General features: G+C 68.0%; 90 protein-coding genes (2 of these 90 cut by a window edge). 50 read left to right on the plus strand and 40 right to left on the minus strand.

The annotated features are described in order from the left end of the window. Positions 1 to 810: the 5' portion of a hypothetical protein gene (locus tag DDQ50_RS05100; protein ID WP_133245904.1), read on the minus strand. The gene continues 147 nt to the left of window position 1, outside the view; only the first 810 of its 957 coding nucleotides appear in the window; its start codon is at positions 808 to 810; its stop codon lies beyond the left edge, outside the window. A gap of 180 nt (positions 811 to 990) precedes the next feature. On the opposite strand from DDQ50_RS05100, the gene DDQ50_RS05105 reads away from it, so the two are divergent. Both DDQ50_RS05105 and DDQ50_RS05110 read left to right on the plus strand, forming a co-directional pair. Further along, positions 991 to 1,347, plus strand: coding sequence for a nuclear transport factor 2 family protein (locus DDQ50_RS05105; RefSeq protein ID WP_165829701.1), 357 nt, complete (start codon positions 991 to 993; stop codon positions 1,345 to 1,347). Positions 1,348 to 1,389: 42 nt separating this feature from the next. Then, entirely contained in the window at positions 1,390 to 2,175 is a 786-nt protein-coding gene (locus tag DDQ50_RS05110; protein WP_116755580.1) for an SDR family oxidoreductase, read from the plus strand. Positions 2,176 to 2,359: 184 nt separating this feature from the next. Here the strand turns inward: DDQ50_RS05110 and DDQ50_RS05115 are convergent, their stop codons facing one another. Continuing rightward, positions 2,360 to 2,890, minus strand: a complete 531-nt coding sequence (locus DDQ50_RS05115; protein WP_116755581.1) for a MarR family winged helix-turn-helix transcriptional regulator — start codon at positions 2,888 to 2,890, stop codon at positions 2,360 to 2,362. A 353-nt stretch (positions 2,891 to 3,243) separates the two neighbouring features. Between DDQ50_RS05115 and DDQ50_RS05120 the strand changes: the two genes are divergently transcribed. The 5 genes from DDQ50_RS05120 to DDQ50_RS05140 all read left to right on the plus strand — a co-directional run bounded on the left by DDQ50_RS05120 (position 3,244) and on the right by DDQ50_RS05140 (position 8,864). After that, the gene (locus DDQ50_RS05120; protein ID WP_240614237.1) at positions 3,244 to 4,191 is read left to right on the plus strand and encodes a glycosyltransferase family 2 protein; all 948 of its coding nucleotides are present in this window, start codon (positions 3,244 to 3,246) and stop codon (positions 4,189 to 4,191) included. Then, entirely contained in the window at positions 4,188 to 5,021 is an 834-nt protein-coding gene (locus tag DDQ50_RS05125; protein ID WP_116755583.1) for a glycosyltransferase, read from the plus strand. The genes DDQ50_RS05120 and DDQ50_RS05125 overlap by 4 nt, the downstream gene beginning before the upstream one ends. Positions 5,022 to 5,061: 40 nt before the next feature. Further along, positions 5,062 to 6,216: a UDP-galactopyranose mutase gene (gene glf, locus DDQ50_RS05130; RefSeq protein WP_116755584.1), complete on the plus strand. Its 1,155-nt coding sequence runs from the start codon at positions 5,062 to 5,064 to the stop codon at positions 6,214 to 6,216. Between the two features lie 276 nt (positions 6,217 to 6,492). Further along, entirely contained in the window at positions 6,493 to 6,801 is a 309-nt protein-coding gene (locus DDQ50_RS17210; RefSeq protein WP_116755585.1) for a hypothetical protein, read from the plus strand. After that, positions 6,798 to 8,864, plus strand: coding sequence for a hypothetical protein (locus DDQ50_RS05140; RefSeq protein ID WP_133245907.1), 2,067 nt, complete (start codon positions 6,798 to 6,800; stop codon positions 8,862 to 8,864). The genes DDQ50_RS17210 and DDQ50_RS05140 overlap by 4 nt, the downstream gene beginning before the upstream one ends. Positions 8,865 to 9,145: 281 nt before the next feature. Here the strand turns inward: DDQ50_RS05140 and DDQ50_RS05145 are convergent, their stop codons facing one another. The 12 genes from DDQ50_RS05145 to DDQ50_RS05200 form a co-directional block, all read right to left on the minus strand. Next, the gene (locus DDQ50_RS05145) at positions 9,146 to 10,975 is read right to left on the minus strand and encodes a hypothetical protein (protein ID WP_133245908.1); all 1,830 of its coding nucleotides are present in this window, start codon (positions 10,973 to 10,975) and stop codon (positions 9,146 to 9,148) included. A 44-nt stretch (positions 10,976 to 11,019) separates the two neighbouring features. Then, on the minus strand, positions 11,020 to 11,733 hold the full coding sequence (locus DDQ50_RS05150) for an HAD family hydrolase (protein ID WP_116755588.1): 714 nt from the start codon (positions 11,731 to 11,733) through the stop codon (positions 11,020 to 11,022). Further along, positions 11,730 to 13,853 carry a glycosyltransferase 87 family protein gene (locus DDQ50_RS05155; RefSeq protein WP_240614290.1) on the minus strand — a complete coding sequence of 708 codons (2,124 nt, stop codon included), beginning with the start codon at positions 13,851 to 13,853 and terminating at the stop codon, positions 11,730 to 11,732. Before DDQ50_RS05155 ends, DDQ50_RS05150 begins: the two co-directional genes overlap by 4 nt. Then, positions 13,841 to 14,458: a PI-PLC domain-containing protein gene (locus DDQ50_RS05160; RefSeq protein ID WP_116755590.1), complete on the minus strand. Its 618-nt coding sequence runs from the start codon at positions 14,456 to 14,458 to the stop codon at positions 13,841 to 13,843. The genes DDQ50_RS05155 and DDQ50_RS05160 overlap by 13 nt, the downstream gene beginning before the upstream one ends. Further along, positions 14,455 to 15,171 carry a glycosyltransferase family 2 protein gene (locus tag DDQ50_RS05165; RefSeq protein ID WP_116755591.1) on the minus strand — a complete coding sequence of 239 codons (717 nt, stop codon included), beginning with the start codon at positions 15,169 to 15,171 and terminating at the stop codon, positions 14,455 to 14,457. The genes DDQ50_RS05160 and DDQ50_RS05165 overlap by 4 nt, the downstream gene beginning before the upstream one ends. Further along, on the minus strand, positions 15,168 to 15,602 hold the full coding sequence (locus DDQ50_RS05170) for a GtrA family protein (protein WP_116755592.1): 435 nt from the start codon (positions 15,600 to 15,602) through the stop codon (positions 15,168 to 15,170). Before DDQ50_RS05170 ends, DDQ50_RS05165 begins: the two co-directional genes overlap by 4 nt. Continuing rightward, entirely contained in the window at positions 15,599 to 17,254 is a 1,656-nt protein-coding gene (locus tag DDQ50_RS05175; protein ID WP_116755593.1) for an NTP transferase domain-containing protein, read from the minus strand. Before DDQ50_RS05175 ends, DDQ50_RS05170 begins: the two co-directional genes overlap by 4 nt. Beyond that, entirely contained in the window at positions 17,251 to 18,231 is a 981-nt protein-coding gene (locus DDQ50_RS05180) for a class II aldolase/adducin family protein (protein ID WP_116755594.1), read from the minus strand. Before DDQ50_RS05180 ends, DDQ50_RS05175 begins: the two co-directional genes overlap by 4 nt. A gap of 116 nt (positions 18,232 to 18,347) precedes the next feature. Further along, positions 18,348 to 19,589 carry an ABC transporter ATP-binding protein gene (locus DDQ50_RS05185; RefSeq protein WP_116755595.1) on the minus strand — a complete coding sequence of 414 codons (1,242 nt, stop codon included), beginning with the start codon at positions 19,587 to 19,589 and terminating at the stop codon, positions 18,348 to 18,350. Further along, the gene (locus DDQ50_RS05190) at positions 19,589 to 20,497 is read right to left on the minus strand and encodes an ABC transporter permease (protein ID WP_116755596.1); all 909 of its coding nucleotides are present in this window, start codon (positions 20,495 to 20,497) and stop codon (positions 19,589 to 19,591) included. Before DDQ50_RS05190 ends, DDQ50_RS05185 begins: the two co-directional genes overlap by 1 nt. A gap of 45 nt (positions 20,498 to 20,542) precedes the next feature. Next, positions 20,543 to 22,312 (minus strand): glycosyltransferase, encoded by a 1,770-nt coding sequence (locus DDQ50_RS05195; RefSeq protein WP_116755597.1) that lies wholly within the window; start codon positions 22,310 to 22,312, stop codon positions 20,543 to 20,545. Positions 22,313 to 22,359: 47 nt separating this feature from the next. Further along, positions 22,360 to 23,313, minus strand: coding sequence for a glycosyltransferase family 2 protein (locus tag DDQ50_RS05200; protein ID WP_116755598.1), 954 nt, complete (start codon positions 23,311 to 23,313; stop codon positions 22,360 to 22,362). Between the two features lie 1,715 nt (positions 23,314 to 25,028). Here DDQ50_RS05200 and DDQ50_RS05205 point away from each other — a divergent pair. From DDQ50_RS05205 to DDQ50_RS05215, 3 genes are all read left to right on the plus strand, one after another. Beyond that, entirely contained in the window at positions 25,029 to 25,511 is a 483-nt protein-coding gene (locus DDQ50_RS05205) for a glycosyltransferase family protein (protein ID WP_116755599.1), read from the plus strand. Between the two features lie 77 nt (positions 25,512 to 25,588). Then, a complete protein-coding gene (locus DDQ50_RS05210) occupies positions 25,589 to 27,496 on the plus strand; it encodes a rhamnan synthesis F family protein (protein ID WP_116755600.1) in 1,908 nt (635 codons plus the stop codon). Next, complete coding sequence (locus tag DDQ50_RS05215; protein WP_116755601.1) at positions 27,493 to 29,439, plus strand: rhamnan synthesis F family protein; 1,947 nt, start codon at positions 27,493 to 27,495, stop codon at positions 29,437 to 29,439. Before DDQ50_RS05210 ends, DDQ50_RS05215 begins: the two co-directional genes overlap by 4 nt. Before the next feature lie 227 nt (positions 29,440 to 29,666). On the opposite strand, the gene DDQ50_RS05220 is transcribed toward DDQ50_RS05215, so the two are convergent. Continuing rightward, positions 29,667 to 31,571 (minus strand): rhamnan synthesis F family protein, encoded by a 1,905-nt coding sequence (locus DDQ50_RS05220; RefSeq protein ID WP_116755602.1) that lies wholly within the window; start codon positions 31,569 to 31,571, stop codon positions 29,667 to 29,669. After that, positions 31,568 to 33,421 carry a rhamnan synthesis F family protein gene (locus tag DDQ50_RS05225; RefSeq protein ID WP_116755603.1) on the minus strand — a complete coding sequence of 618 codons (1,854 nt, stop codon included), beginning with the start codon at positions 33,419 to 33,421 and terminating at the stop codon, positions 31,568 to 31,570. The genes DDQ50_RS05220 and DDQ50_RS05225 overlap by 4 nt, the downstream gene beginning before the upstream one ends. Positions 33,422 to 33,903: 482 nt before the next feature. On the opposite strand from DDQ50_RS05225, the gene DDQ50_RS05230 reads away from it, so the two are divergent. Both DDQ50_RS05230 and DDQ50_RS05235 read left to right on the plus strand, forming a co-directional pair. Then, positions 33,904 to 34,275, plus strand: coding sequence for a nuclear transport factor 2 family protein (locus DDQ50_RS05230; protein ID WP_116755604.1), 372 nt, complete (start codon positions 33,904 to 33,906; stop codon positions 34,273 to 34,275). A gap of 32 nt (positions 34,276 to 34,307) precedes the next feature. Next, the gene (locus DDQ50_RS05235) at positions 34,308 to 34,691 is read left to right on the plus strand and encodes a cupin domain-containing protein (protein ID WP_116755605.1); all 384 of its coding nucleotides are present in this window, start codon (positions 34,308 to 34,310) and stop codon (positions 34,689 to 34,691) included. Between the two features lie 370 nt (positions 34,692 to 35,061). Here DDQ50_RS05235 and DDQ50_RS17595 read toward each other — a convergent pair whose 3' ends face one another. Continuing rightward, positions 35,062 to 35,190 (minus strand): hypothetical protein, encoded by a 129-nt coding sequence (locus DDQ50_RS17595; protein WP_276308378.1) that lies wholly within the window; start codon positions 35,188 to 35,190, stop codon positions 35,062 to 35,064. Between the two features lie 105 nt (positions 35,191 to 35,295). Between DDQ50_RS17595 and rfbA the strand changes: the two genes are divergently transcribed. The 4 genes from rfbA (at position 35,296) to DDQ50_RS05260 (ending at position 40,479) form a co-directional block, all read left to right on the plus strand. Further along, positions 35,296 to 36,171 (plus strand): glucose-1-phosphate thymidylyltransferase RfbA, encoded by an 876-nt coding sequence (rfbA, locus tag DDQ50_RS05245; protein ID WP_116755607.1) that lies wholly within the window; start codon positions 35,296 to 35,298, stop codon positions 36,169 to 36,171. Then, positions 36,171 to 37,169: a dTDP-glucose 4,6-dehydratase gene (gene rfbB / locus DDQ50_RS05250; RefSeq protein WP_116755608.1), complete on the plus strand. Its 999-nt coding sequence runs from the start codon at positions 36,171 to 36,173 to the stop codon at positions 37,167 to 37,169. Before rfbA ends, rfbB begins: the two co-directional genes overlap by 1 nt. Before the next feature lie 5 nt (positions 37,170 to 37,174). Continuing rightward, positions 37,175 to 38,572, plus strand: coding sequence for a sugar nucleotide-binding protein (locus DDQ50_RS05255; protein ID WP_116755609.1), 1,398 nt, complete (start codon positions 37,175 to 37,177; stop codon positions 38,570 to 38,572). A gap of 101 nt (positions 38,573 to 38,673) precedes the next feature. Next, complete coding sequence (locus tag DDQ50_RS05260; RefSeq protein ID WP_133245910.1) at positions 38,674 to 40,479, plus strand: DUF4012 domain-containing protein; 1,806 nt, start codon at positions 38,674 to 38,676, stop codon at positions 40,477 to 40,479. A gap of 10 nt (positions 40,480 to 40,489) precedes the next feature. Here DDQ50_RS05260 and DDQ50_RS05265 read toward each other — a convergent pair whose 3' ends face one another. Next, on the minus strand, positions 40,490 to 41,785 hold the full coding sequence (locus DDQ50_RS05265) for an O-antigen ligase family protein (protein WP_116755611.1): 1,296 nt from the start codon (positions 41,783 to 41,785) through the stop codon (positions 40,490 to 40,492). A gap of 60 nt (positions 41,786 to 41,845) precedes the next feature. Next, positions 41,846 to 43,192 (minus strand): O-antigen ligase family protein, encoded by a 1,347-nt coding sequence (locus DDQ50_RS05270; RefSeq protein ID WP_116755612.1) that lies wholly within the window; start codon positions 43,190 to 43,192, stop codon positions 41,846 to 41,848. Positions 43,193 to 43,371: 179 nt separating this feature from the next. Between DDQ50_RS05270 and DDQ50_RS05275 the strand changes: the two genes are divergently transcribed. The 4 genes from DDQ50_RS05275 (at position 43,372) to DDQ50_RS05290 (ending at position 48,348) form a co-directional block, all read left to right on the plus strand. Beyond that, positions 43,372 to 44,193 carry an HAD-IIB family hydrolase gene (locus DDQ50_RS05275; RefSeq protein WP_116755613.1) on the plus strand — a complete coding sequence of 274 codons (822 nt, stop codon included), beginning with the start codon at positions 43,372 to 43,374 and terminating at the stop codon, positions 44,191 to 44,193. Positions 44,194 to 44,391: 198 nt separating this feature from the next. Next, positions 44,392 to 45,444, plus strand: a complete 1,053-nt coding sequence (gene gmd, locus DDQ50_RS05280; RefSeq protein ID WP_116755614.1) for a GDP-mannose 4,6-dehydratase — start codon at positions 44,392 to 44,394, stop codon at positions 45,442 to 45,444. Next, positions 45,441 to 46,436, plus strand: a complete 996-nt coding sequence (locus tag DDQ50_RS05285) for a GDP-L-fucose synthase family protein (RefSeq protein ID WP_116755615.1) — start codon at positions 45,441 to 45,443, stop codon at positions 46,434 to 46,436. Before gmd ends, DDQ50_RS05285 begins: the two co-directional genes overlap by 4 nt. A 19-nt stretch (positions 46,437 to 46,455) precedes the next feature. Beyond that, positions 46,456 to 48,348: a right-handed parallel beta-helix repeat-containing protein gene (locus DDQ50_RS05290; protein ID WP_165829703.1), complete on the plus strand. Its 1,893-nt coding sequence runs from the start codon at positions 46,456 to 46,458 to the stop codon at positions 48,346 to 48,348. A gap of 426 nt (positions 48,349 to 48,774) precedes the next feature. On the opposite strand, the gene DDQ50_RS05295 is transcribed toward DDQ50_RS05290, so the two are convergent. Both DDQ50_RS05295 and DDQ50_RS05300 read right to left on the minus strand, forming a co-directional pair. After that, complete coding sequence (locus DDQ50_RS05295) at positions 48,775 to 49,221, minus strand: FAD synthase family protein (RefSeq protein WP_116755617.1); 447 nt, start codon at positions 49,219 to 49,221, stop codon at positions 48,775 to 48,777. A 288-nt stretch (positions 49,222 to 49,509) separates the two neighbouring features. After that, positions 49,510 to 50,259, minus strand: coding sequence for an SGNH/GDSL hydrolase family protein (locus tag DDQ50_RS05300; protein ID WP_116755618.1), 750 nt, complete (start codon positions 50,257 to 50,259; stop codon positions 49,510 to 49,512). Positions 50,260 to 50,532: 273 nt separating this feature from the next. On the opposite strand from DDQ50_RS05300, the gene DDQ50_RS05305 reads away from it, so the two are divergent. Further along, a complete protein-coding gene (locus DDQ50_RS05305) occupies positions 50,533 to 52,023 on the plus strand; it encodes a sugar transferase (RefSeq protein WP_116755619.1) in 1,491 nt (496 codons plus the stop codon). A 99-nt stretch (positions 52,024 to 52,122) separates the two neighbouring features. Here the strand turns inward: DDQ50_RS05305 and DDQ50_RS05310 are convergent, their stop codons facing one another. Continuing rightward, on the minus strand, positions 52,123 to 52,701 hold the full coding sequence (locus DDQ50_RS05310; RefSeq protein ID WP_116755620.1) for an LbetaH domain-containing protein: 579 nt from the start codon (positions 52,699 to 52,701) through the stop codon (positions 52,123 to 52,125). Positions 52,702 to 52,934: 233 nt separating this feature from the next. Here DDQ50_RS05310 and DDQ50_RS05315 point away from each other — a divergent pair, with 233 nt between their 5' ends. From DDQ50_RS05315 to DDQ50_RS05325, 3 genes are all read left to right on the plus strand, one after another. Continuing rightward, on the plus strand, positions 52,935 to 53,237 hold the full coding sequence (locus tag DDQ50_RS05315; protein ID WP_116755621.1) for a hypothetical protein: 303 nt from the start codon (positions 52,935 to 52,937) through the stop codon (positions 53,235 to 53,237). 163 nt (positions 53,238 to 53,400) lie between these two features. Next, positions 53,401 to 54,693 carry a glycosyltransferase family 4 protein gene (locus DDQ50_RS05320; protein WP_116755622.1) on the plus strand — a complete coding sequence of 431 codons (1,293 nt, stop codon included), beginning with the start codon at positions 53,401 to 53,403 and terminating at the stop codon, positions 54,691 to 54,693. 151 nt (positions 54,694 to 54,844) lie between these two features. Next, positions 54,845 to 55,387: a hypothetical protein gene (locus DDQ50_RS05325; RefSeq protein ID WP_133245911.1), complete on the plus strand. Its 543-nt coding sequence runs from the start codon at positions 54,845 to 54,847 to the stop codon at positions 55,385 to 55,387. A gap of 232 nt (positions 55,388 to 55,619) precedes the next feature. Here the strand turns inward: DDQ50_RS05325 and DDQ50_RS05330 are convergent, their stop codons facing one another. From DDQ50_RS05330 to DDQ50_RS05340, 3 genes are all read right to left on the minus strand, one after another. Further along, positions 55,620 to 61,658, minus strand: a complete 6,039-nt coding sequence (locus tag DDQ50_RS05330; RefSeq protein WP_116755624.1) for a CBM96 family carbohydrate-binding protein — start codon at positions 61,656 to 61,658, stop codon at positions 55,620 to 55,622. A gap of 232 nt (positions 61,659 to 61,890) precedes the next feature. Continuing rightward, positions 61,891 to 63,351, minus strand: a complete 1,461-nt coding sequence (locus DDQ50_RS05335; RefSeq protein ID WP_116755625.1) for a glycerophosphodiester phosphodiesterase — start codon at positions 63,349 to 63,351, stop codon at positions 61,891 to 61,893. Positions 63,352 to 63,376: 25 nt separating this feature from the next. After that, positions 63,377 to 66,847, minus strand: coding sequence for a CBM96 family carbohydrate-binding protein (locus DDQ50_RS05340; protein WP_133245912.1), 3,471 nt, complete (start codon positions 66,845 to 66,847; stop codon positions 63,377 to 63,379). Between the two features lie 323 nt (positions 66,848 to 67,170). On the opposite strand from DDQ50_RS05340, the gene DDQ50_RS05345 reads away from it, so the two are divergent. After that, positions 67,171 to 67,875 (plus strand): CDP-alcohol phosphatidyltransferase family protein, encoded by a 705-nt coding sequence (locus DDQ50_RS05345; protein ID WP_116755627.1) that lies wholly within the window; start codon positions 67,171 to 67,173, stop codon positions 67,873 to 67,875. Here DDQ50_RS05345 and DDQ50_RS05350 read toward each other — a convergent pair. Further along, entirely contained in the window at positions 67,844 to 69,223 is a 1,380-nt protein-coding gene (locus DDQ50_RS05350; protein WP_133245913.1) for an MATE family efflux transporter, read from the minus strand. The two genes, DDQ50_RS05345 and DDQ50_RS05350, sit on opposite strands and share 32 nt — an antisense overlap. A gap of 73 nt (positions 69,224 to 69,296) precedes the next feature. On the opposite strand from DDQ50_RS05350, the gene DDQ50_RS05355 reads away from it, so the two are divergent. Further along, positions 69,297 to 70,415 carry a glycosyltransferase gene (locus DDQ50_RS05355; protein ID WP_205663574.1) on the plus strand — a complete coding sequence of 373 codons (1,119 nt, stop codon included), beginning with the start codon at positions 69,297 to 69,299 and terminating at the stop codon, positions 70,413 to 70,415. 1,452 nt (positions 70,416 to 71,867) lie between these two features. Here DDQ50_RS05355 and DDQ50_RS05360 read toward each other — a convergent pair. Beyond that, positions 71,868 to 72,539, minus strand: a complete 672-nt coding sequence (locus tag DDQ50_RS05360; RefSeq protein WP_133245914.1) for an SGNH/GDSL hydrolase family protein — start codon at positions 72,537 to 72,539, stop codon at positions 71,868 to 71,870. Between the two features lie 133 nt (positions 72,540 to 72,672). On the opposite strand from DDQ50_RS05360, the gene DDQ50_RS05365 reads away from it, so the two are divergent. Both DDQ50_RS05365 and DDQ50_RS05370 read left to right on the plus strand, forming a co-directional pair. After that, a complete protein-coding gene (locus DDQ50_RS05365) occupies positions 72,673 to 74,073 on the plus strand; it encodes a tyrosine-protein kinase domain-containing protein (protein ID WP_165829704.1) in 1,401 nt (466 codons plus the stop codon). Continuing rightward, positions 74,070 to 74,663 (plus strand): arsenate reductase/protein-tyrosine-phosphatase family protein, encoded by a 594-nt coding sequence (locus DDQ50_RS05370; protein ID WP_165829705.1) that lies wholly within the window; start codon positions 74,070 to 74,072, stop codon positions 74,661 to 74,663. Before DDQ50_RS05365 ends, DDQ50_RS05370 begins: the two co-directional genes overlap by 4 nt. Positions 74,664 to 74,903: 240 nt before the next feature. Here DDQ50_RS05370 and DDQ50_RS05375 read toward each other — a convergent pair whose 3' ends face one another. Then, positions 74,904 to 75,476 carry a DUF4232 domain-containing protein gene (locus DDQ50_RS05375; RefSeq protein WP_116755633.1) on the minus strand — a complete coding sequence of 191 codons (573 nt, stop codon included), beginning with the start codon at positions 75,474 to 75,476 and terminating at the stop codon, positions 74,904 to 74,906. 346 nt (positions 75,477 to 75,822) lie between these two features. On the opposite strand from DDQ50_RS05375, the gene DDQ50_RS05380 reads away from it, so the two are divergent. The 5 genes from DDQ50_RS05380 (at position 75,823) to DDQ50_RS05400 (ending at position 82,522) form a co-directional block, all read left to right on the plus strand. After that, on the plus strand, positions 75,823 to 77,400 hold the full coding sequence (locus DDQ50_RS05380) for an Ig-like domain-containing protein (RefSeq protein WP_133245915.1): 1,578 nt from the start codon (positions 75,823 to 75,825) through the stop codon (positions 77,398 to 77,400). 187 nt (positions 77,401 to 77,587) lie between these two features. After that, positions 77,588 to 78,901 (plus strand): UDP-glucose dehydrogenase family protein, encoded by a 1,314-nt coding sequence (locus DDQ50_RS05385; protein WP_116755635.1) that lies wholly within the window; start codon positions 77,588 to 77,590, stop codon positions 78,899 to 78,901. 300 nt (positions 78,902 to 79,201) lie between these two features. Next, the gene (locus DDQ50_RS05390) at positions 79,202 to 80,704 is read left to right on the plus strand and encodes a sugar transferase (RefSeq protein ID WP_116755636.1); all 1,503 of its coding nucleotides are present in this window, start codon (positions 79,202 to 79,204) and stop codon (positions 80,702 to 80,704) included. 10 nt (positions 80,705 to 80,714) lie between these two features. Continuing rightward, complete coding sequence (locus DDQ50_RS05395) at positions 80,715 to 81,683, plus strand: glycosyltransferase (RefSeq protein WP_165829706.1); 969 nt, start codon at positions 80,715 to 80,717, stop codon at positions 81,681 to 81,683. 8 nt (positions 81,684 to 81,691) lie between these two features. Then, the gene (locus tag DDQ50_RS05400) at positions 81,692 to 82,522 is read left to right on the plus strand and encodes a glycosyltransferase family 2 protein (protein ID WP_116755638.1); all 831 of its coding nucleotides are present in this window, start codon (positions 81,692 to 81,694) and stop codon (positions 82,520 to 82,522) included. A gap of 39 nt (positions 82,523 to 82,561) precedes the next feature. Here DDQ50_RS05400 and DDQ50_RS05405 read toward each other — a convergent pair whose 3' ends face one another. The 6 genes from DDQ50_RS05405 to DDQ50_RS05430 form a co-directional block, all read right to left on the minus strand. Further along, entirely contained in the window at positions 82,562 to 83,722 is a 1,161-nt protein-coding gene (locus tag DDQ50_RS05405) for a right-handed parallel beta-helix repeat-containing protein (RefSeq protein WP_116755639.1), read from the minus strand. After that, entirely contained in the window at positions 83,719 to 84,576 is an 858-nt protein-coding gene (locus DDQ50_RS05410; RefSeq protein ID WP_116755640.1) for a GDSL-type esterase/lipase family protein, read from the minus strand. The genes DDQ50_RS05405 and DDQ50_RS05410 overlap by 4 nt, the downstream gene beginning before the upstream one ends. Continuing rightward, positions 84,573 to 86,144 (minus strand): lipopolysaccharide biosynthesis protein, encoded by a 1,572-nt coding sequence (locus DDQ50_RS05415; RefSeq protein ID WP_116755641.1) that lies wholly within the window; start codon positions 86,142 to 86,144, stop codon positions 84,573 to 84,575. Before DDQ50_RS05415 ends, DDQ50_RS05410 begins: the two co-directional genes overlap by 4 nt. Continuing rightward, entirely contained in the window at positions 86,141 to 86,998 is an 858-nt protein-coding gene (locus DDQ50_RS05420; RefSeq protein WP_116755642.1) for a glycosyltransferase family 2 protein, read from the minus strand. Before DDQ50_RS05420 ends, DDQ50_RS05415 begins: the two co-directional genes overlap by 4 nt. Continuing rightward, complete coding sequence (locus tag DDQ50_RS05425) at positions 86,995 to 88,599, minus strand: O-antigen ligase family protein (RefSeq protein ID WP_116755643.1); 1,605 nt, start codon at positions 88,597 to 88,599, stop codon at positions 86,995 to 86,997. Before DDQ50_RS05425 ends, DDQ50_RS05420 begins: the two co-directional genes overlap by 4 nt. 64 nt (positions 88,600 to 88,663) lie before the next feature. Beyond that, positions 88,664 to 89,458, minus strand: a complete 795-nt coding sequence (locus DDQ50_RS05430; protein WP_116755644.1) for a hypothetical protein — start codon at positions 89,456 to 89,458, stop codon at positions 88,664 to 88,666. Between the two features lie 272 nt (positions 89,459 to 89,730). Between DDQ50_RS05430 and DDQ50_RS05435 the strand changes: the two genes are divergently transcribed. From DDQ50_RS05435 to DDQ50_RS05475, 9 genes are all read left to right on the plus strand, one after another. Further along, a complete protein-coding gene (locus DDQ50_RS05435) occupies positions 89,731 to 91,002 on the plus strand; it encodes a glycosyltransferase family 4 protein (protein WP_116755645.1) in 1,272 nt (423 codons plus the stop codon). Beyond that, entirely contained in the window at positions 90,986 to 93,157 is a 2,172-nt protein-coding gene (locus DDQ50_RS05440) for a glycosyltransferase (RefSeq protein WP_165829707.1), read from the plus strand. Before DDQ50_RS05435 ends, DDQ50_RS05440 begins: the two co-directional genes overlap by 17 nt. Further along, the gene (locus DDQ50_RS05445; RefSeq protein WP_240614239.1) at positions 93,154 to 93,687 is read left to right on the plus strand and encodes an acyltransferase; all 534 of its coding nucleotides are present in this window, start codon (positions 93,154 to 93,156) and stop codon (positions 93,685 to 93,687) included. Before DDQ50_RS05440 ends, DDQ50_RS05445 begins: the two co-directional genes overlap by 4 nt. Positions 93,688 to 93,689: 2 nt before the next feature. Then, positions 93,690 to 94,667 (plus strand): glycosyltransferase family 2 protein, encoded by a 978-nt coding sequence (locus DDQ50_RS05450; protein ID WP_165829708.1) that lies wholly within the window; start codon positions 93,690 to 93,692, stop codon positions 94,665 to 94,667. After that, on the plus strand, positions 94,664 to 95,836 hold the full coding sequence (locus DDQ50_RS17215) for a glycosyltransferase family 1 protein (protein WP_165829709.1): 1,173 nt from the start codon (positions 94,664 to 94,666) through the stop codon (positions 95,834 to 95,836). The genes DDQ50_RS05450 and DDQ50_RS17215 overlap by 4 nt, the downstream gene beginning before the upstream one ends. Positions 95,837 to 95,844: 8 nt before the next feature. After that, positions 95,845 to 96,915 (plus strand): glycosyltransferase family 4 protein, encoded by a 1,071-nt coding sequence (locus tag DDQ50_RS05455; protein WP_165829710.1) that lies wholly within the window; start codon positions 95,845 to 95,847, stop codon positions 96,913 to 96,915. Between the two features lie 137 nt (positions 96,916 to 97,052). After that, positions 97,053 to 99,341 carry an Ig-like domain-containing protein gene (locus DDQ50_RS17220; protein ID WP_116755649.1) on the plus strand — a complete coding sequence of 763 codons (2,289 nt, stop codon included), beginning with the start codon at positions 97,053 to 97,055 and terminating at the stop codon, positions 99,339 to 99,341. Further along, positions 99,341 to 100,894 (plus strand): right-handed parallel beta-helix repeat-containing protein, encoded by a 1,554-nt coding sequence (locus tag DDQ50_RS05470; RefSeq protein WP_116755650.1) that lies wholly within the window; start codon positions 99,341 to 99,343, stop codon positions 100,892 to 100,894. The genes DDQ50_RS17220 and DDQ50_RS05470 overlap by 1 nt, the downstream gene beginning before the upstream one ends. Then, a complete protein-coding gene (locus DDQ50_RS05475) occupies positions 100,891 to 101,472 on the plus strand; it encodes a YdcF family protein (protein ID WP_133245920.1) in 582 nt (193 codons plus the stop codon). The genes DDQ50_RS05470 and DDQ50_RS05475 overlap by 4 nt, the downstream gene beginning before the upstream one ends. A gap of 4 nt (positions 101,473 to 101,476) precedes the next feature. Here the strand turns inward: DDQ50_RS05475 and DDQ50_RS05480 are convergent, their stop codons facing one another. Beyond that, entirely contained in the window at positions 101,477 to 102,277 is an 801-nt protein-coding gene (locus tag DDQ50_RS05480; RefSeq protein ID WP_116755652.1) for a polysaccharide pyruvyl transferase family protein, read from the minus strand. Positions 102,278 to 102,398: 121 nt separating this feature from the next. Further along, entirely contained in the window at positions 102,399 to 103,580 is a 1,182-nt protein-coding gene (locus tag DDQ50_RS05485; RefSeq protein ID WP_116755653.1) for an acyl-CoA dehydrogenase family protein, read from the minus strand. Between the two features lie 119 nt (positions 103,581 to 103,699). On the opposite strand from DDQ50_RS05485, the gene manA reads away from it, so the two are divergent. Then, positions 103,700 to 104,950, plus strand: coding sequence for a mannose-6-phosphate isomerase, class I (gene manA, locus DDQ50_RS05490; RefSeq protein WP_116755654.1), 1,251 nt, complete (start codon positions 103,700 to 103,702; stop codon positions 104,948 to 104,950). On the opposite strand, the gene DDQ50_RS17225 is transcribed toward manA, so the two are convergent. Beyond that, a complete protein-coding gene (locus DDQ50_RS17225) occupies positions 104,951 to 105,127 on the minus strand; it encodes a hypothetical protein (protein WP_165829711.1) in 177 nt (58 codons plus the stop codon). Positions 105,128 to 105,313: 186 nt separating this feature from the next. Further along, positions 105,314 to 106,336, minus strand: coding sequence for a GlxA family transcriptional regulator (locus tag DDQ50_RS05495; protein WP_116755655.1), 1,023 nt, complete (start codon positions 106,334 to 106,336; stop codon positions 105,314 to 105,316). 246 nt (positions 106,337 to 106,582) lie between these two features. Here DDQ50_RS05495 and galE point away from each other — a divergent pair, with 246 nt between their 5' ends. The 4 genes from galE (at position 106,583) to DDQ50_RS05515 (ending at position 112,691) form a co-directional block, all read left to right on the plus strand. Continuing rightward, the gene (gene galE, locus DDQ50_RS05500; RefSeq protein WP_116755656.1) at positions 106,583 to 107,545 is read left to right on the plus strand and encodes a UDP-glucose 4-epimerase GalE; all 963 of its coding nucleotides are present in this window, start codon (positions 106,583 to 106,585) and stop codon (positions 107,543 to 107,545) included. A gap of 218 nt (positions 107,546 to 107,763) precedes the next feature. Next, complete coding sequence (locus DDQ50_RS05505) at positions 107,764 to 108,087, plus strand: WhiB family transcriptional regulator (protein WP_116755657.1); 324 nt, start codon at positions 107,764 to 107,766, stop codon at positions 108,085 to 108,087. A 100-nt stretch (positions 108,088 to 108,187) separates the two neighbouring features. Further along, positions 108,188 to 111,196 carry a glycosyltransferase gene (locus tag DDQ50_RS05510; protein ID WP_116755658.1) on the plus strand — a complete coding sequence of 1,003 codons (3,009 nt, stop codon included), beginning with the start codon at positions 108,188 to 108,190 and terminating at the stop codon, positions 111,194 to 111,196. Beyond that, positions 111,186 to 112,691 carry a DUF5719 family protein gene (locus DDQ50_RS05515; RefSeq protein ID WP_116755659.1) on the plus strand — a complete coding sequence of 502 codons (1,506 nt, stop codon included), beginning with the start codon at positions 111,186 to 111,188 and terminating at the stop codon, positions 112,689 to 112,691. The genes DDQ50_RS05510 and DDQ50_RS05515 overlap by 11 nt, the downstream gene beginning before the upstream one ends. Before the next feature lie 65 nt (positions 112,692 to 112,756). On the opposite strand, the gene DDQ50_RS05520 is transcribed toward DDQ50_RS05515, so the two are convergent. Further along, positions 112,757 to 113,197, minus strand: coding sequence for a metallopeptidase family protein (locus DDQ50_RS05520; RefSeq protein ID WP_116755660.1), 441 nt, complete (start codon positions 113,195 to 113,197; stop codon positions 112,757 to 112,759). 47 nt (positions 113,198 to 113,244) lie between these two features. On the opposite strand from DDQ50_RS05520, the gene DDQ50_RS05525 reads away from it, so the two are divergent. Continuing rightward, positions 113,245 to 113,457: a DUF3499 family protein gene (locus DDQ50_RS05525; RefSeq protein WP_116755661.1), complete on the plus strand. Its 213-nt coding sequence runs from the start codon at positions 113,245 to 113,247 to the stop codon at positions 113,455 to 113,457. A 74-nt stretch (positions 113,458 to 113,531) separates the two neighbouring features. Next, positions 113,532 to 114,149, plus strand: a complete 618-nt coding sequence (locus DDQ50_RS05530; RefSeq protein WP_116755662.1) for a DUF2510 domain-containing protein — start codon at positions 113,532 to 113,534, stop codon at positions 114,147 to 114,149. 16 nt (positions 114,150 to 114,165) lie between these two features. On the opposite strand, the gene DDQ50_RS05535 is transcribed toward DDQ50_RS05530, so the two are convergent. After that, positions 114,166 to 115,002 carry an RDD family protein gene (locus DDQ50_RS05535; RefSeq protein ID WP_240614241.1) on the minus strand — a complete coding sequence of 279 codons (837 nt, stop codon included), beginning with the start codon at positions 115,000 to 115,002 and terminating at the stop codon, positions 114,166 to 114,168. A gap of 16 nt (positions 115,003 to 115,018) precedes the next feature. Here DDQ50_RS05535 and DDQ50_RS05540 point away from each other — a divergent pair, with 16 nt between their 5' ends. Beyond that, positions 115,019 to 115,343, plus strand: the 5' portion of a protein-coding gene (locus DDQ50_RS05540) for a stage II sporulation protein M (RefSeq protein ID WP_116756111.1). It continues 671 nt past the right edge of the window; 325 of the gene's 996 nt are visible here — the first part of the coding sequence; the start codon lies at positions 115,019 to 115,021; its stop codon lies beyond the right edge, outside the window.

Genomic DNA, 115,343 nt, shown 5'->3' on the forward strand with positions numbered 1-115,343 from the left:
GTTGATCGTGTCACCGGGCTGAAGGTCCGCAGCTGCGGCCGGGCCGTTCGGCGTTGTGAGACATGTCGTCGGAGTGACCGCAATGGTGGCGCCCCCAACCGACGTCAGCTCCACGACAGGTTGGCTCGTCGAAGCGCTGACAGCTGACACCGTGACGCCGTCGCCCCACGGTGTGGAGAGGAGGAGGCCCGGGGTCAGGCTCTCCACCCTCGACGAGGCGCCATCGACGCGCTTCGCCAAGGCATCGGCGGCGATCCCGTTCGACGCGCAATGGGTCGCGTCGCCGTCATCGATGAACAATGCGACGTCGTCGAACGACTCGGGGATCGAGGCATCAAGGCTGTCGTCGAACGACGCGAGATCGGTGTTGGCAGTGGTCCCTAGGGTTTTCGCGCGATATCGCACGGTGCCAGCCGACGCGTCGTACGAGGGTTCGTCGAGTGTCACGGCGAGCGTCTGTGCGTCGCTGTCGCCGTGGCGCAGCACGATCGCCGCATTCGGTGCAACCGGCGCCCAGTTGAAGGTGGAGATGAACTGGTCTGTCGGGAGGCTGCCGGCATCGCGCGTCGGCCTGTCCGCGAAGTAGACGGTGTGGTCCTCGACGCCTGTGAGGACCAGGTCGTAGTAGTCATCCGAGCTCGGGAGGAAAGTCCCCGACGTGGCCTCCTGCACGAACAGGTAGTTCGCGCTGTCGTCGGCGTTGGAGGCGGCTTCGTAGCTCGAGCCCTGCTCACTGGTGGACGACATCGCACATCCGGACAGCACCATTGCGACGACAGCGGCGGCAGCCGCCACCCCGATGTTCCTCATGACATCCCCCGTTGATGCGCGCACGTGGACGCACCCGTCGACGGTGCTGGCGGCGAACGAACCCCAACCAGCCCCGGTTCGAGGGGCCCGTCGGATGGAGAGGGCGACGAGTGCTGTCGCCCAGGACAGTACCAGTGGTACTGTCCTGAAGGACGGTTTCCAACCGAAGAAGGCAAAATGATGAGTAAGGAACTGAAGAACGACGAACTTCCCGCTGCGGTGCACGGGTTCGTTGAGGGCTGGCAGGGAGGCGATGCGGACAACGTGCACGCGTTGTTCGCCGAGGCTGCTGTGGCCTCGGACCAGGGCGAGACCTTTCGCGGGCCGGACGAGATCCGCCGCTGGATCGACGGCTCGATTCATCTCTTCACGACAAGCCTGACCTTCCTCGGAGCACGTGAGGTCGACGGAATGGTGGGGGCGTCGTATCGGCTCGAGGGAAACTTCCCCGGCGGGGTCGCGGAACTGGAATACCAGTTCCGCTTGAACGATGAGGGGCGGATCGTTGAGCTCGATTTCGCGCCGGCGGCTGCGTAGCTCGTCCGCGCCTGACTCGGGTGAGTAGAGGGGAAGATGCGTATGTCGCTCTCAGATCACGATCGACTGGATGGTCGTCGAACTCTGGTGACTGGTGGAACGAAAGGGGCCGGTGCCGCGGTTGTTCGGCGATTGCGGGAGCTCGGCGCCGACGTCTGGGTCTCCGCTCGGTCGATGCCTGAGGGCTTGGAACGCCCAGACCGATCCATCAGCGCGGACACCGCCACCAAGGCGGGCACTGATCGTGTCGCGGCCCAGATGGAGAAGGCCGGTGGCGTCGACATCGTCGTGCACGTTGTTGGAGGATCGTCCACGCCGGCGGGCGGGTTCGAGGCGGTGCCCGAGGAGCAGTGGATCACCGAACTCCAACTCAACTTCCTCGGCGCCGTGCGTCTGGACCGCGCGCTGATTCCGGCCATGGTCGCTAAGGGGTCAGGAGTCGTCGTGCACTTCACGTCGATTCAACGACAGCTGCCTCAGTGGGAGTCGACACTTCCTTACGCGGCCGCGAAAGGAGCGCTGCGCACCTACAGCAAGGGACTCGCCACCGAGCTCGCGCCGAAAGGTGTTCGTGTCAACGCGATAAGTCCGGGTGGCATCAGGACAGAAGCCACGGAAGTGTTCTACGACCGGATCGCCGAAGCCAACGGAATCAGCAGGGAGGCCGCGGCGCAGCGCGTAATGGATTCCCTCGGAGGCGTGCCCTTGGGGCGGTTCGCCGAGACGGATGAGATTGCCGACCTCGTTGGTTTCCTGGTCTCTGATCGGGCGTCGGCGATCGTCGGCGCCGAGGTCGTGATCGACGGCGGAACGGTGCCGACGATCTGACACCTGATGCGGCATAGACGCCGGTCAGCCCTCGTGTGGTTGGCCGGCGGCTCGTCTTCCCGTCGCAGGGCAACTCGAGCAAGCGACCAGGGCCAGCATTCATACGCGACAGCGACGCGGGTCTCCGTCGATAACCCGGTATTGCCTGGGTGCGATGGCGCCGCGATGAGCCGCAGCGGTGGTACTAAGGCTTCACGGGGAGAAGGCCCCGTTCCAGCATGCGATCCGCTGACGTTATCGCGTCCTTCACGAACCTCTCGGTGAGAGCCGTGTAGTGCTCGATATCGGCGGGTGACCACGCTTCCAGCACTTCGGCGATCATGCGATCGCCGAGTGCGTACACGCCACGTGCCGCCTCCTCTCCCGCGGGAGTGAGGCTGATCAGGGTGGCACGCCGATCGGAAGGGTCGGCCGAGCGCTCTACAAGCCCATCGTTCTCGAGCCGGCGCACGATCTTGCTCACGTACGACGCCCCAGTGGCGAGGACCTCGGACAGCGCGGTCGGGCGCATCGGTCCCCAGGCGAGAAGGTGCCGGAGGGTTGCGTGAGAAGGCTGGTCGATGCTCTCGCCGCTCTTCGCGAGGATCTCCCCTTGCAGGGCGGGAGAATCCCACAGCAGGATCAGCGCGCTGAGGTTCGCCAGCAACTCCGACCGGTACGGGAAACTGCTCGCCTGCAGCGGCAGCGAACCCGGGCTCACAGCGCTGCTTTCCATGGCTCGATTCTACCGAAATTGCACTGTGGGACACTATCTCTCAGCGCGTTGCGCCGCACGGTGTTGCCCCGGCGATGGTAAGGGACGCGCGCGATAGCGAATCCAAACGGCACTTCAGGCTCAAGGCTTCGATCGACCCAGGACGCACATCGGTGCGTGTCCGTGAGGAGATTGCGTTCTCGCTGCATCTCGCACGAGCTCGGGCAGCCGCCACGGACAACGGTCGGCCTCTCGAGCGGCACTCGCTCGCCGACCATCTGCCATCCCCTGACAGCGGGGATGGTTGAATGGGTGACGCGTCCGCCGGGCGTCTTCGACGTGTCAGGACCGGGAATCGATTGACTCAGCAGCACGTGAGCACCGTCGTGGCGGTCGTGGTCGCCTACAACCGTCGAGAGCTCCTGCTGGAGTCGATCCAGGCCCTGAAAGAGCAGACCCGGCCCCTCGACGCGATCATCGTCATCGACAACGCGTCGACCGACGGAACCGCCGACGCGGTCCGTGCGGCGGCACCCGAGGTCGAGCTCTGGGAGCTCGAGCGCAACACCGGGGGAGCGGGCGGCTTCGCCGTCGGTCTCGCTGCGGCCCTGCAGAACCGCGCCGTCGACTGGGTCTGGGCGATGGACGACGACACCGTCCCGACGCCCACGGCGCTCGTCGAACTGCTGCGCGTCGCCGAGAGGGCGCCGGCTGACACCGACCTGCTCGGCTCCCGGGTCGTCTGGACGGACGGGCTCGACCACCCCATGAACACGCCTCGACCGAACCCGTTCGCGCGCGCCGCGCGCCGCGCGTCCGCCACCCGCGCGGGCGTCGTCGATGTGCGCACCTCGTCGTTCGTGTCGATGTTCGTCCGCGCCGACGCCATCCGTCGAGTCGGTCTGCCGATCGCCGACTACTTCATCTGGAACGACGACTTCGAATACTCCGCCCGGCTCGTGCGCGGCCGCCGTGGTCTCGCCGTTCCCGCGAGCGTCGTCGTCCACAAGACCAATGTGCGAGGTTCCACCGACGCCGACCCCGGAGCGCGCTTCTTCAATGAGGTTCGCAACAAGGTGTGGCTCTGGCGGTTCTCGTCCGCGCTCTCGCCCCTCGAGAAGATCGTCTACGGCGCCTCGACGATCCGCCGGTGGATCCGCACCGTGCGCCTGTCGAGCGACCGGCCGACCCTCCGCGACGGGTTCCGCACCGGATGGTCCGACGGCTGGCGTTCGCGTCCCCGCCCCAACTCCATCGTGCTCGCCGACCTCGGCCGTGCGACCGAAGCGGTCCGCGCCGTCGAGGAGGCCGCCGTCCGATGAGCACGCCGCCGTTCTCCCTGCTCCTCCCCGTCTACCGGGGCGACCACGCCGCCTACCTCAAGCGGGCGTTCGAGTCGTCGGTCACCGAGCAGACCCTCGTCCCCGACGAGGTCGTCATCGTCCGCGACGGCGCCGTGCCCGAGCCGCTCGCGGCCGCGATCAGCACGATCGTCGACTCGAGTCCCGTGCCGGTGCACCTCGTCGAACTCCCGCAGAACCGTGGCCTGTCCCGGGCGCTCACCGCCGGCCTCGAGCGGTGCAGTCACGAGATCGTCGCCCGCATCGACGCCGACGACGAGAGCCTCCCGCACCGCTTCGAGAACCAGCTCACCGCCCTGATCGACGGGTCCCTCGACCTCGTGGGCGGCGGCATGTTCGAATTCGCCAGCGACTCCGGTGCCGCCCTCGGCCTGCGGATCCCCCCGCATGGCGCCGCGATCGCCGACTACGCGCGCTTCCACGACCCGTTCAACCATCCGACGGTCGTCTACCGGCGCGAGGCTGTCCGCAAGGCCGGGGGATACCGCGAGGACACCCCGCTGATGGAGGACTACTCGCTGTTCGCCCGGATGATCCACTCCGGCGCCCGCGTCGACAACCTGCCCGAGCCCGTCGTCCGATACCGGGTCGATGCCGGCGCGTACAAGCGCCGCGGAGGGTGGGCTCAGCTGCGCGCCGAACTCCGGCTCCAGCGCGAACTCCGCTCGATCGGGTTCACCACGAGGCGGCAGGCCCTGCGCAATATCCTGGTGCGGGGCGGCTACCGCCTCATCCCGCTCGGCATCCGGCGTGCCGCCTACCGCCGTGTCTTCGTCAGGGGCCAGCAGTGAGTCCCTCCACCAGCGGTCGTCGTCTCCATGAAGGGGAGCCATGCAGCCCGATCTGATCATCGTCGGCGCGGGCCTCTACGGTCTCACCATCGCCGAACGCGTCGCCGAGGAGCTCGGGCTGCGCGTCGTCGTCATCGACCGTCGCAGCCACATCGGCGGCAACGCCTACAGCGAGATCGAGCCGACGACCGGCATCGAGGTGCACCGCTACGGCGCGCACCTCTTCCACACCTCCAACCCGTCGGTCTGGGAGTACGTCAACCGGTTCACGAAGTTCACCGACTACGTGCATCGCGTCTACGCGAACTACCGCGGCGAGATCTACCCGCTGCCCATCAACCTGGGCACCATCAACCAATTCTTCCGCGCCTCCCACTCGCCGGGTTCGGCGCGTGAGCTCGTCGTCGAGCAAGCCGCCGAACTGGGCGACGGCAAGCCCGCGAACCTCGAGGAGAAGGCGATCTCCCTCATCGGGCGCCCGCTCTACGAGGCGTTCGTGCGCGACTACACGGCCAAGCAGTGGCAGACCGACCCGCGCGAGCTGCCGGCCGAGATCATCTCCCGGCTGCCCGTCCGCTACAACTACGACAACCGGTACTTCAACGACCGGTTCGAGGGACTGCCCGTCGACGGGTACACGGCATGGTTCGAGCGGATGGCGGACCACCCGCTCATCGAGGTCCGTCTCGACACCGACTTCTTCGACGAGTCGCAGTCGATCAGCAAGGGCAAGGTCGTCGGCCGAATCCCCGTCGTCTACACCGGCCCGCTCGACCGCTACTTCGAGCACGGCGAAGGCGAGCTCGCCTGGCGCACCCTCGACTTCGAGCAGGAGGTGCTGCCGATCAAGGACTTCCAGGGCACGCCCGTCATGAACTACTCCGATGCCGGCGTACGCTACACCCGCATCCACGAGTTCCGGCATTTCCACCCCGAACGCACCTACACCGACGACGCAACGGTCATCGTGCGTGAGTTCTCGCGGTTCGCGACGCGTGACGACGAGCCCTACTACCCGATCAACTCGCCCGTCGACCGTGAGCGTCTGCTTCGCTACCGCGAGCTCGCGAAAGCCGAGGACGGCGTCTGGTTCGGTGGGCGCCTCGGCACCTACCAGTACCTCGACATGCACATGGCGATCGGGGCTGCTCTGTCGGCGTTCAACAACGAGATCGCCCCCCACTTCCGCGGCTGACCCGGGGGCCGCGGCACCCAATCGGTTAGGGTCGAGCGTGTCTGGGCCCCGGTAAGGAAACCGGATGGCTAGCATTCAGGCATGCGTGCCCGTCGAGTTCCCGCCTCCGTCACGCTCGGCACTGCCGTACTGGTTGCCGGCCTGCTGAGCGCGTGCACCCCGGACACCGACGCCCCGCGGTCGCCGACTCCGCCGAGGTCCTCCCCGTCCGCATCGAGTTCGCCGAGTCCGTCGCCGACGCCCACCGAGCCCCCTACAAAGCCCGTGCCGCCAAGTGTGGATCCGGACCCGCAGAGCGCCCCCGTTCAACTGCTCGACGCGCGCTTCGACGCGGATGCCTCAGCCATCGTCGTGTCGGCCGTCATTCCCGACCGTGTGGCCGAGGGGTCCTGCCTGCTCACGATCACCTCCGCCTTCGGGGTCGACGGCGTGACCGCACCCGCCGTTCCCGACGCCTCCGTGACCTACTGCGCCTCGGTGACCGTGCCGGTTGCCTCCGCGTCCGAGGGGCCGTGGTCCTTTGAACTCCGCTACACCGATGACACGTCGTCGGGCTCGATCGCCGGAACGGTGGACTCCCGATGAATCGCTTACCGCGATTGGCTGCGGCCACGGTCGGCCTGCTCGCTGTCATCGCGGGCCTCCTGAGCGCAGCTCCGCCGGCACTGGCTGCTGATGCTTCGCAGTTCGACCCCGGCAACATCATCAGCGACTACCGCTTCTTCGACGGCGGCGCAATGTCGACCGAGCAGGTCCAGCAGTTCCTCAATTCGAAAGTGAGCCAGTGCCGAGCTGGGTACACCTGTCTGAAGGACTACCGGCAAAGCACCTGGACGCGTCCCACCGACCCCATGTGCAGCGCATACATCGGCCAGGCCAACGAGACCGCGGCCCAGATCATCACACGAGTCGGCCAGGTCTGCGGTGTCAGCCAGCGTGTACTGCTCGTCCTCCTCGAGAAGGAGATGTCGCTTGTCACCGACACGTGGCCGGAAGCATGGCAGTACGAGAAGGCCACCGGCTACGCGTGCCCGGACACCGCTCCCTGCGACGCCGAGTTCGCCGGCTTCTACAATCAAGTTTACAAAGCGGCGTGGCAGTACAAGCGTTATTCGAATCCCCCGGGCACCAGCCGAACCTACACCTGGTTTCCCGTCGGACAGGTGTCCAACGTGCGGTTCCACCCGCGGGTCGAGTGCGGGACGAGCCCTGTCCTCATCCGCAACCAGGCGACCGCCGGACTGTACTACTACACCCCCTACCAGCCGAACGCCACGGCCATGTCGAACGTCTACGGCGGGCAGACCGATGGTTGCTCCTCGTACGGGAACCGCAACTTCTGGCGCCTCTATACGGACTGGTTCGGCTCGCCCACGAACCCTGTCGATCCGATCGGCTCGGTGGACGCGATCACTCCTGCGCCGGGCGGGATCACGGTGCGCGGATGGACCCTCGACTTCGACACGACCGACCCCATCGCCGCCCACGTCTATGTCGACGGGGTCGGCGTAGCTACCCGGGCGGACCGAGCGCGTCCTGACGTCGCCTCGGTCTACTACCGCCCCAATGCCGCGCTCGGTTTCTCCCTTGACGTACCCGCGGCGCCCGGAGCGCACCAGGTCTGCGTCTTCGGCATCAACGTAGGACCCGGCGGCAACTCACGTCTCGGCTGCTCCACCGTCGTCGTCTCGGACGGAAGCCCGTTCGGCAGTGTCGACGACGTCTCCGCCGTGGGGCCGACGGTGTCTGTCGGCGGATGGGCTATCGACCCCGACACCGCCGCCGCGATCCCCGTGCATGTGTACGTCGATGGCGCCGGATATCCCCTTCAGGCCGACGGCGCACGGCCCGACGTGGCGGGCGTGTTCCCGTCCTATGGCACCCGCCACGGGTACGCGGCATCATTCACGTTGGCGCGAGGGCCACACCAGATCTGCGCCTACGCCATCAATCAGGGCGCGGGTCGGAATGTGCTTCTCGGCTGTCGAACCGTGCAGGTGACGGTCACGGGTGAAGACCTCGGACGGTCGCCGGTGGGCAACATCGACGCGGTCACCGCCAATCGCAACTCGCTTACGGTGTCGGGCTGGACCCTCGACCCGGATACAGCGAACGGCATCGACGTCACGGTGTCGGTCGACGGCGTCCCATCGACCATTCGGGCCGATAGGTCCCGGCCCGACATCGCCTCGGCGTTCCCGGGCTACGGAGGAGCGCATGGTTTCGAGACCACCATCGCTGCCGCGCCCGGCGTTCGCAACGTGTGCGTGACGGGCATTAACGCCGGCACGGGCCCGAATGCCAATCTTGGCTGCCGGTCGGTGCGCGTGCTCGCTTCCGATCCCATCGGGTCCATCGACGTGGCTCGTGGCGGTATCGGTGTGGTGGAGGTGTCCGGCTGGGTCGCGACCCCCCAGGTCCCTACCCCCATCTGGGCTCACGTCTATGTGGGGACCAGCGGCCTCCCGGTGCTCGCCGACCTCCCGCGGCCCGACGTGCAGGCCGCCGTCGCCGGAACGGGACCGCAGACAGGCTTTCAAGTGACCGTCCCGTCAGCCACGGGGCCGGTCGATGTGTGCGTCTACGCGGTCGACCCGGGTAATTCCGTCCAGTCGGTCATCGGATGCCGGAGGGTTGTCGTCCAGTAGCGAGATCGGGACGCGCTCCGGTCAGGTGACCTCCCGGACTCCCAAGCATGGCGGTTCCCACCGACCGCACGCGGGTCCTTCCAATCGGGACCCTGCCGGGACGCGCGCGTTCATTTGTCGGTCAGCTGCGGTCGAATCCCTCGGGGCGCCGAGTAGATGCCTCGAGAGAGAAGCCGATTAGCCGATGCAGCGAGTAGCCGATTGCGCGCGACGTCGCCAGCCTCTCGGGCTGGGAGGGCCGCACGCCCATCCGACCCGACGCCGATGTCGGAGCTACCTGGTCACTGCCCCATCCAGAGGGCCTTCACCTCTTGCTCGCCGTCCGCTGTCGCAACCCACCCCACTCGCACGGGCGCTGTGAACTCGACTCGCGCCGACATCACATCCGCTGTCAGGACGGCGGGTCGGGAGGCGAAAAAGACGGTGCCACCAGCCGGAGGAAGGTCCTCGTCCGCACTGATGACCGTCTCGTCGCCGTCCGACCGGGTGAGGACGAGCTTCGCGTCGACATCGCCGGTGACGTCCGCCGCTTGGGCGATGAGGGCGATCGCCGCCACCGAACGATCTGCAACCTCATCGGGAATGTCGAGGTCGAGCACATAAAGCCCGTTCCGTTCTTGGGGCACCGGTTTCATGCCGACACCCGCGGTGACGGAGCCGTACAGCATCTGGCACCCTCTGCCGTAGGCCGGCCAGCCGAACGGCGCCACGGGGATGCACACGACTGGGTCGGCGGTCGTCAGCTCGGGCGCCACTTCCTGCCACTGCAGGACGTCTCCCAGCGGAGCCGTCAGCGGCTGGCTGATGCGAGAGGCGTATGTTCCCCATCCGGTTGCCACGAACCAGACCACGAAGACGGCGACGCTAACGGTGCGGATGGTCGTGGGAACCCCCGCCTCGTTCCAGCTGTGCCTGGTCGCCGCGAGCAAGGTTGCGATGAGGGAGCGGACAGGGCGGGCTTCCACGATCTGCGACACAATGCCGCCGACAATCACTATGGCGCCGAAGACGGCGACGATGACGCGTCTGTCGTAACCGCCGAGCGACAGGAAGGAGCCATCGGGGACGAACCAGTTGGGGAAGCTCACGGCATTCAGCAGCATGGTGGCCGCGACGAGCGAGACCCCGACGAGGACGAGGGCTCCGGCCCTCGATCGGAGCCCCAGCACGCAAGCGAACACCAGCGCGAGCAAGCCGAGACCGATTAGGGGCAGCCATTCGATTGGGAAGGGGGTGATGGCACCGAGAAGGAACCGGGGAAGGAAGCCGAGAGTGTAGATCACGGCCGCCCACACTTTGTCGATCAGGGTGGAGTCAGCGTCGGTCTGCAGGAGGGATCCGCCCGAGCGCGCACTCAGGGCGAGGCGGACGACCTGACCAGCTCCCGCCAGCAACGACACGATCATGATCCGCCGGAAGCGGCCCCTGCTGAGCAGCCCCGCGGCGACCACGGCTGGAAGGACTGTCAGCACTGCGGGCTTTGAGACGAGGAATAGAGGGGTCAACCATGCCCAAGCCGGCACATTCCGGCGCGGTTGAACGAGTGCGAGCGCGGCGAGGAAGGCAACCGGCACGACGACGAGATAGGTGAAGTTGATGTACGTGCGCACCTCAAAGTCGATGACCATCAGGCACGCCGCAGCGATGAGGAAGCGGAGCACGTCGCTTGCGATGACGGGTCGGAACGCGGGGAGCACGATCACACCGACCACCATCGCCGACAGGATCAGTGCCGTGAAGGTGTAGAAATACGGGATCGATGTCGGCGGCAGATCGAGGAAGTTTCCTACGAGACCGACGATACGTTGTGGCAAGGGGATGTAGCCAGCGTCGGTAGCGAGTAGCTGTGTGCGGAGAGACGACGATTCCGCGTTGGCGTAGTAATTGGTCGCCATCTCGGCCCACATCTCGCCACCCAGAACGAACCGTGGCGAGAAGATCACCTGGTGAGCGAGGTAGAGCGGCGGGAGCAGAGCGAACAGGAGCAGCGGCAGCCGGGTGGGGCGCCGGTCGTCCTGTGGATTGGAGAGGCCGAAAAGCCACCGTCGACCGATCTCCGCCCTGGTCGAGACTATGGCGCTGATGTGCGAGACACGGGAGAGGGTGGTCATGATGGCTCCGCGGTCGGACTGGGGGGAGAGACGTGGTGCGCTCATCACGCCCCGAAGACCGCTTCGACCTCGCGCTCGATCTCGGCGAGACGGGTCCACCGGGTGACACGATCGGACGGGACAGGCTCGCGGACGAAGCCTCGGCCGGTTCCGATGGTGCCCCGGGCCATCAGTTCGTCAACCGGGGCGTCGATGTCTCGGTCGCCGACGAACCACACCGTCTCGCGAACGGATTCCGGGAGTCGGTCAAAGAGGAGCTCGAACGGCAACAGGCTGGCCTTCTCCTCGCGCGTCTCCTCGGAGCACACGACGTGATCGAAATGCTTGTCGAGGTTGAAATAGGTGAGCTTGCGGAACTGGATTTGGGCGGTCAGGTCCGTCACCATCGCGACGGGGATGGTGTTGTAGCGGAGCGTCTGCAGCAATTCAACGGCCCCCGGGCGCAGCTGCGCCGTCAGCAGGAAGGTCCGCCAGTACTCCTGCTCCATAGAAAGCGCTGCGAGCGGCTCGCTCCTCAGACCTACGAGTTCGAGGAATTCGTGGCAGTAGAGCAGCCGGCTGTGGCTGCTGGCGACCGAGCCGAGGCGTCTCTTGACGTTGGCACGCGCCGTCGCGAAGAGTTCGGTAATACCCGCAGCCTTGAGCCCCAGCTCGGTCGCCGCGTATCGCTCGAGGGCCGCGCGGCCGGCGCGGTCGCACGGCGCGTATTCGTAGAGCGTGTCGTCGAGGTCGAAGATGACCAGCTTCGGTGCGCTCATTTGCGTGAGGGGCCTTCCGTTCGGTTGCGCCGCCGCTCGAGCATGGCGAGCACGACGATCAATTGCATAACTCCGCGAGTTTTCCCTAGCCACTGCGGCGCACCCACGAAGAGTTCGCGAGACCGCTTCACGAGTTGGCTCGCCACCGCCGCGGTGTCGGCCGGGTCAAGCAGCTCGGGGTAGGTCGTGAAACGAATCCGTCCGGGCTGATCCTGGTATTCGATTGTTGACGCGACGCCGGCGATAGCGGATAGCGAACGCTGCAGCTCTTCCGCGAACGAAAGGTCGCGGAGTTGAGCGATCAGGCGTAGTTCGTGGTGGGTGGAGCGCACCGCGTCATCCTCGGGGAGGGCACTGATCGGCTCGATGCGGAAGACGATGTCCGCGAGTTCCGCCTGTGGAGTCACGAACCGATCAGCGTGCTCATAGCGTCGCTCAATCGAGCTGACGACGGTTTCCAGGCTCTGCCCGCGCTCGCCGACGTCACGATTGATCTTGAGCTGGCGACGGAGGCGTTCGTCCATAGAGGTGAAGACGGTAAGGTCGGCGGCTCGTCTCACATCAGCGGATACAAGGGCGTGGAGACCATTGATCACGACCAGTTCACGGTGATGCACCGGGCGTTGCTTCGTGAAGCGGCCGCGGCTGTGGTCGTAGTGCTTGGCCCAAACGCCCCGACCCCGCATGAGGCTCAGGGCGTCGCGAGAGAGACCGCTGAGATCGTTGGTCGCGGGGTGGAGGTGGGTCGTGTTCTTCCAGACGGGGGCGCCGCGTTCGTAATGGTGATAATCGTCTCCCATCACGAAGGCGGTCGCGTCCTCGCCGAAGACATTCGCGAGCGAGATACAAAGCGTGTCCTTGCCTGTGCCGCTGTCGCCGGCGATCGCCACGGAGAGTGGCGCCGAACTAAGGGCGTATAGGTCGTGGCGGGCGCCGTAACCCCGGTACACCATGAGGAGCGCCACGGCGCCGATTGCGACGGTCGCAGTGGCGAGAACGGGGCCTAGGACCCCAGAGTTCATCACAAAAGAGCCGACCTCCACGAAGTCGCTCGGCTGCACCGGATCCGCTGCCCGGTAGTCGGCTCCCGATGCGCGCAGAGCGACCGTGACGGTCGCGGCCGCCCAGAACAACCAGGTCACCAGAGTGACTCGATAGCCGCTGACCACCACCAGGATGGCGAGGATGGGGACCGACCAGACGAACCACCCTGGGCTCGCCGGCGTCAGAAGAGTGGTGGCCGTGAGGGCGATGCCGATGAGCATCACGAGCAAGTCCGGATTACTGCGCTTCTTCGTGTACTGCAATCCAAGTATCGCGGCATAGACCACGGGCAGCACCACGATCGTCAGACCGGGGCCGAGATCGACGGCATACTCGACGACCGAGAGGAGCATCGGCGTCTCAGTCACCATGATCCTGTATCCGGGCAGGAAACTCGGGAGGGCGGCGAGAAGCAGACCGGGCGTCAGTCCAAGTACATAGGGGAGGGTGTATCGCCGCCATCGAGCGTTCCGCAGGAGGAAGATGAGCACCAACGGCGGGACGAGCGCGGAGGAGAGCTTCGCGGCGATAGCCAGTCCAATGAACACGCCAGAGCGCCGCCAGCGCCGGTCGCGCAGGTCGAGCGCACTGAGCAGCATCAGCAGCGTGGGGACCAGGTCCAGCTGGCCGTGCACGTAAGTGGCGTAGATGACGATCGGAGCGATGATGAAGAGGGTGGTCGCCGCACGACCGCCATTACGCACGCGATGACGGAGCACGACGCAGATGAGCACGTCGGCTGCTAGGAGTCCTAGCGCGATACCGATCTGGATCGAGAATGACGACGGCAACCAGAGGGTGATGCCGGTCCAGAAGAGGAACCACAGGAACATTACAGGGCCGTACGGGAACGCCTGCGGGTCACCCCCCTGTGACAGATAGGTCTGCCACGGGTCGATGCTGGGCTGCTGCCAGAAGGTGGCGAAGAACGGCGTGAACCACGCCGACTGGATCTGAGGGACGAGGAACAGGATGAGGAGAACACGCACGGCGGCGCCACCGGCGGCGACCAGGAAGAAGAGCCTTTCCGGCCGGACGGACCGGAAGGCGACGAGGACGCCGCTCAGTTCCACCACCAATCCGCCTCCTGTCGCTCCCATTCAGCGGGGCGCTTCGTGCAGACGCCGTGCAGGGGCACCCGCGCCTCTCTGAGAAGCGCCTCGATCATCGGGACCTCGGCGTCGAGGTCGCGGCCTTGGAGCTCGGGGCTAACGAGCATCAAACGGAAGCCGTGCTCAACGAGCCGGCGGAGGTCGCCGGGGCTCGGCCAGCGTCCATGGAAGGAGTCCACCCACACCCAGTGCGGTGTCGGGTCGAGAGCAAGCGCCGTTTCGACCGATTCGTACTCGGAGACTCGCACCATGGTGCGACGTTCGCCGCGGCGCAAGGTGCGCACGAGGAACGGGAAGGACTGGTCGAGATACGCCCACTCGCTGAGGCCGCGGGCAGCGAGGATCTCCTCGATGCGCGACTCGAGCCCTTCCTCCTTCGTATTGAGAACGATGAAGCGGTGGTGATACGAGTCCAGCCAGGTCTCGAAGCTCGGGCCCGTCGTGAAGGCGTCGTGGACGAGGACCAGCTGGTCGCCGTCCGCATGCAGATCGATCTCCACCCCGAAGCGCGGGTCGAGGTTGTCGAGATCGGCCGGATCGTTGACCCTATGCGAGCAGATGATGGTCACAACGACTTCCTCAGAGCGAGGCTGAAACCTACGGTTCGCTTGATGAATTTCTTCTTCGCCGACCAATCGGTGTTCCACGACGACGAGCCGAACTTCCGGGGCACGAAGAGCACGGGGACGCGGCGGACCTGGAAGCCGCGCCTGCGTGCGGTGTAGAGGGCGAAGAGGTCAAGGCTAAAGTCGTCAGGCGGTGTTCCCCATACGTCGATCAATTCCCGCGAGAACATCGTCGGCTGGGCGTTGATGTCGTTCAGCCGCGACCGCAGCAGCAGGCTCTCGAAGATGGACATCCCAATTGTGAAGGCCACGTCCACAGCAGGTCGGCCGAGTCGACGGCCCTTGACGATCGTCCGTGCGCCTGGCTCGAATCGGTCGAGGGCTCGGAGCGCGTCCGCCGGGTCGGCCTGCAGGTCGGCGTGTGTCCAACCGATCACGGGTGCGTCGCACACTCGCAGCCCCGACACGATTCCGAATCCGTAACCGCGGTTGACAGCCACCTGCACCCAGCGAACGCCCCCGCCCTCAGCGGCGGAGCCCGCGGGCCCGAGCTCGCGTTCGAGGACGGCCGCGGTGTCATCGGAAGACCCGTTGTCCACGAGGACGACCTCGCCCGACCCGGCATGAGCCGTGAAACGGCACCGTGTCAGGAGTTCGGGCAGCCCGGCGGCCTCGTTGTAGCACGGGATGACGAGGGAGAATCGTGGGGCGCTCACATTGACTCCTTATCAGGGGCGGAGTGGTCGGCGGTATCGCCAGGCCTGGCGAAGACGAATAACGACATGCCGATGAAGTTCCAGGCGGCCGACGTTCCGGTGGCGACGAGGAAGGCGAGCGACGCGACCGCGACCGAGTCGGGATCGATCGAGCGCACCCACGCGTTGAGCAGGACGTTGATGAGGAGGGCTGTGAGGTAAACCAGGACGAAGAGGAGCTCGCTCCACCGGCTCCGTCTCCGCCCGAAGGTGAAGCGCCAGTTCGCGAAGTAGGCGAAGACCGCGCCCGCGATGAAGCTCATTGCCTTTGCGGGATCGTACCCGAGTCCGGTGGTGGACAGCAGGGCGTAGACCCCCGCATCGATCAGCACCGTGGTACCGCCCACCAGCAGAAAACGGAGGAACGGTCCGAGCTGTCCTCGGGCGGTCATCGACTCCCACCAGGGAAGGCGACGAAGTCGCGGAACTCCGCGTCGAGTTCGGCACGTTCGAGCGGGTCGACCAACGGGTCGGCCGCGAGCGCGTAAGGGTGATGCGACCACTTGTGGAAACAGGACTGCCAGTATCGCGCCGACTCATACTCGGCCGGGGTGCCGACCGCGATGAAGGAATCAGTATTGAAGGCTACGACCGGGCGACCCGCCCTCAACTGACGGGAGATGAGGCTGTCGAGGTAAAACTCACCCCGTACTCGCTCATCGTCGGCCATCAGTTCCTCGATCATTCCGATGGCGGACGACGCGGAGCCGAAGGTGAAGGTACCGATCACGACTCCCGCCTTGTCCGAGCCGGGAACCTCCTTTAGCCAGATGTCGTTGATCGCGCCGTCATCGCCGGCGACGGCCCAGCCGTACTGGCCCGGATTGCGCGCCGCGGAATGGTAAGGGCGGGCGAGCCAGACCACCAACCCGTCCGGTCCAGCGAGCTCGACAGCGCGGCGGAGAGCGGCGCTCCGCCCTGTGGGGATGGCGTCGCACGCGCCGACGGTGACGGGACCCGTCCCGGTCACCGCGCGCAGCCCGTAGAGAGCGGACTCGGCCTGACCGCGGGTCAGTCCTTCCAGCTCAACCAGGGCGGCACCCAGGCGGGACGCGAGGCGACCGAGCAGTCCGGAGTCGGGCAGATCCTTGCGGGTCACCACGACCGTCTCCTTCCCGGGGAGACAGGCGAGCGCATGTTCGAGCACCGTGCGGCCCGCGAGAGGTAGCACTGGCTTTGGCAGGGTATAACCAGCGTCGCTGAACCGTTTGCCTGCGCCCGAGGCGAGAACAACGCGGCTCGCCTCGCTCATCTCAGTGCCGATCAGACGGTCGGAGTTCCAACGGGCGATCGCCCGGCTCGACTCGCGGTACTCCTCGAAGTCCTGCGGCGTTCCCCACTGCATGAAGTGCTGTAGGTGCATGACCTCGACGTGTCCGCCCTGCGCCAGCAGAGGCTTGTAGGTGAGGCTCACGTAATACTCGCCACCGAGGAGGAGTTCCTCCTCTACCTGCTTCTCGAGTGATCGGAGCAAGAGAGCTCCCGAGGCGAAGCCGTACGTGCCGGAAGACGCGTACTCGCTGCGGGGATCGTCAGTCCAGGGCTGCTTCTCCTGAATGTCGATCGCCCGCTGCCCCTTCGTCTTGACGTACGCGTAGGACGTCGAGTGGGCCATGTGCGGGTGGAAGCCCGAGTAGACCGGGATCACTCCGTCGACCTCGCCCGAGAGCAAGCGCTGGGCCAGGGGTGCTGGATCCCAGAAGACGGTGAAGTCGCAGTAGTTGACGACGACCGGCTTGTCGAGAGCGATGTGATCCCGGGCCTGCAGGATCGCATCGCCGGGCCCGGCGCCCTTGCCCTCGAGGCGGACGACGGTGGCGCCCGGTCGCCGGGCAAGTAGGCGTCGCTCCAGGTCGAGGGCCGGGTCGTCCAGATGCGTCGAGTTGCAGATGAAGACGACGTCGTCCCAGCCCGGGTACATGTCGATCACGTGGTCGACAACGGTGATGCCCTCGGCCTCGAGGAGGAACTTCGGCACCGTGTAGCCGGCCGCGGTGAATCGGGAGCTGATACCGGTCATCGGGATGACGAGCTGGGGGGTCATCGCTTCAGGCTCCTGCGCCACTTCTCGGCTTCCCAGTTGATGAGTGAGTCGACCTCGGATGCCGTCAGGGCTCGCGCTCGCGGGGCGTCGCTCAACCGCGCCACATCGACGATGCTGATGGCGATCTCCGCCTCATCTTGGCCGAGGTCGTCACGTAGCCATACCGCTCCGTCGTCGGTGACGATCGCCGCGGCGTCGTCGGCCTCGTCGCGCGTTGCGAAGGGGTGCGGCCCGAGGAAGACCGCCTCATCGGGCGTCAGCGCGCCGAGACGCAGGAGACGGGACGCGCCCTCACCGACGGTGCCCGCGGGGTGCAGGAGACGCCAGCCCTCGGGCGTCCCAGAGGAGTCCACCGGGGAGGAAGCGGGGGGTGCGGCTGACGCGAATCGTGCGTGCACGGCCCTGGTCACTGCGGCCGCGGTCGCCGCGTCGTCGGCGGCGGTGACGACGCCGTGATTGACGAGGAGCAGGGCGAGGGGGCGCTCGGATCCAGTGCCGCTCCCGAGTGCCGCCATTACTGCGCGGGCGAGTTCGAGTCCGGGCTTCGCGTACGGCACGACGAGCAGGTCGAACCACCCCTCGGAGGAGATGGGATGGCCGTCCAACGACAGGCCCCACGCGATGGCGCCCGTGCTGTGAGTGTGGAAGACGAAGGCATGCGGCAGGAGGGCGTGAAGCGCGGTCTCAATGGATGGACGCAGACCTGAGTCGGCGTAGTCGGCCCGTACGAGATGCCCGAATGACTCAGTCTCGAGCACGGCCGCCCGAGTCTCCGCAAGGCGCAAGGGCACGAAGATCGGCCGTGCGGTCGCCTCCGCCAGGCGAGTGCCGGAGGCCTTGATCCAGAGGGTGTTGTCGACCTTCACGGAGAGGTTCCCGCCGGCGCCCTGCACGAGGCGGAGATCGTGCCCGATCTCCAGTGCGAAGGACTTCATGTCCTCTACTCCTCGGGGGAGCATGTCGGTGCTGTCGCTCATGAATCCAATTCTCTAGGCGGGACCTCGCCGGGCGGAACCGACTGCTCGTATGCGTTCGGGAGGACGTGTTGCCGTGGCAACGATTCTTCCATGCGAGAGAACCGGCCTCCCGGACTTCACTCCGGCGACACGGCCATCGTCGTGATGGTGGACCGTGCTCGCACGGTCCCGGACTGGTCCGGGTCCTCCGCGACGGAGAACATGGCTCCCTGCCAGAAGATATCCCACTGCTTGTTCTCGCCGTTCGAGATCTCGGCGTTGACGAAGTACTGCCCCCCAGCGAGAGGCAGCTCATGGATCTCGTAGCGGATGACCGAGACCCCGGCGGGCGCAGCGGGATGCGGAGTGTGTGAGCGAAGGGTACCCGCGCCGTAGACCTGCTGGCCGTGGGGGGTGTCGATGCTCATCGAGCTGTTCCATTCGCCCGTGGGTTCGGAATGCTCGACGGCTACCTCGATGACGACGCTTTCGCCGCCGTCGAGATTCTTCAGCACGCGCCCTTCGGTATTGCGCACGGTGATGCTGCGGATCTTGGACGAGGCGGGCTCTTCCTCCTCGGCTGGATCGTCGAGAGTGAGCTTGCGTTTCTCCTCGAGAATTTCGCGGTGCACCTTCGTGGCCTCGGTCGCGGAGCCGACAAACGCGATCTCACCGGCCCTCAGCACCACTCCCCGGTCGCAGATCTCCGTGACCTGGGCCGCCGAGTGCGAGACCAGCACGATGGTGCGCCCCTCTTGCTGGAACTGCCGGATTTTGTCCATGCACTTGCGCTGGAACGCCTCATCTCCGACAGCAAGGACCTCGTCGACTAGGAGAAGGTCCGGATTGGTATGCACGGCGACGGCGAAAGCGAGGCGCACGTACATGCCGGACGAGTAGAACTTCACCTGGGTATCGATGAAGTCGCCGATCTCGGAGAAGGCCAGGATGCTGTCGAACTCCGCATCGGTCTCTTCCTTCGACAATCCGAGGATCGACGCGTTCAGGTAGACGTTGTCGCGGCCGGAGAGATCGGGGTGAAACCCCGCACCGAGCTCTAGCAGGGCAGCGATCCTCCCTCGTCGCCGCACTGACCCGGACGTCGGGTCGATGATGCCGCCGATGACCTTGAGCAGCGTGCTCTTTCCCGAGCCGTTCGTGCCGATGAGACCGATGGTCGAACCGGCCTCCACATCAAACGTGATGTTCTTCAGGGCGTCGAACTTTTCGCGGTGGGCGCGCCCGCTGCGCCCCAGCGTCACAATGCGCTCCTTGAGCGAATTATCCCGTCGCAGCACAAACGTCTTGGAGACGTTGTTGACCTCCACGATCTTGGGGCCCAGGGGCATGACTTCCGAGTGGTCGGTGATCCGCGTCATCACAGCTCCTGAGCGAAGTTGCCCTGCAGGCGGGAGAAGACGCGCTGGCATCCCCATAGCAGCAATAGCCCGACCACGATGGCAATGCCCATTCGCAGAGCGAGGTCGGCAGGGTAGTCGCTGGGGGTGCCGGCCACCCAGAACGCCCGGTGGAACCCGAGGACGGCGATCGTCACGGGGTTGGCCGAGTAAACATCAAGCAGCCACTGCGGAAGGCCCAGCCTGTCGATGACCTGCTGCACCATCGTCCAGCCGTAGACAATTGGCGACGACCACAGGGCCAGCATGAGCAGGATTGAGGTCAAATACTGCACGTCACGGAGATAGACGTTGATTGCCGAGAGAAGGATGCCTAGGGAGACGGCGTAGATCACCACGATGAGCACGGCCGGCAGGAAATACAGCAACCCCATGGACAGAGGCGCCGAGTCCAGGATCAGGCAGGCGGCCACGAGCACGATGAGCTGCACGCCGAAGGTAACCAGCGCCGATCCCGCGGTCGCGAGAGGGAAGATCTCGCGGGGTACGTAGACCTTCTTCACCAATCCCGAATTGGCAACAATCGATCCAGTCGCGGCGCTGAGTGTCTCCGAGAAGAGACCGAAGATAGTCAGTCCGGAAAAAATGTAGATGGCGAAGTCCGGGATTCCACGCGCCGCTCCGAGTATTTGGCCGAGGACCAGCCAGTAGATCAGCAGCTGAACGAGTGGATTGATGAGGGTCCAGAGCATGCCGAGGGCGCTGTCCTTATACCGCGCCTTGACATCTCGCCGAACAAGCAGGCCTAGCAGGGCTCGATGGTCGATAACGGCCTTCAGGGTCGTCCACGAACCACGGGATGCGCTAGCGGTCGGCACGAGGGGTTCGTCGGCGAGCCTCGCGAACCTCTGGAGTGCTCTATCGCTCACGCGGGGTGTGTCCTTCCGTTCGCCGTCCAGTGGACGATCCTACAGTCATCGAACTTCCGGGGAGCCGCCGGTCGGACCAGCGGACCCGAAGATTCGATGCCACGTCGCCGCACTCGCGAGGGCGGGTGCGCGATGCGAATAGGCCCGGCGCAGAGCAGGCCATCGGACTGCAAGGCGCAGGTACAGCCGGAGCGAACGAAGGGCCATGACGAGTGCTCGACGGCGACTCCGCCGGAGAGCGAAGTGGCCCGTACCCGATGCTGTCTCGAGGGCAGCCGAGTCGAGCCGTCCGAGCGTGTGCCATTTGCCGTCGGCTGCGGCCACGACGGGAGGAGGGGTCACCGGGGGGCGTCCTACCAGCTGATTCAGCAGCACAGACAGGGCCGAGCCCCGCGCTATGCCTGTCGTACCCTTGCGGACGGTCTCCAGCGCACCGGGAACGACCGCCTGCCCGAATCGAGTCAGGATCTCGAGCACGTCGCGCCGACGCACAGCGATTGTGTCGACGAGGTGGTGCGGCCCCGTCAGCAGGTCGGTGAGAGCGAGCTGCCGCACTGCCACGGAGCCGTACTGCATGCAAACGAGATGGTTGGCGTCCTGCGCCGCGAGCTCGGCAAGCACACGCAGTGGACGACCGCCGTGCAGGAGTGCCACCACGAGCCGGTTGCGCACGTGGTAATAGACCTGCCAGTCGAGCCCGTTGTCCTTCGACGTCCATGGGACGTGCCACAGCGCGGCGCCCGGGAGCGTCACGGTGCGGGTGCCGTGGTCCGCAGCCCGAAGTCCGAACTCCGCATCATCCCATTTTATGAAGAAAGGTAGCGACAGGCCCACGCGCCGTATGAGGTCGAGTGGGATCAGGCAGAGCCACCACCCGTTGAAATCCACGTCCAGTGAACGGCTCAACTCTGGTCGCCGACCGGGCGTGGCCGCGGCGACGTCGAGCGGGGAGAGTTCCGGCTGAACGGGGCCCCACCACGCCCGATCCCGATCGACTCTCTCTCCCCAGCTGTGCAGCAGGCTTGGGCGCCTCAGATCCAGCATGTGCGCGCCGACCATCGTCGTGTCGACCGCGTGTGCGGCGAACGACGACATGCGCGAGATGGATTCCGGCTCGAGGACAACGTCGTCGTCAATCAGGACAGCGTGCCGGGCGTCGGTGCGAAGCGCTTCGAGCATCCCTCGGCTGTAGCCGCCTGAGCCGCCGAGATTGGGCTGCCTGATTACGGTCAGGCGCTCGCCGAGTAGCTCGGAGGCAGACGGGAAGCCCGAGCCCGTCCGGACGTCCTGTGTTCCCTGGTCGACGACGAACACCTGCTCCACCGACGCCATGAGCGCCTCGTCCGCCGCGATGTCGGAGAGGAGTCGGGCGCAGTCGTCCACGCGGTCGAAGGTGGTGACGCAGAGTGCGAGCTGGCCGGCGCGGCGCGGCGCGCCCTCGACGGACCAGCGTGGTGCGGACACAGTGATGGTGTCCGGACCGGCGGTCGCCTCGAACCACAGCCACTGAAAGTCCCCGATTTCCACATCGAGATTGAGGGGACCGGTCGTTACCTGCGTATCGGCTACCGTGTGGATCTGTCCGGCGCTGTCCGTCACCCGCACCTCGACGCGCCCGGGGCCACTCGTCTCGAGTGAGAGTCGCACTCGGGTCGACGCGGCGTGATCCCGCCAGAGCATGGCGGGAAAGGCGCCGAAATAGGTGTCGGTGGTGACGTGCCCGCCCGGTGGCAGGGCGAAGGAATCACGCCCATGCGGTACCGCGTCGCCCCGAAAGTAGAGGTCCGGTTCCGACTCGCGCGAGCTGGACGGCATACGGCAGCGCCAGACGGGCGTCCAAGTCGCGGGGACATCGTCCGTCGTCACCTTCCGCGCCTGTTCTGTCTCCAGCGCCGGGCCCGGTCGACAGCGATATCAACGGGGTTCTTCCTCATATCGAGCTGTCGCGCCACCTCGTCCTTCACGAGACGGGCGAGAAAAAGGGGTAGGCCGGGCCCGTGAGATGCTACATAGGCGCGTAGCGCCTCGTCCCGGACGAGGCGGTCGTATCGCTCATGGTCGCCCGCGAGCTCGAACACACTGTTGCCGGCCGCCCCGTGTGCACCAACCCGCTGCATCCAGAACGCAAGCGGCCGCCCATCGAGCAGCGCCACGTTCTCGACGGCGAGAATCCGCAGGTAGAACTCCCAGTCCTCGACGGCGTGAAGATCTTCGCGGTAGAGGCCAACCTTGTCGTGGACGGCTCGGCGGTAGAGGAACGAGATCGGCACGGCACGATTGGACTGGAGGAATTCGCCGTAGCTGATCTGCTCGAGCTGGGGCCAGAAGGACGCGCGGTCGACCTCTGACCAGATACCGTCGCGCTCGACCTCGTACACGATCTCCGTGCGAACCATCACACCGGCGTCGGCGGGATGCGCGTCCAGATGGGCGACAGTCTTGGTCAGGAACTCCGCGTCCCAGAGGTCGTCGTCGTCATGAATGACGATGTAGTCCGAGACTGTCGCCTCGATGCCGGCGTTGGCGGCGGCGGATCGACCGCGGCCAGTCCGGTGGTGCATCACCTCGACGGGGATGCCCGTGGACCTGGCGCGCGCGACCGCGAGATCCACGGGCTCGGGGTCGCCGCCATCGTTGACGATCTGGATGGTCCAGCCGGAGTGGGTCTGCGCTGACACGTCGTCGATGGCGCGACGGAGGAAGTCTGGCCGGTCGACGGTCCGTATGATCACGGCGACGCTCGAGTGCGAGCTGCTATCCATATCTGCCCCTTTCCAATCGAGACCGCCACAGGCCCGTCGCGGTCGTCGGGCCATGCGCGGGCTGAACCTATAATCCACGAGTGGACCGTCGATTGCGCGCGCTGTGGCGCCGAGCCCGCGGGTCGCGCCTGCTCTCGGGGCTCACGCGGCTGGGTGACCGCCTGTGGTGGTTCCGGACCATCTTGGCCGCCGACGTGGTCGATCTCGAATTCGTTCGCGCACAGCTCGGACCTAGGACGGGACGTCGGCGCGCGGTCGCGCGGTACGTTCTCGGCGAATGGCGACGGGGACTGGCGGTGAATCCTTTGATGAGCGAGCGAACGGTCTTGCGCCTCCTCGCCGACGACGAGAGCGTGCCACCCCTCTACGCCTATCTTGTCTCAGAAATGGGAACAGTGCCGGTCGGTCCGAACTGGGACGCTCTTGCCTATGTCCAGCTCCATCCCGAGTCGGTTTCCAGCCCCGGCGGTCCTCTCGGGCACGCATGGCGCGCTGCTCGTCGGGACGGGGTCGTGCGGCTTGGGGCGGGTGCACAGGCCATGTCAGTCCCGTGGGCTGATGTGGCATCGGTTGCCGCGGAGGCTGCCCGTGCCTCAGCGGACGCGCGCACCCTCGTCCTGGGTGGCCCGCCTCGCATGCGCCCGCGCCGCTCCGCCGTCATCGAGATCGCGGGGGACGAGGCTGACCCCGGTGCGGCTTTTGACCTCGTGCTGGACCTCGAAAGGGACCCCGACTACCACGAGGTGGTCCTCGAGGTGGCAGGGCCATCGGCCGACGTCTGGGCGCAGACGGCTCTGTTGTCGAGGTGGCTGCCCGGACTGCGCTGCCGCCTCTCGGCCACGCGCGATGTCGACGCTCTCCGCGGGCGTCTGCCGTCAGGGGATCTCCTGGTACGTGGCCCAGGCGCTGAGATGTCGGTTGACGATCTGCGCGCCCTGGCTAATGCAGGACGGACGGGTCTCTGCGGCCCCCTATGGGTAGGTCGCGACGGCGTGGTCGTCTCGGCGGGACGGGTAGGGTTCCCCGACGGACCCGGCGAGCTGTTATCTGGTCTCACCGTGGATGATGCCAGGCGTGCGGGGGCCGAGCTTGAGGTGGAGGGTATCTCCTCCCCCACCTACGCGCGGCCCGGCGTGATCACAGAAGGGCCACGGGTTCTCACAGCGCTTCTCGTTGTCGCTGACGCGGGGATCGCGACTACCGCGACAGACGCCCGAATATCTGGCGGTGGGACCGTGTTCGGGGACATGCTGGTCGGTGGCGCGGGGCTGGAAAGGGTGCCTTCCTCGCGGGGGGCGCCGCGCTATCGACGGCCCTCCAGTCTGACGACCCTCGAAGATGGGCGCCGCGTTCCTTCTCTCCGTTGGGCGGTCAAGACAGGCGCCCCTGTCGGGCGAAGGGGCGAGGTCTGGGGGGACACGCATTTCGCTCGCGGGATCGCCGCTGCCCTTCGGCGACTGGGCCAGCAGGTCGTAGTAGACCCGCGACCTGCTGCTCATCGTTCCACGACCTATCTGGACGATGTCGTACTCACTCTTCGGGGGCCTTATCCCATTGACCCGCCGGAGCAGAGTCGATCGCTCCTGTGGGTCATCAGCCATCCGGACGAGATCGGGGTTGCCGAGCTGCGCGGATTCGGGCGGGTGTTCGCAGCATCGGAACCGTGGGCACGGCGCACGTCGCGCGAGTCGGGTATTGCCGTCGGGACTCTTTTACAATGCACGGACCCGAGCCTTTTCCGACCGTCGGGTCGTCAACGGGGAACCGAAATGTTGTTCGTCGGCACTGCCCGGGGACTCGCGCGGCCGTCCGTCGTCGCCCCTATCCGCGCCGGCTTCGACGTAAGCGTGTATGGGCCGGACTGGCGCCCGTTCATTCCCGCCCGTTACATCAGGGGCGTCTCGCTTCCGTACGGCGACCTACCCGGCCGCTACGAGGAGGCCGACCTCGTGCTGAACGACCACTGGCCGGCTATGCAGAGAAACGGCTTCATCGCGAACCGTCCCTTCGATGTCGTGGCCGCAGGTGGTCGCGTTGTCACCGACAATGTCGAGGGGATTGAGGAGATTTTCGGTGGCGCCGTGCGCACCTTCGCTGACGACGCCGACCTCGTGTCCATGCTGTCCGCTGACCACGATTCGCTATTCCCCGGCGCCGCGGAGCTCGCGGCCATCGGAGAGCGGGTGCGGCGGGCGCACTCGTTCGACAGCAGGGCAGTCTCTCTGCTCGAGGCAGCGTTGGGGGAGGCTTGAAGGGACGTCCTCAGTCGTCCGGATAGACTGACTTCCGGCGGGAGTGCGATACGGCTTCGTGCCGGGAATGGGCGGGGATGACGGCAGGACTTGAGTCGCGACGTCTGGTGGTCTACGCGATCGACCCGATTCGGACACATCTCGATGAGCATGTCGTCAACGCACTCAGGCACCTGGAGGCGCTGGGGAGCGTCTTGGTTTCGGCTCCGCGCAGTCTCCCCGTAGCTGACAGGGACAGGCTGGACTCGTTGGTCGATCACGTCACCGAGTCGCCGTCCTCGGTTTTTGCATCTGAGACTTACGGCCAGATCATCAGTGACTCGGGCCTCGAGGTGAGTCGATACAAAGAGGTCGTCCTTACCGGCGATGGCTGGTTCGGTCCCGTCGCTGACTTCGGTCCCACTGTTGAGCGCATGGCGTCGTCGGGCGCGGACGTCTGGCAGCTCGCGGAGAACCTTCATGACAACCCCGAAGAGGACTTCCCCGACGAGGGATTCGCATCTAGGTCTCGCCCCTGGATCTGGACAAGCGTGAGCCCTTCGCTTCTGAACTCGCCGATATGGCGTGCAGCATGGTCCGAGGCAGGCGATGACGACGAGGCCTTCGAGCAGCGTTTTGGTCGTGCGTTGGCTGCTCGGGGTGCGCGGCTGGCCTATGCCTTCCGGGCCTCCGCTTTTGCGAGCGGTGACCCGCTGCTCTACGACGCGGTCAGGATGATCGAGGCCGGCTGCCCGGTGGTCGGGCGCCGCCAATTCGAGATGTTCCCCGCTTTCCTCGACCAGCGCGCTATCGTCGGCCGCGACACTCTGGACGCCGTCGCAGCGACGGGATATCCCGTCGATCTCATCCTCGGCGCGCTGGTGCGCTCAGTCCCTCCTCGAGCGCTCGCAACCAACCTGGGGATGCTCGAGGTGCTTCCGGACAAAACCTCGGCGGATGAGGGCGCCATCGCCGCTCTGAGGGTGCTGGCAGTCGTGCACGTCAGCGACGTGGTCGCATCAGCCGACGTCTTCGAGCGATTGGGCAACCTTCCACCTGGCTACGACCTGCTAGTGACGGTTTCCGATGGCATGACCGCCGCCCGGCTACAGCAGGACATCGAAATGAGCGGTGACATCGGCTTCGCCCGTCTTGAACTCCGCGTGGTCCCTCCCAGTCCCGGCCGGGACATGAGCGACTTCTTCGTCGGATGTCGCGACGTGCTTCTCGAGGGCGGTTACGACATCGTCGTTAAGGTTCATTCACGCCGCATCTCGCGCAAGACGATGAACGTTCGTCGTTACTTCCGGCGCTACCAGGTGGAGAACCTGCTCAACTCGCCTGAATACGTGCGCAACCTTCTCACCCTTTTCTTACGCGAGCCTGGCCTCGGTCTGGTGTTTCCACCGATGATGCACATCGGCTACGGCACGATGGGCAACGGATGGGCGGGTTTAAGCGGTGCCGTCGATCGTTTGCTGCGCGAGCTGAAGGTGACCACACCAACCGACTCGGGTTCGCCGCTCGCGCCGTACGGCGGGATGTGGGTCGCCCGTCCAGAGGCGTTGCGGCGGATGCTCTCCCGACGCTGGAAGCATTCCGACTATTTCGCCGCCTCGCGGGCGCTCGAGCTGGCCCACGCTCAGGAGCGCACAATAGTCTTAGCCGCTGCCGAGGACGGCTTCCACGCGCGAACTGTGCTCACCGCCGAACACGCGAGCATTAGCCACACGGCGCTGGAGTATAAGGTCGACGCGCTGTCGCCTCAGCTCCGTGGCTACCCTCTCGACCAGATTCGATTCCTCCGTCGCATGGGGTCCATGTCGTTCGGCGGGCCGATCGCGGTCGCGCGCATGTGGCTCACGTTCCGTTACCCGAGGGTGTCCCGCCTTCTCTCCCCGATTTACACCCTCGCCCGCCGCGCTTATCAGTTGGCGCGTTTCGCGCGTCGGGCCGTGCGGATCGTTTTGAAGCGGCTGGCCGACAGCGAAATGGAAGTGCGATGAAAACAGCCGAGCTCGTCAGCTCTCCCGCTAAGCCGGCCTACGACTTCCCGGCCGGGGGGCGCCGACTTCTCGTTTACGTGGTCTACGACCCGCGCGGCGACGTGGAGGATTACATTCCGTTCGCGTTGGAGGCTCTCCGCGGCTACTGCGGGCACGTGCTCGTGGTCGTGAACGGCGAGCTCACCGACGTGGGCCGGGCCAAGCTCGAGCCTGTCAGCGACCGCATTCTCGTCCGGGAGAATCGCGGGTATGACGTCACCGCATACAAGGATGCGATCTTCTACCTCGGGGACGAGCTGGAGGAATGGGACGAACTGATCCTCGCCAACGACACCTGGTACGGGCCGATCCGGGACTTCGAGCCCCTGTTTGAGCGAATGAATCGTCGTCCGCTTCACTTCTGGGGCATGACCGATCACGCGCGTGTCGAGCCCAACCCCTTCACGCAGGTCGGATATCTGGCGTACCACCTGCAGTCCTACTGGGTGGCGGTCCGGGCGCCGATGCTCCGTTCCGAGGAGTGGGCGGCCTACTGGCGCGATCTACCGGAACTGGTGACATACGCGGATGCCGTCGTCAAGCACGAGGCGGTTTTCACCGAGCACTTCGTCGACCGCGGCTTCATTGGAGAAGTCGCCTACCCGACCCTTACCGATCGCATCGAAAATCACGCCGTACTCTACGCCGAGCAGCTCCTCGAGGCTGGCTGCCCTACGCTCAAACGGAGGCCGTTCTTCCAGTGGCCGGTGTACCTCGATCACCTGGCAGTGGTCGGCAGGTGGACGCTCGATGCCGTCAGAAGGTATGGGTATCCGATCGAACTCATCTACTCGGATCTGGCCCGCAACGTCGAGCCGCGCATCCTCAATGCGGACGCGGCCATGCTGGAGGTGCTCCCCGACACCGACCTCGGGCGTTACGACGCGGACGCGCCGTTCCGTATTCTTGCCGCCGTCCACATTTTCTACCCGGAAATGACCGGTGAAATCCTCTCGAGGCTCGAGCACCTTCCCGGCCCTTTCGACTTGATCGTGACTACTCCGGAGGTCGACCGGGCCGAGATGATTCGCGAGGAGTTGACGAAGCGTCATCCGCGCGGATCGGTCGAAGTACGTGTGGTTGCCTCCAACAATGGTCGCGATCAAGCCGCTTTCCTGATCGGCTGTCGGGACGAGCTTCTCGGCGGCCGGTACGACCTGGTGGTCAAGCTTCACTCCAAAAAGACTCCGCAGGACGCCGCGAACGTGGGCAGGCACTTCAAGGAGCAATTGTTCGACTCACTCCTGCGCTCGCCCGGCTACGTGGCCAATCTCGTGGCTCTGTTCCAAGAGGAGCCTGGGCTGGGCATTGTCTTCCCGCCGATGGTGCATATCGGACATCCGACGATGGGACATTCGTGGTGGGAGAACAAGCCCGCGTTCGTCCAGCTGGCTGCGCGGCTCGGCATTAAGGTCCCCGTTGACGCCGGGTCTCCTCTTGCGCCCTACGGCTCGATGTTCATCGCTCGGCCGGCCGCACTTACGCCGCTCCTCGAGGCCGATTTTACGTTCGAGGAGTTCGGCGGACCAGAGGCCTACCAGGACGGTGGCCTTGCCCACGTACTGGAGAGGCTACCCGTGTATGCCGCGGGGGAGCGCGGATTCCATGCTCGTACAGTGGCCTCGGCACGCTATATCGGCACGAGCTACACCGCGCTCGAATACACCATGGACCAGATCTCGAGGACCCTTCCGGGGCGGCGAACCATGGATCAGATCGAATATTTGAACAAAGCAGGGCCGTTCGACTGGGGCACGACGAGCGACTTCGTGGAGGTCTTCGCGCGGGTCGCTCCTGCCGCACTAGGTCGCCGGGTCCGCATGGTATTCGGTCTCGCACAGAAGGTGCGTAGAAGGATTGGTTGGTTGCGCGGGTCCCTCGCCCGACGAAACCAGCGACATTAAGCCGGGGTCCCTGCCGGCCAGGTTGTCTTCGGGCTCCCGGGCAACGGTGGGGGCTTCGATTCCGACGGGGATTTGCAGGGCGCCACGTTCCGGTCCGTCTCTCGGGGATTCCGACTCGATCGAGGATCAGACCCATTGGATAGCGAAGAAGCCCTTCGAGAGCGCCGGTCTCGCGGTGAGAGGCGAGCGGGACATGCCTGGATGACGCCAGCCGCGCTCGGCGCTCCTTAGGGGCGCCCGGCTGCTTCGCGGCGTCGTTCGAGGATCCAGCGCCGCAGCTTGATGATGGGCCGCAGCACGCGGCGCACGCGGGCTCCCGTGCCGGGGCGGTTCAGGCGCAGGTAGACCCGCGCGAAGTCGCGCAGTCGACCCGTGCCGAGGTGCCCGGACGCGCGGACGAACTCGATCCGCTCGGCGTCGTCGGCGCCCGGCAGGGTGAGCCGGAACTCGCCGAGCAGGTTCTCGAGCGAGCTGTGGCTCACCGCGATGTACTCGCCGCTTGCGACGGTGCGCGTGTGGTAGCCGAGCTCGGCCGCCGCGTAGCTCGGCACCCGCTCGAGCGTGTGCGCGAGGCCACCGTCGCGGTACGACTCGGCGCCGCCGAAATCGGAGTACTTCCACGGGTGCTGGATCAGCAGCCGCAGCGCCTCGGGGCGCGCGACGTACATCGATCCGAACGGGGCCAGCGGTGACACATCGTCGAGCGGAACCGAGATGCCGAGGCGCGCGTTCATGCGGCGGACTGGCTGTTTGTTCGCCCACCACGCCTTGCCGAGGGTGGGGTAGCCGATGTGGATCATCGGCGGGTACACGATACCGAGGCCCGCCTCGCGCTGGAAGAGCGCGACGAGGTTCGCGGCGTACCCGGGGGAGCCGAGCAGGTTGGTGTACTGCTGGTGCTTGAAGTGACGGCGGATCGCGAACCTGTCCTGGACGGTCTTCTTCGAATGCACCTTCACGACGATGTCGTAGAGCCCGGAGGTCAGCAGATCGCGGCAGCCGATGAGGAACGCGCTCTGGTCGCGTCCGTCGTTCTCGACGACCCGGATCTCGACGCTGCCGCGCGCGGTGCGGGCATCGAGGGAGCCCCGGATGGCGGCGGCGCGTCCGGCATCGGGGGTGGTGACGACGAGGTCGTAGTCGCCCGGCAGCGTGTCGGCGCGGTCGAGGATCTCGTCGGTCATGTCGGGGTAGTAGATGTGCGCCGTCACAAGAGTGCGCAATGGGCGGCTGGCGTCGTAGGCGACGTCGACGTCGGGCAGGACCTCGAGCATCGCCGCGTTCGTGTTGAGCACGCGCGGCTCGACCCGGCGCGAGAGATCCGACCAGACGAGGCCCATAGGGTATCCGCGGCGCTCGAGCTCGTCGAGCGTCCAACGGTCGATGGTCGCATGCCGGTCGAGGATCCACGGGCCGTGGAAGAACGGCCGGCGTTTGAGCACGGGAGAGCCGTCTCGCAGCAGCAGGTCGGCGTGGAACAGCGAAGCGTTCGGAGTGGGGTAGGCGCTCGCCGGGTATGCCGCGACACCCGTGAAGCCGAGGCGGGTGAAGTGGCCGGTGAACGGGATCTCGTGCGTGAGGACCGCGTCGTTGTAGAGGCGCAGCGGGCCGAGTTCGCGCCAGTAGGTGCTCCACTCGGCGCTCTGATGCAGGTCTCGGCGGGCGGCGATCCAGTAGGACTGCAGGTGCGCCGGCAGTACGCCCGTTCCGGTCAGCGGGTTGGGGGTCTCCTCGCCGTGCTCCGTGATGCCCCAGAAGTGCACGGGTGTCGCGTCCATCCGCTCGAACAGGTCGTCGAACGAGTCGACCGGCCCGAACCAGGTGTCGTTCGTGAGGACGACCTCGTCGTAGTCGGCGAGAGCCGCGCCGATGTGATCGAGCCCGGCACGCTGGGCGGCGATGTCGAAGCCCTCGTTCGGGCGTACGAGTACCTCGTCGGCCACGCGGGACAGGGCTGCCCGCGCTTCTCCCGTGACGGTCCCGTTCGCGACGACCAGGACTTTCGCACTGTGCGCGCGCAGGGCGGCGAGGGCGTGCAGCACGTACTCGGCGACCTCGCCGCGCTCGTCGTACATCGCGTAGATGACGAGCCGCTGCCCGCCGGACGGGAACATCGGGGCGGCGGCGGTCATCGTCGTCCTCCGCGGACCCTGTTGCGCAGGCCCATCAGGCGGCCGGCCACGCCGGGGTGGTTGAGCGAGAGGTAGGTCTTCGCGAGGGCGCGCAACCCGGCTCCGCCGCGCAGACCGACGCGCTGGAGCATCTGAATCTGGTCGAGCGGGTAACCCCAGGTCGAGGAACCGAGCTGGTCGACCTTGTACTCGAGCGAGGTGTGGCTGATGGACGCCTGCCGTGGGTCGAGCACCGTCCGGTGATGGAACCCGAGCTGGGCGGCGGCGGGCACGAGCACGGAGCCGAGAAGGTGCGAGCCGACCCCGGAACCGACGAGTTCTTCGTCTGATAGCAGGAGTCGGAGGGCCGCCGGGCGCGCGATCCAGGATCCGGCGTCGGGGGCGAGCGGGTATTCGCCGTCGCTGGGCACGCGGATGTCGAGGCGTTCACGGAGTGCGCCCAATCGGCCGAAGTCCACCTGTTGAGTCGGTTCGGGCGAGCCGATCCCGACCGTCGGCGGCAGCACGATTCCCAGTGTTGACTCGGCCTGGAAGAGCGCCAGCACATTGGATGCGTGGCCGGGTGAACCGAGCAGTGAGTCGAGCGCGTGGCGGGCACGGTAGCGATCGGAGTTGAACCGCGGGTCGTGGCGCGACAGGGCTGTTGCGTTGACCGCCAGCACCAGGTCGTAGTCCTGCTGGGCGATGAGGTCGCGGCAGGCGTCGAGCACGCTCTCGGTGGCGCTCGCGGAGTCATCGGCGACGACGACTTCGACGTTGCCGGGCACCGTGCCGCGTGCGAGCCGGGCGGCGGCCTCCTCGGCGACGGCAGCGGAGGTGGTGACGACCAGGTCGTAGGGAATGGGAAGGGATCCCAGGCGCCTGAGAGCGTCGTCGAGCGACTCGGTGTCTTCCGCGTGGATCACGGCGAGCAGGTGCGGCGGACGTACGCGATCGAACCCGGTGTCCACGTCGGGCAGCACCTCGAGCAGACCCGCGTCGGCGTTGAGCACCTCAGGTGCCGTGGTGCGGGCGAGGTTCGACATCGCGAGTCGCAGCGGGTAGACGCCGTGGCGGGCGACCTCCTGGAGCGTCCAGCGACCGATGACGGCGTGACGGTGGAAGTAGGCGGGGTAGTGGTGGAAGATCCGCCGTTTGAGCAGGGGGCAGCCGTCGGCGATGAGCACATCGGCGAGCAGGATGGAGGCGTTGCCGGGGCCGTAGGGTTCGGCTGGGAATGCGGTTCCGGAGGTGAAGCCGGCGTTCTCGAAGTGCTCGGTGAAGCGCAGTTCGTGCAGCGAGACAGCATCCCAGTAGCTGTTCATGGGCGGCAGGTCGCGCCAGTAGTCACGCCAGGCGTCGGACGAGATCATCGAACGGCGGGCGGCGATCCAGAACGACTGCAGGTGGCGGGGGAGTGCGGCGCTGACACCGGGGATGGCGGCCTCTGCCGGGTGCTCCGTCATGCCCCAGAAGTCGAGCGCTCGAGCATCCATCTTCTCGAAGACGGGGGCGAACTCACGAACGGGCCCGTACCAGGTGTCGTTGGTGAGGACGACCTCGTCGTACTCCGCGATGGCGTCGCCGAGGTGGTCGATGGCGTGCTTCTCGGCCCAGATGTCGAAGCCCTGGTTCTCGCGGACGAGCACGGTGTCGGAATGCGCCATGAGGACACGGTGCCCGGCCTCTTCTACCGTGCCGTTGACGACGACGAGCAGGTGGGCGGAGTGCGCGCGCAGCGCGTCGAGGGCGAACGGGACGAAGTCGTCGACCACGCCCTGCGGGTCGAAGAAGACGTAGATGACGAGGCGTCGGCCGTCAGCGGGGAACGCGGTCGGACCGGTCGGCGGGGTCGTGGTGAGGTCGCTCATCCAGGAATGCGTGAGGGGTGCAGCCGGGAGCGTCGCTCCACGGCGAAGACGAAGCCGCGCATGCAGCCAGTCTCGCGCATCCCGCCCGCACCCGTCGACTCAGCGTGTGCTCCTCCCGTGAATCTTCGGACGTCGAGTAGGCCCGCAGGGCCGTACCGAGACGGCTCGAGCAGCGGCGAAGCCGCGTATCGAGAGCAACAGCCCAATATCAGCCGCTGTGAACGTGTAGTCAGCGGCAGGTTCGGCGGTGGCAAGGCGTCAGTGGTCGAGTGAGCCGCTGGTGCCTGGGCTGGGACGATGACACCGTATGAAGGATGAAGAGGGCTTCCTATGTCTTCCTCGGTGCGGTCGCACTGGCGATCGTCGCACTAGTCATCGTCGCTGCACTGGTGGAACGCTATAGCTGAGTTCGTGGACGACTCCGCGCTCGCGCCCGTTCGTCGTGCGTGGATCCAAACCGCCATCGTCGCTACGGTCGAACGATGTGGGAAGCCGAGTCAGCCGCGTTCGCATTGGTCAAAGAAGCCGAGCAGGCTCTCCTCCGGTCCGCCGTGCGCGGGGATAAGGAGCAGCTTGCTTCGCTGTTGTCCCCGGACTTCGCAGAGATCGGGCGTTCGGGACGGCGTTGGACGTCCGACGAGATCGTCGAAGCCTTGGAGGCCGAGGAGCCGCGGCCGGCGCCCGGGACCTCGGAGTGGCTGTACAACCAGCTCGGACCCGACCTGGTGCTCGTCCAATTCCGCGTCCATCGCGCAGAGGGCGATAGCCGGCATACCTCGCTGTGGGACACCAGCGGCCACGACGGCTCGGTGATGCGGTTCCACCCGGGAACGCCGGTCCTGCCGAGTGGGTGAAGCCTGCCGACCGGAGTTTGCAGAATAGATACATGATGAACCTCTTCGGAACCGACATCGCCGCCGAACTCGAGCTGGTCGAGAAGCACTGGACCCCGCGGGTCGTCGGGCGGGTCAACGATCAGTACATCAAGGTTGCGAAACTGCTCGGGGAGCTCGTCTGGCACGCGCACGACGCGGAGGACGAGATGTTCCTCGTCGTGTCGGGTCGGCTCCGTATCCAGCTCGAAGGCGGATCGGAAGTCGTCCTCGAGCCAGGGCAGTTCTACGTTGTGCCGCGCGGAGTGCAGCACAACCCGATCGCCGAAAAAGAGGTTCAGATCGTCCTCATCGAAACGGTCACGACCGCCCACACGGGAGACGTGACGGTCGAGGGAACAGTGCCCATCGACCAGCAGGTCGGCGACTTCAGCTGATCTCAGCTGCTACGTCGGGGCAGGAGGTCCTCTTTGCGTGCTTCTCCGGCAACTGCCAACACGACACCGCCTATGCCGAAGATCCAGAGCAGACAGCCCCCGATCGTGAGAGCTGGAGGCGGGTAGACCGTCCTCGTCTGGCCAACCGGGTTGGTGAAGATACAGGTGACTCCCGCGGGGAAGAAACGAACGTCGGGCTCGCTCTTCATCACCGAGAGTCGCTCGGGGTAGCGGTGTTCGCACACCATGGAGGCGGGTTCATGGAATTCGCCCACGGCTGCGACCCCGGTCGGCGTGATCATCACAACGAAGAGGAGGGCGCAGATCGCTGCCCAACGACGGTAGAGCGGGCGTCGCGAGCGCAAAAGGCTCAGTTCTCTTTAGAGATGGGCGTGATGTGGAAGCCCAGCTGGCTGTTCCAATCGCGGATCACCTGTCGCTGGGCTTCGTCGCAGGTGTAGCCGTACCCCATGCTCAGATCTGCGACTCCCTTGTCCACGGGGAGATTGTAGGCACCCCGAACGGCCGCGCATCAACCGCCGATGGGAGCGGCGAATCTCCGCTCGGTTTCCGTCGTTCACTGAAGTCCGGCAAGCTAGACGTCATGCGTGGCATCATCCTGGCCGGGGGTACCGGTTCCCGGCTCCACCCCATCACCCTCGGGGTTTCGAAGCAGTTGATCCCGGTTTACGACAAGCCGATGGTCTACTACCCCCTCTCCACCCTGATCGGCGCGGGCATCCGCGAGGTGCTCGTCATCACGACGCCGCACGACCGTGCGCACTTCGAGCGCCTCCTCGGCGACGGAAGCCAGTTCGGCATCGACATCACCTTCGCCACCCAGGACGAGCCCAACGGTCTCGCCCAGGCGTTCGTCATCGGTGCCGACTTCATCGGCGACGACTCGGTCGCGCTGGTCCTCGGCGACAACATCTTCTACGGACCGGGCCTCGGCACCCAGCTGGGTCGCTTCCACGAGATCAAGGGCGGTGCGATCTTCGCCTACTGGGTCGCGGATGCCACCGCCTACGGTGTGGTCGAGTTCGACTCCGAGCATCGGGCCGTCTCCCTCGAGGAGAAGCCCGAGAAGCCCAAGAGCAACTACGCCGTCCCCGGCCTCTACTTCTACGACAACGACGTCATCGAGATCGCCGCCGGTCTCGAACCGTCGGCCCGCGGGGAGTACGAGATCACCGACATCAACCGCGCCTACCTCGAGCGCGGCGACCTCATGGTCGAGGTCCTCCCGCGCGGAACCGCGTGGCTCGACACCGGCACCTTCGACTCGATGAGCGACGCGACCGAGTTCGTGCGCACCATCGAACGCCGCCAGGGTCTCAAGATCGGGGCCCCCGAGGAGATCGCCTGGCGACTCGGGTTCCTCACCGACGACGAGCTGCGCGCCCGCGCCGAACCGCTCGTGAAGTCGGGATACGGCCGCTACCTGCTCGAAATCCTCGCCAGAGGGAAGGACGCCTGATGTCACGCCTGCTCGTCACCGGCGGAGCCGGCTTCATCGGCTCCAACTTCGTTCACCACGTGCTGGGCAACACCGGCCACTCGGTGACTGTGCTCGACAAGCTCACCTACGCGGGCAACCTGCACTCGCTCGACGGACTCGATCCCGCCCGCTTCACCTTCGTGCAGGGTGACATCGCCGACGCCGAGCTGGTCGACGGTCTCTTCGCCGACCACGACGCGGTCGTCCACTACGCCGCCGAGTCGCACAACGACAACTCGCTGAACGACCCCCGGCCGTTCCTCGACACCAACATCATCGGCACGTACACGCTGCTCGAAGCGGCCCGCAAGCACGGCACCCGCTTCCACCACATCTCGACCGACGAGGTGTACGGCGACCTCGAACTCGACGACCCCGAGCGGTTCACCGAGAACACCCCGTACAACCCGTCGAGCCCCTACTCGTCGACCAAGGCCGGCAGCGACCTGCTCGTCCGCGCCTGGGTACGCTCGTTCGGGGTGCAGGCCACGATCACGAACTGCTCGAACAACTACGGGCCCTACCAGCACGTCGAGAAGTTCATCCCGCGCCAGATCACGAACGTGCTCCGCGGAGAGCGCCCCAAGCTCTACGGCAAGGGCGAGAACGTGCGCGACTGGATCCACGCCGACGACCACTCGGCCGCCGTCCTCACGGTGCTCGACAAGGGTGTGATCGGCGAGACCTACCTGATCGGCGCCGACGGCGAGAAGACCAACAAGGACGTCGTCGAGGAGATCCTCGAGTACCTGGGCCAGCCCCGCGACGCCTACGACCTCGTCACCGACCGTGCCGGTCACGACCTGCGCTACGCGATCGACTCGACCAAGCTGCGCACCGAACTCGGCTGGGCGCCCCGCTTCTCCGACTTCTCCGCCGGCCTCGCGAACACCATCGACTGGTACCGCGAGAACGAGGCCTGGTGGGCGCCGTCCAAGGCGGGCGTCGAAGAGTTCTACGCGGCGAAGGGCCAGTAGCAGTCATGGAGTTCGGCGCGAAGCTCACCATCGAAGAGACCCCGATCCCCGGGCTTCTCGTCGTCCGCATCCCCGTCCACGGCGACTCCCGGGGCTGGTTCAAGGAGAACTGGCAGCGCGAGGCGATGATCGCCGCGGGACTGCCCGACTTCGGGCCCGTGCAGAACAACATGTCCCACAACGTCGAGGTCGGCATTGTCCGCGGCATCCACGCCGAGCCGTGGGACAAGCTGGTCTCGGTCGCCCACGGGCGTGTGTTCGGCGCCTGGGTCGACCTGCGCGAAGGCGACAGCTTCGGCTCGGTCTTCACCACCGAGATCGACCCGTCCGTCGCGGTCTTCGTGCCCCGTGGTGTCGGCAACTCGTTCCAGACGCTCGAACCCGAGACGGTCTACAGCTACCTTGTGAACGACCACTGGAGCGCCGACGCGCAGTCGCGCTACACGTTCCTCAACCTCGCCGACGAGACGGTCGCGGTGCCGTGGCCGCTCCCGCTCGACGAGAAGAAGATGTCCGCGAAGGATCTCGCGCATCCGCGTCTCGCCGACGTCACGCCCATGGAGAGCAAGCGGACCCTCGTGACCGGCGCGGGTGGGCAGCTCGGCCGCGCACTCCGCGAAGTCCTCCCCGACGCGCACTTCGTGACCCGCTCCGAGCTCGATCTGACGGATTCCGCAGCGGTCGACGCCTGGCCCTGGCGCGATTACGACCGGGTGATCAACGCCGCCGCGTACACGAAGGTCGACGAGGCCGAGACTCCCGCCGGGCGCCTCGGAGCCTGGGCGGCCAACGCGACCGCCGTGGGTCGCCTCGCCCGCGTCTCGGCTGAGAATCAGATCACCCTCGTGCACGTCTCGAGCGACTACGTGTTCGACGGCACCCACGAGGTGCACACCGAGGAGGAGGCGCTCGCGCCGCTGGGTGTCTACGGGCAGTCGAAGGCCGCGGGCGACGTCGCCGTCGCAACGGTCCCGCGGCACTATCTGCTGCGCACGAGCTGGGTCGTCGGCGACGGAGGCAACTTCGTGAAGACCATGGCGAGCCTCGCCGAGCGCGGCATCGACCCGTCGGTCGTCGACGACCAGGTCGGGCGCCTCACCTTCACCGCCGACCTCGCGGCCGCCATCGTGCACCTGTTGTCGACGGACTCGCCGTACGGCACCTACAACGTGTCGAACTCCGGCGCGCCTCGCACCTGGGCCGACATCGCGAGCCGCGTGTTCGAGATCCTCGGCCACGACGCGAACCGGGTCACGGGAGTCTCGACCGAGGAGTTCTTCGCGGGGAAGTCCGCCGCGCCGCGTCCTCGGAACAGCGTGTTCGATCTCTCCAAGATCGAGGCGACCGGTTTCTCGCCGCGCGACGGCGACGTCGCCCTCGTCGACTATCTCGGTGCCCGCTGACGCCCGACGGCCGGTGAGACCGGGGGAACGTCCTCCCCAGTAGGAGGGGAACCACCCGGTCAGACCGGGTTTCCGCAGTGCCGCGCCGCTATCGTGTCAACGTGAGCGCAGCCGAACCCGTGTCCTCAGGCGCGCCCGCCGGGGTCATCGCCGGCGCCGAGGGCCGAGGCGGACGTCGTCGACGGCGTCGTCTGATCCTGCTCATCATCGGCATCGTGCTGCTCGTCCTGGTCGCCGCCGTCGCGTGGCTCGGGTTCCGGGTGATCCAGGTCAAGGACTCCCTCGAGCGCGCGCAGGGGCTCATCGGCGATCTGCAGTCGCAGGTGGCATCCGACCCGGGGAGCCTCGTCGGCACGGTCGGCGAGATCACCGACGCGACCGACCAGGCGCGAGCCGGATCGAGCGATCCCGTGTGGCGGGTCGCGGAGATCGTGCCGGTCCTCGGCCGCAACCTCACCGTCGTGCGCGAACTCGTCGGAACCGTCGACGATCTGGCCGACAACGCGCTCGAACCGCTCGCAACGGTCGCCGGTCAGCTCGACTCGAGCGCTTTCAGTCCGGTGAACGGACGCATCGACCTCGCGCCGATCGCCGACGCCGCCGTCTCGGTCGCGGCAGCGGACGACGCCGTGCAGACCGCGCGGACGACGGTGAACGGGATCGACGCCGACGGCACCCTCGAACCTGTGGCATCGGCGCGCGACCAGCTCGTCGGGGTCCTCGGCGACGCCGCCTCCCTGACCTCGGGCCTTCGCGCCGCCACCCAGCTGCTCCCTCCGATGCTGGGTGCAGACGGCCCGCGCAACTACGTGCTCATGATCCAGAACAACGCCGAGGCGCGCGCGCTGGGCGGCAACCCGGCGGCTCTCGTGCTGCTGACGGTCGACGACGGCGCCATCTCGATCACCGGGCAGGGGTCGAGTCCCGACTTCCGCGCGGACCGTTCGCTGGTCCCCGATCCCGCGATCTACGACGCCTACTACCCGCATTTCCCGAGCTTCATCACCGACATCACCACCCGCCCCGACTTCCCGACCGCAGCCTCGCTCGCGAAGTCGTTCTGGGAGAAGTACAAGGGCGGGACGGTGGACGGGGTCCTCTCGCTCGACCCGGTAGCGCTGTCCTACCTTCTGAAGGCGACCGGCCCGGTCGCCCTCATCACCGGGGATCAGCTCACCAGCGACAACGCGATCTCGCTCCTGCTTTCCGACGTCTACGCCCGCTATGAGGATCCGAGGCTGCAGGACGCGTTCTTCGCATCCGCGGCGGCGGAGGTGTTCTCCGCCATCACGTCGGGGAACGTCGACGCGTCAGCGCTCCTCGCCGGTCTGCAGAAGGCGGGAGCCGAACGTCGGCTGCTGCTCTGGAGCGACCGCGAGGACGAGCAGAGCATCATCGCGACGACACCGATCGCCGGCATCCTGCCCACCAGCAATGACGAGACCACCGCCGTCGGCGTCTACTTCATGGACCGGTCGATCTCGAAGATGGACTACTACCTGGACACCTCCGTCACCTCGGCCTCCGACCAGTGCACCGCGGATCAGCCCACGTTCACCGTCTCCGTGACGCTCACCTCCGCGATCGATCAGGCGACCGCGGATTCGCTGCCCTCGTACGTGGCGAGTGAAACCTTCGGAGGCGGGACCTTCCAGACCGACGTCTACACGCTGGGTCCGGTCGGGTCGACCTTCGAGGCGACGGACTCGCCGGACGCGGTGATCTCGGGCGGTACCGACCTCGGACGCCCTGTGGTCGGTCTGAACGTGCTGCTGGCCCCGGGCGAGTCGCGGACGGTGGAGCTGACGTTCCGCGGGGAGCCGGGTGCCGAATACGGCCCGCTCGCGACCTGGACCACGCCGATGGTGCGACCGACGCTCGTCAGCGAGTCGACGCCCGGCTGCTGACGGCGGAACCTCAGCCGACCTCGGTCCGGCGCAGTCCGCGACGCCAGCTCAGCTCCTGGGCGGCCTTGACCGCGCAGACCACGAACAGGAACCAGCCCCATTCCGTGAGGATGGCGCTCTCCGCAGCCGACACGAACGCGAGTGCGACCAGCACCAGCGCCGGCCAGACGTGGGCGACGTTGCGTCGGTTGGATGCGACGATCCAGGAACGGGTCAGGGCGAGGCCGAGGAACGCGACGAAGATGACCAGCCCGATGAGACCGAGCTGGAACCAGACGTCGATGTAGGCATCGAGCGCCGACGTCGGGATGCGGCCGTTGGTGGTCCGGATCGCGAGGAACGGCAGGACGTCGGGGCGCCAGCTGCCCGCCCACCCCCACCCCTCGGTGAAGTGCAGCTGGGTGAGCGCCCAGGTCTGCCGCCAGAGAGACAGTCGGACCTGCAGCTCTCCGCCCGCGTTGAAGAGGCCGACGATGGGACCGCGGGCGAAGTAGGCGACCGCCGCCGCGACGACGGCGAGGATCCCGAACCCGATCTGCGTACCCTGACGACGCTCCGCTGGCGTGCGCCTGATCAGCAGGAGCGCGACAGCGGCCAGCGCGACGACGAGACCGGCGAACGAGGCGACGGGGGACCGGGTGAGCACGAAGACGACCCCCGCCAGCACCAGGGAAGCGATCGTCGTCTCCCGGCGGACGGACCGCGTGCCCGACTCGACCGCGAAGGTGATGACAGCGATCAGCGTGATGAGGCCGAGCATGTTGCGCGACCCCATCAGGCCCTGGATCGGGCCGCCGATCGCGATGTTGCCCAGAACCCCGAGGAACTTGATCGGCACGTCGAAGATGATGCCGGAGAGGATCTCGACGGCGAGAGAGACCCCGAGCACGAGGCGGAACACATCGCCGAACGCCCGCACGATCTGGATCAGATCGCGACCGATCGCGACGAACACCGCGAGCAGTCCGACGACCACCTGGTAGAGGACTCCCGACACCGTCGTCCACTGGTACTGACTCCAGAGTGTCGAGACGATGCTCCAGCCCACGAATGCCAGCAGGGTGACGGGCAGGATCCCGAGCCACTCGAACTGGTCCCGCCGCACGTAGAGGACCGCACCTGCCATCACCGCGAGCGTCGCCAGGGCGGCGATCAGGCCGGGCCATCCGATCATGCTGCGCACGGCATGCGTGAGCAGCACCGTTCCGATCGACACCGTGGCCAGGACGGCGGAGAACCTCGGGGATTCGAGCACGTCGACGACGGCCCGCAGGTGCGGGTGGCGCGGTGCTCGAGCGGAGTTCATGGGGCCCAACGCTACCGAAGGAGGCCAGCGGCGGCGGTTGCGCAACGGCCCGTGGCCCGCTTACTGGGGCGGAGTCGTCCGCTTTGCTTCATCAGCTCCGTCGGGCTGGCGTTCGCCCTCATGTTCGCGCCCGACGGTGAGCGCGAGGATCAGCAGCAGCGCCCAGTTGCCCTCGTAGAGCAGCCGACTCTCGGCGATGCTCTGGGCCAGCAGGGCCACGAGCAGCAGGATCGGCAGGACCGCGCGCACCCGGATCGCCCTGACCAGGGTCGTGACGAGCAGCCCGACGAAGAGGATCAGACCGATCACTCCCAGCTGGAACGCCACGTCGAGCAGCGCATTGTGCGCCTGCAGGTAGATGACCCCATTGCGCGGCGCGAGGTCGGCGAAGAGCGGGATCCAGGGCTGCCAGTACCCCGTCCATCCCCAGCCAGCGACGGGGCGCTCGCCGAAGAGGCCCAGGACGGTGGTCCAGATGTCGACGCGTCCGGTCAGGTCCGGGCTCTTTCCCAGCAGATCGAGCAGAGCGCCGCGCAGCGCGAACACCAGCGCGACCGCGGCGAGGACCCCTGCCGCCATCACGATGCGCGCGATCAGACCGGAACGGAGGCGCTCGCCACCGGGGGTGCTGCGCACGGGCCAGCGCGCACCGATCGCGAGCGCGATCGCCACGACGGTGACGAGCACCGCGGCGACCAGGACGGTCGAGGAACGGGTGAGGGCGAGCACGACCACCCCGAGGGCCAGCGACATCAGGGCAGCGTCCCGGGAGACGACGGAGCCGCGCAGAACGGTCGCGGAGATGATGACGACGAGAAGGGCCACGAACCCGAGCAGGTTCGCGTTGCCGAGGATGCCCTGGATAGGACCGCCCTGGAACAGGAGGTCGCGGCTCCAGTAGAACGCCTGCGGGATCTTCTCGCCCGGCACGACGTCGATCGGGAAGACCGGGAGCACGGGTCTGCGCACGAACAGCGACACCACGAGTTCGAAGAGGAGCGAGAGCACCAGCGTGCCGGTCAGCGCGAGCAGCAGGGCCCTCAGGATCCTCGCCCTGTCGAGTCGGACCAGGAGGGCGATCGACGCGACGGTGGGTGCGGCGAGCACGACGATGCCGACGACGGTCCCGCCCGGGTAGGCGCTCCAGGCGAGCGAGGCGACGACCCAGACCAGGAAGGCGACAAGGTAGGTGCGCGGTTCGGTGAGCGCGCCGACGAGCGAGGTCGGTCGCCTCGGCAGGTCGCGCCGACGGGGCGCCGTCACCAGGGCGATGATCGACAGCACGAGCAGGACGAGCGCCCAGGCGGCGAAGCCGTACCAGCTCAGCGTGTTCCGGATCGCCTCACCGGCGAAGAGGGTGAAGAACACGGCGACGGCGAGCACGAAGTACCTCGTCTGAGCCGCCATGCCCCTAAGAGTAGGAGCACACCGCTTCCGCACTCCCCATTGAGGGCGGCGGACGGCGCGGTCTCCGCCGGCGGAGACCGCAGGAGGGGAGCGGATCGGGACCCACCCGCCCCGCCCGACCTCGAGCGATCCGGAGGGCCGGTCCGTCGGGTGGCCGGTCCTGCGGCAATATGGAGGACATGTCTGAACCAGTCGCCCCTGAGACCACCGGAACCGATGTCTGGAGCGGTGACTGGCAGCCCCGACTCGTCGCCTTCGATCTCGACGACACCCTGGCGCCCTCGAAGTCGCCCGTCGATCCCCGCATGCTCTCCCTGCTCGTCGACCTGCTCGATGTCGCCGAGGTGTGCGTGATCTCGGGCGGCCAGATCGCGCAGTTCCGCAGCCAGCTCGTCGACCGGCTCGACGCCGTCGAGTCTCTCGATCCGGCGAAGCTCACGCGCCTGCACCTCATGCCGACGTGCGGAACCCAGTACTGGCGCAACGAGGGAGGCGACTGGGTCGAGGTATACGCCGAGAACCTGTCCCCCGAGCAGATCCAGGAGGCGTTCGACTCCCTCGAGACGCGCGCCAAGGAGCTCGGTCTCTGGGAGAGCGAGACCTGGGGCCCCATCCTCGAGGACCGCGGATCGCAGGTGACCTTCTCAGCCCTCGGCCAGGCGGCGCCCGTCGACGCCAAGCGCGCCTGGGACTCGTCCGGTGAGCGCAAGAACGCGCTCCGCGCCGCCGTCGCCGCCGACCTGCCCGACCTCGAGGTGCGTTCGGGTGGATCGACCTCGGTCGACATCACCCGGCGCGGCATCGACAAGGCGTACGGCATGCGCAAACTGGTCGAGATCGTCGGGATCCCGATCGAGGAGATGCTCTTCGTCGGCGACCGGCTCGACCCCGACGGCAACGACTACCCGGTGAAGGCGACGGGCGTCCGCGCGCACGCCGTCGAAGGGTGGGAGGACACGGCGTCGCTCATCGAGCGCGTCATCGCCTCCGCGCACCACTGAATCGACCGCTGATCAGCGGCTGACGACGGGTCGGCTCGTCGGTTCGGCCCCCGTTCCGGGGACTGGGCAGCGTCGGGGTGCTCCCGTAGATTGACGGGGCACACCGTCCGTGCCACCCGCTCGAATGCGCCTCGGCACCCGTGCCGCGCGCGCTCGAGGATGTGGCACCGCAATCACCCGAAGGGCCACCCACCCACCATGACTCCCCGCCGCGCTTTCATCTCCGGTATCACCGGACAAGACGGGTCCTATCTCGCTGAACTCCTCCTCTCCAAGGGGTACGAGGTGCACGGTCTCATCCGCCGCGCCTCCACGTTCAACACCTCGCGGATCGACCACCTCTACGTCGACCCGCACAACCCCGACGCCAAGCTGTTCCTCCACTACGGAGACCTCAGCGACGGTGCGCGCCTGGTGACGCTGCTCGCCGATATCAAGCCCGACGAGGTCTACAACCTCGGCGCGCAGTCGCACGTCCGCGTCTCGTTCGACGAGCCCGAGCACACCGGTGACACGACGGGCGTCGGTGCCATGCGCTTCCTCGAAGCCGTCCGCCTCGCCGGCGTCAACTGCCGCTTCTACCAGGCGTCGTCGTCTGAGATGTTCGGCGCGACCCCGCCGCCGCAGAACGAGGACACCCCGTTCTACCCGCGCTCGCCGTACGGGGCCGCGAAGGTCTACGCGTACTGGGTGACCAAGAACTACCGCGAGGCGTACGACATGTTCGCCGTCAACGGGATCCTCTTCAACCACGAGTCGCCCCGCCGCGGTGAGACCTTCGTGACCCGCAAGATCACCCGTGCGGTCGCCGCCATCAAGGCCGGCAAACAGGACAGCCTGTACATGGGAAACCTCGACTCGATCCGCGACTGGGGCTACGCCGCCGAGTACGTCGAGGGCATGTGGCGCATGCTGCAGGTCGACGAGCCCGAGGACTTCGTGCTCGCCACCGGCGTCGGCTACACCGTCCGCGACTTCCTCGAGACCTCGTTCTCGCACGTGGGACTCGACTGGCAGGAGTACGTCAAGTTCGACGAGCGCTACCTGCGCCCGACCGAGGTCGACTCGCTCATCGGCGACGCCTCGAAGGCGGAGTCGAAGCTGGGCTGGAAGGCTCAGGTCGACGGCCTCGAACTGGCTCGCCTCATGGTCGACGCCGACGTGGAAGCACTCGAGCATCAGGGCAGCCCGTGGATCGACAAGGTCGATCTGCCGTCCTGGTCGGTGCAGCGCTCCATCAAATTCGCATGAGCGCCGCAGAATCCGCAGTGTCGGACGGCGTCGAGTACACGCCGACGGCACTCGATCGCGACGCCGTCACCTATGTCGCCGGCCATCGCGGCCTCGTCGGCTCCGCCATCTGGCGTCACTTCGAAGCGCAGGGGTTCACGAACCTGATCGGCCGGCGTTCCGCCGAGCTCGACCTGCGCAACCGTGAGGCGACGTTCGCGTTCTTCGAGGAGACCAAGCCCCGCTACGTCGTGCTCGCCGCGGCGAAGGTGGGCGGGATCCTCGCGAACAACACCTACCCGCACGAGTTCCTCGCAGAGAACCTGGCGATCCAGCTCAACGTCCTCGAGGCGGCGCTCGCGCAGAAGGTCGAGCGCGTCCTCTTCCTCGGCTCGTCGTGCATCTACCCGAAGTTCGCCGAGCAGCCCATCCGCGAGGACGCGCTGCTCACCGGGCACCTCGAGACGACCAACGACGCATACGCGATCGCCAAGATCGCGGGGATCTTCCAGATCCGCTCGATCCGACGCGAGTTCGGTCTGCCGTGGATCTCGGCGATGCCGACGAACCTCTACGGACCCAACGACAACTTCTCGCCCAAGGGCTCGCACGTGCTGCCGGCGCTCATCCGCCGTTACGAGGAGGCTCGGCTGACCGGGGCTCCGACCGTGACGAACTGGGGCACGGGCACACCGCGCCGCGAGTTCCTGCACGTCGACGACATGGCCGCGGCCTGCCTGCACCTGCTCGAGAACTACGACGGACCCGAACAGGTCAACGTCGGCACCGGCGAGGACAGCACCATCGCGACCATCGCGGCGGCTGTCGCCGAGGCTGTCGGCTACGAGGGCGAGACCCTCTGGGACACCACGAAGCCCGACGGCACACCGCAGAAGCTGCTCGATGTCAGCAAGCTGGCCGACGCCGGATGGACCTCGAGCATCGGGCTCACCGACGGCATCAGGTCGACCGTCGACTGGTACCGCGAGCACATCGCCTCCGTCCGCGAATAGATCTCATACGCTGAGCGGGGTGAGCGCCGTGCGAAACCGTCGCGTGCTCACCTCCGCTCTGGCGTGCCTCGCCCTGCTGGCCTCACTCGCAGGGTGCGCGATACCGCGGCCGGCACCGCAGCCCGAGCCGAGTCCGTCGCACGTGCCGTCGCGCGTCATTCACGTCGCCCCCGACGGATCCGGAGCGGAGTGCACCGCCGCCGCGCCCTGTTCGCTCGACGGCGGGCAGCAGCAGGCACGGTCGGCGATCGCGTCGTCGACCCGCGATGTCATCGTCTCCCTCGCGGACGGCGTGTACGAGCTCGAGAGCCCGTTCACTCTGACCGCCGCTGACTCCGGCCAGGGCGGACACCGGGTGGTCTACCGGGCTGCCGACGGAGCCCGGCCCCTGCTGTCGGGCGGGCGGCACATCGCCGGTTGGCAGCTCGTCGACCCCGGAAACGGTATCTATCGCGCGTCCGTGCCGATAGGGACGCAGTCGCGTCAGTTCTACGTCGACGGACGACGTGCCGTCCGTGCGCGGAGCGAGGACAACCCGGCCGGCTGGTCCCTCTCTTCGCGCGGCTTCGAACTCGACGCATCGCAGCCCGCGCCCTCGTTCGCGCGCCCGGCCGACCTGGAGTTCGTCGGCGTCGCGGAGTGGCGGCACTTCCGCTGCCCCGTCTCGGCCATCGCGGATCACTCCGTGATGCTCGCCGATCCGTGCGTGGATAACAGCCGAATCCAGGACCTGGCTGCGTTCCGCAGCGTCGCGTGGATCGAGAACGCCCGCGAACTGCTCGACGAACCAGGGGAGTGGTACCTCGACGCCGCGGAGTCGGCGATCTACTACCTGCCCCGTCCGGGCGAGGACCTCGCGACCGCCGATGCCGTCCTGCCCATCCTCGAGACACTCGTCCAGGTGGAGGGAACCTCGGCCGAGCCGCTGCACGACATCGCCTTCGAGGGCATCGGATTCGCCTATGCGACGTGGCTGCGTCCGAGCACCGGCGAGGGGTACGCGCCGGTGCAGGCCGGGTACCTGTTCCACGGCGACGCGGCGCTCGCCGACGCGACAACCGACACGGAGAAGGTGCCCGGCAACATCCGCATCGCGCACGCGGCGGGGATCGAGTTCGCCGACTCCCGATTCGAGCATCTCGGGGCTGCGGCGGTAACGATCGGCGAAGGAGCCCGCGATGTCCGCATCACCCGCAGCAGCATCGACGACGTCTCCGCGAGCGGCATCGCGGTGGGCGACGCCCTGCTGCATCACCCCGCGGAGCCCGACCAGGCTCCCACCCGCGTGACGATCAGCGACAACAGCATCACCCGCATCGGCGTCGAGTACTTCGACGCGGTCGGGATCTCGGACGTGTACTCGGACAGCACCGTGATCTCGCACAACGGCGTGTTCCAGGTGCCCTACAGCGGCATCTCGCTCGGGTGGGGGTGGGGTGTCACCGACTCCGGAGGCGCCGCCGGATTCGACGCGCCGACACCCGCGCACGCCGCTCTCGTCGAAGGCAACGAGATCGGCGCCTACCTGCAGCAACTCCGTGACGGCGGCGGGATCTACACCCTCGGCGACCTGTCGGGCGCGGTGGTGTGGGGCAACCACATCCACTCCGGCAACCGCGACGGAAGCGCCTATGTGCGTCCCGACGCGTCGGGGGCGCTGTATCTCGACGAGGCGACCCGCGGCGTGACCGTCACGGGCAACGTGGTCGAGGGTGCGGCGAACTGGTTGTTCCTGTGGACGCCGAGCATTCGGGGCAACCTGGTCGCGGAGAACTTCTCCGACACCGGGTCGCTGGTTGACCGCGCGCCCGACAATGCGGTCCGCGACAACTGGTCATCCGGCGGCCCCTGGCCGGCGGGCGCAGAAGCGGTCATGGCCGCAGCGGGCCCCCGCCCGTCGCCCGCCCATTGAGCTTGTCGAAATGAAGGGACGGCCGCTCACTGAGCCCGTCGAAGTGAAGGCCTGCGCGTCCCCCGCCCATTGAGCGCAGCGAAATGAAGGGGAAGGTCCGAGGGGAGTGGCCTCTTCGTTTCGACGAGCTCAACGGGCGGGCCGCTCACTGAGTCCATCGAAGTTGGGGCCTGCGCGTCCCCCGCCCATTGAGCGGAGCGAAATGAAGGGGAAGGTCCGAGGGGAGTGGGCTCTTCGTTTCGACGGGCTCAACGGGCGGGCCGCTCACTGAGCCCGTCGAAGTGGAGGCTTCGCTCTGCGGGCGGCGGCCCCGCTCACTGAGCCCGTCGAAGTGGAGGCCTGCGCGTCGCTTCGCTCTGCGGGCGGCGGCTCAGACGGCGAAAGGGCCGGGCTCCGAGGAGACCGGCCCTTTCGACGAGCTGGGTGTCAGGACGCGAGTGCGGCGGGGGCGGAGATGCCCGAGTTGATCGCGGCGAGGGCGCGACGCAGCGTCGTGCTCGACGTGGAGGCGGTGTACGGGAAGTAGACGACCTCGACACCGACCTCGGCGAACTCGATCTCGAGGCGGCGGCCCTTCTCGGTGCCGCGCCAGTCGTCGCCCTTGAAGAAGATGTCGAAGCGGAGCTCCTCCCACATCTGCATCTTCGTGGGCAGGTCCTCGGCGACGGCACGGTCGACGTAGCGGCTGTTGCCGACGATCTCGAGGCGCTCCTCGAGTCCGATGACGGGGGTGATGCCCTTGTTGATCTGGAGCATCTCATCGGAGACGACACCTGCGATGAGGAAGTCGCACTGGCTCTTCGCGCGCTTCAGCAGGTTGAGGTGGCCGATGTGGAAGAGGTCGAAGGCGCCGGCGGCGTACCCGACCTTCATCGGGCGATCACCGCAAGGGTGGAGGGGTTGACGGGGTGCTTGAGGGTTCCGTTGGGTAGACGGAACGCCAAAAGAGGCGTGGTCACGATGATCCTGTTCGGGTGTACAGGTGATGCTGCGGGTGGGGGGACACTCCCGCGAACGAGTGACGGCGCAGAGCGCTGGGTAGGCGCTCCAGTGGGGTGGCTTGATCAGCTCCCGCGGGGGATTCCGTCAGACTAGCGAGATCAGCCGTCCAGGATCAAGGCCGGAAAGCCCCGATTCCGCCCCCCGTGAGGGGGACAGGGGTCACAGGGTCAGTCGTTCCTTGATGCGATCCGCGATGGCCTGATGGCCCGCATCGCCGACGTGGGCGCCGTCGGGCAGCACCAGTGACGGCTCGACGACGGCGGGGAACAGCAGGCTGATGTACTGGGCGCCGACCGAGGCGGCCGCGGCCTGGACGGCGGCGTCGAAGTCGACGACGGTGTCGGTCTCGCCGCCGGGGCTCGAGGGGCCGACGGCGATGATCGGGATGTCGGGGAAGGCGGCACGGGCATCCGCGTACACCTGGTCGATGGCTGCGGTGACGGTCACGGGGTCGGCGACGAATGCTCCGAAGTCGTTCTGCCCGCCGGCGATGACCAGGATGTCCGGCTTCTGCTCGGCTGCCGCGGCGAGCATCTCGCCGTAGCTGGGGCAGTAGTCGAGGCCGCAGCCTGTCACCGAGGCGGTGGTCACGAACCCGGTACCGCCACGGCCCAGGTTGATCTCGGTCCAGCCTTCGGCCGCGCTGAGGAGGCTGGTCCACCGTGCGGCGGGCGCGCTGGCGCCGACGCCCTGCGTGTACGAGTCGCCGAGGAACACCACGCGTTCGGGCTCGTCGGTCGCCGGGGTGTCGGTCGGGGTGGGCAGAGTCCACGTCGGAGGTGCGGACGGTGTCAGTGCGGCCGCGGAGAGCGCTGCCGCGCCGACGGCGAGGAGCGCCACGACGACGACTCCGATGACGCCGCGTGACGAGAAGAAGGCGCGTCGCGGACTGCGCTCCCGGGCTGGCATGCCGGGAAGTCTATTCCGCGCGGGTCGCGGCCGTCCCCTGACCGGGCCGACCGCCCCGATACGGGTCGTCACCCTCGTCCATGCCCCCCGTTTCGGGGCTCTCGTCGGAAGGCCTCCTTTGGATAGGCTCGCCGACTGAGGGACTACCCATCCCTCGAAGAGATCACCCCTCTCTTCGTACCTCTCGCATCCCCGAACCCGAAACGGTGGAACGCGCTCGAGTGCCCTCGCGCACCCGGAAGCGGTCGCCCCTTCTACCCGAGAAGGCGTCACGTGCTAGCAACGACCCTTGACCCCCGCCGCGCCCTTTCGCGCACCCGGAACTCGCTTCCGGCCGATTGGCGCGCCACCTACACCCAGCGCCTCATCCTGTCCGACACCCTCGCGGTGATCTGGGCGGTCGCCGGAACCCAGCTGCTGTGGTTCGGCCTGGGGCAGGAGCCCCTCGCCACGCGGACGACCGAGCCGGTGGCCGTCAGCTACTTCGTCGTGTCCGTCATCGTCGCGCTGCTCTGGACGCTGATCCTGCACATGTCGGGATCCCGCGACCACCGAGTCATCGGCGCGGAGTTCACCGAGTACCGTCGCGTCATCAACGCGAGCCTCGCCCTCTTCGGCGGCCTGGCACTCATCGCGTACCTGTTCCAGATCGACCTCGCCCGCGGCTACTTCCTCACCGCTCTGCCGCTCGGCCTCATCGCGCTGCTGGCCACCCGGTGGTCGTGGCGTCAATGGCTCAACCTGCAGCGCCGCACCGGTGCGTTCAGCTTCCGCGTGGTGCTCGTCGGTTCGCAGGCCAGTGTCGTGCATCTCGCCGCGGAGCTCGCGCGGGAACCCTCTGCCGGGTACCACGTCGTCGGCGCGCTCATCCCCGACTCCGATCCGCCCAAGATCATCCCCGGCACCCATATCCGCGTCTGGTCGGACCTCGACGAGATCCACTCGGCCATGGACGAGGTGGGTGCCGACACCGTCGCGATCACCGGCAACGCCGACATCTCGCCCGAGCGCCTCCGCCAGCTGTCGTGGAGCCTCGAGCCCGCGCGTCGCCACCTCGTGGTCGCGCCGAGTCTCACCGACATCGCCGGTCCGCGCATCCACACGCGCCCGGTCGCCGGTCTGCCCCTCATCCACGTCGAGACCCCGCGCTTCGACGGCAGCAAGGTCGTTCGCAAGCGCATCTTCGACGTGCTCGGTTCCGGCGCCCTGGTGCTGGCGCTCTCGCCGCTCCTCCTCGGCATCGCGCTGCTCGTGAAGCTCTCGAGCCCCGGACCCGTCTTCTACCGTCAGGAGCGGATCGGTCTGAACGGCGTTCCGTTCGGCATGCTCAAGTTCCGCTCGATGCGTCCCGGTGCCGATGCCGAGCTGGCCGCCCTCCTCGCCGCGCAGGGCACGAGCGACAAGCCGCTGTTCAAGGTCAAGAACGACCCGCGCATCACCCCCATCGGACGCATCCTGCGCAAGTACTCGCTCGATGAACTGCCCCAGCTCCTCAACGTGGTTCTCGGCGACATGAGCCTCGTGGGCCCGCGCCCGCAGATCGCCGGCGAGGTGGCGCTCTACGACTCGTCCGCCGAGCGCCGTCTGCTACTCAAGCCCGGCATGAGCGGACTCTGGCAGGTCAGCGGCCGCTCGTCGCTGTCGTGGGAGGACGCGATCCGCCTCGACCTCTACTACGTGGAGAACTGGTCCATCACGGGAGACGTCATCATCCTCTGGCGCACGGCACGCGCGGTCGTCGCACCTGGCGAAGACGCGCACTGACCTCTCGAGGGGGCGCCTCGCCTGCGAACCCCTCGCTCACGAAGAAGGGCCCGGTTTTCCCGGGGCCCTTCTTCGCGTGCGGGCGGGATTCCGCCGCGATCAGACGTCGGAGGTTCGGAAACGCTGGCCGGAGACGGTGAGCGGATTGCCCCCGGCGATCACGTTGGCGGGGATGTCGCCCTTGATGACGGAGAGCGGGGTGATCAGCGACGACCGGCCCACGTGCGCGCCGCCCAGGACGACGCAGCGGCTCGTGATCCATGCCCCGTCCTCGATCGTGATGGGGCTCGTGATGAGTGCCATGTCGCGACGGTGCGCGTGGCTGCCGGTGGTCAGGAACGTGTCCTGGGAGACGACGGCGTCGGACCCGATGTAGACGTGATCCTGGTTGTGGAACCAGACGCCTTCGCCGATCCAGCTGCGGTCGCCGATGTGGAGCTTCCAGGGGAACTTCACCCGGGTCCGCGGGCGGAAGAGGACGCCGTCGCCGATCTCGGCGCCGAAGAGCCGGAGCACCTTCACGCGCAGCGATGAACTCACCTGCCAGGGGTTGTAGACGACCAGCAATTCGAGCGCGGACCACAGGTAGATGACCGATTTGGGGCGGTCCCACGCGGCGTGTTCTCCGGGCGCTGCGGACAGGTCGACGACTGGCACATCACCGTCAGACGGCTCCATCTCGTTCCTCCCGTCGCGTCATTCCACCCTAGCGGGCCGATCCGCGTCATTCCGGGGGAGAGGGGGCCATGAACGCCCCCCATTTTGGGTACGAGAATTTACATACTCGAGACGAACAGGCACTGATCCGAAGGTGAACAACCGGTATCGTTGTAGTACCCCAAATTGCTCGGCCCGGCGTTACCCCGAACGCCTCACCCCAAGGTCGAGCAGCCAGAAACGGATACCCGACCGTGAGCCTTAAAGCCCTGCCCATTTACGCCCTTCTCCTCGTCGCCCTCATCGGCGTTCCCGCCATCGCCGCGTTCGCCGTCAGCTTCGGCACGTCGGCCTCGGCAGGCGCCGATGTCGTCTCCGTGATTCCCGCGATCGCCGTCTGGGCGGTCGTCGGAATCGGCGCCCTCGTCACCGGGACGGTGCTCGCGACATCGAGTCGCCGACGTCCGGTCCTGTCGCCGATCTCGACGCCTGTCGCGGCTCCCGTGACCGTCGTCGAGACTGCACCCGCCGAGGCCGGAGTCGTCACCTACGCCTGAACGCCGACCGCGCTTCCGCGGCGTCGTTCCGCGGTGCATCGCCCCCTGGGTGGTCGATCCGACCCCCGAAGAGGTGAACGCGCCGCGAGGGTGATGCCGCCTAGCGTTGAGTGGTGGGCCAGCGCAGCGCGCGCGAGCCCGCCGGGGGAGTGAACAACTGACTATGCAGGACACCGACAGCCGCGATCTGCCGACCGACCCGACGGGACTCCGCGTCACCGTCGTCGGCCTCCACTTCGCCCCCGAGCCCTCCGGCAACGCGCCCTACACGACCGGGCTCGTCCGCGGTCTCAGCAAGCGCGGCCACCGCGTTCACGCCATCGTCGGCTACCCGCACTACCCGCAGTGGCGTGTGCTCGACGGCTACACGGGCTGGTCGATGGACGAGACCCTCGACGGGGCGAGCATCCGCCGACTCCGTCACTATGTGCCCGCCGATCCGTCTCTTCTCCGTCGTCTCGTCATGGAGGCCTCGTTCGGCCTCCGCGCGGCGTTCGCGGACTGGAAGCGTCCCGACGCCGTTGTGCTCGTGAGCCCCGGCCTCCTCGCCACGGCGATCGCCTCGGTGCGCGCCAAAGTCACCCGGACCCCGTACGTGGTGTGGGTCCAGGACATCTACACGCTCGGCCTCTCCGAGTCGGGTCGCGGCGGTCGCCTGCTGGCCTCGACCGCGGGCACGCTCGAGCGGTCGGTGCTGCAGTCCGGTGGCGGCGTCATCGCCATCCACGAACGCTTCAAGCGCTACCTGCGAGACAGTCTCGGGGTGCGGCGCGCGCCCATCTCGGTGGTCCGCAACTGGTCGCACGTCGAGATCCCGTCCGTCGACCGTGCTGCGGTGCGCCGCCGTCAGGGCTGGGCCGAGGATGACGTCGTCGTGCTCCACGCCGGCAACATGGGCGTCAAGCAGGCTCTCGACAACGTGGTGCTCGCCTCGCGGGTCGCCTCCGAGCGGGGCAGTCGTGTGCGGTTCGTGCTGCTCGGCGACGGCAACCAGCGTGCCGCGCTGCAGGCCATGGGCAGCAACGACCGACTCGAGTTCCTGTCGACGCTGCCCGATGGCGCCTTCGAGGAGGTGCTCGCTTCAGCGGACATCCTTCTCGTGAACGAGCAGCCCGGCGCTGCTGAGGCGGCCGTGCCCAGCAAGCTGACCACGTACTTCTCCACCGGACTTCCGGTGGTCGCCGCGACGGATGCGCAGAGCATCACGGCCGAGGAGCTGCAGCTGTCGGGTGGTGGCGTCCGCGTGGATCCCGCCGACCCCGCCGCACTCGTCGACGCCGCTGAAGCCCTCGGCTCCGACCCCGAGCTCGGGCGTCGCCTCGGGCAGGCGGGCAAGCGGTTCCGCACCGAGTTCCAGAGCGAGGACAATTCGCTCGACGCGATGGCCTCGATCCTGCGAGGCCTGGCGGGCAAGTCGGCGGCCGCGCCAGCTGAGCTCCCGACCTCCGCCCGCTGACCTGCCCCCTTCAGGCAGTCCAGAGCGCCGAACACTGCCCGAACCGGGCAACTCGGCGGCACCGCGAATTGCCCAATTCGGCCCGCTAGATGGGCTGGGAGTGGGCGGAACTGGGCAACTCGAGCTGAGTGCGCTTGTGCCACTGGGATTCATGGCTGCGAAGATGTGCTCGAATGGGCCGCCGGCCCGCTCGCGGTTTCGGGTCACGCGTCGGTGGATGGTCCTGTTGAAATCACGCTCAGCGCTGTACGGCGTGCTGTTTCTCGCCGCAACAGGCTCGCTTACCGGATGTGACACCAACCTGGGGCAGGGCCCCACTGCTGTTCGCAACGTGGACGGCAATCTGCAGATCGCCATGTGCGAGTCGGTCGAGGTGAGTCGGATATCGGCGAGCTACCGCGAGAAGCGGTTCATCGCGTACCTTCCCCGTGTCGAGTTCCTGGACCTTGTAGGCCGGAAGACGCTGGAGCCTGGGCAACTACTCGAGGTGGGGCGCGCCGTGGAGGGCTTTGATGCCAAGCTCAGCGAGAATCCCGCGCTCGACATAGAAGGGGACATGGAGATCCTTTTATGGGTTGCAGGGAGTGACGACGTCAGCACCTCCGCATTTCTTATGCCCAGTGGAGGCGTCCCGGTCGACGGGTGGTTGCAGCCGGATGGTGACGTGACCGACGAACCCTGCCCGACGGAGTAGAAGTGGACCGGTTATCGCTGGCTCACGAGCGGCTGCGCGCACGTTCCGGCAGGCGGGGCCGGCCGGAACGTGCGCGTTTGCCCGGAACGCCCAGGTCTGGTGGAGGGACGCACTCCGGACATTTTCGTATGCCGGAACGTGCGGTTCTGTCCGGAATATCCACGTCGCGCATACAGAAAAGGAGTGAGGCGCCTCCCCTTCGGGAAGCGCCTCACTCCTTGTTGCTGTGTGCCTAGCCGAAGGTGAGGACCAGGGTCGGGCGGTACGCGGCGTTCGCTGCGTTGTTCGACCAGAGGCGCACGTTGTCGGTGCCGGTGCTGGTCAGAGCGAACGAAGCGGTGGTGCCGAGCAGACCCTGCAGGGCGGCCGCGTCGAGCTGCACCGTGTAGTTGGTGTTCAGCGCGGTCGCACCGGTCAGGGCGCCGAGGCGGACGCCGATCCCGGTCGGACGGTTGGTCCAGGTGACCGTGTTCTCCGCCCAGTCGCCCGAGAGGAGCGATACGACGTGCTCGTCGGCCGAAGCCGCAGAGGCGTCATCCGAGGTGCGGACCTGCAGGGTCGCGCCGGTCAGAGTCGTTCCGGCCGGAGCTGCGGGCAGCGCCACCTTCAGGTAGGACTCGATCGCCGAACCGCTCGCGGGGCCCCTCGACGAGATCTGGTTCGTCAGCCCGTACGGGTTGTTCGCGTTGACCGCGGCGACCATCGAGTCCTCCGAGACCTGCACGGTGACCGTCTGTCCACCGGTCGCCGGAGGCGTCGCCGCCACCGTCGCCGAGGCCGAGCCGCTCGCGGCGCTGCGGTTGCCCGCGGCGTCGGCCGCGTCGACGCGGTAGAACCAGGTTCCGGCCGGACGTGCCGAGTCGGTGTACGAGGTTCCGTTCACATCGGCGATCTTCGACGAACCGTCGGCGGCGAAGTCACTGGTCGTTCCGCGGTAGACCGCGTAGGAGGTGACTCCGACCGCGTCGCTCGCGGCAGCCCAGCTGACGGACACGTTCTGTCCGCTCGCCGATGCCGCGACCGAGGCCGGGACCGTGGGCGCCGTGGTGTCGGCGACCGGGGTCGGCGTCGTTCCGCTGGTCGGCGTGTAGGTGAGCGTCAGGACGGGGCGGAACGCCGCGTTCGTCTGCTCCTTCGACCAGAAGCGCGCGTTGTCCGTACCGGTACCGGTGAGCGCGAGCGACACGGTGCCCGAGGTCGCGAGACCTGCGGGGTTCAGATCAGCCGTGTAGTTCGTGTTCAGGGCGGGGACCGAGTTGAAGCGTCCCAGCTCGGCGCCGACACCCGTCGGGCGGTTCGTCCACGTGGTGGTCGCTTCCGACCACGATCCGGTGAGCGAGCGCACGACCTGTGCTTCGGTCGACGTCGCCGTCGCATCCGAGGAGGACCGGAGCTGGAGCGTCGCCTTGGTCAGCGTCGTTCCGGCCGGGGTGGCGGGCAGAGCGAAGTCGAGGTAGGACTCGATCGCGCTCGAACCGCCACGCGAGGACAGCTGGTTGGTGGCGCCGTACGGGTTGTTCGGGTTCACCTGGGCGGCCATCGTGTCCTGCGACGGCGAGAGGGTCACGATGACCGGCTCGGCGGCGGGGGCGGCGATGGTGACCGACGACGCGGCGCTGGCGGCGCTGCGGTTGCCCGCGGCGTCGACGGCGTCGACCTTGTAGAAGTACGTGCCGAGGGCCAGGCCCTGGTCGGTGTACGTCGTGCCGGTCACGTCGGCGATCTTCGACGAGCTGTCAGCGGTGAAGCCGGCAGTCGTTCCACGGTAGACGCTGTAGCCCGTCACACCGGTCGCGTCGGTCGACGCGGTCCAGCTGAGAGCGGCACTCGTCGCGCCGGCGACACCGGTCAGACCCGCGGGCACCGTGGGTGCCGTGGTGTCAGCGACCGGGGGAGTCGTCGTGGTGGGCGAGTAGGTGAGCGTCAGCTGCGGACGGTACGCCGCGTTCGTCTGCTCGTTCGACCAGAAGCGGGAGTTGTCCGATCCGGTCGCCGTCAGAGCGATCGAGGTGCTGCCGGTGAGCGAGCGCAGTGCCGTCGCGTCGAGCGCCACGTTGTAGGTGGTGTTCATCGCGGGGACGCCGGCGATCGAACCGATCTGCGCGCCGAGACCCGTGGGGCGGGTGTTCCAGGTGCTGTCATCCGACCAGCTGCCCGTGAGCAGTCGCACGTTCTGCGCATCCGTCGAAGCCGAGGTGGCATCCGAGGAGGTGCGCAGGCGGAGCGAGGCACCGGTCAGCGTGGTGCCGGCCGGAGCCGACGGCAGCGTGAAGGCGAGGTACGACTCGATGGGAGTCGTGCCGCGGGCCGACAGCTGGTTCGTCGTGCCGTAGACACCGTTCGCGTTGACCTGCGCCACCATCGTGTCCGAGGTCGGCGACAGGGTCACCGTGACGGGCTCGACAGCCGGCTGCTGGATCTGGGCGGACACCGCACTGCTCGAGGCACTCACGTTGCCGGCGGCGTCGGACGCCGTGACCCGGTAGTAGTAGGTGCCCGGTGCGAGCCCGCTGTCGACGTAGCCGGTGGTCGCGGTCTGGGCGATCACGGTCGACTGGTCGGCGACGAAGCTGCTCGAGCTGCCGCGGTAGACGGTGTAGCCCGTCGTACCGAAGGTGTCGTTCGACGCCGACCAGGCCAGGTTCACGCTCGACGTGCCCGCTGTCGCGGTCAGGTTCGCGGGAACGGTCGGGGCGGTCGTGTCGGCGACGATCTCAGCCGAGACGGTGCTGCTCGCGGCACTCACGTTGCCGGCGGCGTCGGACGCCGTGACCCGGTAGTAGTAGGTGCCCGGTGCGAGCGAGCCGTCGAGGTAGCTGGCGGTCGTGGTCTGGGCGATCACGGTCGACGCGTCGGCGACGAAGTCGCTCGAGCTGCCGCGGTAGACGGTGTAGCCCGTCGTCGCGACGTTGTCGGCCGAGGCCGTCCATGCCAGGTTCACGCTCGTCGTTCCCGCAGCCGCGGTCACTCCGGCGGGAACCGCCGGTGCGCTCGTGTCGGTGACGACGGCCTCCGCCGAAGCCGCCGGTCCGGCGTTGCCTGCCGCGTCGACCGCGAGCACCTTGTAGTAGTAGGTGCCCAGGGTGGCGGGGGTGTCGGCGTAGACCAGCTCGGTCGTCGTCTGCCCGATGAGGGTGCTGGCGTCGGCCGTGAAGTCGGCGCTGCTCCCGCGGTAGACGCGGTAGCCGGCGATCGCGTGATCGTCGGTCGCCGCGGTCCAGGCGAGCGACACGGTGCCGTCGGCGACGGTCGCGCTCAGCGGGGCGACACCCGAGGGGGCGGCCACGTCGGAGACGCCGATCGCGTAGTGGCGGGCGACCTGCTCGGCCGTCAGCGACTGGCTGTAGACGGCGACCTCATCGAACTTCGCCGAGACGTAGTCGGAGGAGGGGCGGTTCGGCCATCCGGAGATGTTGCCGCCGCCGATGCGCCAGTAGCCGGAGAAGGTCTCGCTCTGCGTCGTCGGGTTGGTTCCGATGAGGATCCCGTCGACGTAGAAGCGCATTCCCTGGGCGTCCTGCGTGGCGACCACGTGGTGCCACGCGCCGTCGTTGTAGGAACGCGGGGTCTGGATCGCCTGGACGGAGCCGTTGTACACACCGAAGGTGAGTCGGCCGTCGTTGCTCAGGTAGACCTGCTTGTCGTAGCCGCTGCTGCTGCCGGTCGGCTGGTTCTCCCAACCGATCAGCTTGCCGCCGCGGTTCGTGGTGCTGCTGAACCACAGCTCGGCCGCGAAGGCTCCGACGCGTCCGGCCTGGGGGCTGGTGACCGTGGAGTTCTGCGAACCGTTGGTCTCGAAGGCCGACGAGTTCTGCACGGCTCCCGTGCGTCCCATCTGGACCTGCGGTCCGACGGTGCCCGGGTTCGCCTTGGCGAACGTCGAGTCGGCCGCGACCGATCCGGACGTCTCGTTGAGGCGCCAGAACAGGTTCGGGTCGTCGTTGAAGACGGCCGCGCCGTAGCTGTCGCTCGGGACGGTGTTGACGTCGGGGGTTCCGCCGCCAGCCGTGTAGTGCGCGGCGACCTGCTGGGCGTTCAGAGCCTTGTCGTAGATGGCGGTCTCATCGATCGAGCCGGCGAAGAACGAGCTGGAGGGCTGGTTCGGCCATCCGCCGATGCTGTCGCCACCGACCCGCCAGACGCCCTTGTAGGAGTCGCCCGACGTGGTGCCGTTGCGTCCGACGAGGACACCGTCGACATAGAACTTCATGCCGGTCCCGTCCATGGTCGCGGCGACGTGGTGCCATTGGCCGTCGTTGTAGGACTTCGAGGTGCGGATCGTCTGCGTGCCGCCCTTGTAGACGCCGAAGGTCAGGCGACCCGAGTTGTCCATGTAGACGTGGTTGTCGTAGTTGCCGCTGCCGACCTGCTGGCTGTTGTCGGTGCGCGGGCGTCCGTTGCCGAAGCCGATGATCTTGCCGCCGCTGGTCGTGGTGGTGTTGATCCAGCTCTCGACGGTGAAGACGTCGGGACGTGTCTCGTACTTGTCGTCCCACATGTAGTCGTTCGAGCCGTCGAAGGTGGCCGAGCCGCTGCCGGCGATCGCGCCGGTCGAGGTCGTGGTGGCCCCGTCCATCAGCTGGCCGACACGACCGGTGGTCGAGGGGCCGGCGGAGTCGTCGACGATCGTGTTCGTGGTGTCGTAGCGCCAGAACGTCTGCGGTGAGTCGGCCAGGACGGCCGCTGCGTAGGCGTTGCTGGTGGTGGCGACGGTGACGCTCACCCGGGTGGAGAGGGGGGAGACGCGAACGCTGTCCTCCGCGGTCACGCGGTAGGTGTGGGTGGTGCCGGGGGCGACTCCGGAGTCGACGACCGTCACGCCGGGGCGGGTCCACCAGAGGGACTTCGCGGTTCCGGTCCAGAACGGGGTCGCCGAGCTGTCGCGGTAGACCTTGTAGGTCAGGACGTCGTCATCCTCGTCGACGACGGTGCGGAAGCTGATTCGCACCTGACCGGCGACGGCCGAGGTCGCCGTGGCGACAGGCGTGGGGATGGTTCCGCTGTCGGTCGTGCCGAATCGGGTCAGACCGTTCTGCAGGACGCCGTTGATGCGGGTGAACTCGCCGGCGGCCCAGAGGTACTTGGCCCCGTTGGAGGCGGTGGCGACGGTCAGTGCGCGCGGGCCGATGCCCTCGCCCCATCCGTCGTTGGCCTGCGGGAACCAGCCGAACTGCTCGCCCGTGGTCGTCGACTGCGCGGTGAAGTAGTGGCGCGAGCCGTCCTGGTAGGTGCCGAGGTCGGTGCAGTCGTGGGTGTGGTGTCCCGCGTAGAGCGCGTTGTTGTAGACGGCGAGCGCCTGGGTGGCGCCGAAGCAGCCGTCGCGCCAGACCTGGTCGTAGCTGTTCCAGTCGATCGCGAAGCGGCCGTCGAAGACGTGTCCGCCGGTTCCCTCGTTGCCGACGAACAGGGTGGTGCTGTTCGAGGCGAAGACGTGGGTCCACGAGGTGACGGGGATACCGAGCTCGGAGATCTGGCCGGCCTGCGCGTCGGAGATGATGAACGACTTCGGCCAGGTGCGTACCGGAGCGCCGGAGACGGCGTCGACGATCGCGAACGAGTAGGCGTTGTCGGCGCCGGCGAGAGCGGTGAACTCCCCACCGATCGCGACGCGCGTTCCGTCGGGCGAGACCTGCACGGCGCGGCCGATGCCGTTCGCGTTCGGGTTCCAGTCGAGGGTGGCGCCGGTCGCGGGGTTCACCGCGGCGAACCGGTTGCGGGTCGTGCTTCCGAGGGAGGTGAACTGGCCGGCAAGGTAGACGGCCGAGTTCGTGGCCGTGACGCCCCACACGATGGCGGAGGGGCTGGCGACCTTGAAGTTCGTGTCGAGCGTGCACGCGATCGGGTCGATCTTGGCCACGCGCTGCATCGACACCCCGTTCACCGAGGTGAAGTTGCCCGCGATGTAGACCGAGTTGCCGTCGGGCGAGACCGCGATGGAGCGCACGGAGGGCGACGCGCTCGGCATCGCGACCGTGAACTGGCAGTTCGTCGGGGCGCCGGTCGCGGCGTCGAAGATGGCGAGAGCGGCCTGCGGACGGGCGGCGCCGCCCTGCGAGTCCGGCGGCCGGATGGTGGTGAAGCTTCCGCCGGCGATGACGACACCCTTGGTGGCGCCGATGGCCCACGCGGTGTTGTCGGTCTGCCAGGTGGAGAGGTCGTCAGCACTGAAGTCGACACCCTCCGAGAGAGCGGAGGCCGATGTGAGAGGCATGGCCACGAGGAGGCCTGCCAGGACTGTGGTCGCCAGAGCGAGGCCAGTGAATTTGCGCACGTTACTAAGTCCCTCGGGTATGCACGGCGCGGGTAACAACGCGCGGTGCGGGTGTCGGGTGGGGTGGGATTCCGCGGTGCGCCGGGGTGAGGCGCATGGGGTACCGCTGGTATTCCGTGTCCGAGGCTACTGGGACGGGGTACCCCCCGTCTGTCCCCAGTAGGGGGGCACCCGCTCGGGGCCGCCCCGGTCGGCTTTTCCCCTGGTCAAGCAGACTTTGTCGACAGGTGTCCTAGACGACCGACACGCGTCGGAACTCGACGGCCGGATCGGAGGGGGCGGAGCGCAGGAGGCTGACGTAACCGAGTTCGCTCGCGATTCCTGGCGCGGTCACGGACTTCGAGCTGTCGCTGTCCCGCGTGAGCGTCGCGCCGCCTCCGAAGAGTGCCACGGTGAGGCCGATCCACTCACCCGCGCGGGGAGCGGAGGACTCGAGTGCGGCGAGGGTTCTGCCGCCCTGCGCGACGGAGACGGTGCCGGAGGCGCCGACCAGCACGGTGACCGCGTCGGGAGAGCCCGCCGGGCGCGGGTTGTCGTCGCCGGCGCCGAACGAGAATCCCGCCGCGGCACCGCCGGACGGACCGGCATCGGGCCAGCGCAGCTCGAGCGAGACCTTGGTCGCATCCGCTGCCGCGGGGCTGAGGGAACCCAGCACGTAGGTGGCGGTCTGACCGGGACTCATGCGCAGCGTCGCCGAAGCGGGATCGATGTACGGCTGCTGCGACCAGTCCGAGCCGATGACATCCGGCAGGTCTCCCGCCGACCTGAGACCGGACGCGAACGCATCCGCGTCGGAAGCGGGCTCCTCCGTGAAGAGGTAGGGGATGTCAGCGCACATCATTCCGACGACGCCGAGGGACACCAGTCGGTCCCGTTGCGATCGGCGGCGCACCTCCCAGGCGATGACGGGCTTGCCGATCGCCGCGAATGCGCTCATGTCGGCGTCGCTCGCGTCGACGGGGATGCCCAGCATGTCGAACCGCGGAGCCAGCTCCGCGAGCCGGCCGAGACTGTCGGGGGTGAAGTAGCCCCAGGTACGGAATCCGCGCTTCGCAACGGCCTGGTACTGCTGTGCGCCGGCCCACTGCTTCCAGACGAAGCGGATGTGGTCGGGGTCCCACTGCTCCATCAGATCGAGCAGCTCGGCGGTGTTCGTGCCCTGCTTGTCCTCGAGGAAGATGACGTGCGTGCTCGCGAACGCCGCGAGAACGTCGTCGAGCCGGGGGATGGGCTGCAGTGCCGCCAGAGGCCCGAGCCACGGGCGGGCGTCGTTCTGCAGCGTCGACAGCTGCTCCCAGGTCGCATCGCCGATGTCGAGGTCGACCCCGGTGAGTCGGGCCAGGTTCTTGTCGTGGTGGCACACGAAGACGCCGTCGCTCGTGCGGCTCACCGAGACTTCGATCGCCTTCGCGCCGGCGATGACGGAGTTGGCGTACGCGTCGTAGGTGTGCTCGACCCAGTTGTCGCCGGATCCGCGGTGCGCGATGAAGAAGGGCGAGGTCTCGAGCAGGGAGTCGATCGTGTAGGGCCCGCCCGTCGGGGCCGGCGGAGGAGTGGGCGACGCCGCGGTAGGGCTGGGCCGAGGAGGCGCTGGCGTCGGCGCGCAGGCCGCGAGCAGAAGGGTGCTGCCGCCGATCAGGAGGAAGCCGCGGCGCGAGAACGCGGAACGGGACGCCGACGGTCGCTGTGCCATCGGTCGCCCCGTTCCTCGTGTCGTATTACTGGGTGAAGGTGAGGGTCAGCGACGGACGGTACGTCGCCGAGGCCTCCTTCGACCAGATGCGGATGTTATCGCCGCCGGTGCTCGTGATGGCGACCGACGCGGTGGTTCCCAGCAGACCCGCCAGCTGGGCGGGGTCCAGCTGCACGTTGTACGCCGTGTTGAGGGAGGTCGCACCGGTGATCGTCCCGACCGTCGCGCCGAGGCCCGTCGGACGGTTGTTCCACGTCGTGCTCGCCTCGGACCAGCTGCCGTTCAGCAGTCGGATGAGGTGACTGTCCGCGGACGCGGCGGTGCCGTCGTCGGAGGTGCGGACCGTCAGCGTGGCCCCGGTGAGGGTGGCGCCGGCGGGCAGCGACGGGAGAGCGAACTTCAGGTAGCTCTCGAGCGGGACCGTGCCGCGTGACGACAGCTGGTTGGTGCCGCCGTAGACGAACGCCGCGTTGTTCGAGGCGACCATCGTGTCCTCGATGGGGGCGACGGTCTGCGTGGTCGTCGACCCGCCGCCGCCGGCCACCGTGGCGCTCGCCGCAGCGGATGCCGCGCTCGCATTGCCGGCCGCGTCGACCGCGATCACCTTGTAGTAATAGGTACCCGCTGCGAGTCCCGTGTTGGCGAACGTCGTGCCGGTCACGGTACCGACCAGAGAGCCGGCCGAGGTCGTGAAGCCGGCGGACGTTCCCCGGTGCACCTGGTATCCGGTCACCCCGACGTTGTCCGTCGCCGCAGCCCAGCCCACATTCACCGTGCTGCCCGCTGCGCTCGCCGTGACCGATCCCGGCACCGACGGAGCGGTGCTGTCGGCGGCCTGGGCGACGGTCGCCGTGCCCGAGCCCGAGGCGCTGCTCGAGTTGTTCGCCCCGTCGAACGCGACCACCTTGTAGAACCAGGTGCCCGCGGCGACGCCGCTGTCGGTGTACGAGTTGGTCGTGACGGTTCCGATGAGGTTGCCGGCCGTCGGCGTGAAGCCGGTGGTGGTTCCCCGGTAGACCCGGTAGCCGGTGACTCCGACCGCGTCGGTCGACGCCGTCCACCCGAGCGCCACCGAGCTGCCGGTGACGGTCGCCGTGGGTGTGCCCGGCGTGGTCGGTGCGACGGTGTCGGGTGCGACGCTCCCGCCGCTGCCGACCGCGTAGTGGTTCGCGACCTGGGCTGCGCTGAGCTGCGTCGGGTACACGGCGGTCTCGTCGATGGAGCCGGCGAAGTACGGGCTCGTCGGCGCGACGGCCCAGAACGGGCGGCGCGAGTTGCCGACACCGTCGAAGCCGACATGCCAGACGCCGTTGAAGTCGCGACTGTTGCTGGTCACCTGAGCGTTCGACCCGGCGAGAGCGCCGTCGACGTACAACTGCATCCCACCCGCGCCGAGGGAGGCGACGACGTGGTGCCAGCGGTTGTCGTTGTAGGAGGCGCTCGTCTGCAGTGTCCGGGCCGACCCGCTGAAGACGCCGTAGTTCAGCCGGCCGTCGTCGCTCATGAAGACCTGGTGATCGAACGTGAAGCTCTGCATCAGGTTGCCGGTGTCGATGTACTGGCGCTGGTTGCCGTAGCTGATGAGCACACCACCTCGCGTGGTGCTGGTGCGGAACCAGGTCTCGGTCGTGTAGGTGCTGGGATCACGCGTGAACTGGTCCTCCCAGACGTAGCCGGTGCTGCCGTCGAAGGTGGCCGAGGTGCTGGAGTCGCCGGCGATGGCGCCGCTCTGGGAGCGGGTCACACCGCCGCCGTAGAGCCCGTTGATGCCGGTGGTCGTCGCACCCGACTTGTCCTGCAGCCAGGCGCCCGAAGCCTCGTCGTACCTCCAGTAGAGGCTCGGAGAGTTCGCGAGGACCGCCGAGGCGTAGGCGCTGCCGGTGGCGGACGCTGTGGCGGATACGGCGCCCGACAGGGCCGACACGTTGCCGGTCGCGTCGGTGGCCGTCACCCGATAGGAGTAGTTCGTCCCCGCTGTGACGGAGGAGTCGACGACGGTCACCTGGGGCCGCGTCCAGAAGACGGAGCTCGCGGTGCCGGTCCACATCGGAGTGGAGGAGCCGTTCCGGTAGACGCGGTAGGTGAGCAGGCTGTCGTCCGAGTCGACGACGGTGCGGAACCGGATCTGGATCTGACCGGCGACGAGCGCCTGCGCCGTCGCGCTCGGTGCGGCGGGTGCGTTCGAGTCGGTCGTGCCGAATCGGGTGATCGCCTGCTGGTTCGCGCCGTTCACCTTGGTGAACTCGCCGACGGCCCAGAACCAGCGGTTGCCTGAGCTGCCGGTGGCCACGTCGATTCCGCGCGGTCCGATGCCCTCACCGGTGCCCTCGTTGGTGTCGGGGAACCAGCCGTAGAACTTGTTGAAGTTCGCGGCGTCGGTGGGCTGGGCGGTGAAGTGCTGACGCTCGTCGCCCTGCCATCCGCCGATCGAGGAGCAGTCGTGTGCGTGGCTCGCGCCGTAGAGCACGTTGTTGTAGAGCAGGATGTCCTGCGTCGCGCCGTTGCAGGTGTCCTTCCAACGCAGGTTGAGGCTCGACCAGTCGAGGGCCGCACGGCCGTCCCATGAGCCGACGCCGGCACCTTCGCTTCCGATGTAGAAGCCGCTGGCGTCGGAGGTCACGGTCTTGATCGCGTCGTTGTTGTTGAAGAAACCCGACGGGTTGGCGACGCGGTCGTACTTCGGGTAGCTCTTCTTCAGGGCCCCGGTCGTCGGGTCGAGGACCGCCAGCGCGTGCGAGTCGGTCTCGTTGACGTAGTCAAACTCGCCGCCCATCACGAGGTTGCTGCCGTCGGGGGAGAGGGCGAAGCCGAGTGCCGCGGTGACCGGGAGGACGGTGATCCTGGGATTGTTCGGGTCGAGTACGTCGTCCGAGCGCAGAACCGGGTTGAACGGCGTCAGTGCGCCGGTCGAGGCGTTCACCGCGGCGACCCGATACCGGGTGCTGCCCGCGACGCTGCCGAATTCTCCACCGAAGTAGAGGGTGCCGTTCGGCGCCGGGAAGATGCTGCGCACCATGCCGCCGACGTTCGGGTTGAACGTGCTGACGAGGGTGCAGGTCACGGGGTTGATGGCGGCGAGGCGGTTGCGCGTGGTGCCGTTGATCGCCGTGAAGTTGCCGCCGATGTAGAGCACGTTGCCCGACGTCGCCGGGGTGATCGCGCGGATCGAGGCCGTCCCGCTCGACGCGGTGACCGTGAACTGGCAGCTCGTGGGGTTACCGGTGTCGGCGTTGAACAGGGCGAGAGCCGTCCGGTTCTGGGCTGTTCCACTGCCTCCGGCCGGCGGCGAGATCCGGGTGAAGCTGCCTCCCACGGCGACGACGCCTCCCGTGGACGCGACCGCGTAGGCCAGGTTGTTGGCCTGCCAGGTCGGTGATGCTTCTGCTGCGAACGGGATTCCCGCCGAGAGCGCCGACGCTGGCGCTGCGGCAGAGATGCCGACGAAAGTCGAGACGGCGACCGCGAAGATGGCGGTCATCGCAATGGGCTTGCGCATGGAAACCTTGTCCCTCGGGTATGCGAACGAAGGCAAGGGCACCTTTGTCCGCGGGAATGATGACGACGATCCGGGTGCGATGAGGACGCCGATTTCGGGTGGGCGGCCCGGTGCGCACGTCGGAGGACGACGAATGGGTGTCTGCAACATAGCGCACCCCAAGGTTGGGGCGTTGGCCCCAGAATGGGGGGCGCTCGAGGAGCGGTCGAACACCGTCGATCGCCGGCCGTCGGGGCGGCGGCGCGGCGGCATTGCACCCAATAGAGGGGTGAATTATCGGGACCGGGCCGCGCCGATACCGACGCTCCGGATAATCTCCGATCATGTCTACCGTCACGGATTCCCTGAGAGCGCTGGGTGCTGCCCAGAAGTCGAGCAAGGGCGTCTCGCTGTATTCGCGGTACATCAACCGTCCTTTCGGGCGGGTGCTCGCCGCGCTGGCGCATAGCGCGGGCCTCACGCCGAACGCGGTGACGGCCGTCTCCGCGATCGTGACCGCGGGCGGGATCGCGGTCCTCGCACTCGTCCCGCCGACCTGGTGGAGCGGAATCCTCGTCGCGGCACTGCTGGTCGTCGGCTTCGCGCTCGACTCCGCCGATGGTCAGGTGGCGCGCCTGCGCGGTGGGGGATCCGCCGCCGGCGAATGGCTCGACCACGTGGTCGACGCGGGGAAGATGGTCGCCCTGCACGCGGCCGTCCTCATCGGGTTCGCGCGGTTCACCGACCTCGATGCCGCAGCGCTCCTGGTACCCCTGGGCTACCAGTTCGTCGCGGTCGTCATGTTCGCCGGCGGAACTCTGGCCCTGGTCCTGAAGCACAAGGCACCGGCGGGTGCTCCCGCGGCCGCGCCGTCGACCGTGCGGGCCGTGGGACTGCTGCCCGCCGACTACGGCGTTCTCGCCTTCTCGTTCGTGTTCTGGGGGATCCCGGCGCTCTACTTCGTGCTCTACACGATCCTCTTCATCGTCAACGCGCTGATCGGCGCCGCTCTGCTCGTCAAGGCCTTCCGGGAGCTGAGCCGCCAGTAGGCGGATCGTCCTCGAGGTCGTCGCTCTCGAGTCCCTCGGAGCCGTCCGTGGGCTCCTGTTCGTCCGCTCCGGTCGGCGACTGCGCGAGCGCATCGATCTCGGCCGCGGCTTCCGCCTCGAGCCTGCTGTCGTCCTCCTCTTTCAGCAGACGGCGGTAGAGCCGCTCGCCCGGGATCGAGAAGACCAGAGGGGTGACGACCGCCGCGGCGAGGAAGCCCGCGATGAGGCTCGCATCGATGCCGCCGAGCAGATAGCCGAGCGCGAACGCGACGAGTGACGCCACGACGAGCACCGTGCGGCCCACCGTCGCGAGCTCGTGCCGGCCGAGCAGACGCATGAGAACCGCGTGCACGGTCGCCCCGCGAGAGCCGATCGTGTAGATGCCGACCAGGATCAGACCGGCGAGGAGGGGCGTGTTCGCGACGCCGTTCAGGTCGATCCTGCTCAGCCAGACCACGAGCGCGAGCACGAGCACGATGCCGATGGACAGGAAGCCGAGACGACGGCTGACCGCCTTGCCGCGCGATACCAGCGAGCCGACGCCGGCGTGCGTCGTGCGGGTTGCGCCGTCGGCGATGAGGCCCGTCGTGCTCGCCGTGAACACGAGATTCAGAGGACCGAGCAGCGTCTGCGCGAGCCGGATCCCCGCCAGCAGAGGCGTGCTTCCGAGCACCCCGAGGACGAGCAGTGGAACGGTCGAGGTGAACTGGCCGACGACGTACTCGGTGAGCTGGAGCGAGGCGGCTCGGCGATAGTCCGCGAAGCGCGCGAACACCGTGAGCACGGGCAGGCGCACCCTCAGGTAGAGGAAGGGAAGCGCGGTGCTCAGCCCGAGGAATACCTGATAGATCGCGGCATTCGGTGCTGCAATCAGTACGAGGGGCGAGAGGAGGACGAGTGCGAGTCTGATGCCGTCGGCGACGGCCGGCTCCCAGCGGCGATCGATTCCGATCGCCCGGAAGCGCAGCCAGTCGTGCAGGGTCGGGAACAGTGCGCTGACCCCGATGAGGACGAGGAGGAGCGGGTCGACGACACCGAATGCCGCGGCGGCCCCGGCGAGGGCGGCGGCGGCGCCGGCGCACGCGATGATCGCGTAGCGGAAGGGTACGAGCGCGGTCGGGTCCCTCCTCTGCTCGATGAGCGCGGGCTGGTACAGCGCGGCGCGGACGAGTCCGACGAGCGTGGTCGACGCGAGAGCGATCAGGGTGAAGAGGGCGAACTCTCCCGGATCGAGGTAGGCGGCCGCGAAGATCATCGAACCGGCACCCGCCGCGCTCGCGAACCCCTGCGAGACGAAGAGCGGCCGGGACATCGCGCGTCGGAAGAGCCTGCCGATCCTTCCGCGCATGATCCCCGAGTGTATTGCCCGCGCCGCATAGAATCGGTGTCGGAGAGGGGAGGTCCGGTTGAGGATCCTCTCCGTGGTGACCCTCGTCACGCCGACCGGGGACTTCGGCGGCCCCGTCCGCGTCGCCGTCAATCAGGCCGCGGCGTTGCGGGCGCAGGGCCACGAGGTCGTCGTCATCGCTGCGGCGCGCGGCTACGAGGGCGAGTTCCCGACTGATGTGGAAGGCGTGCCCGTCCGCCTCTTCCCCGCCCGGACGGCGCTTCCCGGAACCGGCTTCGCGGGGCTGCGGGCAGCGGGAATGCGACGCTGGATCCGCGAGCACCGGAACGATTTCGACGTCGCGCACATCCACATCGCACGAGATCTGGTGACGCTTCCGGCCGCCGACCTGGTAAGACGGCTCGGTCTGCCCTACGTGCTGCAACCGCACGGCATGATCGACCCGTCGAGCAACCCGCTCGCCGCCCCGCTCGATGCGGCCCTGACACGACGTGTGCTGCGCGACGCGGCCGCCGTCTTCTACCTCACGCCCGTCGAGAAGGAGGGGCTCGCCGCGGTCGGCGGCGGAGACCTCGACCTGATGTTCCTCGGCAACGGGGTGCCCGAGCAGCCTGCGGCGGGGACCGGACCCACCTCGGGCGAGCTCGAGGTCCTCTTCCTGGCCCGCATCGCTCCGCGCAAGCGACCGACCGCATTCGTCGATGCGGCGGCGGCCCTCGCGCCCGCCCACCCCGATGTGCGTTTCCGGCTGGTCGGCCCCGACGAGGGCGAGGGTGGTGCAGTCACCGCGGCGATCGCCGCTGCCGGTCTCGGCGACCGGCTCGAGTGGGAGGGGCCGATCGCTCCCGAACTCAGTGTCGGACGGCTTGCTCGGGCGTCGGTCTACGTGCTGCCCTCGGTCGACGAGCCGTTCCCGATGTCCGTGCTCGAGGCCATGTCGCTCGGCAAGCCCGTGGTCATCACCGACACCTGCGGACTCGCCCCGTTCGTCGCCGAGACCGGCAGCGGGATCGTGGTCGACGACAGCATCGAGCAGCTCACCGCCGCGATCGACGCCTTGATCTCGGATCCCACCATGACCCGTTCGATGGGAAACGCGGCGGCCGAGGCGACGCGGGAGCGGATGTCGATGGCTGCGGTGGCGCGATCCCTTGCGGAGACGTATTCGGCGGCGGGTTCGTCCCGCCGCTGACCTTCGCCCGCCTCGCCCGGATGAAGAGGAGGCTGGCCACCGCGACGGCGACGTAACCGGTCGCCTGCAGCAGCGAGCCGCGGAGCAGGATCGTCATGTAGACGGGGAAGATCGCCCCGACGACGGCCCAGAGGCCCGTCTGGGAGAAGGCGGGCAGCAGGCGTGAGTCCATCCGGCGGAGCGCGTACCCCACGATGAGGAATCCGATGATGAGTGCCGGGATGCCGCCGTTGATGAGGAACTCGGCCCAGAGCGGTGCCGACAGGTTCTCGAAGTTGTAGCCGCGGAACTGGGCCAGCACGACGCCCGTATCGTTCGGCTTGTCGGCCCAGATCGACCTGGGCAGCCAGAACAGCAGACTGCCGAGCAGCTGCCGGCCCGGTTCCATCAGTCCGCTGAGGATGAACGAGTACGAGTTGGCGATCTGCCAGAACGCGTCGTAGTCGCCGTTGCCGGCGTATTCGTCGAAGAAGCCCGCCCGGGTGAAGTTCCCCTCCGTGCTGCGCCGAAAGGCGTCCGCGATCGGGAACAGGAAGATCAGGCCGGCCAGTGCGGCGATCATCGTGATCCTGGTGCGGAAGCGGGTCGCGGTGGCGCCGGCGTAGACAGCGAGGGCGAAGAGCACCGTGGCGAAGTTGTATCGGGCCGTTCCGAGGGGGTTGACGACGACGAGCAGGACGCCTGCGGCCACGAGGATGACGGCGAGGAGGATGAAGCGGTGCTTGCGGGCGAGGGCCCGCACCTGCACGAGCCCGCCGACCGCGACGACGAGCGGATAGATCGCGAGCGAGTAGACGATGCCGCGGACGGAGGAGTCCGCCCAGCGCGCCTCGCGGGCCGCCCCCGCCGCTTCGCGGCTCTCGAGCAGCGGGCCGAGTCCGACCGAGACGATGAAGTAGGCGGAGAACAGAACGGCGAAGGTGACGAGCAGCCCGACACGAGCGGGGGACACTCCGACGGGCGCGAGCTCGGCCTCGGGGCCGCGACGGCGCTCGAGCGCGATCGCGACGACCCGTCCGATCTCGTAGCAGGCGATGCCCAGCGCGGCGAACAGGGCAACGGGCAGGTCGAATCCGGGATCGATGTCGGGAGTCGTGGTCGCGATCAGGTTGCTGCGGATCTGCACCGTCGGGGCGATCCCCATGAAGAGGTAGCAGAACATCCAGAAGAAGAAGTCGAACAGTCGTGGGCGGCCGTCGGCGATCAGGGCGGACAGCCGGAGACCCGACCAGATGGCGATGACCAGGGTGATCGGCCATGCCGCGCTGCGACCCGTGTCCGGAACCTCGGCGACGAGCGCGAGGGGCACCACGCCGGACAGGATGACCGCGACGATCGCGAGCCGCAGCCCGAAGAGCAGCGACTCGTGCCCGTTGCCGGCGCCGTCGGCCGCGAGACCGGTCGAGGTCGGCGCGGCGTCGTCGGCGTTCGCGACCGCGTCGACGGGTGAGGTCACGGCAGCGCCGCCGCCACCCGCGACGCAACATCGGCGGCGCCGCCGGCGTCGAGCGCGGGCGGAACGGCGGAATCGGGCGCCAGGACGACCGGCGGGGCGCTGAGGCTGACGTAGGAGAGGCCCAGATCAGCGGTGACCTGGCGGATGACGCCGTCGAGATAGGTCGCCCCGGTCTGGTCGGCCGCGTCGGGGAGCGGACCGGCGGCGAGGATCGTGGCGTCGGGCAGACCGACCCTGAGGCCCGCGAGCGTGGAGCGGACGATGCTGAGGATGGTCGACTGGTCGACCCCGGCGACGCTCGCGCCACCGGCGACCACCACGTAGTCCGGGTCGAGGGCGATCGCCTCGGTGACGAGGTCCGCATACGTCCTGCAGGCGTCGCCCGAGCATCCGGCCGCGGGCAGATAGCTCGAGTCGCTCGTCAGCAGCGCGACGACCTCGAAGCCGCGTGCGTTGGCGAGCTGGCCCGGCCAGCCGCCGGGGTCGGAGGTCGGGGACTGGCCGATGACGACCACCCGCGGGGCGGCGTCGTCCGGGCGAGCGGACGGTGTCGGCTCGATGGGCGCGCCCGCGACGGGGGCGAGCGAGAGGGCGACGAGCACGACGGCCACGGCGGCGATGGCGACGAGGGCGAGCCAACGCGCCCAGACCCACCCCACCCCGTTCACCCCGTCATGATGGCACACGTCCCCCTTTTTGGGCGGGCCCCGAGCGGGGCGCCGCCGCCTGCGACCGACAGGGGGTGCGATAACCTCCAGTAGCGGCATGATGCGGCGATTTGTCCGTTCGAGGGGACGTCTGGTGGACCAACGCGGTTTCTGGGGGGTGGTTCGCGCCCACTGGCTCGCCATCGTCGCGTGCGGCCTCCTGGGCGTCATCGGAGGCTCCTCCCTCGCGCTGGTCTCGACTCCCGAGTACTCGGCCGAGACCGAGCTGTTCGTGACCGCCGAAGCGAGCGACAGCACCAGCGACCTCGCTCAGGGCAGCAACTTCTCGCAGCAGCAGGCCCGCAACTACAGCGTCGTCGCCACTCGCGAGGCGGTACTCGCCCCCGTGATCGTGGCGCTCGGACTCGACATGACGACGAGTCAGCTCGCCCGCCAGGTGTCGGCCTCCGTTCCGCTCAACACCTCTCTCATCTCGATCTCCGTCACCGACGAATCGCCGGCCCGGGCGGCGGCCATCGCCAACGCGGTCGCGCGCAGCCTCAACGACACCGTGCTCGAACTCGTCCCCAAGCGGAGCGACGGAACCTCGCCGATCCGCATGGAGGCGATCCAGTCGGCCACCGCCCCCGATGAGCCGTCGGCGCCCAACGTCAACCTGCTGCTCGCGCTGGGTCTGCTGCTGGGGCTGGCCGTCGGCATCGCGGGATCCGTCCTCCTCGAACTCGTCAGCGGCAAGGTCCGGACGGTCGAGCAGGTCAAGCAGTTCGCAGGACTCACGATCGTCGGCACCGTCGTCCAGGACAGGAACGCGGCGACCATGCCGGTGCTCACTCCCGCCGAGTCGCTGTCGACCCGCGCTGAGGAGTTCCGGCAGATCCGCACAAACCTCCGCTACCTGCAGGCGGGGGAGGGGCACAAGGTCTTCGTCGTCACCTCCTCCATCCCCGGTGAGGGCAAGAGCACCACGGCGGCCAACATGGCCGCGACGCTCGCCTCCAACGGCACGAAGGTCTGTCTCGTCGAGGCGGATCTCCGCAAGCCCTCGCTCGCCCGCTACCTCGACCTCGAGGGAGCCGTCGGGCTCACCACCGTGCTCGCGCACGATGCGCGGCTCGACGAAGCACTCCAGAGCTGGGGTCCCGACGACATGCAGGTGCTGCTGTCGGGCCAGGTCCCGCCGAACCCCAGCGAGCTCCTCGGGTCGAAAGAGGCACTCAACCTGATCAACACGCTGCGCAAACGCTTCGATGTCGTGATCCTCGACTGCCCGCCCCTGGTCCCGGTGACCGATGCGGCGATCCTCGGCCGCGCATTCGGCGGCGTCCTCCTCGTCGTGGGCGCGGGGCGCGTGCAGACGAAGGAGCTGCGCAAATCTCTCGACACTCTCGCCGCCTCCGGTTCGCCCGTGCTCGGCGCGATCGTGAACCGGGCGTCCGTCAGTTCGATGGGGCGGTACAGCCAGGCCTACCGTATCGACGAGGCGCCGAAGAAGCGGTCGCGGATGCTGCGCCGCGAGCCGGCGACTCAGGAGTGAGCGGCCTGACCGGAGACGTGCCCGGTCGGGTCCTGATCGTCTGCACCGGGAACATCTGCCGTTCGCCCTACATCGAGCGGGCCCTGCGGCAGCGCTTCGCGTCTCTCGGCTCGGATGTCGTCGTCGAGTCGGCGGGCACGGGAGCGCTGGTCGGGCATCCCATCGCCGAGCCGATGGCACGGTTGATGGAGTCGGCGGGCATCGACGCCGCGGACGGCGCCGGCCGTCGACTCACCCGCGATATGGTCACCGATGCCGATCTGATCCTCACCGCGGAGCGCGAGCACCGCAGCGCCGTCGTCTCGCTGCTGCCGGGAGCCCTCCGACGCACGTTCAGCGTCCGCCAGTTCGCGCGTCTGCTCGGGCAGTTGGAGCCCGGCGCGGAGCAGCTGACGCTCCCCGACCTCGTCGCGGTCGCGGCAGCGTCACGAGGGGCGACGCCGTCACAGGGAGCCGACGACGACGTTCCCGACCCGTGGCAGAGGCCCGATGCCGAGTACCAGCGCGTGATCGACCTGCTCGAGGCCCCTCTCGAGGTCATCGCGACGCGCGTCGGAGCGACCCGAGCGCGTCCCACCGACGACGCCTAGCGTCGCCACCCGCCCGCTCGCTGAGCTCGTCGAAGCGCTGGGAGGTCTTGAAGCTGGAGCCGCTCATTTCGACGGGCTCAATGGGCGGCTCGCTCGCTGAGCTCGTCGAAGCGCAGGGACTGGCCACCCGCCCGCTCGCTGAGCTCGTCGAAGCGCAGGGAGGTCACGAAGCTGGAGCCGCTCATTTCGACGGGCTCAATGGGCGGCTCGCCCGCTGAGCTCGTCGAAGCGCAGGAAGGTTCAGGCGGCGGGCTGCTGCTGGTCGGCCGCAACGGGACGGACCGCGAACGCGGGCTCGTCGTCCCCGCAGTCGAAGGCGGAGATCGCGAGATCGCCCACCGTGTACTCGGCACCCGACTCGAGCGTGACCCGCAGTCCGGCGATGGGCAGCGGAGCGCACCCGCCCAGATCGTTGCCCTGGTAGGTGACGAGGGAGAAGCCCTGCGATCCGGGATTCACCTCGACCGCCGACGCGGCACCGGGATCCGAACCGTCATCCGTGACCGCGGCACTCGGGAGACCGATGTCCGACCCGTCAGCGGCGAGGGCCTGCACCGACGGAGCGCCGGACAGCGTGCAGTAGCTGGAGGCCTCGTTCGTGAAGGCGAGGTGGAAGAAGAAGAGCTCCTCGTCCGGCAGGACCGACACGGAGAGCGCGTCGGCGTCGCAGGGCTGCGCCGGTTCCGGAGTGGATTCGGCCTGCTCGGTCGGCGTCGCCGAGGCGTCGGGCGTGGGCGAGGACGTGCATCCGCTCAGCGCCGCGAGGGCGGCGATGGTCGTGCCGACGGCGAGCAGAAGAGGCCTGTGCGTCATGCGAGAACCGTATGTCGGGCGGATTTCCGGGGCCAGCCCCGCTTCGAGGGGCGCATCAGTCCAACGACCCCCAACCCCGATCCGGGGCGAATCCTGTCCGCCTTAAGGAGGACCCGCAAGGCCGGATCGGCCGCGCGCCGCCTCCAGTTCGGGGGCGATCGGTTGTGTCTCGGGAGATCGTCGGTTCTACTGAAGTAACGGCGACGAAGGCTCCTCATCAGGGGAGTGGGTTCCGGGGGGTTCCCTCGCCGAGGCTGCAACGTCTGCGGCCGATCTGCTGGGGGGCGAACGTCGCTCCCTGCATCAACGGGGGGTATTCGTCGTGATTTCGACGCTGGAAGTTTCGGTGAGCAGGAAGAAGCTCACAATCCTGGCAACTCTGGGGGCCGCAGCCATCGCTGTCGCCTCCGTCCTGGCGGCGGCGCCGGTGTTCGCCGCCTCGGAGACCGACGTCGCCGCGTACGCGTCGGTCACGGGATCGGGCACCGACTGCATCGAGTCGAACCCGTGTCTGCTGCCCACCGCGCTGGAGAAGGCGGCGAAGGGTGGAACGGTCTCGCTCGCCGCAGGTGACTACGGCGACCAGGCACTCAAGACCCGCGGCGCGAACCGCGGACAGGTCACCGTCGCCCCCGCAGAGGGCGCGAACGTCACCTTCAACCGTCTCGACACCTACATCCCGAACGTCACGTGGCGGAACGTCACCGTGAAGAAGGTGCTGTACGTCTACCCCGCGGCGAGCTACACCCGCATCGACGGCGTTCACGTTGACGGTGCCGGCACCTTCATCCGCTCGAACAACGTGAGCGTGCTCAACTCGACCTTCGAGAACGGCTCCTCGATCGACGGAATCCAGGTCAAGGACTCCCGCGACGTCTACATCGCCGGCAACACGATCAGGAACTTCGACCAGCTCGGTTCGTCCGGCCTGCACGCGGACTGCATCCAGGTCTTCGACAGCGCGAACGTGACGATCAAGTCGAACACGATCTACAACTGCCACAACACGGGCATCATCGTCTCCGGTGGAGCCAACAAGGGCGTCTCGAATCTCGTGATCGAGTCGAACTTCATCCAGGGCTGCATCGTGAAGACCCAGGCATGCTACGGCGGAACGATCATCGACTCGCGCTTCGCCGGCACCAACGGCGTGGTGATCCGCAACAACACGCTGCTCAACGGCTCGGTCCGCCTCGCCGCGGTCCCCGGTGCCGTCTACGACCGCAACGTCATCGACTACCTCTCCGACTGCAACGCACCGATCACCAACTCGGTCGTCCAGCGCTGGAACTTCGGCGCCTGCAAGTCGCCGGCGGGTCTCGTCAGCGGCGGCAACCGTCAGGGCAACGTCGAGGTCGTCAATGCCGCGAGCGGTGACCTGCACGCCGTGTACGCCGACGACGTGACCATCGCACCCGTCGGGGGTGCCGGAGCCGCCTCGAGCGACTTCGACGGTGAGGCGATCGGTGCGGATGTCGCCGGCGCCGACGTCACCACCGCGCGACGCCCCGTCGTCGAGGCACCGGCACCGGCTCCCGTCGAGTCCGCGCCCGTCACGGCACCCGCACCCGCAGCTCCGGCTGCACCCGCCGCTCCCGCGCCCAGCGTGGGCGCCAGCGGGGGAAGCACCCGCGACTCCGCAGCTCCGTCGGTCACGATCGTGTCGCCGACCTCGGGAAGCGTCGTCTCGGGCACCGCGACACTCGTCGCGTCGGCATCGGATGACGTCGCGGTCGCGGCCGTCGGGTTCTTCTTCAAGGGGACGCTGCTCGGCCAGGCCATCAAGGCCGCGGACGGCACGTACACGCTGACAGTCCCGCTGAACAAGATCCCGGCAGGCACCTACGGGATCACCGCGAAGGCGGCTGACACCGCAGGCAACATCGGGACGAGCCCGGAGGTGTCGCTCACCGCGACCCGCTGACAGACCGTCCACGTCAACGGAAGGGACCCGGCTTCGGCCGGGTCCCTTCCGTCGTTCGCGGCGCCGACCCCGAGCCCCGCGCAGGACGGGGCCGCCGCGCCGTGCCACCCGGTCCGAAACACGCGTCTGCTATGAATAGGGGGTCCGCACAATGTTGTGACTCTGCCTCTCATCGAAGGTTTCATCCATGAGAATTTCCGTCATCGGTTGCGGTTATCTGGGAGCCGTCCATGCCGCGAGCATGGCCGAGCTCGGGCACGACGTCATCGGAATCGATGTCGACCCCGGCAAGATCCAGGCGCTCTCGGCAGCGCAGGCCCCGTTCTTCGAACCCGGGCTCACCGACATCCTCAAGTCCGCCATCGCGTCCGGCCGGCTCACCTTCTCGACGAACCCCGCCGATGCGCGCTCGTCCCAGGTCCACTTCATCGCCGTGGGAACGCCCCAGAAGAAGGGCGAGAACGCGGCGGACCTGCGCTTCGTCGACGCCGCCATCGACGGCCTCATCCCGCACCTGTCCGAGGGCGACCTCGTCGTCGGCAAGTCGACGGTCCCCGTCGGCACCGCAGCCCGTCTGGCGCAGAAGATCGCCGATTCCGGAAGCGGTGCGAGCCTGGCCTGGAACCCGGAGTTCCTCCGCGAGGGCTTCGCGGTCAAGGACACCCTGACCCCTGACCGTCTGGTCTACGGGGTGCCCTCCGGTGAGGCGGGCGAGGCAGCCAAGCGCCTGCTCGACGAGGTCTACGCCTCGGCTATCGCTGCGGAGACGCCCCTCGTCGTGACCGATTACGCCACCGCCGAGCTCGTGAAGGTGTCGGCCAACGCGTTCCTCGCCACCAAGATCTCCTTCATCAACGCGATGGCCGAGATCTCCGAGGTCGCGGGAGCCGATGTCACCGCCCTCGCCGACGCGATCGGCTTCGACGCCCGCATCGGCCGTCGCTTCCTCAACGCCGGTATCGGGTTCGGCGGCGGCTGCCTTCCCAAGGACATCCGCGCGTTCAGCGCTCGCGCCGAGGAGCTCGGGCGCGGCGAGTCAGTCCGGTTCCTCCTCGAGATCGACGCCATCAACATGCGCCGGCGCGACCGCGCGGTGGACATGGTCGTCGAGGCGCTCGGGGGTCAGGTCTACAAGAAGAAGGTCGCCGTCCTCGGTCTGGCCTTCAAGCCCGACTCCGACGACGTTCGCGACTCGCCCGCCCTCGACGTGGCCGTCCGCCTGAACGGGCTCGGCGCTCACGTGATCGCCACCGACCCCGAGGCCATCCCGAACTCGATCCGTCTGCAGCCGCAGCTCGGCTTCGCGACCGACACCCACGACGCCCTCCACGGCGCGGACGTCGTGGTGCTCGTCACGGAGTGGAAGGAATACCGCGAGCTCGACCCGGTCACGGTCGGCGACCTCGTGCGCGAGAAGGTCATCATCGACGGCCGCAACGTCCTCGACCCGGGGCGCTGGCGCGACGCGGGGTGGACCTACCGCGGAATGGGTCGTCCCTGACCCACCTCGCGCGCGGCGTTCCCAGCGCCGCGTTCCTTTCCTTACCCTGACCAGGGCTTCGTCTTCGACGCTGCGTAGAATTGCACCGTTGTAGTTACGCGCAGATTAATAGCGCATAACAAGTGCGAAACGACTCTGCGAAATTCCGGGACGGCGCGCCGCGCCCCCTTGTGGGGGAGCGGCTGGCACAGCAAAATGGGAGACCTGGACGAGGCACCCCCCGCCTCGCTGTTTCGTCGACGTTGACGTGACCGTCTGCAACATCCCCCCATCGGTCCAGTCGACGTCAGGAGTCTGTACATGCTCAATCTGGGTCTTGTCGGCGAGCTTGCCCCTCTCCGTCCGCTGGAAGGCTTCCAGCCCGCGGTCGTCTCAACCCCCCGCCGCTTCGGCTGGACTCAGAAGTATCGTCTGAGCACCGGCGTGGTCGACCTCCTCGTCGTTGCGGCGGCTCTCGTGGTCGCCCACGTCGCGCGCTTCGGTCTCGAGAACCGCGAGCTCACCTCCTCGACGATCGAGTACACGACCCTCGGCATCGGGATCGGCGTCGTCTGGGCGGTCGCCCTCTCGGTCTCCCGTTCGCGTGAGGCGCGCATCGTCGGAGTCGGCAACGCCGAGTACCAGCGGGTCGCGAACGCCACCCTCGCCACCTTCGGTGTCCTCGCGGTGCTCGCTCTGCTGCTCAAGCTCGACGTCGCGCGCGGCTACCTCATCGTCGCTCTTCCCCTCGGCCTCGCGTTCCTGCTGCTCAACCGCTTCCTCTGGCGGTCGTGGCTGATCAGGCGCCGCCGCGAAGGGCGCTGCCTCACGGGCGCCGTCGTCGTGGGCCCCCAGGCCGACGTGTCGCGCGTCGTCGGAGAACTGGTTCGCAACCACTCGGCCGGCTACAAGCCTGTCGGCATCGCCTTCACCGACAGCTCCGACTCCAGCACCGCGGCCGCGATCGGCAAGCTCGTCATCCCCGTGCTGCCCTGGGAGTCGGTGGCCACCATGGCTCGCGCCACCCGCACCCGCGCCGTCATCATCGCCGGCGAGCTTCCCGGCGGGCGCGACCAGATCAAGGATCTGGGCTGGCAGCTCGAGAACGCCAACGCCGAGCTGATCCTCGTCTCACGACTCACCGACGTCGCCGGCCCCCGCATCCACCTGCGTCAGGTCGAAGGCCTGCCCATGGTGCACGTCGACCTCCCGCAGTTCTCGGGCACGGCCCACACGGTCAAGCGCCTTTTCGACGTGGTCGGCTCGTCGCTGGCCCTCCTGCTGCTGGCACCGGTCCTGATCGGCCTGGCCCTTTGGGTCAAGCTCGACTCCCCGGGCCCCGTCCTCTTCCGCCAGAAGCGCATCGGCGTCTCGGGCGAGCCGTTCGAGATGCTCAAGTTCCGCTCGATGGTGGTCGACGCCGAGGCACGCCTGCACGACATCGCGGCCGCCAACGAGGGTGCGGGCCTGCTCTTCAAGATGCGCGATGACCCGCGCGTCACCCGGGCCGGCAAGATCATGCGTCGATACAGCCTCGACGAGCTCCCCCAGTTCTGGAACGTGCTCAACGGGTCGATGAGCCTCATCGGTCCTCGACCTCCACTGCCTCGCGAGGTCGAGCAGTACGAGGCCCGCGTGACGCGGAGACTTCTCATCAAGCCGGGCATCACCGGACTGTGGCAGGTCAGCGGACGCTCCAATCTCTCGTGGGAGGACAGCGTCAAGCTCGACCTCTACTATGTGGAGAACTGGTCCGTCACCGGCGACTTCCTGATCCTTGCCCGAACCCTCCGCGCGGTCCTCAGACGCGACGGCGCCTACTGAGAGGACGCCCGTGGCGCGTGCCCTACTCGTCTGCTCCGGCGGCGGACATCTCAAACAGCTCTCCATCCTGGCGCAGCGCATCGGAATCCCGAACGACGAACAGCTCTGGGTCACCTTCGACACCGGCTTGAGCCGCAGTCTGCTCGCAGACCGCGAGGTCATCTACGCGCGGTACGCGGCCCCTCGTGACGGCGTGAACATCGTCCGCAACGCCATCCAGGCGCGCAAGGTGCTCAAGGGTCAGTCCTTCGACCTCGCGATCAGCACCGGCGCGAGCCTGGCCGTGTCGTACCTGCCGCTCGCGGCGCGTCGGGGCATCTCCAGCCACTACATCGAGAGCGCGGCTCGTGCTGCGGGCCCGTCGGTCACGGGCAAGATCATCGCCCGCGACCGCAAGGTGCAGACCTACACGCAGTACCCTGCGTGGTCGTCCGACCGGTGGAAGTACCGCGGCTCGATCTTCGATCAGTACGCCGCGGGCGACGACATCCCCGACCGTCCGATCACGCGCGTGGTCGTGACCGTCGGAACGACGGAGTCCTACGGATTCACTCGACTCTTCGACTCGATCGTCCCGCTCCTCTCGGGGCGCGAGGTCCTCTGGCAGACGGGCACGACCGATATGACGCCGTACGGAGTCACAGGTCGCACGACGGTCCCGCACGCCGAGCTCGATGCCGCCGTCGCCGAGGCCGACGTGGTCATCGCGCACGCGGGAACCGGAGCAGCCCTGACGGCCATCGAGCACGGCAAGTGCCCGATCCTCGTACCGCGGCTCTCCGAGCACGGCGAGCACATCGATGATCACCAGATCCAGATCGCGGGAGAGCTGGCTCGTCGCGGGCTCGCCATCTCGGCCGCCCCCGATCAGATCGATGAAGAGCTTCTGCGCGCCGCCGCGCGGCGCACCAACCGTCCCGAGACCGAGCCGCCGCGGTTCGTCCTCGACGGTCCCGCACTCGATCCCGTCCGCGTCTAGGAGCGAAAATGCCCGAACCCCGTGAGGTGTCCGTCGTCATCACGCACTACAAGGCGCCCGACGAGCTCGAAGCCTGCCTGACCGCACTGCGCGTCCAGGATCCCTCGCTGTCGCTCGATGTCGTCGTCGCCGACTCGGAGGCGCAGCCGGGTGTCGGTGCTCTGGTCGAACGCACCTACCCCGGAGCGCGCTACCTCGCATTCGAGGACAACGTCGGGTACGCCAAGCTCGTCAACGCGGGGCTCGCCGCTACGGACTCCGAGTACGTTCTGGTCCTCAACGCCGACGTCGAAATCGAGCAGGGCGCGATCGTGTCGCTTGCCGCGTTCCTCGACGAGAACCCGGCCGTAGGAATCGTCGGTCCCGAGCTCACCTACAAGAGCGGCGACCACCAGACCACGGCGTTCGGGTTCTACCGGCCCTTCACCGTGCTGTGCCGCAGGACGCCGATCGGACGCACCGCGCTGGGTCGACGCGAACTCGCTCGCTTCGAGATGAAGGACGAGGTCGAGTCGTCGCTGCGCGAGCGTTCACCGCTCGACGTCGATTGGCTGATGGGGGCCGCCATGCTCGTGCGCCGCACCGCCATCGCCGACATGGGCCCGATCGAGGAGCGCTACTTCCTCTACTTCGAAGACGTCGACTGGTGCCTCCGCGCCTGGCAGACGGGGTGGCGGGTCGTCTACCTGCCCTCCGTGCGCGCCGTGCACGGTTGGGCGCGCGCGTCGAAGAAGGGCGGACTGGCCGCTCTCTTCACCAACCCCTTGACCCGGCGTCACGTGGTCTCGTCGATCACGTTCTTCCGCCTGCACGGCATCAGCGTCACCCGCGCAGCCTGAGCCTGCTGCCCCGCGTCGGGGCCAGCATGCTTCGCTCGATCAGTTCGACGCGCCCGCGAGCGTCGGATCCATCGGTGATCCGTCGTGCGCGAGAGGCGCAGGGCCCCAGTCGCCGACCGGCTGGATCCGGGCGGACTCCGTGTCGGTGAGGGTGAAATCGCCGGCGTAGCGATCCGCTACCTGCACCTCGCCCTGACGGTTGCCGTCGTGGCCGATCGCATCGGGCGTCTCGCAGTTCCCGCGGTTCCACTGCTGCACGATCGAGTTCGTCATCGGCGTATCGCAGTTCGACAGATAGTCGAAGACATTGCGGTCGACGACGAGCTCGGGCAGCGGCGAGATCCGGACGGAACCACCGAGCATGGTGTTGTTGCGCAAGGTCACACGAGTGGCGGACGGTTCGCGGAGATCGATGAGAGTGCCATACGCGCAGGTGTCGTTCTTATCGCGACAGCCCTGCACGAAGTTCCCCTCGATCAGCACATCCGACAGACCCTTCTGCGCACCGCCGGAGAAGATGATGCTGGCGTTGTAGCAGTTGCCCAGGTAGTTGCCACGCAGGACGACGTTCTTGCTGTCGAAGATCTGCACGCAGTCAGCGTGGTAGTCCTTCTCGCCGCTCTGGTTGTAGTTGCGGACGATGGAGTTCTCGACCAGAACGTTCTCGGCGCCCGCGATCTGCAGCCCGTCGAGTGAAGCCCCGTTCTCGAACACCGAGTCGACCACGGTGATGTCGCTCGACTTCAGGAAGGTGCCCGAGCCGTTCTGGTGCACCTTCTCAAGACGGGTGCCGTGACCGTCGGGCTTCACGTAGAAGACGGAACCCAGCTGGAAGTCCCGCCAGGTGATGTTCGGCGCGAACGTCTCGATCTTGCCCATCACGACCGACGCCGGATCGACCGGCCGCACGACGACGTTCTCCTCGTAGGAGGAGTACGAGCCGGGCGCACGCACCTGCATGTCGGGATACTCGCCCGGGAGGACGAGGATCTCCGCACCCGCCTGCGCCGCGTCGATACCCGACGAGAAAGCGCACGGCGATTCCTCGGTGCATTCGCCCCCGCTGCCGTCGGGGGAGACGTAGATCGAGCGGACGGTGCCGTCGTCGTTGCGCTCCGGAAGGGTGGTCGTGCAGCCCGAGAGGAGCAGCGCGGCGATCGCCGCAACCGCGAGGACGCCCCGAGGAGACCGCCGGATCATAGGCGTCCCGAGGACGTCGCCAGGGCGGGTTCGAGGGCGCCCCACGCGATCGCCGCGATCTCATGCTGACCCGACTTGCTGACGTGGAAGTAGTCGATCGTCGAGATGTCCTCCGCGGTGGGCTGGAAGTCGAACAGGGCGCCGTCGTCGAACACGCAGTTCGAGTACTGGGAGCAGAGTTCGGAGAGAGCGGCGTTGTAGCCCTCGATCCGCTCCGACACCGCCGACACCGGAGCGTCGGCCCCGGTCACGGTCGCACACCCGTTGCCGCGGGCCCAGACGGCCTGCGCCGCGCTGTCGGAGCGCATCAGATCGGTCAGCTTGGCCAGATCCGGCACGGAGGAGATGTAGATGACCGAACTGGGCAAGCCTCCCGCGAGCGCCTTCAAACCGCTCGCGGCGGCCGCGCGGTACGCCTCGACCGAGGTCATCTCATCGGTCGAGCTTCCGCATACGTCGTTGTTCCCGACGAGAACCGTGACGAGGTCGGGCGCCTCCTTGATGGCTGCCGAGACCTGCCCGCCCATCTGGGAGATCTTCACTCCGGTCTTGGCGAGGTTGTCGACCGAGGGTGCGGTGCCGGTGGCCTCCTCGATGCGTTGGGCGATGCTGTCCAGGCCGCTCTCACTGCCCGTCGACCAGGACGCCTTGGTGCACGGGGTGGGCTCGCCGCACGCATTCACCCCGAGCGTCATCGAGTCGCCGAGCGCCGCCATCGTCTCGATGGGGATGAGGTCGGCCTGTGCCTCGGCGGATGCCGAGGGGGTCGGCTCGACCGTGTCGGTCGGGCCCGAGCACGCACCGAGTGCGACGACCGCCGCGAGTGCAGCGACCGTCGAGATCAGCCGCTTCACTTGATGGCCGCCTTGGGCTTGCGCATGGTGCGGACGAAGTCGACGAGCCGGCCGACGTCGCGCCGGTACGGGCGCAGTGCGAGCGAAATTCCAAGGGGCACGAGACCCACGAGACCTCCGATGACGAGGAGCAGGATGTCGGGGAGGGGAACGTAGTTCGCAACGACCCAGCACCCGATGAACGACAGGGGAGCGAGGACCAGCGGACGCACGAGCGGACCGAAGACATCGGCTCCCGTGACGAAGGTACCCCGGATCGCGAACATGAATCCGGGAACGAGGAGCAGGATCGACACGATGCCGTAGACGAGGGCCAATCCCTGCACGCCGCCCCACCAGATGCCGAGGAAGAACGAGCCGATGACGATCGGGCGTGTCACGGCGTAGTAGACCAGCTGCCGGTGCGCTCGCCCGAGCGAGATGTACAGCCAGCCCTGGACGTTACCGACGGTCTGGGCGATCCCCGCCAGCGCGAGGATCGTGAAGATGACCGCCGCCTGGTCCCAGTTGGGGCCCAGTAGGAGCGCGATGAGGGGTGCGGCGAGGCCGCCGGCGATGGCGAACACGTGCAGCGACACGTAGCCGAGCACGAGCATCGCGCTGCGCACGTACTTCCGGTAGCGCTCGGGGTCGTCCTGCAGCTGACTGAGCACCGGAAGCGCCACCCGAGCGAGGGGACCGTTGAGCTGGGAGATCGGCAGAGTGAGGAGCGCGTAGGCGCGGGAGTACTGACCCAGCACGCCCGCCCCGAGGAAGCGACCGATGATGACGTTATCGAGGTTGCGGGCGGCGTAGTTGAGGATCTGGACGCCGAAGATGCTGCCGCCGGTCGTGACGAGAGGGAGCACCTCGCGGCGGATGCGAGGACGGCCGAACTTCGGGCGCACGGCGATGAGAAGAGCGATGAGCCGGTAGATGACTCCCGCGCCGTTGAGCAGGACGAGAGACCAGACGCCCCAGCCGAGGAACGCCGCGACGATGGACGCCACCACTCCCACGCCCATCGAGACGACGTCGATCTTCGCGAGAGTGCCGAATCGGAGTTCGCGCTGCAATTTGGTCTGCAGGGGCATGCAGAGCCCGTTGACCAGCAGGCCGGGTGCAAGTGCGAGGGTGAGGAGCACGAGCCGGTCGTCGCCGTAGAGGGCGGCGATCAGGGGCGCGCTCGCGGCGACGAGGCCGGTGAGCACCACGCCGAGTACGACCGAGAGCCAGAGGAGCGAGCGCCAGAGGGAGTCGCCGATGGTCTTGACCTGGACGATTGCGCCGCTCAGACCGAAGTCGCGCAGCAGGTCGGCGACACCGATGATCGCGGTCACCATGGCGAGCAGACCGAAGTCCTGGGGCAAGAGGAGTCGGGCGAGGACGATCGTCGACGCTGTCTGCAGGAGAGTGCGCCCCCACTGGCCGCCGAGAGTGACCGCGATGCCCCGCGACGTCTTGTGCCCGAGCCCACCACCCGCTGCGGTGATGGTCGGGGCGGGTGGCTCCTGATCGACCGTGACCTCGTCGAGCGCGAGCTCGCCCTCGACGTCGGGGCCGGGCGGCCTGCTGTCGCGGCGCCTCATACCCGGCTCGTCTCGTCGCGATCCCAGACGAGAGCACTGGCGGACGACAGTTTGCGCCGGGCCATCACGCGGGGGACGACGTACCCCACCGCATAGACCGCGAACGACGGCCACAGGGCGGGTTTGCCCATGACCCGCTTGAGCAGCGCCTTCGGTCCACCTCGGGCGGGCGCGGGGTCACCGGCGAGACCGCGATCCACGAGCTGCCGGTTGCCCGCGGCCGCACGGACCGAGCGCTTGAGAAGAGAGGAGAAGGTGCGCGGGGCGCGCACCGTGAAAGTGCTCGCCGCCGTGTTCCGACGCTCGTCGGCCGCGAAGAGCTGCTGGACGTAGCGGTCGTCGGCGATGACCTCGGGAAACGTCCCGAACCTCTCGCGACCGGACCGGTTCAGCGCGTAGACCCCTGATCCGACGTGTCCCCGGCGGACGTAGTCGCTGAGATCCCAGATCCGGTAGTGGGCTCGGACCGCCCAGCTCGACCGGGATGCGTCGACGACGAGGTGGGGCGCCGCGATGAGGGGGGCCGACTCCTCGCGGAGCAGGTCGGCGAGTTCGCGCACGGTCGCCGATCCGATCTCGATGTCGGCGTCGATGTAGAGGCGCGGGAACGCGGTGGCCGCTTCGTCACCCGCGTTCAGTGCCGCGATCTTCGACGGGGTCGCGATGTCGAGCACGGTGATCGGGTAGTCGACCGATCGCGCGCGGGCGACCGTGTCATCGGTGCAGCCGTTCGCGACGACCACGATCTCGAATTCGCCGGGAGACGCGTCCCGTGTGATCGCCTCGAGGGCGCGCGCGATGACCGCGGCCTCGTCATGAGCGGGCATGACGATGCTGAGGGTAGGACCTGTCACGATCCGACTCGTGCCCCGGCGTTCTCGCGCCGCGCGATCTCACGCATGAACTTGCGCCGGTCCGCCAGAGCCCGATCCGCGACCGCGGTGGGCGACTCGGTGAGGAGCCAGGCGCCGAGCGCGAGGAGGACGAAGAACATCATGAGCGTCTGCAGGAAGCCGAAACCGTCGAAGAAGAACAGCGACAGGAAGTAGCCGGCGATCGAGGCCGCCAGTGCCAATCCGAGGTCGCGGTACTTCGAGCCGGCGACCTGGCGCCGAGCGAAGACCAGGAGGGTGATGGTCGGGACGACGAGGAGCAGGATGGCCGCGATGCTTCCGACGATGCCGCCTTCGAGGAGGGTGCCCAGCATCTGGTTGTCGAGGATGAACGCGTTCGCTTCGGGACCCGTGACGATGCGACTACCCGGACCGGTGCCGAACCAGGGCGTTCGTGCCGCTTCAGTCAGCGACGGGCCGAGGTCGGCGAGACGGCCGCTTCCCGTCCAGCCGGCGGATGCGTACTGCGACTCGATGAGCGACTTGGGGTCGAGGAAGGAGCGCAGCGACGACAGAACGGCCTGAGGAGCGGCGAGCGAGGCGAGGGCCGCCATCGGAGCTCCGATGATGACGAGCTTGTAGAGGAAGCCGGGGCGCCAGATGATCGCGATGAGGGCCATGAGAGCCAGCACGAGGTAGGCGGTCCGCGAGACGGTGCAGATCACGCCGACGCCCATCAGCGCGGCGCAGACGATCCAGAACAGCTTCTTGTTCTTCTGCGGCCACTCGGCATGACGCGCTTGATAGATCGCGAGCGGGATCAGCATGCAGAGAAGCACGCCGAGCGCGATGGGGTGCTGTGCGGAGCCGAATGCTCGGGCGCCTCCGCTGCGGAAGTCCTCGGATGCCTCGGTCAGGCGCTGGAAGCCGGGGATGCTGCCGATGAGAAGGAAGATGTTCGTGTGCGTGAGGCGCTCGATCGCCGCGCCGATGCCGATGATGGCGCCGCCCACCGACAGCAGGGCGATGACGCCGTCGACGACCTTGACCGAGCTGAGCAGCAGACGGACGAGGAAGAAGGGGGAGGAGAGCAGGACGAAGTTGAGGATGGCACCGATCGAACCGCCCGCGAGCGCCTGCTCGGTCAGCGGGGCCGCGTTCGCGCCCAACGACAGGATCATCGTGCCGAGCATCAGCCCGATGAGCCACTGGAACTTCATCTCCCGCATGCGGAACTTCGGATCGACGAGGAGCGAGACGACGACGGCCAGGATCAGCCCGACGAGGACGACACGATAGACCTCGAGGTCGAACGGCAGCGGGATCGCGATGGCCACCCGCTTGGCTGGGATGAAGAGGACCACCAGCAGGAAGATGTTGAGCAGTCCCTGCCAGCTGAACAGGACGCCCCGGAAGATGTAGGCGAGCGAGAAGACGACGAGGATCGCCCCGACCGGAGCGCCGGGGAGGGTGATCGACGCGGTGAGGCACACCGCGGCGAGCACGGCCGCCCCGACGATGCCCCAGACGACCGAGCGGTCGCGCTCGCGTCGGTCGATGATCCGTCGGTCCTTGCGGGTGACGGTCGACGCCAGATCCGGCTCGTTGAGAGTCGCGGTCATTGTGTCAGTCCCACTTCGATTCGAGGGCGCCGGAGACCCGACGCCCGACCGCGGAGCGGCAATGTCAGGACAGGCGCGACTCGGTCACACGCGGCATGGTGACCCAGGTCTCGGGGACCGTCGTCTCGACCGGGCCCGTCTCCGCCGCCGCAACGGCGCGTTCGGTGCGACGCATGCGGACGTTGAAGAGGATGAGGGACAGTGCGGTGAAGGCGAACAGCACGCCGGCGCCGACGGCGACGATCGGGATGAGCGGGTTGCTCGAGTCGACGGCCTCGGCCTTGGCGGTGATCAGCGGGGTCATCTGCACACGCTCTGCAGGAGGGATTCCCGCGGTGTTCTGCTCGTTGACCGCGAAGTCGAGGAATGCGGAGGTCGCGGCGCTCGAGATCTCCTCGGCCCGCTCGGGGCTGAGCGCGGAGCCGCGGACGTCGATGATGGGCAGGTTCAGTCGGCCCGGGTTCGCCTCGGATCCTGCGGGCTGCGTGGTCCGCTGGACCGCGGTGATCGATTCGGCATCGCTGAGGGGGCCGACCTGCTGCTCGACGAGGTCGCGGATGACGTTGCCCGAGATGAGGTAGGCGTAGATGACGGCGGTGCTCGAAAGGTCGCGCGCCTGCGGGGCGGTGACGTTCGGGTCGATGACCTGACCGGGGACCTCGGCCTGGAACACCGAGGTCTGCGCGTTGCTCAGCAGAACGGTGGTCGCCGCGTTGTACTGCGTCTCAGCGCGGTAGTCGAGGCTTCCGGTCTCGACCTTGAACCCGGCGAACAGCGCCGCGGCCAGCGCGACCAGCACGCCGAAGATCATGAGCCATTTGTAGGTCCAGAGGGCTTTGAAGAAAAGGGCTGCGTCCATTGGGGGGCCTCCTGCTTGTCGTCTCTGCGGACGAGTGTCGTAGTTTCCGGCGTCGGCGCCAAGAGGGGTGGGGGATGCCCGCGGGTGAGGAAACACCGTTCGGCGGGCTCCTTCTATGGTGCACTGCGAAGAGCGATATGACCAGAGCCGGATGTTGCGGGCGTGTAACCGTTTCGGGACGCCCGTGTAGCATTCGGGCACGGGCCCTGCAAGAGCGCGAAAGGCGGTAGACCCCGGCCCGCTCACCCCGCCATCCGACCCGATGGAGCCGTATGTCACGCCGCTCACCCCACGGCGATCCTCTTGCCGACCCAGGACCCCTCCGGGTCCTCTATAGCTTTCCCCATGCCCTGGGCTCCTCCGGCATCGGCTTCACCGCCTGGAATCAGGTGAAGGGACTGGCCGATCTCGGCCACGAGGTCACCGTCGTCGCTGCAAGCATCGCGAAGCCCCTCCCGCCGCAGGTCGAGGTCATCACCACGCTGTCGGTAGCCGGACGCAGAGTCCCGCATCGACTGTTCGGCCACCGCGACCGCGCCCTCGCCTGGCACGACTCCCGTGCCGCCCGCGTCCTGCGCGCGCGTCATGACGATTTCGATGTCGTGCACGGCTGGCCGCTCGGATCGCTGAAGACCCTCGAGGCCGCCGCCGCCCTCGGTATCGCCGGAGTCCGCGAGGCGCCGAACACGCACACCGAGAACGCCTACGAGGTCGTCGCGCGCGAGAACGAGCGGCTCGGCATCTCGCTGCACGACGAGAACCCCCATCACTTCAACGCGGAACGGCTCGAGACGGAGCGCCGTGAATGGGGCGCGGCGACCGCCGTACTCGTTCCGTCGGAAGCGGTGGCCGAGACCTTCCTCGCCCGCGGGTTCACGCCCGATCGCCTCATCCGACACCAGTACGGCGCGCTCCTCGGACCGGCTCCGACGGGTCCGCGCGACCCCGATCGGCCGTTCACCGCCGCCTTCGTCGGCCGGTGCGAACCCCGCAAAGGTCTGCACTTCGCTCTCCGCGCATGGCTCGACTCGGCGGCGTCGCAGACCGGCCGGCTCATCATCTGCGGCGACTTCGCGCCGGGTTACCAGGAACTGCTCGCGAACGATCTGCGCCACCCCAGCATCGAGATCCGGGGCTTCGTGAAAGACACGGCCGTGGTCTACCGTGAAGCAGACATACTGCTCGCGCCGTCGATCGAAGAGGGGAGCGCGCTCGTGTCCTACGAAGCCCAGGCCAACGGCTGCGTGCCTCTCGTCTCGCATGAGACGGGCGCTCTGCTCACCGATGGAGTCCAGGGCTTCGTCCACTCCGCCGGCGACATCAGCACTCTCCGCCGACAGATCGATATGCTCGCTGGCGACCGACGGCTGCTGTCGTCGATGCGGGATGCGGACATTGCCCACCGCCCTGCACTTTCCTGGTCCGCGGCGGCCGAAGTACTCGCAACCTCCTACCGGACCGCAATGGCGCGGCACACCAGTTCCCCTGGGACTGCTGGTGTCACGCCGCGATCCGCGAGGGGGTTCCATGGTCGACCCGACTGACCTGACGATCATCATCTGCAGCCGCAACAGGCCGCAGATGCTCGAACAGGCTCTCGCCTCCGTGCTGCGCCACTCGCCGGCCGAGTGCGAGATCCTCGTGGTCGACTCCGCGTCGGACGGTCCGCGGACCGAGGAGGTCAGTCGCGCCGCGGGGGTGTCCTACGTCCGCGCCGACCGTCCGGGGCTGTCGATCGCCCGCAACGTCGGGCTCGAGACGAGCACCCGGCCCCTCGTCCTCTTCACCGACGACGACTGCGAGGCAACGCCCGATTGGATCCCGACCCTGCTCGCCCACTTCGAGGATCCGCAGGTGGCTTCCGTCACCGGGCGGATGCTCCAGGAGGACGAGGCCGCGGTCGTCGGGGCTCCCCTGGTCGTGTACCGCTCGACGGAACAGGGCATCGACGCCGGTCACGGCGCGCTCATGGCGTTCCGCCGTAGCGAGGTGCTGCTGCTCGGTGGCTTCGACCCGCTGCTCGGCGCGGGCCGTCGCCTGTCGGGTGCCGAGGACCTCGACATCTTCTGCCGCCTGCTGGGCGCGGGATGGGCCATCGTGCACGACCCGGCGATAGCCATCCGGCACCGCCACACCCGCATCGGCGACGAGTACAACGCCCTGATGGAGGGCTACGGTCGCGGCCTCGGCGGATTGGCACTCAAGTTCGTCCGGCTCGAACCGATGGTCGGTCTGCGGATCACCGCCATCATCGTCCGGCGCACCGTCAACCGGCTCATCACCCGAGTCCTGAAAGGCCGGCTGCGCGACGCGTTGGCCGACGGCCACATGCTCTGGGGCATCGGCGAGGGCATGGTGATCGGCCGCCGTCTCCCGCTGAACGGCCAGGTGTTCGGCGAGCCCGCCTCCGTTCCGCGCGCAGGGCGTCCGCCGGCGGCGGAAGCTATGCGCGGACTCGACGAGCGCTTCATCACCTCCGACGTCGTGTCCGCGATGTTCCGCCCCGCCGTCGCCGTCCGCCTGCCCGGCGAGCACCTGCGACTGCCCGACGGAAGCGTCGACCTCGCCGCGATCAAGACCGAGTTCGTCAGCTTCGCCAACGGCATCCCGCGCCTCACCCAGGTGCTGAAGCCCGCGCCGCTCGGCCTCGCGACCCCCGCCTGGGTCGCCGGTCCGCCCCTCGACGTCGACCGGCACGTCCGGCTCTGGGAGCGGCGCGAGTCGCCCGACAGCCTCGACGAGACGCTGCTGGGCGGCTACAGCAACGGCGAGATGGACAAGCGGTACCCGCTGTGGAACGCGCTCGTGATCGACCTGACCGACGGCGACGTCATCGTCGTTCTCCGCGTCCACCACGCCATCACCGACGGCGTCTTCGGCATCCGCATCCTCACCGCGCTCCTGGCGCCCGACCCCGGCGCGCGGACCCCGGTCAAGCGGTCCGGTCCGAAGGCTCCGCGCGGCGCCGTCCGAACCTGGGGGATCATCTTCCGCACCTGGCTGAGCGAGCAGGACGGCCTGAAGGGCGCCTGGCGCGAGTACTGGCGAAAGCCGCTCGTCGGCCGAGCACGGCGCACGGCCGGCCGGATCCTCCGAGAGCCGCGCAACCGCGCGGCCCGCCGGAACGGAGCGGCCGATCGACTCCCCGTCCGTCGGGGGCGGCTGATCGAGTTCGACAACGCGGTCTTCCGTCGCACGGCGCGCGAGATGGGCGGTTCGCCCACCGAGCTCGTGATCACCCTCACCGGTTTCGCCGCCGCCTCCTCGGAGGCCGAGTCCGCCTCAGTGCTGGTCCCCATCTCCGCCCGGGGCCGGCGTGACGACTCGGCGGGCAACCAGGTCCGGCTGACCGTCGTGCAGGTACCGCTCGCCGGCGGTGTCGCCGCAGCGCTCGTGGCCGTCCGCGACCAGCTCGCCGCCGCCGTCGAATCCACCGAGACGCCGACCTTCGGTGCCGACGACTTCGATGCCCTCGCCACTTTCCTACCGTTCTCGCCTCGCCAGCGATTCCTCCTCGGCGCGGCGGCGGAGTCGGTCAGCTTCTGGCCGAGCCTGAATCCGGGTGAACGTCTGGGTGTGTTCGCACTGTCGTACGCGCGGCGCCTCGCTTTCGGCATCACCTCCGACGACACTGTCGACATCGACGCGGTAGCGAGACGATTCGAACGCCTCCGCGCGGAGATTGGAGCCGACCTGTGAGCCGACTCAGCCGGGGGATCTCCTCCGCCGTGCAATGGCGCAATCTCGCCCACTTCTTCCGCATCGCCCACTTCTACGGGTACAGCCACGTGTCGGTGAAGCGACGGATGAAGCTCGACGGCGTCTCGTTCGCCCCTAACGTCTCGTTCCGCAACGGCGAGCGCATCACGATCGGCGCCGGCTCGCACATCGGCGAACGGTCGATCCTCTGGGCGGGCAACTCGACGGGCCGGATCGTGCTCGGCACGAAGTGCCTGCTGGCACCGGGAGTCGTCATCACGGCATCGAACTACGGCATCATCCGCGGCACCCCGCCGATGGACCAGCCGAAGATCGAGAAGGACATCGTCATCGGGGACGGTGTCTGGTTGGGCGCATACGCGGTCGTCACAGCAGGCGTGACGATCGGTGCCGGCGCGATCGTCGGCGCGGGCGCAGTCGTGACGAAGGACGTCCCGCCGGACGCCATCGTCGGCGGGGTTCCCGCCAAGATCATCGGAACGCGTCCCGACGCGGCGGAGGTCGTCTGATCGTGGTCGATGGATCCCCTGCCCTGTCTGTCATCATCGTCAGCTTCAACACCCGGGATTCCACCGTGGAGTGCGTCCGATCGGTGATCGACGACGCCGGCGTCGCCGATGTCGAGATCGTCGTCGTGGACAACGGATCGACCGATGGCAGCGTCGAGGCGCTCCGGACCGCGTTCCCGCAGATCGTCGTCGACGACACAGGCGAGAACCTCGGGTTCGCCCGCGCTGTCAACCGGGGAGTGCATCAGGCGACGGGGGAGCTCGTCGTACTGCTGAACCCCGACACCGTCGCGCTCCCCGGATCGCTCCGTGCGCTCGTCGACTTCGAGGCCGCGCATCCGGAATACGGCGTCTACGGCGGGCGAACCCTCACCCCGGCGGGGGCACTCGACCCGTCGTCCTGCTGGGGCGAGCCCACCCTGTGGTCGATGTTCTGCTTCGCGACGATGCTGTCGACGGTGTTCCACGGCTCGAAGACCTTCGACCCCGAGTCCCTCGGACGCTGGCAGCGTGACTCGGTCCGGGAGGTGCCGATCGTCACCGGCTGTCTTCTCCTCATCCGCCGCGACTCCTACGAATCCCTGGGCGGGCTGGACGAGAGGTTCTTCCTCTACGGCGAGGACGCCGAGTTCTCGATCCGCGCCCGCCGACAGGGACTGCGCCCCGTCATCGTCCCCGAAGCTGAGATTGTTCACGAGAACGGCGGGTCGACGAGCGGGTCCCATCGCAAGATGGCGATGATCATGGCAGGCAAGACGACGATGTTCCGCCTCATCTGGCCTCGTGGGCGCGCCCGCGTCGCGATCGGACTGCTCCTGGTGGGGGTCTTCGTCCGAGCGGCTCTGGAAACGGCGACGAGGCGGCCACGTCGGACGTGGAGTGTCGCCTGGGCGACGCGCGCCGACTGGTTACCGGGCTATCCGCACGCAGAATCAGCGATCTTTGGACGTCCGTCCATCAGGGAGGAAATCGCGCCATGACCTCTTCGCCGACGACAACGCGAGCCGCCGACGTGGTCTTCACGTTCACGTTCGAGACCTTCAGCGACGCGGTCCACCGCGGCATGAACCGGCCGCCGGACCGGCTGCTCCAGACGCTCCTCGAATCGGACAGGGCGGACCGGGTACTCGTCGCGAATCCTTGGCGCAGCGGGCCCGCGAGACTTGCGAGGTACGCGCTCGGTCGGCCCGACCAGCCGTTCCCGACCACGGAGAAGCACTCCCTCGTGACTCCTCTCCGGTTGTTCCGCGAGGAGCCGGCCGACGTCCCTCGCCTGCGCGCCCTCTACGAGCGCTACGACGAACAGCTCCGCGCCGCCGCATCGCGTCGGGGCATGGAGCGCCCCGCCGTCATCACGGCGAATCCCCTTGTCGCCGGCTTCAGCAGATTCGGCTGGGCCAGCGCCACCACGTTCTACGCTCGCGACGACTGGGCTGAGCTTCCGGCCCGCCAGCGGCACTGGCCGGCGATCCGCGCGGCCTACCGTGAGATGGCCGATTCTGGCATCGCCGTCATCGCGGTCTCCGAGCGCATCCTCGACAGGATCGGTCCCACCGGCCCGTCGGGCGTCGTCCCCAACGGTGTCGAGCCGGCCGAATGGGCGGGACCGATGCCGGAGCGGCCCGCGCTGTACGACGGCATCGAGGGCCCCATCGCCCTCTACGTCGGCACTCTCGACACCCGCCTCGACCTCGAGGGTCTCAAGGTGCTGGCCGCCGCACGCCCCGAGCTGCAGATCGTGCTCCTCGGCGCGCTCGGCGACGCGGGCTACCTCGCCGGCATCCACGAGACCCCGAACGTCCACGTTCGCCCTCAGGTCTCGCGGGATCTGCTCGTCGCGGCCATCCGCCACTCGGACCTGTGCCTCGTGTCGCATCGGCGCACCGCGCTGACCGAGGCGATGAGTCCTCTCAAGATCTACGAATACCTCGCGGGCGGCAAGCCGGTTCTCTCGATCGATCTGCCGCCGGTGCGCGGCATCGACCGCAGAGTGCTGCTGGCCGACTCGGTCGCCGACTTCCCCGAGCTGGTCGACGAGGCTCTCACCCTGGGGACGGCGGGGGAGGACGAGCGGTTGCAGTTCGTCGCCGACAACTCCTGGAAGAAGCGGCACTCCGACATCCTCGACGTGGCGCTGCGCAACCGATGACGAGACGGGTGCTCATCTATGGTGAGCCCGCGTTCCGGACCGAGCACGCCAACCCCTACAACGCCGCGCTGTACCGGGCGATGATGGCGAACGGGGATGTGGTCGTGCGCGACCTCAACTATCTCGGCCTCGCGTTCCTCGCCCCCAAGGTCGTCCACCTGCACTGGCCCGAGCTCACCTTCCTGTCCGGCCATCGACGCTGGCGCGTCTTCGCGCGACTGGTCCTCTTCTACAGCTTCCTCGCCATGGCCCGCCCCCGTGGGACGAAGCTCGTCTGGACCGTGCACAACGTGACCGCGCACGAGACACGGTCGACGCCGTACCTCCGTCGCCTGTACCGGCGCCTCCTCATGCGCAACGTCGACGCGGTCATCGTGCTGACCGAGTCGGGCATCGCTGCCGTGCGCCGCGAGTACCCCGAGCTGCGTCGCCGGCCGATCTCAGTGGTCCCGCACGGGCACTACAAGGATCTCTACGACCTCACCAAGCCCCGCGACCTCGCGCGCGCCGAGCTCGCGGTTCCCGCCGATTCGCTGTTCGTCGTCTCCGCCGGGCAGATCCGGGCCTACAAGAACGTGCCGATGCTCATCGAGGCCGTCGGGGACCTCGCGGACGATCGGGTTGTGCTCGGTGTCGCCGGGAAATCGTCCGACCCTCAGCTGCGTGCAGAGATAGAGGAGGGCGCCGCCGAGCTTCCGCGTGCGATCCTCGAGCTCGACTACCTCGAGGACGCGCGGATGGCGACCTGGCTGCGAGCAGCCGATCTCGTCGTCCTCCCGTACCGCAACATCCAGAACTCGGGTTCTGCGATCCTCGCCCTCTCGGCGGGTCGGCCGGTCGTCGTTCCGGCGATCGGCGCGATGGAGGAGCTCCGTGAGATGGTCGGGGACGAGTGGGTCTTCACCTACCGAGGCGACCTCACCGGTGACGTCCTGGGTGAGGCCGTCGCATGGACGACCTCGGTGCAGCGCGACCCGGACGGACCCGACCTCACGCAGCTCGAGTGGCGGAAAGTTGCGGAATCGACGCTTACGGCATTCCGGCGAGCGGTAGCGCTTCCGTCACGTCGTACCCCATAATGGGCACACTGCCCGAATAGTAGGTCAACGACGACCATTTCCGGAATACCCGAACCCGGAACACCGGCTCCTCTTCCCCCCAGCCCAGGAGAACCATGGCATCGCCGTCGCTTCGCACGACCACACGACCCTCACGCATGCGCTCGCTCGTCGTCTTCGGCAGCATCCTCGGCCTCATCGTGTCGGGTCTCGCTGTGCAGTCGGCGAGTGCTGCCTACCAGACCGTTCCGAACGGGGTCCTGGGCACCGAGGCGAACAAGGCCCCGGTCCTCGCGGGCAGTGGCCGCGCGTGGGACGGCGGCGCGGTAGCCGTCGTCGACTCCGGTGTCGAAGCGCACCGCGACCTCAACATCCTCGGCGGCGTCGACTGCGTCGGCGAGGGCGGATCTCCTGCCTACACGGACTTCAACGGCCACGGCACCGCCATCGCCGGCCAGATCGCCGCCCTGGACAACGACACGGGCGTCGTGGGTGTTGCGCCCGGCGCTCCGATCTACGCGGTCAAGATCATGAACCAGAACAACAAGGGCGGCACCGAGTCGGTGACCTGCGGCCTGCGCTGGCTGCGTGACAACGCGAAGAGTCTGGGCATCACCGTCGCCAACATGTCGTTCGCCACCTACGGTTCCGACGACAGCAACTGCGGCTACACCAACAACGACCCGATCCACCAGCTCGTCTGCGACATCGTCGCCGAGGGTGTCGTCGTCGTCGCCTCAGCCGGCAACACCGCAGAGGACATGGCAGCTTGGGTCCCCGCCCAGTACGACGAGGTCCTGACCGCAACCAACCACGCGGACTTCGATGGGCTGCCGGGCGGGCTCTCCGCCAGCCCGTGCTCCGACCCGGCCACGGACGACACCCCCGCTCCCAAGTCGAACTTCGCCGTCTCAGCGGCCGACCGTGCGCACACCGTCTCGGCGCCCGGCGTCTGCGCCTACACCCTCAAGAAGGGCAACCAGGCGAGTTACGTCCAGTCCGGCACCAGCATCTCGGCCGCCCTCACCTCGGGTGTCGTCCTCGACTGCCTTCGTCCGGGCGGCGCTTGCGTCGGACAGACCCCCGCCCAGGTCCGTGCGACCGTGATGGGTCAGGCGCAGGCTGCAGCAGAGCGCGGTCGTGTGTTCCAGGGCGACCCGCTGACCAACCCGACGCCCGGCAAGTACTTCGGGTTCGCCGTCTCGACGGTTCCCGGCAAGCCGAGCGGTCCGGTGCCGACTCCCACGCCGACACCCACCCCGACCCCGACGGTCACGCCTACTCCGACCACGACTCCGAAGCCGACGGTCACCCCGACCCCGACCCCGACCTCGGGAGCCGACACCACGCCCCCGACCGTGAGCATCAGCTCGCCGACGGCTAACTCGGTGCTGTCCGGCACCGTGCAGTTCAGGGCCGTCGCCTCCGACAACGTGGGTGTGACCGGCGTGACCTTCTGGTCGGGCTCGACGAAGCTCGGTGACGGTGTCAAGCAGTCCGACGCCTCGTGGACGCTCGATGTCGACACGAGGGCCTACCCGAACGCTCGTTACGGACTCGTGGCCAAGGCGAAGGACGCGGCCGGCAACACCGCCAGCTCGACGTCGTTCTACGTGTCGGTGAGCAACACCGCGACGCCGACTCCGACGCCGACCGCGACTCCGACGCCCACCGCGACTCCGACGCCGACCGCGACTCCGACGCCGACCGCGACTCCGACGCCGACCGCGACTCCGACGCCGACCCCCACCCCGACGCCGGGTCCGGACACGACGGGGCCGACCGTGCGGGTGACGAGTCCGACGCCTAATTCGACCATCTCTGGTGTCGTCCAGCTCGTCGCCGAGGCGAGTGACGACACCGCGGTCACCGCGGTCTCGTTCTGGTCCGGCACCACCCTGCTGGGCGACGGGGTGCAGCGCGCCGACGGCACCTGGGCGGTTCCGTTCGACAGTCGCGACTACCCGAACGGACGCTACGGCCTCCTGGCTCGCGCAAGCGATGCAGCCGGTAACACCACGAGCACGAGCCAGTTCTACGTCGACGTAGAGAACACCGCGACGCCGTCGCCGACTGCGACGCCGACGCCGACGCCCACCGCGACGTCCACGCCCACCGCGACGCCGACACCCACGCCGACTGCGACCCCGGGTCCTGACACGACTGCTCCGACAGTGAAGGTCACCTCGCCGGCAGCGAATGCAGTGATCGGCGGAACCGTCACCCTGGTAGCGGACGCGAGTGACAACGTCGGGGTGACGGGAGTCACCTTCTGGTCCGGTTCGACGCAGCTCGGAGTCGGCGAGAAGCAACCCGGCGGCGCCTGGACGATGAGTCTGCCGACCAATCTGTACAAGAACGGCAAATACGGTCTCACCGCCAAAGCGGAGGACGCGGCGGGCAACACCTCCACGAGCACCCAGTTCTACGTGACCATCCGCAACTGATGCGCGGCATGGGGGGACTGAAGAAGGGCGCGTGGGGCGCCAGGTTCGGAATCGGCATCGTGATCGGTGCTCTGACCACGACGGCCGGAATGGCCGCCGCGGCGCCGGCGTTCGCCGTCGACTCCGGAAGCGTGGCCGGCTCGGCGTACTACGCCTCACCGTCCGGGTCGGGGGACACCTGCTCCGATACGGAGCCGTGCGCGCTCCAGTCGGCGATCGACTACACCGCGACGGGCGGCGAGATCCGGCTTCTCCCCGGTGACTACGGGGTCCAGAAGCTGAAGTCCAAGGCTGCGATTCGCGGCGCGGTGACGATCAAGCCGCTGACGCCCGACACTGTCGTGTTCGGCCAGCTCCTCACCTACGTGCCGGGGGTGACCTGGACCGGCGTCGCCGTGAACGGCACCACCTACGTCTATCCCCCCGCGACGGGCACACGGCTCCGGGACATCCACGTCTCGGGCGGCGGAACCTTCATCCGGTCCACGGACGTGGGCGTCTACGACTCGCTGTTCGAGGGCGGCCACTCGATCGACGGGATCCAGGTCAAGGACTCGTCTCGAGTCACCCTGGAACGCAACGTCATCCGCGACTTCGACCAGAACGGATCGAGCGGGCTGCACGCGGACTGCGTGCAGGTGTTCGACTCGAACTCGGTGACGGTGCGCGCGAACTCGATCTCGAACTGCTACAACGCGGGGATCATCGTCTCGGGCGGTGGTGGCGTCGGAGTCGACGGGCTCCTCATCGAGTCCAACTTCATCCAGGGCTGCGTCGTGCGATCCAGCGACTGCGAGGTCGGCACCGTCATCGACGCGCGTCTCGACATCTCCCAAGACGTCGTGATCCGCAACAACATGCTGTTGAACGGTCCGGTGAGGATCGCCTCGACTCCCGGAGCGTCGTTCGACCGCAACGTGATCGACTACCTGTCGAGCTGCGACTCGGCGATCACCAACTCGATCGTCGCCCGCTGGAACACGGGGATGTGCGCGACCCCCGACGCGATCGGCAGCAACGGCAACCGGGTCGGTACCGTCGAGGTCGTCGACGCGGCCGCCGGCGACCTGCACGTGGTCGACATCGCCCAAGTCAGCATCAACCCCAGTGGAGGAGTGCCGGCTGCGCGCGACTTCGACGGGCAGGCCATGCGCGGCGAGCTCGCCGGCGCCGATGATCCCGAGGGTGCCGGCCCCGCCCGGCCGCCCGTCGGCGGCGGCAGTGGCGGGGGAGTGGATGTGCCGTCCACACCGTCCGATCAGACGGGCCCGACCGTGGCGATCCTCGACGGCGAGAGCGTCGACTGGTCCCTCGCATCGACCGACCCCGTTTCGCTGTCCGTCGAGGCGAACGACGACTCCGGGGTGACGAGCGTCCGCCTGGCATGGGGACGTTTCAGCGCCCCCCTCGACGAGGGCGAGGACGGCATCTGGTCTCTGTCGGCCCCGATCACCGGCGTTCCCGAAGGCACCTACGAGGTGGTCGCCGTCGCCCGTGACAGCAACGGCAACGTATCGATCAGCGAACCGATCTCCGTCTCAGTAGGTCCTTGAGCCCGTCGCCCGTGTCCGCGGCGAGAACAGGGTCGCGGCGGGTCCGGACCCTCGCCCGGGTCGCGGTCGGGGCGCTCGGCGCGGTCCTCGTGTGGGTCATCGCGGGCCTGCCGGTCTTCGTGTTCCCCGTCGAGGAGAAGCCGGCGAAAGCCGATGTCGTGCTGGTGATCGGTCCGGTCGACCCGTGGCGGATGCGGATGGCCGATCAGCTGCTCGACGCCGACGTCTCGGACAACCTCCTCGTCTCCGCACCCACGGAGGGGATCCCCAAGATTCCCGAGTGCGTCGACGACGGCCGGGAGGACACGGCCGTCCACTGCGAGCAGCCCGCACCCTTCACCACCCGCGGTGAGGCCAGATACCTGGCCCGCGAGATGGAGGAGAACGGCTGGTCGACGGCGATCGTGATCACCGCGACTCCGCACATCGCTCGGACACGGATGCTCATGGACCGCTGCGTTCCGGACGGAGTGTCGGTCATGGGGGATGAGCCGGGCTACGACCTCACCGATTGGGGTTTCGAGTACGTGTACCAGACGGCGGCGTTCGCCAAGGCAGCGGTTCTGCAGGGCTGCTGACCGGTCAGGCCCTGTTCGACCACAGGTCGTAGGGGAATGCGCCCAGCAGCGGCCCGGACGACCAGACGGGCGGACGCTCTCCGCCGAGTGCGATCGCCTCGTCCACCGACGACGCAGTCCGGTAGTCGTCCCGGCCCGTTCCTGCGTAGTAGTCGTCGTACTTGAACGGCGGCTCGACCGTCGGCTTCACGAGACGTGCGGGCACCCCGTACGCCTCGGCGATGATGATGCCGTGCAGCGACGATCCGACCACCAGGTCGCTCGAGGCGATGATCGCGAGCACCTCCCAGAGATCCGAGCGGGGATCCACCACCCGGCGGTCGCGGGACGTACTTGAGTGGTCCCGGAGATTCGGGATGATCGCGACGCCGCCCCTGCGGGATGACGCGGGGAGCTTCTCGCGCGGCCACAGCTCCGCCACGAGGAGACCGGGGTCTCCGTAGATCTCGGGCACCGAGATGCCGCGATCGAGCAGGTACGAACGGGTCCGAGGGCCTCTGACCGCTCGAACGTCGAGGTCGCGGTACTTCGGGGTCTCGCCGAGGGTCTTACCGTTGACCCCGGTTCCCCACACCGTGTCGCCGTCGTTCGCGAACTGGAGGACGGACCCGACCGACAGCAGAGTGGTGTCGCGTACCGCAGCCGACTCCTCGATCCCACGTCGGGCGAGCAGCTCGCGCACGATGATGGGCCCGAGAAGGTCGCCGAAGTTGTTCAGCGGTTTGCGGAAGGGGAGCCGACGCCCGATCCGCCCGCGGAAGGCGGGGCCGTCGGGGTTCCAGTGGAACAGCTCGACCGTCGCCATCAGGCGACCTTCGACGGGGTTCGAGCGCTCGCCAGAGCGGCGCGTGGAGTCTGACCTGGTCGTCCGGAGGCGTTGGGCACCTGATAACGCTAGCGGTGCAGGCGCCCAACCTCCTCGACGGTCAGACGAACGCGGCCTGGCCCGTGATCTTGCGGCCCACGATGAGGGTGTTCATCTCACGCGTGCCTTCATAGGAGTAGATCGCCTCGGCGTCGGCCATGTGGCGGGCGACACCGTGGTCGAGGACGATGCCGTTCCCGCCGAGCGCCTCACGGCACAGCCCGACTGTCTCGCGCATCGCCGATGTGGCGTAGGCCTTGGCGAGGGCGGCGTGCTCGTCCGTCTGCTTACCCTCGTCGAGGAGCTGCGAGACACGCACGACCATGCCGAGCGACGCGGTGATGTTGCTGAGCGCCTTCACGAGCATGTTCTGGACCAACTGGTGCGAGGCGATCGGCTTGCCGAACTGGATCCGCTCTCCCGTGTACTTCACGGCAGCCTCGTAGGCGCCGATCGCGTTGCCCACGGCCGCCCATGCCACCTCCGCGCGCGTCAGACGGAGCACCTTCGCGGTGTCGCGGAAGCTGTTGGCGTTCTGCAGACGGTTGCTCTCGGGGACGCGAACGTTCTCGAGCACGATGTCGGCGTTCTGGACGATGCGGAGGCTCTGCTTGCGCTCGATCTTCGTCGCCGTGTAGCCGGGCGTCGAGGTGGGGACGATGAAGCCCTTCACCTGACCGTCCTCGGCGCTCTTGGCCCAGATGACGGTGATGTCGCTCCACGTCGCGTTGCCGATCCAGCGCTTCGATCCGTTGAGGATCCAATCGTCGCCGTCCCGGGTCGCGACGGTGCGCAGCCCCTGTGCCGAATCGGAGCCCGACAGCGGCTCCGTGAGTCCGAATGCTCCGATGACGTCGGCCGCCGCCATCTTCGGCAGCCATTCTCGACGTTGCGTCTCGTCGCCCCCGATGCTGATGGAACCCATCGCGAGTCCGTTCTGAACGCCGACGAATGTGGCGACCGATGCATCGATGCGGGCGAGTTCGAGAGCGACCCAGCCGCGGAAGACCGCCGAGTTCTCGAACGGCTTCGTCTCCTCCCACGGCATCGCGAAGATCCCCTGCTCGGCGAGCGGCTTCACGATCTGGGTGGGGAACTCCGCCCGCTCCCAGTAGTCGTCGACGATGGGGCGGACGTCACGCTCGAGATAGTCGCGGAGATCGGCGAGCACCGCCTTCTCGCGGTCGGCCAGCGCTTCGCTGTAGCCGTAGAAATCGCTGACCAGCGGGGTGTAATCCGTCATCTTCGCTCCAGTGCTCGGTTCGGCCGCAACGCCATCGGCCGCACCGAGGCTAATCGCCTCGGGGAGACGCACAAACCCGATTGGTAGGTTGGGATAAGCCGACGGCGAGGAGACGGAACATGTTTGTGGGCATCACCAACACCCCCCGCGATTACGCGTGGGGTTCCACCACTGCGATCGCGGAGCTCCTCGGCACCACCCCGTCGGGGGGGCCCGAGGCGGAGCTCTGGTTCGGCGCCCACCGCCTATCGCCGTCGCGCATCCTCGACCCGGCTTCGGTGGGCGGCTACGAGACCCTCGACGCCTGGATCGCTGCAGATCCCGACACCACCCTCGGGGTCGACCGGTCGGACGACAGGCTCAGCTTCCTGCTCAAGGTCCTCGCCGCCGATGCGCCCCTCTCCATCCAGGCGCACCCGTCGACGGAACAGGCCGAGGAGGGCTTCGCCCGCGAAGATGAGGCCGGAGTCCCGCTCGACTCCTCCGACCGCAACTACAAGGACCGACTGGCCAAGCCCGAACTCACCCTGGCGCTCAGCCCCACCTTCGAGGTTCTTGCCGGATTCCGCGAGATCGCGACGACCCGGATGCTCGTCGCGGAGCTCGTCGCGACCGCGACGGTGCTCTCCGAGAAGAACAGGCCGCCTCTCGAGGCCCTCGGCCGAGTCCTTGCCGGCGAGGACCCGCTCAAGAACGCGGTCGAGTGGGGCTTCGATGGCAGCGACTCGGCGGCCGCGCTCATCGCCGCCATCGCCGAGACCAGTGATCGCATGCCCTCGAACTCGAGCTTCGCACGCGAGTACGCCACCCTCGCGGACCTCGGCCGACGTCACCCCGGCGACCCCGGGATCCTCGTCGCCCTGCTGCTCAACCGCATCTCGATCGCGCAGGGCCGATCGGTGTACCTTCCGGCGCGCAATGTTCACGCCTACCTCGAAGGACTCGCCGTCGAGATCATGGGCGCGTCGGATAACGTCCTGCGCGGAGGCCTGACGCCCAAGCACGTCGATTCCGACGAGCTCGTGAGGGTGGTCCGCTGGGACCCGCTCCCGCCGCCGCTGTTCACCTCCGAAGAGGTCGCTCCCGGCGTCGAGGTGTTCCGACCCGATGTCCCCGATTTTGCGCTCGCCCGGATCGCCGTCGGCGATGCCGGGGCGCTGCACGGCTACCAGAACACCGGTGCCGAATTCGCGGAGTTCGCTCCCCGGGGTCCCGCCATCGTGTTGGTGACGGAAGGCGAATTGGCCGTCGAAGGAGCGCGCTCGAGCACGACGATCAGGAGAGGCGAGGCCGTCTTCGTCACCCCCGACGAAGAAGTCCTGCGTTTCAGCGGATCCGGGATCGCGTTCGTCGCGTCGGCGAACCGCTGATCAGCCGGCGACGATCTCGCGCGTCGACGGCGGTGTGTAGGTCGAGAGGGATCGAATGAATTCGCTATCCCCCCGATCGATCTCGGCGATGTGCACCGCGCGACCGATCACGACACTGAGTAGCACGGCTATCACCGCCCACACGAGAATCACTACTGCTACGAGCCCCCAAAGCATGAAGTAATGGTCCACCCTTAGTGCCCCCGGCAAGTACCCCCAATATGGGTGTGTCGCGCTGAAATGCCTGAATTTCAGCGGTAATGGGGGGCATTCCGGTGCCAATCGCCACCGGCGCGGGATATCCGCCACGCCACGGTCGGCTACATGGGGCGGTGTCCGCGTTCCTTTCGACGTCCGATCGGATCAGACGCGGTTCAGCGCCGGCTCGTCGAGGTAGCTGAAAGTGCGCCGATACGCCTGCGGACTCGTCTTCAGCACCTTCACGAAATGGTGACGCATCACAGCGGCCGACCCGAATCCCGTGATCTGAGCGATCTGCTCCAGGGGGGTGTCGGTCTCCTCGAGCAGCTGCTGGGCCCGGATCAGTCGCTGCCGGTTGAGCCAGGCCGCGGGGGTCGCGCCGATCTCGGCGCGGAAGCGCCTTGCGAAGGTCCGCGTCGACATCAGCGCCTTGCGGGCGAGCTGTTCGATGCCGAGGTCCTGGCCGAGGTTCTCGAGCATCCAGTCGACGACGTCGGCGAAGGAGTCGGACCTCGTCTCGGGCACGGGCTGCGCGATGTACTGCGACTGGCCGCCGTCGCGCTGCGGCGGGACGACCATGCGCCGGGCGATCACGTTCGCCGCGGCGGCGCCCAGCTCCTTGCGGACGATGTGCAGGGCCGCATCGATGCCCGCAGCGGTGCCGGCTCCGGTGACGATGTTCTCGTCCTCGACGAAGAGCACGTCGGGGTCCACCTCGATCGCGGGATAGCGGGTCGCGAGCTTGTCCGCGTACATCCAGTGGGTCGTGGCCCGACGGCCGTCGAGCACGCCCGCCTCCGCCAATTGGAACGCGCCGCTGCAGACGCTCAGCACGTAGGCGCCGCGCGCCGCCGTCGAGCGGATCAGGTCGAGCACCCTCTCGTCGAACCCGCCGGAGGTGAACCTCTCACCCGACGCGAGACCGGCCGTGCTGCGCTCGCCGCGCGGGACGGAATAGGCGGGGATCGCGATGAGGTCCGCGTCGGCGGCGGCGTCGAATCCCTCCTCGACGATCATCGTCAGGCCGTGCGCGACCGGAACGGGGCCGGGCTCGGCTGTGACGACGTGGAAGTCGAACGCAGGGCCGCCCATGTCGGTCCGGTCGAGCCCGAAGACCTCGCAGACCACCCCGAACTCGAACTGGGCCATACCGGGGAGAGCGATGACCGCGACCTTCTTCAACAAGACTGCTCCAGGGTGATGTGGCACGAAATGAACGGACACTGACGATACTGCCACTCGTGGCAGTATTTTCTAGATCATAGCTTTTGTGCCATGTTCATTCTGCTGCTCGTTCTCCTTCTTCTGTCCGCAGTCGCGATCGCCCTCACGTTCCTCGCGCTCGAAGGTGATCCCCGTCCCACCCGACTCGGATCTCCCCGCAGCCACTGGAGTGAAATCGAGGATCCGCGGCGTCGATAAGCTGAACGGATGTCGTGGTTGGTCACCGGTGGAGCCGGATACATCGGGGCGCACGTCGTCCGTGCTTTCCAGAAGGCCGAGCTCGCGCCCGTGGTCCTCGACAATCTGTCGAGCGGAATCCGCGACTTCGTCCCATCCGACGTCCCGTTCGTCCGTGGCTCGATCCTCGACGGCGAGCTGATCGAGAACCTCATCGACGATCACGAGATCGAAGGGGTCGTGCACCTCGCGGGTTTCAAGTACGCGGGTGTCTCGGTGCAGAAGCCCCTGCTCACCTACTCGCAGAACGTCACCGGCACCGCCGTGCTGCTCGGCGCCATGGAGGCGCGCGGCGTCGACAAGATGGTCTTCTCCTCGAGTGCCGCGGTCTTCGGCAGTCCCGACGTCGACCTCGTCACGGAGGAGACCCCCACGGGGCCCGAATCCCCCTACGGCGAATCGAAGCTCATCGGCGAATGGCTGCTGCGGGATCAGGGTGTCGCGACGGGCCTCAAGCACACGTCGCTCCGGTACTTCAACGTCGTGGGCTCGGGCTATCCCGACCTGTACGACGCGAGCCCGCACAACCTCTTCCCGCTCGTCTTCGAGGCTCTCCTCCGCGGCGACGTCCCTCGCATCAACGGCGACGACTATCCGACTCCCGATGGCACCTGCGTGCGGGATTACATCCACGTGGCCGATCTCGCGGCGGCGCACGCGGCAGCCGCGCTTCGCCTGAGCACCGGCGAGGCCATCGAGACGGTCTACAACCTCGGCAGCGGCGACGGGGTCTCCGTTCGGCAGATCATGGATGCGATGGCGCGGGTCACGAGGATCGATTTCGAGCCGACCATCGCGACACGCCGAGCGGGCGATCCTGCGAGAATTGTTGCCTCCGGTGACAGGGCCTCGCGCGACCTCGGCTGGACCATGAGGCACGACCTCGACGAGATGGTCCGCAGCGCGTGGGATGCACGCCGATCCGCGGAATGACGCGGACCTTCATCCTCTAGCTGAACGTTTTTCTGTGCATAGCTTGTGTGCAGCTGATCGTGCACTGTGTTTCGCAGTCGTTAACGGCGCGCCTCGAGTTGCATCCCCGAGACCAGGGTCTAGGTTTCCGCCCCTTGACGAACCCGAATGACACCGGTGTAATTATTGCAACGCACATCCGAGCACCCAGCTCGCCCGTGCATGGGGAGACTTCTGCAATGACGATTTCGGAGATCAGGTCCGGGGTACCTGAAGACTGGTTCGTAGACCCGGTCCGACTTGGCGTACCCGGTGTGCGCAAGCGTGCCGACGCCGACGACGATGCCTTGGCGTGGCAGGCGGACTCGCTCTGCGCGCAGACCGACCCCGAGGCCTTCTTCCCCGAAAAGGGCGGTTCGACCCGCGAGGCGAAGAAGATCTGCACGAGCTGCGAGGTCAAGGCTCAGTGCCTCGAGTACGCGCTTCAGAACGATGAGCGCTTCGGAATCTGGGGCGGGCTCAGCGAGCGCGAGCGCCGCAAACTGCGCAAGCAGGCCGTCTAACGGGTCGCTCGTCGACAGCGCGACGTCAGCGGTGCTGGCGATAAGCGCAGCCAGCGCGTGTCACATGAGGTGCCGTCAGATCGGCACGTAGCGTGGAAGAGTGCGTGGATCTGTAACAGCAGTGGTGGTCGCCCGTAAGGCGGGCGAGTACCTCGGCCACACCCTCGCAGCGCTCGCGGATCAGACCCGCACTCCCGACCAGATCATCGTCGTGGAGCTCGGCGCGGATCCTCGATCCAGTGCACCTCTGCCCCCGAATGTCCAACGGGTCGTCGGTCCCGATCATTTCGGGTTCGGCGAGGCGGTCCTCTCGGCGACGCGGCTGATGGCTCCCGCGCAGGGCGAGGGCGAGTGGTTGTGGCTCCTCGCCGCGGACAGCGCGCCGGAGCCCGGAGCCCTCCAGGCGCTCCTCGGTGAGATCGAGATCTCGCCGTCCGTGGCGGTGGCCGGGCCCAAGCAGATGCAGTGGGCGGAGCCCGACTACCTGTACTCGTTCGGCGAGACGATGACCCCGTCGGGTACCGCCGTGGAGATCGCGGAGCCTGAGCTGGATCAGGCCCAGTACGACCGTGAGAGCGATGTCCTCGCCGTGGCGGCCGGAGGCATGCTGGTGCGCAGGCTGCTCTGGGAGCAGCTCGGCGGATTCGACCTCGGACTGCCCGCGGTCGACGATGCCCTCGACTTCTGCGTCCGTGCCCGACTGGCCGGACACCGCGTGGTCCTCGTCCCGGCGGCCCGTGTGCTGTCGGCCGGAAGGCGGGCGCCGGGGACGGCTCATCTGGGGGCCCGCACTTCTCGCTCGAAGCGAGCCCGCCTCGTCCGCGTCGCCGCCCTCCATCGTCGGCTCTCCTACGCGCCCGCCTGGGCCGTTCCGCTGCACTGGGTGAGCCTCGTGCCGCTCGCCCTCGTTCGCGCCATCGGTCAGCTGCTCAGCAAGCGGCCGGGTCGCGTGCTCGGCGAGTTCGGCGCGGCGTTCGCGGTCGCGTTCGGGCACGGCGGATCGATCGCCGCGGCCCGCCGCCGCATCTCGCGCAACCGCTCAGCGGGATGGGGCGCGATCGCCCCGCTCCGTCTCCCGTGGCCGGAAGTCCGCCGTCGACGCGCTCTCGCGCGGGACGATGCGACGAATCTGCGCCGCTCGGGGCGTTACGACCTCGACTTCTTCGCCACCGGCGGCGCTTGGACCGTGGTCGCCGCGGCAGTCGTGGGGCTGGTCATGCAGTTCCGCCTCTTCGGCGCGGGAACCGTCGCCGCGGCCGGCCTGCTCCCGCTCGGGGGAGTCGCCGAACTGTGGAACGACCTCGGTTACGGGTGGCGCGGCGTCGGCGCGGGGTTCATGGGGGTCGCCGATCCCTTCGACTGGCTACTCGCGACCCTCGGCACCCTGACCGCGTGGGCGCCCTCCACATCGATCGTCCTCCTCTACCTCTGCTCGCTCCCGCTCGCAGCCCTCGGCTCGTGGCTCGCCGCGGCCCGGGTGACTCCCCGCCCCGGCCTCCGGCTGCTCGCCGCGGCGGTGTGGACCCTCGCGCCCATGTTCCTCGTCGCCCTGGCCGAGGGACGTCTCGGCGCCGTGCTCGCGCACCTGCTCCTTCCCTGGCTCGTCTTCGCCCTCTCGGGCGCTCGACGGTCGTGGGCGGCGTCCGCCACGTCCGGTCTCCTCGCCGCGGCGGTGGCCGCCGCTGCGCCGTCTCTCATCCCGGCTCTGCTCGCGGCCTGGATCGTGGCGGTCCTCGGCTTCGCCGTCGCCGGTCGCCGCGGCCGGGGCTGGCACCGCCTGCTCCCTCTTCCGCTTCCCGCGGCCGCTCTCTTCCTGCCACTCGCCATCCAGCAGACTCTGCGCGGAACACCGCTGGCGATCTTCGCCGACCCGGGAGTAGCCATCGGCTCGGGCGGAAGTGCGAGCGGTCCCGGGGGCACCGCGTCCCTCCTCGCCGGGTTCCCGGGCGACGCGGCCGCACCCTGGAACGCGCTCGCGGCATCGCTCGGCCTCGACGCCAGCGGCATCCTCATCGCGGTGGTTCTCGCACTGCCCCTCCTGATCGCCGCCATCGCGGCACCGTTCCTTCCCCGCTCGCCGCTGGCGATCGCCTCCCTCGGCGTCGCCGCGCTCGGTTTCGGCACCGCGGTGCTGGCCGGCCGCCTCGTCGTCGCGACGACCGGCGGCGACCCCGTCTCCGTCTGGGCGGGAAGCGGGCTGAGTCTCTACCTCCTCGGGATCACCGCCGCCGCGGTGTGCGCCCTCGATGCCGGAGCGTCCACGGTCGCGCAAACGGTGCGCGGCGTCGGCGGCGCTCTCATCGGTGCGGGGATCGCGGCGGCCGCCGTGCCCCTCATCGTCACCGCGGTCCTCGGGGGCGCTGCCCTCCCCGGAACCTCGTCGACGGTGCCCGCCCTCGTGTCCGCTGAGGCGGCGAGCGACCCCACCATCGGCACGCTCGTCATCGCTCCGACGAGCACGGGCATCGCCGCGCGACTCGAGCGCGGTGCGGGGAACACGCTCGACGAGCAGAGCACCCTCTACACCACCTCGCGAGTCGGAGCGCTGTCGTCCGATGACGAGCGGGTCGCCGTTCTCGCCGGCAACCTCGGCTCACGCAGCGGGTACGACGCGGCGTCCGACCTCGACGCGCTCCGAGTGGGCTTCGTGCTGCTGGCGCCTGCCGGTGCGGGTCAGGATGACGTGCGCGACCGGGTCGCCGCAGCGCTCGACGGCAACGCCCTGTTCACCCCCGTCACGACGACGGATCGCGGGACGCTGTGGCGCTACGTCGGTCTCGACACCGGACTCCCGACTGCGGCTCCGACCGGCCCGGGGCCGCTCGGCTCGGAGCTGGGCGTCATCGTTCTCGGCTCGCAGCTGCTCGTCCTGCTCGCCACCCTCCTGCTCGCGCTGCCGACGGGTGGTCTCGCTGAGCGGGTCCGACCCGAACGCGGTGCACGACGGGGTTCCGGGCTCCGACGCCGCGTCGATCCGCCGCGGGATCCGCGAGCCGCGCGTCACGCCCCCGCCGCCGATGCCTCCCCTGAGGAGACCCAGCACGCCGCCCCCGTCACGCCATCACCCGAACTCGTCGGAGCTCGTCGAGGAGGCGATCATGGTCGGTAACGCAGTGCGCATCAGCACACGTATCGGCGCGGGCGTCGTCGCCCTCGCCGCCGGTGCGGCGATCATCGGTGCCGCCGCCATCCTGCCTGCGCCCGAATCGTCGGCGGCAGGGCAGGCGTCAGGGCTCGAGGTCGTCCCCGCGTCCGTCGACCAGCAGCGTGTCTGCCCGGGGCCGCTCCTGCGCTTCGGAGACCTCAGCGGGCAGAACGCCACAACGATCACCTCCGTCGGGTCTCAGGTGGTCGGCGCGAGCCCCGGATCCTCGCAAGCGCCCCTTGTCGATGTCGACGTGTCGCAGGCCACGGGTGGCGCCGCCTCCACCCTCGTGACCGCTCCTCCCGCACCGGTCGACCAGGCGCTGTCGGCGGCACAGGCGCAGACGGTGGCCGAACCCGATCTCCGCGGTCTCGCCGTCTCGGACTGCCGCGAGAGCTCAGCCGGAAGCTGGCTGCTCGGCGGCGCGACCGACACCGGCCGCACGACCCTGCTTCTCCTCGCCAATCCGTCCGCCGTGCCGTCCACCGCGGAGGTGCGGCTCTTCACCGGCGACGGCGAGGTCACAGCTCCCGGCCTCACCGACCTGATCATCCCGCCGGCCAGCCAACGGGTGTTCTCGCTCGCCGGCTTCGCGCCGGGGGCCGCGGCACTCGCCGTGCGCGTCGACAGCTCGGGCGGGCTCGTGGTTCCGACACTCCAGCAGAGCATCGTCCGGGGCCTCGAGGCCGGCGGTGTCGAGCTCACGGCGTCGACGGAGGGGCCCTCCGAGACGCAGATCATCCCGGGGGTGCGCATCACGACGGCTGCCGCTGCCGCGGAGCGGATGAACATCGGCGGCTCCGTCGACGTCGGCACCGTCGTCAGGGTCTTCGTGCCCGGGGCGGAGGATGCCGACATCACCGTGGGCGCGACGAGCGACACCGTGGGGGTCGACGGTGTCGTCATCGACGCGCACGCGCATGGCGGGTCCGTAGTGGACATCCCCGTCGACGGTCTCGGAGACGGAACGTACTCGGTGACCGTGCAGGCCAACGTCCCGGTCGTCGCTGCGGTTCGCGCGGCGACCGTGGCCGCGCCCGATCCCGACGCCGAGATCGACGAGAGCAGCGACGCGAGCTTCGAGATCGTCGGCGGCGACGGCGACGTGACCTTCACGCCGGGTCAGCGCATCGACATCGCCTGGTTCGTCGCGTCGCCGAAGCTCCCCGATGTGGTGACCTTCGCCACGGCGGGCGCCCCGTCGCCTCGCCTCACGATGACCGCCGGTTCGGGGAAGGCCGCCACCCTGGAGCTCAGCGCGCCCGGCCAGGAGACGCGCACCATCGAGGTCGCCGCAGGATCGACCGTGAGCGTCGATCTGGTCCAGCGCGCGCCCTATGTGCTGAGCGGAGCCTCCGACATCGTCGCCGCGGTGACCTACGCCGGCGACGGAGAGTTGGCGGCGACCGCGGTGCGCCCCGCGAACCCGTTGGCGAGCGCGATCACCGTCTACCGCTGATCCGGCCGATACTCCGTCGCCGAAGCGACGAGCGGGTCGGGTCAGTGCTCGCGTGAGTGCCTGCGTCAGTGCTCGCGGAAGCGCTCCGGGGCGAGGTCCCACGGGTCGCGGCCCAGGTACTCACCGGTGGCCCGGAGTACGCAGCCCTCGACCACCATGCGGAGGTGCAGCTCGTCCTTGACGTGCAGTTTCGTCATGCGCTCGATCGGCAGACGATAGAGCACGATGCGGTTCTTCTCCGCGTCGACGTGCCACCTCTCGAGGCCGCGATCGGTGACGACGGCGGGCAGGCCGGCCACCTCGTAGCTGACGACATCGAGCTCGGGCCACAGTCCGCGCAGATACTCCGCGGTGTCGGCGACGGCATCGTCGAAGACGTCGAGGCGGCCTCGCAGCATCGGCAGATGGGGGCCCGCGACCGACGAGCGCAGGCCGCGGCCGTGGCGATCGCGTCCACGCGCACGAGGCGCTCGAGCGCGACCGCCGGCGGATCGGGAACGAGCCATGCGGCCATGGTACCCGCGGCGCGAACCGGGGATATCCTGGAGCCGCAATGAGCAGACGCCCGTGTTCGAGAGTCAACTGCGCCGAAGAGGCCGTGGCCACTCTCACCTACGTGTACGCCGACTCGATGGCGGTGCTCGGACCCCTCAGCATGAAGGCCGAACCGCACAGCTACGACCTGTGCGAGAAGCACGCCGAACGCCTGTCGGCGCCGCAGGGGTGGATCGTGCTCCGCCACTCGGCCGTGGAGCCCGGCACCTGAAACAGCCGCCCGATCAGCGGAGAAGCGAGCGGGTCAATGTGCGTTCGGCCAACCGGGCTCGCTAGGATCGCGCCATGAGCGACGCGACGTCATCCGCTGCCCCCGGCTTCTACGCCGACCCTTCGGGCGAGGCCCAACTCCGCTGGTGGAACGGCCAGCAGTGGACGGCGGACACCCAGCCCCTCGCGCAGAGCGGGCCGCCCGTTCAGCCTCCGCTGCCCGAGGGCACGAACACGAACACCCTGTGGGTCTGGCTTCTCGTCCTGTCGCCGCTCCTCAGCCTCGTGAGCGTCTTCGCCATCGACTGGACGGCCTACATGAAGGCGAGCCTCGACAATGATCCGGCGGCGATGCTGCGCCAGCTCGCGAGCCCTGGCTACCTCATCAGCCAGCTGCTCGGCTTCGTTCTCTTCGCCGCCGGCGTCCTGTTCGCCTACCTCGACTGGAACGCCCTCAAGAAGCTCGGCATCGTCAGGCCGTTCCACTGGGCCTGGCAATTCCTCTCGCCCGTCTACATCATCGGTCGCACGGTCGTACTCCGTCGCCGGGCGCACCAGGGTCTCGCACCGCTCTTCGTCTTCATCGCGGTTGTCGTGGTGTCGGTGATCGTCGCGATCGTGGTGGTGTCGAGCGCTGTCTCCGTGGCGTTCGAGGGCGTCGACCTCTCCGACCTTAACCGGCTCCCGCAGTAGCTCCCGGTCCGGGCTGTCAGCGTTCGGGGAACGCGTGCGGCTGCGCGTGCAGCACCGGTTCGAGGCGTTCCATCCGGTCGCGCTCGAGTCGCAGCGCCTCGCTCTCGCGCTCGCGACGTATCGCCGACACGGCCGCGAGGAACAGCTCGGGATCGGCGTCCGGCACCGGAGACACGTATCGGGCGACCGAGTCGGCGAGTGCGCCCGCGAGCCGCCGCCGCGAATCCGGCGTCATCTTGGCGGCGCCCCCGAGGAACGACGAGACCCGCCTCGCCAACGGGTCGGGCAGCCGCGCAACATCGGCGATGACAGTCCAGGACGTCAGCGACACGGGCACGCCCCACACCGACGGGATCGGTCGCGGCACCCGTTCGACCTGCGCGTAGGTCCCCGCGAGGAGGTCGCCCAGTCGTTTGCCCCGACCATTCAGCAGCCCCACGACCGCGGCCAGCCCGCCGAGAGTGAGCCAGATCTCCAGCAGTCCCGTGAGCGAGCGGACGAAGGCGTGACGCACACCGATCGCGCCGCCGTCATCCCGCACCACCCGCAGACCGAGCGCCAGTCTGCCCAGTGAGCGGCCATGGGTGGTGACCTCGACGACGATGGGCACGATCACGAGAGCGACCACGAGCAGTGCGATCAGCAGAGCCGTGAGAAGCGCCTGGTCGAGGGTGTTGAAGAAGGTGACGTACTGCGCCGCGAAGAAGAACAGGAACAGCACCAGGACCGTCGCGAGGAAGTCGATGAGCGCCGACGCTCCACGCATGAGGACGCTCGCGGGACGCACATCGAGCGCCACCGCTTCACCGACGATCAGTTCGTCGTCGTCCAGAGGGGTGGTCCCGGCGGCCATGCCTATCATCGTAGGCGTGGACCTCGATGCTTACGCCGCCGCGCACCGCGACGAGTGGGAGCGCCTCGACGCCCTCGCCCGCGAGCGCCGGCTCGACGGGCAGGATGCCGACGAACTGATCGACGGCTACCGGTCGGGCGCCGCCCAGCTGTCGGCGATCAAGACGAGTGCCGGCTCCACCGTTCTGGGCGACCGCCTCTCCGTCACCCTCTCGCGTGCCCGGCTGAGGTTCACGGGTGCGACGGGCAACCCGCTCGGTGTGCTGCCGACGTTCTTCGGGGCGCAGCTGCCGGCCGCCCTGTACCGCATCCGCTGGCTCTCGATCATCGTCGGACTCGTCA

Source organism: Amnibacterium flavum (assembly GCF_003097495.1).
GTDB lineage: Bacteria > Actinomycetota > Actinomycetes > Actinomycetales > Microbacteriaceae > Naasia > Naasia flava.

Excerpts from the sequence above, each read along its gene's own strand:
- DDQ50_RS05105 (WP_165829701.1), top strand. The coding sequence starts at position 991 with ATGAGTAAGGAACTGAAGAACGACGAACTTCCCGCTGCGGTGCACGGG.
- DDQ50_RS05110 (WP_116755580.1), top strand. The coding sequence starts at position 1,390 with ATGTCGCTCTCAGATCACGATCGACTGGATGGTCGTCGAACTCTGGTG.
- DDQ50_RS05115 (WP_116755581.1), bottom strand. The coding sequence starts at position 2,890 with ATGGAAAGCAGCGCTGTGAGCCCGGGTTCGCTGCCGCTGCAGGCGAGC.
- DDQ50_RS05125 (WP_116755583.1), top strand. The coding sequence starts at position 4,188 with ATGAGCACGCCGCCGTTCTCCCTGCTCCTCCCCGTCTACCGGGGCGAC.
- glf (WP_116755584.1), top strand. The coding sequence starts at position 5,062 with ATGCAGCCCGATCTGATCATCGTCGGCGCGGGCCTCTACGGTCTCACC.
- DDQ50_RS05140 (WP_133245907.1), top strand. The coding sequence starts at position 6,798 with ATGAATCGCTTACCGCGATTGGCTGCGGCCACGGTCGGCCTGCTCGCT.
- DDQ50_RS05145 (WP_133245908.1), bottom strand. The coding sequence starts at position 10,975 with ATGACCACCCTCTCCCGTGTCTCGCACATCAGCGCCATAGTCTCGACC.
- DDQ50_RS05150 (WP_116755588.1), bottom strand. The coding sequence starts at position 11,733 with ATGAGCGCACCGAAGCTGGTCATCTTCGACCTCGACGACACGCTCTAC.
- DDQ50_RS05170 (WP_116755592.1), bottom strand. The coding sequence starts at position 15,602 with ATGACCGCCCGAGGACAGCTCGGACCGTTCCTCCGTTTTCTGCTGGTG.
- DDQ50_RS05175 (WP_116755593.1), bottom strand. The coding sequence starts at position 17,254 with ATGACCCCCCAGCTCGTCATCCCGATGACCGGTATCAGCTCCCGATTC.
- DDQ50_RS05180 (WP_116755594.1), bottom strand. The coding sequence starts at position 18,231 with ATGAGCGACAGCACCGACATGCTCCCCCGAGGAGTAGAGGACATGAAG.
- DDQ50_RS05185 (WP_116755595.1), bottom strand. The coding sequence starts at position 19,589 with ATGACGCGGATCACCGACCACTCGGAAGTCATGCCCCTGGGCCCCAAG.
- DDQ50_RS05195 (WP_116755597.1), bottom strand. The coding sequence starts at position 22,312 with ATGCCGTCCAGCTCGCGCGAGTCGGAACCGGACCTCTACTTTCGGGGC.
- DDQ50_RS05200 (WP_116755598.1), bottom strand. The coding sequence starts at position 23,313 with ATGGCCCGACGACCGCGACGGGCCTGTGGCGGTCTCGATTGGAAAGGG.
- DDQ50_RS05205 (WP_116755599.1), top strand. The coding sequence starts at position 25,029 with ATGTTGTTCGTCGGCACTGCCCGGGGACTCGCGCGGCCGTCCGTCGTC.
- DDQ50_RS05210 (WP_116755600.1), top strand. The coding sequence starts at position 25,589 with ATGACGGCAGGACTTGAGTCGCGACGTCTGGTGGTCTACGCGATCGAC.
- DDQ50_RS05215 (WP_116755601.1), top strand. The coding sequence starts at position 27,493 with ATGAAAACAGCCGAGCTCGTCAGCTCTCCCGCTAAGCCGGCCTACGAC.
- DDQ50_RS05220 (WP_116755602.1), bottom strand. The coding sequence starts at position 31,571 with ATGACCGCCGCCGCCCCGATGTTCCCGTCCGGCGGGCAGCGGCTCGTC.
- DDQ50_RS05225 (WP_116755603.1), bottom strand. The coding sequence starts at position 33,421 with ATGAGCGACCTCACCACGACCCCGCCGACCGGTCCGACCGCGTTCCCC.
- DDQ50_RS05230 (WP_116755604.1), top strand. The coding sequence starts at position 33,904 with ATGTGGGAAGCCGAGTCAGCCGCGTTCGCATTGGTCAAAGAAGCCGAG.
- DDQ50_RS05235 (WP_116755605.1), top strand. The coding sequence starts at position 34,308 with ATGATGAACCTCTTCGGAACCGACATCGCCGCCGAACTCGAGCTGGTC.
- rfbA (WP_116755607.1), top strand. The coding sequence starts at position 35,296 with ATGCGTGGCATCATCCTGGCCGGGGGTACCGGTTCCCGGCTCCACCCC.
- rfbB (WP_116755608.1), top strand. The coding sequence starts at position 36,171 with ATGTCACGCCTGCTCGTCACCGGCGGAGCCGGCTTCATCGGCTCCAAC.
- DDQ50_RS05255 (WP_116755609.1), top strand. The coding sequence starts at position 37,175 with ATGGAGTTCGGCGCGAAGCTCACCATCGAAGAGACCCCGATCCCCGGG.
- DDQ50_RS05265 (WP_116755611.1), bottom strand. The coding sequence starts at position 41,785 with ATGAACTCCGCTCGAGCACCGCGCCACCCGCACCTGCGGGCCGTCGTC.
- DDQ50_RS05270 (WP_116755612.1), bottom strand. The coding sequence starts at position 43,192 with ATGGCGGCTCAGACGAGGTACTTCGTGCTCGCCGTCGCCGTGTTCTTC.
- DDQ50_RS05275 (WP_116755613.1), top strand. The coding sequence starts at position 43,372 with ATGTCTGAACCAGTCGCCCCTGAGACCACCGGAACCGATGTCTGGAGC.
- gmd (WP_116755614.1), top strand. The coding sequence starts at position 44,392 with ATGACTCCCCGCCGCGCTTTCATCTCCGGTATCACCGGACAAGACGGG.
- DDQ50_RS05285 (WP_116755615.1), top strand. The coding sequence starts at position 45,441 with ATGAGCGCCGCAGAATCCGCAGTGTCGGACGGCGTCGAGTACACGCCG.
- DDQ50_RS05295 (WP_116755617.1), bottom strand. The coding sequence starts at position 49,221 with ATGAAGGTCGGGTACGCCGCCGGCGCCTTCGACCTCTTCCACATCGGC.
- DDQ50_RS05300 (WP_116755618.1), bottom strand. The coding sequence starts at position 50,259 with ATGCCAGCCCGGGAGCGCAGTCCGCGACGCGCCTTCTTCTCGTCACGC.
- DDQ50_RS05310 (WP_116755620.1), bottom strand. The coding sequence starts at position 52,701 with ATGGAGCCGTCTGACGGTGATGTGCCAGTCGTCGACCTGTCCGCAGCG.
- DDQ50_RS05320 (WP_116755622.1), top strand. The coding sequence starts at position 53,401 with ATGCAGGACACCGACAGCCGCGATCTGCCGACCGACCCGACGGGACTC.
- DDQ50_RS05325 (WP_133245911.1), top strand. The coding sequence starts at position 54,845 with ATGGCTGCGAAGATGTGCTCGAATGGGCCGCCGGCCCGCTCGCGGTTT.
- DDQ50_RS05335 (WP_116755625.1), bottom strand. The coding sequence starts at position 63,351 with ATGGCACAGCGACCGTCGGCGTCCCGTTCCGCGTTCTCGCGCCGCGGC.
- DDQ50_RS05340 (WP_133245912.1), bottom strand. The coding sequence starts at position 66,847 with ATGCGCAAGCCCATTGCGATGACCGCCATCTTCGCGGTCGCCGTCTCG.
- DDQ50_RS05345 (WP_116755627.1), top strand. The coding sequence starts at position 67,171 with ATGTCTACCGTCACGGATTCCCTGAGAGCGCTGGGTGCTGCCCAGAAG.
- DDQ50_RS05350 (WP_133245913.1), bottom strand. The coding sequence starts at position 69,223 with ATGCGCGGAAGGATCGGCAGGCTCTTCCGACGCGCGATGTCCCGGCCG.
- DDQ50_RS05375 (WP_116755633.1), bottom strand. The coding sequence starts at position 75,476 with ATGACGCACAGGCCTCTTCTGCTCGCCGTCGGCACGACCATCGCCGCC.
- DDQ50_RS05385 (WP_116755635.1), top strand. The coding sequence starts at position 77,588 with ATGAGAATTTCCGTCATCGGTTGCGGTTATCTGGGAGCCGTCCATGCC.
- DDQ50_RS05390 (WP_116755636.1), top strand. The coding sequence starts at position 79,202 with ATGCTCAATCTGGGTCTTGTCGGCGAGCTTGCCCCTCTCCGTCCGCTG.
- DDQ50_RS05400 (WP_116755638.1), top strand. The coding sequence starts at position 81,692 with ATGCCCGAACCCCGTGAGGTGTCCGTCGTCATCACGCACTACAAGGCG.
- DDQ50_RS05405 (WP_116755639.1), bottom strand. The coding sequence starts at position 83,722 with ATGATCCGGCGGTCTCCTCGGGGCGTCCTCGCGGTTGCGGCGATCGCC.
- DDQ50_RS05415 (WP_116755641.1), bottom strand. The coding sequence starts at position 86,144 with ATGAGGCGCCGCGACAGCAGGCCGCCCGGCCCCGACGTCGAGGGCGAG.
- DDQ50_RS05425 (WP_116755643.1), bottom strand. The coding sequence starts at position 88,599 with ATGACCGCGACTCTCAACGAGCCGGATCTGGCGTCGACCGTCACCCGC.
- DDQ50_RS05430 (WP_116755644.1), bottom strand. The coding sequence starts at position 89,458 with ATGGACGCAGCCCTTTTCTTCAAAGCCCTCTGGACCTACAAATGGCTC.
- DDQ50_RS05435 (WP_116755645.1), top strand. The coding sequence starts at position 89,731 with ATGTCACGCCGCTCACCCCACGGCGATCCTCTTGCCGACCCAGGACCC.
- DDQ50_RS05440 (WP_165829707.1), top strand. The coding sequence starts at position 90,986 with ATGGTCGACCCGACTGACCTGACGATCATCATCTGCAGCCGCAACAGG.
- DDQ50_RS17215 (WP_165829709.1), top strand. The coding sequence starts at position 94,664 with ATGACCTCTTCGCCGACGACAACGCGAGCCGCCGACGTGGTCTTCACG.
- DDQ50_RS17220 (WP_116755649.1), top strand. The coding sequence starts at position 97,053 with ATGCGCTCGCTCGTCGTCTTCGGCAGCATCCTCGGCCTCATCGTGTCG.
- DDQ50_RS05470 (WP_116755650.1), top strand. The coding sequence starts at position 99,341 with ATGCGCGGCATGGGGGGACTGAAGAAGGGCGCGTGGGGCGCCAGGTTC.
- DDQ50_RS05480 (WP_116755652.1), bottom strand. The coding sequence starts at position 102,277 with ATGGCGACGGTCGAGCTGTTCCACTGGAACCCCGACGGCCCCGCCTTC.
- DDQ50_RS05485 (WP_116755653.1), bottom strand. The coding sequence starts at position 103,580 with ATGACGGATTACACCCCGCTGGTCAGCGATTTCTACGGCTACAGCGAA.
- manA (WP_116755654.1), top strand. The coding sequence starts at position 103,700 with ATGTTTGTGGGCATCACCAACACCCCCCGCGATTACGCGTGGGGTTCC.
- DDQ50_RS17225 (WP_165829711.1), bottom strand. The coding sequence starts at position 105,127 with ATGCTTTGGGGGCTCGTAGCAGTAGTGATTCTCGTGTGGGCGGTGATA.
- galE (WP_116755656.1), top strand. The coding sequence starts at position 106,583 with ATGTCGTGGTTGGTCACCGGTGGAGCCGGATACATCGGGGCGCACGTC.
- DDQ50_RS05505 (WP_116755657.1), top strand. The coding sequence starts at position 107,764 with ATGACGATTTCGGAGATCAGGTCCGGGGTACCTGAAGACTGGTTCGTA.
- DDQ50_RS05515 (WP_116755659.1), top strand. The coding sequence starts at position 111,186 with ATGGTCGGTAACGCAGTGCGCATCAGCACACGTATCGGCGCGGGCGTC.
- DDQ50_RS05520 (WP_116755660.1), bottom strand. The coding sequence starts at position 113,197 with ATGGCTCGTTCCCGATCCGCCGGCGGTCGCGCTCGAGCGCCTCGTGCG.
- DDQ50_RS05525 (WP_116755661.1), top strand. The coding sequence starts at position 113,245 with ATGAGCAGACGCCCGTGTTCGAGAGTCAACTGCGCCGAAGAGGCCGTG.
- DDQ50_RS05530 (WP_116755662.1), top strand. The coding sequence starts at position 113,532 with ATGAGCGACGCGACGTCATCCGCTGCCCCCGGCTTCTACGCCGACCCT.
- DDQ50_RS05535 (WP_240614241.1), bottom strand. The coding sequence starts at position 115,002 with ATGGCCGCCGGGACCACCCCTCTGGACGACGACGAACTGATCGTCGGT.